This window comes from Arthrobacter zhaoxinii (assembly GCF_025244925.1).
Classification (GTDB): domain Bacteria; phylum Actinomycetota; class Actinomycetes; order Actinomycetales; family Micrococcaceae; genus Arthrobacter_B; species Arthrobacter_B zhaoxinii.
The window spans coordinates 57,672-169,243 of record NZ_CP104275.1; the positions used below are offsets into that span (position 1 = coordinate 57,672).

The following is a 111,572-nucleotide window of genomic DNA, read 5'->3' on the forward strand; positions in this document are numbered from 1 at the left end:
CAGGATCAGGTGCCGGCTGGAGTAGCCGTAGGTACCGGATTCGATGGAGCCGATATCCTTCTCACGGTCGCCGCGGCAGTCGAACTCCGCCCGCTGGCGCTTGATCAGGTTGGCCGCTTGATCCACCTCGTGCGGCAGCGTCATGATGATCCGCAGGCCCACCAGATCAATCAGGTTCCGCAGCGGATCCGGGAACAGCAGGGTGGGAAGTTCCCCGGGGTGTTCCGGCGGCAGCATCCGGGAGGCCTTGTCCCGGAAGGATTCCACCGTCTTGGTGCGCGAGGCAACAAACAGCGGCTTCACCGGGCTGTCGGCAAAAACGGCGCGCAGGTTCGCTTCCATTTCTGCGGTGACCGCTTCCAGTCCCGGCCGGACCCGGGCATATTCATCGGTGCTGGCCTGGACTGTGGGCCGCAGCCGCTCATCCAGTGTGTCCCACGCGCTCAAAGCTGTATTCCTTTCCCCTGCCTGTCGCCCCCTACGGCACAGTGTTTTTTCTACACGGCGATAGGCTCCCTATCAGATTAAGCCCGCGAGCAGGAAGGATCCTCATGCCGGTGACAGCCTTGCATGTTTCCTACGGTCCGGACCCGGACCAGTACGCCGAGCTCACGCTCCCCGGCTCCGCGGCACGCGCCGTGGTGGTCATCATCCACGGCGGCTACTGGCGTGCGGCCTACGACGCCGAGCTGGGCCGGCCGCTGGCGGCAGACCTGGCCGCGCGCGGGTTTGCGGCCTGGAACCTTGAGTACCGGCGGGCCGGCAAAGGCGGGGGCTGGCCGGAAACGTTCGAGGATGTCTGCGCAGGGATCGACGCACTGGCGCCGGCTGCCCGGGAGTACGACGTCGATCTCTCCCGGGTGGTCCTCCTGGGCCACTCCGCCGGGGGCCACCTGGCCGTGCTCGCTGCCGCCCGCACCGACCCGCACGTCCTACCGGCCGGCGTCGTCAGCTCCTCCGGTGTCCTTAACCTGGCCGAGGCCCATGAGCTGGGCCTGAGCGACGGGGCGGTGCGGAACTTCCTCGGCTGCACACCGGAAGAGGATCCCCGGCGTTACCGGGATGCCGACCCCATGCATGCCCTGCCGCTGCAGGTTCCGGTCTGGGCGCTGCACGGCGAGGAAGACAGCACTGTGCCGCTGAGCTCCTCCAGCAGCTGGGTGGATGCCGCCCGGGCCAGCGGAACCCGGGCACAGCTGCGCATGATCCCGGGGGACCATTTCGCAATGATTACCCCCGGCACCAAGGCATGGGACGCCGTCGTCGACGTGGTCTGCGAGGCCGCCGGAATCCCTGCCGTTTAAGGAAACAAAAAGAGTGCTCTGTTAGGTTGGCGGTGTGCTTACAGTTATTGGCGAAGCCCTTGTGGATGAAGTAGTCAGCGACACGGCGCCGCGGCGGTCGCACCCCGGCGGCAGTCCGCTGAATGTGGCGGTGGGCGTGGCACGGATGGGCCGGCCGGTGCAGTTTGTGGGCCGCTTCGGCTCGGACACCTACGGCGCGATGATCGCCGAGCACCTCCGCAGCAATTCGGTGCTGACCGCCTTCGAAGCCGATGAGCTGCCTACCAGTGTGGCCACGGCCGTGCTGGATCCGGCCGGCGGCGCCCGCTACACCTTCGACCTGGAATGGACGCTGCCCGGCCTGGACCTTCCGGCACTGCTGGACGGCACCACCATGCTGCATACCGGCTCCATCGCATCCATGCTCTCGCCGGGTGCCGGACACGTGCTGCACGCCGTGGAACGGGCACGGCCCGGATGCACCATCACCTATGACCCGAACTGCCGCCCGACAATCATCACCGACGTCTCCTATGCCCGGGAACAGGCCGAAAAATTCGTGGCACTGGCCGACGTCGTCAAGGCCTCCGACGAGGACCTGCGATGGCTTTACCCCGACGAACCGGTGGAGGAATCCGCGCGGCGCTGGCTCGCGGCCGGCCCCTCCATAGTCGTGGTCACGCGGGGCTCGAAGGGGCCGTGGGCCGTGGCCGCGGCCGGTGAATGCGAAGTGGCCGCACCGGCCGTCACCGTCGTGGACACCGTGGGTGCGGGGGATTCCTTTATGTCCGCCCTGCTGGTGGGGCTGATGGACCGGGAGCTCGACGGCGGTGCCCGCCGCAGCGACCTTGCCCGGGTCAGCGTGGAGGAACTCCGGGAGCTGATCTCCTTCGCCGCCCGCGCTGCCGCCGTCACCGTGTCCCGTGCCGGGGCCAACCCGCCGTACCGCCGCGAAGTCCTCTGACTCCGGCGCCGCAACCCTAGCTGCGTATGCCCGCAGTGCCGTAATACCCATGATCTGAGAGGAAAAACAGTGGAAAGCCGAGACCCGTACGAGGCCCTCCCGCAGGTGCCCGAGTTCACCGTCGAGAGTGAGGAATTCGCGAACGGAGCCACGTTCGCACCGGCCCAGTACAGCGCCAAGATGGGGGTAGCCGACGGCAGCGATGCCTCGCCGCAGCTTTCCTGGGCCGGGTTCCCGGAGCAGACCCGCAGCTTCGCCGTCACCATGTACGATCCGGACGCCCCCACCGCCAGCGGCTACTGGCACTGGGCCGCCTTTAATATTCCGGCGTCGGTCACCGGACTCGCCGCGGATGCAGCCAACACGGGACAGATGCCCGCCGGCAGCGTGCAGCTGGCCAACGACGCCGGATTTGCCGGCTTTGTGGGCGCGGCCCCGCCCGCCGGACACGGACGGCACCGCTACTTCGTGGTGGTCCACGCCGTGGATACGGAGAATCTGGACGTCCCGCCGGACGCCACCCCGGCTGCCCTGGGCTTCGCCCTCTTCACCCACACCCTGGCGCGGGCCACGATGATCGGCACCGCGGAAATCCCCGGGGACTAGGTTCCGTGCAGGCCGCGCACCCTGCGGCCTGCACCGTGTCGATTCAGCGCTGATCCCGGAAGTAAGCTGGATGCCATGCAGGGACAGCGGGGGCCGGTACGGCTGATAGCAAGTGACATGGACGGCACCATCGTGGGTGCGGACAACAGCATCAGCGACCGGACCGTCAGGGCCTTCCGGGCCTGCATGGCAGCGGGCATCGACGTCGTCTTCGTGACGGGACGCCCGCCCCGCTGGCTGGATCCGCTCCGCGAGCGGATCGGGCACGAGGGTACCGTGATCTGCTCCAACGGGGCCATCACCTATGACCTGGCAGCCGAGCAGGTCCTCTCCACCCGGCTGCTCCCGCTTGAACAGATGTTCGCTGCCGCGGAAGTCATCAGGGACCTTTTCCCGCGGGCACGTTTCGCGGCGGAAACGGTGGACGGGCTCCATCTGGAGGACGGCTTTGTCGATACCGGATCCCTCGAACTCCTCGGCGGCATCATTCCCGGACCGCTGCACGAATCCCTCGCGGGCTCACCGGGTGTGGCGAAATTCCTCGCCCGGGGAGGCGACATCTCCCCGGATGAGTTCCTGCGCCGGGTAGCGCCGGCCGTGTCGAAGCTGGTGGAGACCACGCACTCGGCACCGCGGATGCCGTTGCTGGAAATGTCCCTGCCGGGCCTGAACAAGGCCGCGACGCTGGCCGCCTATGCCAAGGGGAAGGGTATTGACGCGGCAGAGACCATAGCTTTCGGCGACATGCCCAATGACATTTCCATGCTGGGATGGGCTGGCCGGGGCTACGCGATGGCCTCCGGACACCCTGCCGCCCGCGAGGCGGCGGCCTACACCGCGCCCGGCTTTACGGACGACGGCGTGGCAGTGATCCTTGAGCAGCTGCTCGATGTTCGGGAAGCCGCCTCAGGAGCTGGTGCGCGGTAATCACCACCGCCAGCCAGGCGGCTCCGAGCGTCCAGGCCACCAGGACGTCCGTCAGCCAGTGATGGCCGAGGTAGACCCGGCTCATGCCCACCGCGAACGTAAAGGCCGCTGCCGCCAGGACAACAGCTGCTTTCGCCCGGCGATTATGCACGTGCAGGATCACCAGATAGGCCAGGATCCCCGCGATAACAATCGAGTTCAGGGTGTGTCCGCTCGGGAACGAGGCGGAGGATTCATACGGGGGCACGGCGTCGGCCAGGGCCGGCCGGGTCCGCCCGATGAGTGCCTTTCCGGTCACCGTCATCAGCAGGGAACCGCCGGCTGCAGCGGCCGTGAGGATCAGCGGGGTCCAGGAACGCCAGCGCAGGCACATCAGCAGCACCACGAGTCCGGCAATGATCGGCATGCCGACAGTGCCTGCCAGGTTGGTGAAGCCGGTGACGGCTGCATCGAGTTCCGGGTTGCGCAGCTGCAGCGCCTGATCCAGGGCCGGCCGGTCCAGCCCGGCGATGCCGTCGGCATCCGTGACCGAGTCATAGACCTCTGCGGACACCAGGGTGAGGGCCAGTGCTGGAACCAGGCCGGCAGCCAGAATGACCAGCAGGGTCACGTGCGGCGAGGTTGCACGGGTGATCGCATGCAGCAGGCGGCGCAGCGGATTTTCGGCGGGGGCGGGGCGCTGCACGGGGTCCGGGGTCATGGATCAAGTATGCCAAGCCGGCCGGACAGCCAGTCCAGGTTGTTCTCCAGCCCGGCCCGCCAGACCTGCCAGGAATGGCCGCCCGGAAGTTCCTGGAGCTGTACGTCCGCACCGGCGGCCCGGGCCGCCTCGTACACCTGCCGCCCTTCCGGCGCGTAGACCCTGTCTTCGCGTCCGACGACGACGACGCCGGCGAGTTCCGGGAAGGGCATCCGGCGGAACCGGTCCACGGCGTTCTGTTCTGCAAAGGCCTGCTCGTCTCCGCCGAAGTAGGTGTCCAGCAGCGCCTGGTGGCCCTCGGCGTCGGTGGGCTCGTTTTCCCCGGCGATGTCGAGGAACGTCGGGTAGACGTCGGGATGGTTGGCGGCCAGCTGCACCGCGCACGTGCCGCCGAAGGAATACCCGGCGACGGCCCACTGGCGGGCGCCGGCCGTCCCTGCCCCCAGCTGCTGCTGGACCCAGGCGGGAAGGTCCCGGGCCAGGTAGGTGGCCGAGTCGCTGACCGAGGTGTCCAGGCACAGCGGCCAGTCGGGGTTGGAGTCGTTGCTGGCGTCCGGCATCACCACAACCGGCGCCAGGCCGGCATGGCGGGAGGCAAAGCCGTCCATCATTTCGGCTATCCGGCCGCTGACCAGCCAGTCATTCGGCGAACCGGGCTGGCCGTGGATCAGGACCAGCACGGGCAGGCTGACGGCGCCGGGATCGGCGAGGTACGCCGGCGGGAGGTAGATCAGAGCAGGGTGGGAGGCATAGCCGGAGGCTCCCGCAGGGATCTCCGCGCGGTACACCTGTCCTTCCCCGGGCATGTCCGGCGGCGGGGACCAGTCCTGTTCGGAGGCAGCGGGCCGGTCCATGCCGGCGGCGGCGGGCCGGGGCAGCGGATCATCAGTCGCTGACGGAGGATCCAGCAGGGACCGCACCGTAGGGTATTGGGCGTAGGCAAGGTTCACCGTGCAGGCCAGCGCTCCCAGCAGGGCCAGTGCGGCCAGGACCCCGGCGGTCCGGCGGAGGGCCGGGGTCCCCGGGGCCGCCACCTGCCGAAAGGCCAGCTGGAAGCCCAGGACCGCCAGGGCGCTGTAGGCGTAAAGCGTCCGCGGCAGGGAAGTATTCCACCAATGGAATATATGTTCGGCGAGCACGTAGAGCAGCGCCGTGCTGCCCGCGGCCACCACGGCGAAGACCAGGATGGTGCGCAGTCCCAGCTTCCTTCCGGCTATTCCGAGCCACAGCAGGGCGACGACGCCCAGGGCCAGGAAAAGGGTCGGGAGGAACCCGTCAACCAGTGACAGGGACAGCACGGCCTGCGGCGGCCTCATCCGGTGCGGTCCACGATCCGGCGGGCCAGCGACAATCCCTGGCTGAACGACAAATCGGGGACATATGCCCGGGTCAGGGCGTTGGCGATGGCCGGCAGGGACGCCGGATCCAGATAGGTCATGAACAGCGGCACGTATTCCGGGCCGAACTTGGCTTTGAAGGCCAGCAGGGACCGGAATCCGTACACGGGTTCCAGCGTGGCCCCCAACCGGTCCAGCAGCCGTTCCATGACGGGCGGCCCTTCCTCCGCGCCGTCGTCGTTACCGGGTGCACGGGCAAGCGGCGCTCCGGACAGGCTGAGGAAGGAAAAGCCTTCGTCCTGGAGGGACAGGGCAGCGGAGGCGATGAGGAAGTCCATCCCCAGCCGGAAGCCGCTGCTGCGCCGGCGCATAAAATCCAGGGTCCAGCCCGCAACGGATCCGTCGCGGTACACCGGGAGCCAGGACGTCACTGCATGCACGGTGCCGTCTGAGTCGACGGCCAGCAGGCACCGCACCTCCGGATCGTCCACTTCTTCCAGCCCGCCCAGCGTGAACCCCATTTCTGGCATCTTCTTATCCGCCACCCACTCCTCCGAAATGGCGTAGACCTGGTCCTTCACCGCCAGCGGTGCACTGGGATACCTCACCCACTGCGCGCGGATGCCGTGCTTGCGCGCCTGGTTCATGGCCGTGCGGATGTCCTGGAACCGCTTTCCTTTAAAGACCAGCGACCCCAGCGGGAGCACGGTCTCCTCCGCGACCTGGAGCGAGAAAAACCCCAGCCGTTCGCTGGCCTCGCGTACCTGTGGTCCCACCGAATAGAAGCAGGCCGTGGTGCCGTTGGCGGCGCAGAACGCCGCAAAGCCTTCCACGGAGCTGCGCAGCTCATCCCGGGGGCCCACCGGCTCCCCGACGGTGAGGGCCACGCCGAGGTCCAGCCGGTAGGCAACGTAGGAATTCCCGCCGGGGGAGAACCAGTAGTGATTACCCTGCCAGAGGGTCATCCACGCGAGCGTGCTGCCGCCGTGGGTTCGAAGCAGCGAGCGGGCGCGGTCCGCGTCCCTGGCGGCCGGGCTGTCGGGCGGCGCCAGGAAAGAGCGCAGCAGCTGAGTGCACGTGACAACCCAGAAAAGCACCCCCACCCCCTCGTAGAGCAGGACCGCGGGCAGGTTCTCGGGAACGATTCCGGGTGCGCGGGTGGTCACCTCCAGAACGGGAAGGAACCGTCCGGGCAGATCCGCCGTGAGCAGGGCCGGTGTCGCCGCGGGGGAGAAACCGTTGCGGTTCAGCAGGCCCGTCCCCAGATAGAGTGCGGCGAGCAGAACGGCCAGCAGGGCCACGGTGCCTGCGAGTCGGCGGTAGGTGCCGGCGGGGGCTGCGACCGGAAAGAGCCTGCGGGTGAAGGCAAGCAGCACCAACACGGCCAGCGGAACCGCCATGGGCACCACCAGTGCAATAAAACTTCCGGTGCCCGGGGACAGTGTGCCTTGTCCTGCCAGCAACCGGCCGATCCGTACTGCGGCCAGAACGGTCATGGCTCCCTGCAGCAGCAAGGCGGCCAGCCAGGCAAAGTGCCTCCCCCGGCGCAGACCGTCGGAAAACACGGCCAGCAGCACCAGCGGCAGCGTGGCCAGGAAAAACGCCGCAGGTCCGGCGCGCAGCTGAAGACGTGCAGCGGCGCAGCGTGCGGAGTCCGATTCGACGCCGCACAGCTGCGCCAGTTCTGCGGGAGTGCGCACCTCCACATCCGTGAACAGGTACCGCAGCACCGCCAGCGGGCCCACGGGCTGGGTGCTGAGGGCACTGATCACCGGCCCGGCGGCGGAGGCCAGCACTAGCAGTGCCACCAGGACCCGGGCTTCGCGCCTGCTGGTGACCAGCCGGCGCGGAAGAGCAGGCCGCCGGCCGGCCAGATAGGGTCCCGCCGCCGCGCCGGTAACGGCCGCGCCGAGGACCGTGAGGCTGGAAAAGCTTCCACCGTAAAGCGCCAGCAGGACCAGCAGAGTGAAGAGAGCAACCCGCAGGCGGCGGCGCCACAGGGTCCCGAGTTGCGCGCTTGCGGCGGCAAGGGCGGCGGCCAGGAACGCCGTCGGGCCCACATAGGACTCGGAGACGAGGGCGCGGGACCAGTCACCGATTGAGGCACTGGTCAGATAGGCGAACCCCGTGGTCAGCAGCAGACCCGCAACCTGCCCGCCCAGACCAGCGAGCAGGAACTTCCCGGTTCCCAGCAGCCGCTCACAGGGGAGGCCTGCCAGCAGCGCGAGCAGGGTCCCGCCCAGATAGCCGGCCGGGCTGCCGGCCCAGAAACCGCACAGAACCAGCGCTGCCGGATGCTCAGCCACGGTGCCCACGGAGACGGTCACCTCTGCCAGCAGCGGCCCCTCGGGCCCTTGTCCAACCGAGTCGGTGAATGCGCCCAGGATCCAGAACAGTGCAATAAAACCAAGGGTGGCCGGAGCTACGCGGGCGCTTCCGCGCAGCCGCTGCAGCGGCCGGTTCAGCAAAGCCCGGAAACGGGGCAGGGCGGCGAGCATGTCAGGCACGGTACTGACCTCCACGAGCTAAACCGGCTGGAGCTGCTGCCGGTCGCGGTCCTGCCAGTCTAGGCTCGGGCCCCCTCGCCAAGGACCGCCTTTGGATCAGGCCGGTCCTTGGTAGGGTACAAATGTGCTGGCAACCTATCCATACTTCCGTGCCCCTCGGGACACCGGGAACACCCGTCCGGCATCGTCGCCGGCGCCCATCGCCCTGGCTCACCGGGGCTTTTCCCCCGATGGCTGCGAAAACACGCTCCCGGCCTTCCGGGCCGCGGCGGAGCTGGGGATCAGCTACCTGGAAACAGACGTGCGTACCAGCCGCGACGGCATCCTGATGGCCTTTCACGACGAAACCGTTGACCGGCTGTCCGGCGGGGTGGTGGGGAAAATCAGCCAGCTCACCCGGAAGGAACTTCGAGAGGTGCTGATAGGCGGGGCGGAACAGATCCCCACCTTCGAAGAGCTCCTGACCGAATGGCCGCAGATGCGGTTGAACGTTGATGTCAAGGATGCAGCAGGGGCGGCACTGCTGGCGGCACTGATAGAAAAGCACTCCGCCCATGACCGGGTCCTCGTCGCGTCCTTCTCGGACGTCCGCCGTCTGGGCACCCTGCGCCGCCTCACCCGGCCGGCTGCAAGCTCCGCCGGCAGTGCCCTGACAGCGGCACTGCGCCTGCTCGCTCCGCTGGGGGCGGCCGGTCTTCTCGCCCGGCTGGGCCGGTTCCAGTGCGTCCAGGTTCCGCTGCGGTTCGGTCCCGTACCCGTGGTGACGCCGGGGTTTGTCCGCAGCTGCCACCGCGCCGGAATCCAGGTCCACGTCTGGACCGTGAACGACGCGCCGACCATGAACCGGCTGCTGGACCTGGGCGTGGACGGCATTGTTTCTGACCGTTCGGACATCCTGGTGGACGTCCTCAAAGACCGCGGACAGTGGACGTAACACCTGATTAATGCCCCTTGTCCGTTCCGGCTGGCAGGATGAAGGCATGCGCGTAGTTATTGCTCCGGACAAGTTCAAGGGAACCCTCAGTTCTGTGGAAGCCGCAGCGGCCATGGGTGAAGGGGTGCTGGCGGTCTATCCGGACGCCGTGGTCACCGCGGTTCCAGTGGCCGACGGCGGCGAGGGCACCCTGGACGCCGCACTGACCGCCGGGGCGCAGCCCCGCACCGCCCGCGTTCGGGGGCCGCTGGGCCGCGACGTCACCGCGGTGTGGGCCCTCGAAGGACATACCGCCCTGATTGAAACGGCGCGGGCCAGCGGGCTGGCCCTGCTGGAGCCCACCCCCGGGACGGCGTTGGACGCCACCAGTTACGGCAGCGGCCAGTTGATCGGCGAGGCGCTCGACGCCGGTGCGCGCACCATCATCCTTGGCATCGGCGGGTCGGCCATGACGGACGGCGGCTCCGGAGCGCTGGCCGCCCTGGGTTTGAAGATCCTGGACCGCGACGGTGTGCCCGTTCCTCCCGGAGGGGCGGGCCTGATGCACGCAGCCTCGCTGGACGCCGCCGGCCTGGACCCGCGGCTGGCGGAGGTGGATCTGCGGATCGCCGCCGACGTAACCAATCCGCTGCTCGGTCGTGTTGGTACGGTGGCGGTCTTCAGCGGCCAGAAAGGTGCCGGTCCCGCGGAAATGCCGGTCCTCGAAGCGGCGCTGACCAACTGGGCAGAGCTCCTGAAGTCCACGACCGGCGTCGACGTCGATGTCCCCGGCGCCGGTGCCGCGGGCGGCTTCCCGTCCGGGTTCCTGGCCTTCACCGGGGCGTCGCTGAACCCGGGGTTTGAACTGCTCAGTGCCTTTACCGGACTGGACGCCGCGCTCACCCGCTGCGACCTGGTGCTTACCGGTGAAGGCTCCCTGGACGAGCAGTCGCGCTACGGCAAGGCTCCGCTGGCGGTTGCAGCCCGCGCCCGGGACGCCGGAATTCCCGTGGTGGCCGTGGCCGGCCGGATCACCCTGACTCCGGACCAGTTGGAGGAGTACGGAATTGTCGCGGCGGTCAGCCTGCTGGACGTGGTGCAGCGGCCGCAGGATGCAATGGAGCAGGCAGCGAAGTATGTTGCGCAGGCCACCCGCCAGGTCCTGGAAGGGGCTTAACCCTCGGCTACCCGAGCCGGCTTGGTTTGGCTCCGGTGTCCTCGTGCGGCTGGTCCGGATCAGTGCCCCGCCAGCGGGCGATCGCCTGCATGCCGTGATAGGCAATCAGGGTGGCCCCGGTGCCCAGGGCAATGCCGCCGAACTCCAGCCCCGCCGCGATCCAGGTGAAGTTCGCGATGGCAATGATCAGGCCCAGCCCGGCGGTGGACAGGTTGATGGGGTTGGAGAAATTCACCCGGTTGTCCACCCAGATGCGCACGCCCAGGATGCCGATCATGCCGTAGAGAACGACGCCGGCACCGCCCAGTACCCCGCCGGGCACCGTGGCAATCATCGCGCCGAACTTCGGGAACAGGCTCAGCAGGATGGCGACAATGCCGGCCACCCAGTAGGCCGCCGTGGAGTACACGCGGGAGGCCGCCATGACGCCGATGTTTTCCGCGTAGGTGGTGGTGGCAGAGCCGCCGCCGGAGCCGGCCAGCATGGTGGCCACGCCGTCGGCCATCAGCGCCCGCCCGGCGTACGGATCCAGGTCGCGGCCGGTCATGGCCGCCACGGATTTCACATGCCCGATGTTTTCGGCCACCAGCACCAGGACCACCGGAACAAACAGTCCGATCACCGAGAAGTGGAAGGTGGGGGACAGGAATTCCGGGAGCCCGATCCAGGCAGCGTCGCCGATGGCCTGGAAATCCACCTCGCCCTGCAGCATCGCCGTGATGTATCCGGCCACCACACCGACCAGGATCGACAACCGGCCAAGGAATCCCTTGAACAGGACGGTGCTCAACAGGATCACCACGACGGTGACGGTGGCGGTGAGCGGGCCCTGCTCGAAATTGTCCTTTGCCGAGCCGGCCAGGTTAAGCCCGATCAGGGCAACGATGGTGCCGGTGACAACCGGCGGCATCAGGACCTGGATCCAGCGGGTGCCGGCCAGCTGTGCTGCGAGTCCGACCAGGAACAGGACAAAACCGGCCATGATGATGCCGCCCAGCGCACCGCCCGGGCCGTGCTGATTGGTGGCCGCGCCGATCGGTGCAATGAACGCAAAGCTCGAGCCCAGATAGCTCGGCACCCGGCCGGCGGTGATGATCAGGAACAGGATGGTGCCGATGCCGGAGAACAGCAGGGTGGTGGCCGGCGGAAAACCGGTCAGGAGCGGCACGAGGAAAGTGGCGCCGAACATGGCCACCACGTGCTGGGAGCCGATGCCGATGGTCCGCGGCCAGCTCAGCCTCTCCTCGGGAGCAACATAGGAGCCCGGCCGGATGGTCCTGCCGTCTCCGTGGAGGGTCCAGTCCATACCGAATCTGCTCATGGTGGTGCCTTCCGGAGAAAGGGGCGTTTAGACAAAATTCTAGCCGCCTCGGATATCCGGGATGTTACGTTGCATAAGAAGAGTGCCGGGTGCAGGACAGGACCTTGGCAATCACGTACCGATTGGACGATGGAGCAGCATGAGCATTTCAGTTGCAGGACGCGTAGTTCTGATCACGGGCGCCGCCATGGGCATGGGCCGCCTGTACGCCGAGCGTGCTGTGCGCGAAGGTGCGGCGGCCGTGGTGCTGTGGGACCTCAACGCCGAGGCCCTGGCCGACACGGCTGCGGCGCTGCGGGAACTGGGCGCCGCAGCTGTCCACCCCTACACGGTGGACGTTGCCTCCCTGCCGGAGATCACCGACACCGCCGCGCAGGTCATCCGGGAGGCCGGGGTTCCGGACATCCTGATCAACAACGCCGGAATAGTGCGCGGCAAGTACTTCTGGGAACACACGCCGGCAGCGGACATCGACGCCGTGATGCAGATTAATACGCTCGCACCCATGCAGATAACGCGGGCCTTCCTGCCGGGCATGATCGAGCGCCGCACCCCCGCACGCATCCTCAACGTGGCCTCGGCCTCCGGTACGTTGTCCGTCCCGAAAATGAGTGTCTACACGGCCTCGAAGTGGGCGGTCATCGGCTGGAGCGATTCCCTGCGCCTGGAACTAAACGAGTCCGGCAACGGCCACGTCTGCGTGACCACGCTGATTCCCAGCTACATCAAGACGGGGATGTTCGAGGGTGCCCGAGGGCCGCTGCTGACGCCGCTGATGGAACCGGAATACGTGGTGGACAAGGCCTGGGAGGCCCTGCTGGCGGGGAAGGCACGGCTCCAGCTGCCGTGGACCGTGGCCCTGGGCAGTGCCCTGCGCAACGTACTGCCGCAGCCGGCCTGGGATGTGGTGGCCGGACGCGTCTTTAAGGTCTACCAGTCCATGGACCACTTCACCGGCCGGAAACCCGCCGCTTCCACCGACGAAACCGCACCGAAGGAAACCACCCAGGCATGAGCGAAATAGTCTCAGCATTCCCTGCACTTCCCGGCAATTCCCCGGAACCTTCCCCGGCAGCTGTTCCCGCCGTTCTGGCACAGGTCCGCGAAACCTACGCATCCGGGCGTACCCGGCCCCTCGCGTGGCGGCGGGAGCAGCTCGAGGGGATCATCCGCCTGTTTCACGAGCGGGAACAGGAACTGACGGACGCCCTGGCAACGGACCTGGGCAAAAATCCGCTGGAAAGCTACGTTACCGAGCTTTCGCTGGTGCGGGCCGAAGCCGAACACGCGCTCAAGCATCTGGAAAAGTGGACCCGGAGCCGGCGCGTCCCGGTTCCGCCCGGCTTGCTGCCGGCGTCGGCCCGGACCGAACCGCAGCCGCTGGGCGTGGTGCTCATCATCGGCCCGTGGAACTATCCGGTGCAGCTGGTCCTGGCGCCGCTGGTCGGCGCCCTGGCCGCCGGGAACGCCGCGGTGCTCAAACCCAGCGAACTGGCCCCGGCGACGTCGGCCGTGCTGGCGGACCTGCTGCCGCGCTACGTTGACCCGTCCGCAGTCGCTGTGGTCGAGGGCGGGCAGGAGGCCAGCACTGCCCTGCTGAAGGAACAGTTCGACTCGATCTTCTTCACCGGCGGGGAGCGCGTCGGCCGGATTGTCCTGCAGGCCGCCGCGGAGCACCTCACCCCGGTCACCCTGGAACTGGGCGGCAAATCGCCCGCCGTGGTGCTGGACGGCAACTGGGCCGCCGTCGCCCGCCGGCTGGTTTTCGGGAAGCTGCTCAACGCCGGGCAGACCTGCGTGGCCCCGGACTACGTCCTGGTGACGGAGGAAGCGGCGCCGGCGCTGAAAAAGCACCTGATGCGGGCCGTCACGGAGCAGTTCGGCAAGGATCCGTCCCGGAGCGCGGACCTGGGCCGGATCGTCAACGAACAGCACTGGGAACGGCTGGTGGGCCTGCTGGACAGCGGCACCATCCTGGCCGGCGGGCGCAGCGACCGCGGCAGCCTGTACCTGGAACCGACCATCCTCACCGACGTGGCCCCGGACTCCCCCGTGATGCAGGAGGAGATTTTCGGACCCATCCTGCCGATCATCGAGGTAAAAGATCTGGCGGAGGCCATGAAGTTCATCAATTCCCGTCCCGTGCCGCTGGCCGCCTACCTGTACAGCAATTCCGCGGCGGACCGGAAGGCGTTCGAGGACGGGGTCCGGGCCGGCAGCATCAGCCACAACGCCAGCACCGTGCAGCTGGCCGTGCCCGGCCTGCCGTTCGGCGGTGCAGGTGCCAGCGGCACCGGCGCCTACCACGGGAAATACACCTTCGATACGTTCAGCCAGCTGCGGCCGGTCTTCACCAAGGGCACGCTGCTGGACACCCTCCGGTTCGCGTACCCGCCCTACACCGGACTGAAGAAACGGGTCCTGCGCCGGCTGCTGTGATCCGCTGCGGATAAACGGAAGGGGCGCACCAACCGGTGCACCCCTTCCGTTTTTTTGCGGAACCTAGGAGATCACGCCGTCCACAATGGCCTTGGCTTCGGCCTGGACCTGGTGCAGGTGTTCCTCGCCCTTGAAGGACTCGGCGTAGATCTTGTAGACGTCCTCGGTGCCCGAGGGGCGGGCGGCGAACCAGGCGTTCTCCGTGGTCACCTTCAGCCCGCCGATGGGGGCACCGTTGCCCGGCGCCTCGGTCAGGCGTGCCGTGATCTCCTCGCCGGCCAGGGTGGTGGCAGTGACGTCCGACGGCGAGAGCTTGGCCAGCGCTGCCTTCTGCTCGCGGGTCGCGGGTGCGTCCACGCGTGCATATTCGGGATCGCCGAACTGATTGGTCAGCTCGCGGTACCGCTGGGACGGGGTCTTGCCGGTCACGGCCGTCATTTCGGAGGCCAACAGGGCCAGCAGGAGGCCGTCCTTGTCGGTGCTCCAGGGCCGGCCGTCGAGCCGGAGGAAGGACGCGCCTGCGGATTCCTCGCCGCCGAAAGCGGTTTCGCCCGAGAGCAGGCCAGGTACGAACCACTTGAAGCCCACGGGTACCTCCATGAGGACCCGCCCCAGATCAGCGGTGACCCGGTCGATCATGGAGGAGGAGACGAGGGTCTTGCCCACCATGGCGTCCGCGCTCCACCCGGACCGGTTGCGGTACAGGTAGTCAATGGCGGTGGCCAGGTAATGGTTCGGGTTCATCAGTCCCGCATCCGGGGTGACAATGCCGTGCCGGTCGGCGTCGGCGTCGTTGCCGGTGGCAATGTCATAGTCCCCGGCCCGGGAAATCAGCGATGCCATGGCGTAGGGCGAGGAGCAGTCCATGCGGATCTTCTCGTCCCAGTCCAGGGTCATAAAGGCCCACTGCGGGTCAATATGGGGATTGACCACGGTCAGGTTCAGCTTGTGCCGTTCCGCGATGGCGCCCCAGTAGTCCACGGAGGCACCGCCGAGCGGGTCGGCGCCGATGTGGAGTCCGGCGCTGCGGATGGCGTCCAGGTTCAGCACCGCGGGCAGGTCTTCCACGTAGTGCGCCAGGAAGTCATAGGTGCCCACCGAATCGGCCAGGCGTGCCTCGCCCAGCGGAATGCGCCGGACACCGTCGAGGCCGTTCTCCATCAGCTGGTTGGCGCGGTCGGCAATCCAGTTGGTGATGTCCGATCCGGCGGGTCCGCCCGTGGGCGGGTTGTATTTGAAGCCGCCGTCCGCCGGCGGATTGTGTGAAGGGGTGACCACAATGCCGTCCGCCTGCTCGGTGCGCGTGGAATTGTGCACCAGGATGGCGTGGCTGACGGCGGGGGTGGGGGTGAACCCGTTGCGTGCATCGATCAGCACATTCACGCCGTTGGCGGCCAGGACCTCCAGCGCGGTGTTCTGTGCCGGTTCGGACAGCGCGTGCGTGTCCTTGCCCATGAACAGCGGTCCGGTGATTCCCGCAGACGTCCGGTATTCCACGATGGCCTGGGTGATTGCCGCGATGTGCTGCTCATTGAACGCCCCGTTGAGGGAGGATCCGCGGTGCCCGGAGGTGCCGAACGCAACGCGCTGGGCGACATTGGACGGATCCGGGACGACGTCGTAATAGGCGTCCAAAAGCGCGGTGAGATCTACAAGGTCGGAAGGTTCGGCACGCTGGCCGGCACGATTAGACATACCCCTAAGCATGCCAAAAAAACGGTCCCGGCGGCAGACGCGCGCCTGCCGCCGGTCAGTCCTGCTTTTCCTGAAACTACTCGTTGCCGGTATTCAGGCCCTGCCTCCGCCTACCAAAGCCGGCTGCTGGCCAGCCGGGCACCTTCTCCCAGGGCCGCCAGCTTCGCTGCCGCAATCTGCGGATGCACCCGTCCGCCGAGCCCGCAGTCGGTGGAAGCGATGACGTTTTCGCGGCCCACCAGCCGGGCGAAACGCTCAATCCGGTCCGCCACCAGTTCCGGATGTTCCACCACGTTGGTGGCGTGGGAGACGACGCCGGGAAGAAGGACTTTCCCGTCCGGCAGCTTGGTGTCTTCCCAGACCCGCCATTCGTGCTCGTGCCGCACGTTGCCGGCTTCGAAGCTGTAGGCGCCGGCGTTGATCTGCAGCAGGGTGTCCGCCAGATGGCGGAACTCGATATCCGTGGTGTGCGGTCCGTGCCAGGAGCCCCAGCACAGGTGGAAGCGGATCTGCTCTTCGGGCAGGCCCCGCAGGGCGTAGTTCAGTGCGTCCACGCGGATCTGCGTGAATTTGAGGTAGTCGCTGACGGAAGGTTCGGGATTGATCTGGTCCCAGTTCTCCGCGATGGACGGATCGTCAATCTGGACGATCAGCCCGGCGTCGACAATGGCTTTATATTCCTCCCGCATCGCGTCCGCGCAGGCGTAGATGAACTCCTCCTCCGTGGCGTAGTACTCGTTGGCAATCCGCGAACAGGAACCGGGGGAGAGTGAGGCGAGGAAGCCTTCCGTTCTCCCCGAGCCGGCCAGGCCGGCCTTGAGATTGGCGATATCGCGGGCCACGGCGTCGTACCCGGTGTACTCCACGGGACCCGTGACCTTGGGGAAGACCTTCTGGGCGCCGGTGGTGATGCCGGAGGACGGGTCGGTGTAGGCATCAGCGAAGCGCCGGCGGTCGCGGCGGTCTCCGAAGCTGGTGAGGACCACGTTGCCAGGCTCCGAGCGGTGCGGCTCCATGTTCCAGATTCCGGTCTCGGCAACGCTCAGGCCGCTGAGCCGGGAGAAGGAATAGGACCACCAGGCACCGTAGTCGACGTCGGCGGACATCGCGTGCCCGTATTCGCCGTCGTTGGGGATGTCGATGCCCGCCTGCAGCTGGCGGCGCACCAAATCGGCGACGGCGGCCTGCAGCAGATCCGCGTAGCCCTCGGTATCCGAAGGGTCGGCTTCCCGTGCTGCGTTCGCGGCAAGCAGTTCAGGGGTGCGGGGGAGGGACCCTGCGTGAGTGGCCAGAATACGGTCGGTGCTTTTGCGCATGGCGGCGATCCTTTGGAATCCGTGCTCTTGCCCGCACCGGATGCCCGAAGGGCGGTGCAGGCCGCTTCGTCATCCGAACCACCCGCGAAGCATGGGGTTGGTGCACGGCCAAGTCGGAGCTTGGCGGCCGTGTCTCCTGAAGCTGGGACCATCCTAGCCATGCCGGCGGGGCGCCTCCAAGCACATGACACAACATAAAAAGGACGGCGGTACCGGAAAACTCCGGTACCGCCGTCCTGGGAAAAGCTCCGGGTGCTTAGCGCACGCCGCCCATGAGCTTCTTGATCGACGGTGTGGCCGCGGCCAGGGCAATGCCCAGGATGATCGCGGTGACGCCGCTGAAGGTGAAGTAGCTGACTTCGGTTTCCGGGTCGTAGAACTGTGCCAGCCAGCCCGCCAGGGTGGTGCCCAGGGAGACGGACAGGAAGAACAGGGCCACCATCTGGGTCCGGAAGACTTCCGGGGCCAGCTTGGTTGCCACGGACAGTCCGATCGGGGACAGGAACAGTTCAGCAAAGGTGAACAGCAGCAGGATGCCGGCCATGGCCAGCAGCGGGGTGCTGTTCGGAGCTCCGCCGGAGAACGGAATGAACGCCAGGAAGGCAAGGCCCATCACGGCCAGGCCCAGGGCGAACTTCAGCGGGGAGGACGGCTGGCGGTCGCCCATCTTGGTCCAGACGCCGGCGAACACGGCGGCGAAGATGATGATGAAGACCGGGTTAATGGACTGCACCCAGCTCGGCGGCATTTCCCAGCCGAAGATGCTGCGGTTCAGCGAGGAGTCCGCGTACATGGCGACCACCGTGAACTGCTGCTGGAACAGGGCCCAGAACGCAGCGCTGGCGATGAAGAGCGGCATGAAGGAGTACACCCGGCGGCGTTCCACCCGGTTCACCTTCTTGCTGCTGAGGATGATCACGAAGTATGCGACGGCGGCCACGATGGCGAGGATCGCCATCACCACCGCGAGGTTCTTGGCGGTCAACAGATCGAAGACAACGGCCAGCACAATGACAACCACAGCGGCAGCTGCGATGAGGCTGACCTTCATGTACTGCTGCTTCGGCAGCGGGTTGGCTACCTGGTGGGCGGATGCGGGCAGGTTCTTGCGGGTCACGCCGTACTGGACCAGGCCGATGGCCATGCCGATGGCGGCCAGGCCGAAGCCGTAGTGGAAGCCGTATTCGCTCCACGCCAGGCCGGTCAGGATCGGGCCGATCAGGGCGCCGATGTTGATGCCCATGTAGAAGATGGAGAAGCCGGCGTCGCGGCGCTGGTCCTTTTCGTCGTACAGGGTGCCGACCAGCGACGTCGCGTTGGCCTTCACACCGCCGGAACCCAGGGCGATCAGGATCAGGCCGGAGGCCAGTCCGACGGCGCCGGGCAGCACGGCCAGGGAAATGTGGCCCAGCATGACCAGGGCTGCAGCATAGAACAGCACCCGTTCGGCGCCGAAGACCCGGTCCGCCAGCCACGCACCGAGGATGGTGGAGAGGTAAACACCGCCGCCGTACGCACCGACCAGCGACACAGCAACGGCCTCGTTGATGCCGAGGCCGCCGTCGGTGGTGCTGTAGTACATGTAATACAGCAGGATGCCCTGCATGCCGTAGAAGGAGAATCGCTCCCACAGCTCAACGCTGAAGAGGTTGGCCAACATCCGGGGATGGCCGAAGAAGGTTTTACGCGCTTCTTTTACGCCTGAGGTACTGGGGGTATGGCTCACGAGTTTAATATTCCCACTCTCGGCAGGTGGTCAAGCAGTCAAATCCGAAAGAATCCGCCGGAGACAAGGAAGGTTGCCATCCCTGGGTGCCCAAAATCACAGGCAAAACGGATGCTTTTGCCTGCATTACATGCTTGTGGGCCTGCATGACGGACGGATTTGCGCGACCGGTCCGGAATTCCCTAGCGGGAGGCCGGGTTGGAAGGGGTATGGCCCGCTTCAGTGTTCCCGTTTCCATCCTCGACCGTGCGAACAACCGTGAAGGCTTTTCGGAAGCTGATGCACTCTCGGCCGTGCTCGAGCGGGCGGAGATGGCGGACAGGCTCGGATATCGGCGCTTTTGGGTGGCCGAGCACCACGCGGTGGCGGGAATTGCCGGTTCGGCGCCCGCTGTCCTGATGGCTGCCCTGGCCGCACGCACCGGGAGCATCCGGATCGGCTCCGGAGGCGTGATGCTGCCGAACCATCAGCCGCTGGTCGTGGCTGAGCAGGCCGCCACCCTGCAGGCCCTGTATCCCGGCCGGATCGATCTCGGGCTGGGCCGTTCCGTCGGTTTCACTCCGGCGGTGCGCGCGGCACTGCAGGCGGGGCCTGCCGAGGCGGAGCAGTTCGAGGAGCAGCTGGGGCAGCTGCTGGCCTACCTCAACGGCACCGCACCGATCACCGCGCGTCCCCGGGACAGCGGACGGACGCCGGTGTTTGTGCTTGCCACCGGAGCAGGAGTGGAAATAGCAGCCCGGGCGGGCCTCGGCGTCGTCCTGGGCGGCCCGGCGCTGTTCCGCCGGAACAGCGCCGGGCAGACCGGCGCACTGGAGCGGTACCGCTCGGCGTTCCGTCCCTCGGACCGCTTTCCCCGGCCCTACGTGCTGGCGGCAGTCAACGTTGCCGTGGCGGACAGTGAGGAGAAGGCAAGGGAACTGCTGCTGCCCGAGGCGCATGCCATGGCCGATTCCCGGACCAAGGGCGTGTTTCCCGCCCTGTCACCCGCGGAGGGCGCCGCCGCCCTGTCCGCACGGCAGCAGGACCTGGTCCGCGCCACCCTTGCCACCTCCGTCTACGGGACAGCGGGACAGGTGCACGGCCGGCTCGAGGAACTGGCGGCCTCCTTCGGTGCGGACGAGCTGCTGGTGACCGGCGGCGCGTTCGACATTGAGGGGCAGCGGGAATCCGACCGGCTGCTGGCAAGCCTCTTCTAAGCCGGGCGGTCAGTAGCCAAGCTGCGCTGCCACGGCCAGGAGATCCGCTTCCGCACCCGGACGCCCGATCAGCTGTACGCCCATCGGCAGTCCTGCCTCCGTGTCCAGCACCGGCAGGGTAATGGCCGGAAGGCCGCAGACATTCACCATGGACGTGAACGGGGAGTAGCGGCACTGACGGGCATAATCCTCATCCGCGCGGTCTTCAGCTGCCTCGTGGCCGCTGCCGTACCAGCCGATGGGCCGCGGCGTCATCCCGAGAGTGGGGGTCAGGATCATGTCGTAGGCGCTGTATTGCCGGATGGTCTCCGCCTCGAAGGTCCGCAGGACGTCGACGGCGGCCACCAGGTCCGCGGCGCTGCGCCGAAGCGCCCGCTGCCGCATCACCGCCGCCAGATCGGTCAGCCGTTCTCCGCCGCCCAGCGGCAGGGCGGCGGTGGCCAACCCGGCCGTCCACACCACCTGGAAGGCGTCCGGATACCGCTCGTCGTACATCAGGTCCGCGTCCGCCAGGTCATGGCCGGCACCCGTCAGGGCCGCAATGCCTGCGTCGAGCGCCTGCACCGCTTCGGGATCAAGCTGGATATCCAGCCGGGACTCGAACGGCGAGCGGGTGCTTACTCCGATCCGGAACCGGCCCTCGGCGCGCAGTGCGGCGGCCAGGAAGGTCCCGGGCACCAGTGCCGCGCTGGTGGCGCGGTAGTTGGGTTCGTCGACCATCGCATCGAGCAGCAGCGCCGCATCCGCTGCGGTCCGGGCCAGCGGACCGGCGACCACGAACTGTCCGAGGTCCTGCTGTGCCGAGCCGGCCGGGATCCTCCCGCGGTTGGGTTTGAGGCCCACCAGGCCGGTCGCGGCTGCCGGGATGCGTACGGAGCCGCCGCCGTCGGTGCCCGGCGCAAAGGGGATCAGGCCTGCGGCCACAGCGGCTGCGCTGCCGCCCGAGGAGCCGCCGGGGCTGAGCCGCGGATCGCGGGGATTCCGCGCCGGCGGACCCACCCGGTTCTCGCTGTAACTGCTGAGTCCGAATTCCGGAACCTGCGTCTTGCCCAGGCTGATGGCCCCGGCCCGGCGCAGCACGGCCGGCAGGGGCGCGTCCTCCTCGGCGACCCGCGGGTCCAGGGCAGTGCTGCCCAAGGTGGTGCGGACCCCCGCAACATCGGTCAGGTCCTTGTGTGCCAGCGGCACCCCGTGCAGCACCCCCAGCTTCTCTCCCCGGAGCCTGCGCGCATCCGCCGCCCGTGCCTCGGCGACGGCGAGTTCCGGCGTCGGCGTCAGGAAGGCACCCAGCTCCGGATTGAGTTCCTCAATGCGCCGCAGGTAGTGGACAGTGACTTCCTCGGCGCCGAGGACGCCGGAAGCCAGGGCGTCCCGCAGCTCGACTGCGGTCAGTTCGTGGGGAGCGGGCATTGCCTGCCTTTCGGTGCGTGCGGGTGCCGGAGGTTTGTTCTCTCGGACCGCGTCCCACTATAGGCTGGAGAAAACGGCCCCCTGCGGCGGCCCGGGCGTGCCCGGACTGCGGTGCGGGGCGACACCCCGTACGACAGTGAGGGCAGCCATGACCGAGATGCAGAGCGTAACCGTAGACACCATTCCCGAGGGAGCGAAAATCCTCGACGTCCGGGAAGACTACGAATGGGAAGCCGGCCACGTCGACGGCGCCCTCCATATTCCGCTCGACCAGCTGCCCGATGCCCTCGAAGGGCTCGACCCGGACCAGGACCTCGCCGTCATCTGCCGCACCGGCGGCCGCAGCGCCCGCGCCACGCAGTGGCTGGAGGCCAACGGCTACTCCGCCGTCAACGTCAACGGCGGCATGGGTGCCTGGCTCGAGGCGGGCAAGCCCATGGTTTCCGACAACGGGCAGGAACCGACCGTTAAATGACCTCCGCCGCCGACACCCAGGCCCCGCACCACCCCGGCCCGCTGGGGGAAACCGTGGTTTATGCCTACCTCGGCCCGGAGGGCACTTTCACGGAGGCGGCCCTGCTGAGTATTCCGGGCGCGCAGGACGCCGTCCGTCTTCCGGCACCCAGCGTGAACTCCGCGCTGGAAATGGTCCGCTCCGGGCGGGCCACCGCTGCAGTGGTGCCGATCGAGAACTCCGTGGAGGGCGGCGTCAGCGCCACCCTCGATGCGCTGTCCGCCGGACCTCCGCTGCGGATCCTGCGCGAGGTCCTGGTGCCCATCACCTTTGTGCTGGCGGTGCGCCCGGGTCTGGCACTGGCCGATATCCGCACGGTCTCCACTCATACGCACGCCTGGGCGCAGTGCCGGGAATGGGCCGCAGCGAATATTCCCGAGGCGGAATATCTCCCTGCGGCTTCCACGGCGGCGGCGGCCGTGGAACTGAGCGAAGCGGAGCCGTCCTTTGACGCTGCGATCTGCGCCCCGCTGGTGGCGCGGCGGCTCGGGCTGGACGTCCTCGCCGAGGACATCGGCGATGTCCGGGACGCCGTCACCCGCTTCGTGATGATCAGCCTGCCGGGGCTGCTGCCCGAACCCACCGGTTCCGACAAAACCACCCTGGTGATTCCCCTGCCGGAGGACCACCCGGGCGCCCTGATGGAAATCCTCGAGCAGTTCTCCTCGCGGGGAGTGAACCTCAGCCGGATCGAGTCACGTCCCACGGGGATGTTCCTCGGCGACTACTTCTTCAGCATTGACGCCGACGGCCATGTGGCCGATGCCCGGATGGCCGACACCCTGAAGGGCCTGCACCGGATCAGCCCGGATCTGCGGTTCCTGGGGTCATACCCGCGGGCGGACCACCGCGAGACCGAAATATCCCGGCACACCAGCGACGAGGCGTTCCGCGCCGCCGACATTTGGCTTGAATCCCTGCTGAACGGATACTAGGGCTAGACGCCGCGGCGGAACCGGTCCGCAGCGGGCGAAAGGTGCGGACGATGGCTCGGCTTCGGCGAAGCAACTGTGAACACCCCGGGTACTCCCGGCGGCGCTGGGGCAAGGGTTTCAGCTACCGCGACATCCGCGGCAACGTCATTGCCGACCGTGCGGTGCTGGCCCGGATCCGTTCGCTGGCGATACCGCCTGCATGGACCGAGGTGTGGATCAGTCCCTATCCCAACGGCCATATCCAGGCCACGGGAACCGACGGCGCCGGCCGCAAGCAGTACATCTACCATCCGCACTGGCGCGAGATGAAGGACCGGGAAAAATTCGACCGCGCCCTGGCATTTGCGCAGTCACTGCCCGCAGCGCGCCGCCTCATCACCAAGCACCTGCGCTCCGAGGGATGCAGCGGGGACCGGGCCCTGGCGGCTGCCCTGCGGATTGTCGACGCCGGTGCGCTGCGGGTCGGCGGCGCCCGGTATGCGGAGGCCAACGGCTCCTACGGCACCACCACCCTGCGCATCGAGCACGTACATCTGGACGGAACGGAAGTACGCTTCGACTTTCCCGGCAAGAGCGGGCAGGAATGGCACACCTCAATCAAGGACGCAGACCTTGCCGCCGCCCTCGAGCCCATGCTCCGGCGCCCGGACGCGGACACAGCCCTGGCGTATCTGGGCACTGACGGGGCCTGGCACAGCGTTGATGCCGCCCAGCTGAACGCTTTTTTGAAGGAAGTCACGGGTGGAGAGTTCAGCGCCAAGGACTTCCGCACCTGGCAGGCCACGGTGGTGGCTGCCATGTCCCTGGCCCGGCTGGCACCGGAGGCCACCACCAGCCGGGCGAAGCAGAAGGCCGTGGCCGCCACGGCCCGCGACGTCGCAGACCACCTGGGCAACACTCCGGCCATCGCCCGCAAGTCCTACATTGACCCCCGCGTGGTGGACCGCTTCTTTGACGGCCACGTCATCCCGGTCACCGGATTCTCCGCCTCGGAGACCGCGGTGCGGAGCATGCTCGAGGATTAAGCGGGTTTCCGCCGGCACCGGCGATAAGTATGCTGAGGGAAGGCGCGCGCAGTATTGGCGCACTGGAAAACCACCACAGAAGGAAGGTGCCGGCATGAGCGAGTACCCCAATGAACAAGAGCAGCTCAAGGACCCGAAGCCCAGCGGTGTCTCCACCAATGACGATAACTACCGCGGCGATGTCGGCGACCAGGGCAACGACATCCGCTTCGCCGAGGAAGAGGCGCTGATCCGCGAGCAGGCTTCCCCTTCCTCCCTCGATGAGGACGAAGGCAAGTACACCGCCGCCGAGGGCGCCAAGACGGACGAGGACCGCGAAGGCGGCTACACCGACTCCGAGGGCACCCAGGACGGCAAGTAACGCCTGCCCCCTCCGGAACGGCCCCGCACCCTCCGGTGCGGGGCCGTTCTACGTTCCGCGCGGCAGGACGGGAGAGGGCGGCACCCGGACCAGCAGGGCGCCGGTGTCCACCTCGACCGTGATGGCGGTGGCGGGACCGGTGAGGTCGCCGTCGAGCTGGGTCTGCGTGGGTTCCGCGACGGTAACCGTGACTTTACGGACCCGGTGGTGCCGGATCACCGGAAGGTCCTTGGGGTAGCGGGTCATCACCTTGCCGGCCACCCAGGCCCAGCCCAGGACGCTGCGCGGGCTCATGATGATGACGTCCAGCAGCCCGTCATCCACCACGGCGTCGGGAATGAAATCGATCCCTGCCGGCAGGCGGCCGGTGTTGGCCACCAGCACGCTGTGGACCTTCTGCGACACCGCCGGCCCGTCATCCAGGCTGACCGTCATCCGGGTCCTGCGCCCCGGCAGCAGGCGGACGCCCGCTTCGCTGTAGGCCAGCCAGCCCACCCGCTTTTTCAGCTCATCCCGGGTGGCTGCGATGACCTGGGCATCCAGGCCGATCCCGCCCATCACCAGGAATGCGTTGTGGGAGGTGCGGCCGGTGGCTGAATCCTCCAGCAGGATGGTTGCCATATCGATCTGCCGCACATCCCCGTGCAGGGAATTGCGGATGTTTCCGGCCAGGTCCGCCACGGAAATGTCCAGGTTCCGGGCCAGCAGGTTGCCGGTACCCAGCGGGATCAGTCCCAGTGCGGCTCCGGAATGCGCCACGGCCCGCGAGACTTCGCGGATGGTGCCGTCGCCGCCCGCAGCGAGGACGACGTCGGCCCCGGACTCCAGGGCCTGCAGTGCCTGGAGGTAGCCGGGGCTGTCCACGGTGGTTTCCAGGATCAGCGGCGGATCCCAGCCTGCAAGCTCGCAGGAAGTCCGCAGCAGCGCCTCGGCGTCGGGTGCCAGTGCCTTGACCGGGTTGATGACCATGGCGACCCGCTGGTGCGCCGCGCCCCGCGGGGCGAAGACCGCCGCGTCCGCAGCCGCCCGCCTCCGTCCTCGGGTACCGATAAGAACCCATGTTGCCGCGGAGGCTAACAGGGCGGCGCAGAGGACCAGGATGAGCGTAATTTCAACGGGCATGATGCCTCTCAGAATAGCCGCCGCACGGCAAACCAAAGGCCCGGCGGGTTTTCGGTACTCTTGAGACGTGATCGATGTAAATGAGCTCCGCGAAAATCCTGAAAAATTCCGAGCCTCGCAGCGCGCCCGGCTGGCCGACGAGAGCATTGTGGACGCGATCATTTCCGCCGACGCTGCCCGCCGCGATGCCCGGACCCGCTACGAGACCCTGCGTGCCGAGCAGAATGCCTTCGGCAAGCGCGTCGCCGCCGCGAAGGGCGAAGAGAAGCAGGCCCTCCTGGCCGAGGTGAAGGAACTGGCCGCCTCGGTCAAGGCCGCCGGCGCCGAGGCTGACGCCATCCAGGCCGAATCCGATGCGCTGCTGCGCCGGATTCCGAACCTGATCTCCGACGGCGTTCCCACCGGCGGCGAGGACGACTTCGAGGTCATTAAGACCGTCGGCAAGCCCCGCGACTTCGAGGCCGAGGGCTTTGCGCCCCGCGACCACCTGGAAATCGGCGAGCTGCTCGGCGCCATCGACATGGAACGCGGCGCCAAGGTCTCCGGCTCCCGTTTCTACTTCCTGCGCGGCGTCGGCGCCCGCCTGGAACTGGCCCTGCTGAACATGGCCATGGACCAGGCCGTGAAGGCCGGGTTCGTCCCGATGATCACCCCCACCCTGGTCCGCCCGGAGACGATGCAGGGCACCGGCTTCGACGTGGCCCACGACGCCGAGATCTACCGCCTGGCCGAAGATGACCTGTATCTGGTCGGCACGTCCGAGGTGCCGCTGGCCGGTTACCACTCCGACGAGATCCTCGAGCTCGACGGCGGTCCCGTCCGCTACGCCGGCTGGTCTTCCTGCTACCGCCGCGAAGCAGGCTCGCACGGCAAGGACACGCGCGGCATCATCCGCGTCCACCAGTTCAACAAAGTGGAAATGTTCGTCTACACCCGGCCGGAGGACGCTGCCGAGGAGCACCGCCGGCTGCTGGCCTGGGAAGAGGAAATGCTGGCCAAGGTCGAGCTGCCCTACCGGGTCATCGACACCGCCGCAGGCGATCTGGGCATGTCCGCCGCACGGAAGTTCGACTGCGAGGCATGGGTCCCCACCCAGAACGCCTACCGTGAGCTGACCTCCACCTCCAACTGCACCACCTTCCAGGCCCGGCGCCTGAACATCCGCGAACGCCAGACCGAGGGCAAGGGCACCCGCGCGGTCGCCACCCTGAACGGAACCCTGGCCACCACCCGGTGGATCGTCGCCATCCTGGAGCACCACCAGAACCCGGACGGCTCGGTAAACGTGCCCGCTGCCCTTCAGCCGTACCTGGGCGGACTGGAAGTCCTTCCGGTCCTCTAGCGACGGCAGGCACGCACGACGGCGGGACCTGCCGGGTTCCGCCGTCGTGGATCTCCCGTCCGCCGCATTCCTGCGGCACCGGTCCTACCGTCTTTCCGGGGAGGATGTTTAGATAAAGCGATGACAACTTTGAGTACTGCTGGCATCGAAGACCAGCAAACACCTGACAAGCAGCACCTCGTAGCGCTGGACGTGGACGGAACCCTCGTGGACCACGACGGCCACATGTCCCCGGGCGTACGCAGCGCCGCACGCGCCGCCGCCGAGGCAGGACACCATCTGGTGGTGGCCACCGGCCGGTCCTACGGGGCCGCGCTGCCCATCCTCGAACTCCTGGGACTGACCACGGGATACTGCGTCTGCTCCAACGGCGCCGTGACCCTGCGCCTGGATCCCTCCCTGGAAGACGGCTACGAAGTGCTGGACCGTGTGGTCTTCGATCCCAAGCCGGCACTGGCAGCGCTGCGGGCAAAGCTGCCGACGGCCAAATTCGCCCTCGAAGACGCCGAAGGACGGTTCCTGTCCACGGAACGTTTCCAGGACGCCAGCTTCGGTGCCGAAGCCCTTGCCGTGGACTTTGAAACCCTGCTGGACGCGCAGGCCGTACGCGTCGTGGTCTTCAGCACCGACAGCACGGCGGAGGAATTCGGCTCAGCCGTGCAAGCAATCGGCCTGCACGGCGTGACATATTCCGTGGGCTGGACCGCCTGGCTGGATATCGCTGCTTCGGGGGTCACCAAGGCCAGCGCGCTGGAGCAGGTCCGGCGCCGGCTGGAGGTTGATCCCACACTGACCGTCGCCCTGGGCGACGGCCGGAACGACATTGAAATGCTGGACTGGGCGGCCCGCGGCGTGGCCATGGGGCAGGCGCCGGACGAGGTGCTGGCCGCAGCCTCCGAGGTCACCGGCACGGTCTATGAAGACGGCGCCGTGGGTGTCCTGGCCAGCGTGCTGGACGGCGCGGCCTAGCTCACGCCCGGTAGGGGAGCGCTGCGGGCGGCAGCGACGCCGGACCGTAGACCAGGCCCAGCAGCCGGGCAGCGGCGGGGCGGGTGGCCCATTCCTCGCTCCAGTGGGACCGGACCACTGCCTTGCTCACCGCCTGCGCGGTGATCCCCAGCTCCTGGGCAACAAACTTCTGCTGCCCGCGCGCACCGGGAGTCATCAGGTCCAGCACCTTCCACTCTGCCTCGGTCCGGGCTGCCACAATCAGGCCGAGCAGCCGCAGCACCGCTTCAGCCTCGGCCGCCAGCTCCCCGTCTGGCCCGTCCACGGCGAGCGGGACCCGGTCGCCGGTGCGCTGGGCGCGCTCCACTGCGCGCCGGGAATAGACCAGCCCGTACCCCCGGACCTCCTTGAGGTCATCCGGAAGGGGAACCTGCAATTCCCCGACTCCCACACCTACATGCCAGCGGCGCTTCCGCACCGCGATGAGGGCCGCCTCAACCGCAGTAGCGGCATCCGTCAGCACCCCCTGGGCTTCATCACCGATGGTTCGCTGGAAGGGAACCGCGGCAGGCAGATGCCGCAGGGACCGGATCAGGTCCGGCACCAGGTCCCCGACGTCGCGGGAATCCCGTTGGTTGATGGTCAGCACAAAATGCATGGCACCAGCATGTCAGACCCCCGGGAAAACAACCGATTGCGGTTGCGGCGCGTCTCCGGCGCCGCTGCGGGTAGAGTCTGGCGCATGACCAGCCAGGAGCACGTGCCACGCCCGGACCGCCGACCGCTGCTTCCCCTGCTGTTCAGTGCAGGGGTCCTCCTTCTGGGGCTGTGGGCGGCCTGGCTGACACACAGCTGGATTGTGCTCGGGGCTGCCGTATTTGTGGCGCTCTTTCCGGCCCGGACCCACGCCGGGGATGTGCGTGCCTGGGCCCGGCGCAGGACCCGCCGCGGCCACTGAGTGCCTAAGGGCCGGCAAGGGGGCGTTAAACGCCGACGGCGGCCGGGCCCCCGCAGGAGCCGGCCGCCGTCGTGACGTAAAACTTTAGTTGTTGACGGGGTTGGCGTCGACGTCGCGGCCCTGGGCCTGGTCGTCTTCGTGGCCTTCGCCTTGTGCGGAGAAGCGCTCCAGGGAGGCCAACACCTCGGCTTCGGCAGCTTCGCGGCCGGCCCAGTCAGCGGCTTCAACCCACTTGCCCGGCTCCAGATCCTTGTACTTGGTGAAGAAGTGCTTGATTTCATCCAGCAGGAAGTCGGACACGTCCGAGAGGTCCTGGATGTGGTCGAAGCGCGGATCCACCGGAACGCACAGGACCTTGGCGTCTCCGCCGCCGTCGTCCACCATGTTGAACACGCCGATGGGGCGGGATTCGACCAGCACGCCGGGCATCAGGTCGAAGTCCTGGAGCATCACCAGGGCGTCCAGCGGATCGCCGTCCTCACCCAGGGTGTTTTCGAAGTAGCCGTAGTGGGTGGGGTAGGCCATGGCGGTGAACAGGACCCGGTCCAGGCGCAGGCGGTGCGTCTCGTGGTCGATTTCGTACTTGACCCGGGATCCCTTGGGGATCTCGATGGTGACGTCGAGCGTCAGGGGCTTTTCAGGCATTGCGACTCCTCACTGGGGTGGCCCGCAGGGGGAGCCACTGGAAAGACTGCATAACGGATCTTGCGCGGTCGTGTCCCGGGTCCGGTTAGGTTCGGGACGGTGCCGGCATCGGTCTAGTCTTAAAGATATATGTCCCGTGCCGTGTTCGATGCACAGGACCCGTTGGCCGGGTTTGCCGGCGAGAGTGAAAGAGTCGGTGGGACATGTCTCGGATGTTCTCCGCTGTGATGCTGGCGCTGGCCTTTGCAGTGCTGCTGGTTCCGCTGGCCTGCTACGTCGTCCCGCCCCTCGCCGCGTCCCTGGACGGTGAGCGGCTGCAGCGTGCCGAAGTTGTCCCGGACTACCAGGAGCCGCCCGAAAAGCTCACGGAGGACGGACCGGTGTCCGCCCCGCAGGCAACAGACCCGATGCCCGGCACTGCCGAGCTGGCCCGGCTCCTGGATGCCAGGCTGGCCGTGGAGGGCGGCGCCACCATCTCCGCCGTCGTGCAGGACGCGCTGACCGGCACCGTGCTTTATGAGCGCGCCGGCTCCACGGGGCTGGCCCCGGCTTCCACCCTCAAGATCCTGACCGCTGCCGCATCGCTGTCGGCGATGGACGGGGACACCCGCTTTCCCACCACTGCGCTGCCGGGCAAGGACCCCGGAACAGTGGTCCTGCGCGGCGGGGGAGACGTGCTGCTGACCGCGGGAGCGTCGGATCCGGACTCGGTGGCCGGCCGTGCCGGACTGGCCACCCTCGCGGAGCAGACCGCCGCGGCGCTTGCGGCCGACGGGACTGCCGGACCGGTTAAGGTCCTGGTGGACGATTCGCTGTTCACCGGCCCGGCGCTCTCCGACGCCTGGGGGCAGGCCGACGTCGAGGCGGGCGAGATTGCGCCGGTCCACGCCCTGGCAGTGAGCTCGGCCTGGGAGCAGGAGGGCACCGGTCCGGGGCCCCGGGTCGACGACGCCGCCCTGTCCGCCGGGGAGTCCTACCGCGCCGCCCTTGCTGGGGCCCTGGCGGCCAGGGGCGTCGACGTGGACCCGTCCGTGGAGCGCGGCACCGCGGCAGCCGGAGCCGTTGCCCTGGCCGAAGTCCGTTCGGCGCCGCTGACCGAACAGGTCGAGTACATGCTGCTGAAGTCGGACAACTACCTGGCCGAAGCGCTGGCCCGGCTCAGTGCAGCCGCCGCGGGCCGTGAGGCGTCCTTTGCCGGGGGGATCGAGACGGTTGAGGCGGAGGTGGCCGCCCTGGGTGTGGACACGGGCTCGATGGTGCTGGGGGACGCCAGCGGGCTGTCCGGCGAAACCTCCGTGTCCGCCGCGCAGTTGACCTCGCTGATGCAGATCCTGCTGGCCAGTACGGACCCCGATCTGCGGTCCGTGGCGGGCGGCCTGCCCGTCGCGGCGCTGAGCGGAACGCTGGCCGGACGCTACGACGAAAGCGCCGATTCCGCCGCCGCGGGCATTGTGCGGGCCAAAACAGGCACCCTGCTGGCCGTCACCGCGCTGAGCGGATACGCCACCGACGCGGACGGCCGGGTACTTGCCTTCACCTTCATTGCCGGCGGGCTGGATGGAAACACCCGGCAGGCACGCGACGCCGTGGACGCCGCCGCCGCGGTGCTGGCCGGATGCGGGTGCCGGTAACCCTGCACGGACCCGGCGGGCGGCAGCTCACTAAGGCCCGGGGTGGTGTGGCGCCGGAACCCGATGTGGTCGAATGGAGCCATGGAGAGCAACGAGCGAAACCGTCCCAGCCCTGTCCCCGCGCCGTCCGGCCCAGGGCAGAACAGTGACGTCCACCCGTCCGCCGGCGCAGCGCCGGCACTGGTGAACTGGGACCTGGCAGCTTCCACGGCCGGGGCCATGGTGGCGCCCGGACCGAAGATGTCCGCCCGCGAGATCCGCGATGCCGTCGCGGGCCTGCGTGCCGCCGCCGACGCCTCAGTGGCCCATGTGCACCGCATCACCGGTCTGGAAGCAGCCCGCGACCTGCGTGATTCGGACGTGCTGATTGTGGACCGCGCATCCTGGGCCCGCGCGAACTCCCAGAGCTTCTCCGTGCTGATGGGACCGGCCCTGCAGCACCTGGCCGATACCCGGCCCGAACAGCTGGCCGCCGCCAACACGGCGCTGGGCGGAACCATGACCGGGGCGCAGCTGGGAACGATCCTGGCGTTCCTGTCCAGCAAGGTGCTGGGCCAGTATGATCCCTTTGCCGCCCTGGGCGGCGTGGGCAAACCCGGCGGACGGCTGCTGCTCGTGGCGCCGAACATTGTGACGCTGGAACGTGAGCTGAACGTGGAACCGGCCGACTTCCGCCTCTGGGTCTGCCTGCACGAGCAGACCCACCGGGTGCAGTTTGCCGCCGCCCCGTGGCTGCGCGGGCACATGCTGGAGCAGATCAGCCAGCTCTCCAACGGCATGATGGACAAGGCGCAGACCATCTCCGAGCGGCTGGGCTCCGCCGTAAAGGCGCTGAAAGCACCCAAGGGCGGCCTGGACGAAAACGGCGTGCCGACCAAGTCCGTGGACCTGCTGTCCCTGCTGCAGGATCCCGAGGACAAGGAGCGCCTCTCCCACCTGACCGCCGTTATGTCGCTCCTTGAGGGCCATGCCAACGTGGTGATGGACGCCGTGGACGCGAGCATTGTGCCCAGCGTCAAAACCATCCGGCAGCGGTTCAACAACCGCGGCGCCAAGCGCGGCTGGATTGACCGGTTCTTCCGCCAGATCATGGGTCTGGACGCCAAGATGCGCCAGTACAGCGACGGCGCCCGCTTTGTCCGCGCCGTCACGGACCAGGTGGGCATGGAGGGATTCAACCGGGTGTGGGAACGCCCCGAAAACCTCCCGACCGAAGCGGAGATCCACTCCGCGGACCTATGGATTACCCGGATGGGACTGTAACCGAACGTGCTCGACGAAAACCCGAACAACCCAAGCTCCAACCCTGCGGCAGACCGCACCTCCCGCCCCGCCCCGCGGGTACGCAAACGGCTCCTTCCCACGCTGGGCGACGCACGCAACAGCATCCGGGACACCCTGCGCGACGCCGGCCTGGTTCCGGGCGGGGACACTCCGCCCCTGATCCTGGTGGCCTGCAGCGGCGGCCCCGACTCCCTGGCCCTGGCCCTCGCGGCCTCGTTCTTCTCCCGGCGCGGAGACTACCGGGTGGGTGCCGTCGTGGTGGACCATCGCCTGCAGCCGGGCAGCGCCGAGGTGGCCGCCTCTGCGCGGGACAAGCTGGAACAGATGGGACTGGATCCCGTCCTCGTCCGGCAGGTCTCGGTGCCGGAGTCCGGTATGGGCCCGGAAGCTGCCGCACGGACCGTCCGCTACGCGGCGCTGGACGCCGCAGTGGAGGAACTGGAAGCCGACGCCGTCCTGCTGGGGCACACCCTCGATGACCAGGCCGAGCAGGTCCTGCTGGGCCTGATGCGTGGTTCCGGCACCCGCTCCCTGGCCGGCATGCCCGCCGTCCGCGGCAAATACCTGCGACCGTTCCTGAGCCTGCGCCGGGAACAGACGCTGGAGATCTGCGCGCACGCCGCACTGGAGCCCTGGCACGATCCCAGCAACCGGGATCCGGCCTACGCCCGGTCCCGGGTCCGCACCGAGGTGCTGCCGTTCCTGGAGGACAAGCTGGGCCCCGGCATCGCCGAAGCACTGTTCCGTTCCTCACGTATCCTCTCCGCCGATGCCGACTATCTGGACGCCGTGGCAGCGCAGGCCTTCGAGGAACTTCGGGCAGCCGCACCGGCTGGCAGCGCCCCGGATTCCGAAGAGCTGCTGCTGCCGGAAGCGCAGCTGCGGGAGCTTGCCCCCGCCGTCCGCCAGCGGGTCCTGGCCCTCGCGGCACTCGCCCTGGGCGGGGCGCAGCCAAGCTACGAACGCCTCGCTGCGGTCCAGTCGCTGCTGCGGCGCACCGGGTCCGCAGGACCGGTCCAGCTGGTGGGGAAAGTCAGCGTGTACCGCCAGCCGCGCGCCAAATCCGTTCACCACGGTGCCGCAAGCTATGGCAATCTTGTTTTTAGGAAAAAGAGCAGCACCTAACATCCAAGCTGCAACACTTCGCACCCGGGAGTCATTCGTGGATTCACACGACGTCCAGTCAGATCTCAAGCACGTTCTCTACACCAAGGAACAGATCCAAACCCGGATCACGGAACTGGCGGCCGAAATTGACCGCGACTACGCCGGCCGCGACGTCCTGCTGGTCGGGGTGCTCAAGGGTGCCGTCATGGTGATGGCCGACCTGTCCCGCGCCCTGCACAGCCACGTCACCATGGACTGGATGGCGGTGTCCTCCTACGGCTCCGGCACGCAGTCTTCCGGCGTCGTCCGTATCCTCAAGGACCTTGAGACGGACCTCCTGGGCAAGCACGTGCTCATTGTCGAGGACATTATCGATTCCGGCCTGACGCTTTCCTGGCTGCGCACCAACTTGGAATCCCGCGGCCCGGCCAGCGTGGAAATCTGCACCCTGCTGCGCAAACCCGATGCCGCCAAGGTGGAAATCGACGTTAAGTACGTCGGTTACGAAATCCCCAACGAGTTCGTGGTCGGCTTCGGCCTGGACTTTGCCGAGCGTTACCGCAACCTGGACTTCATCGGCACCCTGGCGCCGCACGTTTACGAATAACAGTTCCGGCCCCGTTCCTCCCCGTCCCCTATGCGGGGACCGTCATGAACGCCACGCTCTACGCCCTGAGGGAACTAATCCCCTCCCCGGACCGTGTTCTTCTGGGGAACCGTGTATAGCTAGTAGGTAAATTCCGCGCACACCAGCGTTGTTGACCAGGAGGGACGGGGCAGATAGCCCTGACGACGAATGAAATCCAAGAACTTCTTCAAGGGCCCGCTCATTTGGATTGCGCTGGCAGTGGCCGCCCTTTTGATCCTTGTCCCGAGCCTTTCCGTCAGCGGCGCCAAGCAGGTGGACACCAAGGAAGGCCTGGAGCTGCTTAACGGCTCCGATGTAACCCAGGCCAAGATTTACGACGGCGAGCAGCGGGTCGACCTGACCCTGGAAGGCAATGCCGCCAAGGATCAGGGCACCAGCGACGTGCAGTTCTACTTCAGCACGGCGCGCGGCGAGGAAATCGTCCAGGCGGTTAACGATTCCGGGGCCAACTACACGGACCAGCCGGTTCAGACCAACTGGTTCACCAGCTTCCTGGGACTGTTCCTGCCGTTCATCATCATCGGCCTGATCTTCTGGTTCCTCATGTCCCGCATGCAGGGCGGCGGCTCGCAGGTCATGAAGTTCGGCAAGTCCAAGGCCAAGCTGACCAACAAGGACATGCCGCAGGTCACCTTCGACGACGTCGCCGGCGCGGACGAGGCCGTCGAGGAGCTCCACGAAATCAAGGAATTCCTGCAGGACCCGGGCAAGTTCCAGGCCGTCGGCGCCAAGATCCCCAAGGGTGTGCTGCTGTACGGCCCTCCCGGCACCGGCAAGACCCTGCTGGCCCGCGCCGTTGCCGGCGAGGCCGGCGTGCCGTTCTACTCCATCTCCGGTTCGGACTTCGTGGAAATGTTCGTCGGCGTGGGCGCCTCCCGCGTCCGCGACCTCTTCGAGCAGGCCAAGGCCAATTCCCCGGCCATCATCTTCGTGGACGAGATCGACGCCGTCGGCCGCCACCGCGGTGCCGGCGTGGGCGGCGGCAACGACGAACGCGAGCAGACGCTGAACCAGCTGCTGGTGGAAATGGACGGCTTTGACGGCAACACCAACGTCATCCTGATTGCCGCCACCAATCGGCCCGACGTCCTGGACCCGGCACTGCTGCGTCCGGGCCGCTTCGACCGCCAGATCGGCGTGGAAGCCCCCGACATGCAGGGCCGCCTGCACATCCTCCAGGTCCACGCCAAGGGCAAGCCGATGGCACCCGGCGTCGACCTCGAGACCGTGGCCCGCAAGACTCCGGGCTTCACCGGTGCGGACCTCGCCAACGTGCTCAACGAAGCAGCGCTGCTGACCGCGCGTTCCAATGCTGACCTGATTGACGACCGCGCCCTGGACGAAGCCATCGACCGCGTGATCGCCGGCCCGCAGAAGCGCAGCCGCGTTATGAAGGAACTCGAACGCAAGATCACCGCCTACCACGAAGGCGGACACGCCCTCGTGGCTGCCGCCCTGCGGAACACGGACCCGGTCACCAAGGTGACCATCCTGCCGCGCGGCCGCGCCCTGGGCTACACCATGGTCCTGCCGCAGGATGACAAGTACTCCATCACCCGCAACGAACTGCTGGACCAGCTGGCCTACGCCATGGGCGGCCGCGTTGCCGAGGAGATCGTGTTCCACGACCCGTCGACCGGTGCCTCGAACGACATCGAAAAGGCCACGTCCACGGCCCGCAAGATGGTCACCCAGTACGGCATGAGCGAGCGGATCGGTTCGGTCAAGCTCGGCTCGGGCGGCGGCGAGCCGTTCCTGGGCCGCGACATGAGCCAGGAACGCAACTACTCCGACCAGGTGGCCTACGTGGTTGATGAGGAAGTCCGCCGCCTGCTGGACAACGCGCATGACGAGGCGTACCAGATCCTCACCGAAAACCGCGATGTCCTGGACCGGCTGGCCCTGGAGCTGCTGGAACGCGAAACGCTGAACCAGGCCGAGATCGCCGAAGTCTTCTCGGACGTGCGCAAGCGCGACGTCCGGGAGGTGTGGCTGTCCAAGCCCACCCGACCGGTCCACAGCATGCCGCCCGTGGTGTCCCGGAAGGAACGGCGCGAGGCAAAGGAAATCGGTGCACCGGATCCGGCCTCGGTTGCTCCCCAGGACCAGATTGCCGACGCCGACCTGCCGAAGGACTTCGACGTTTCCGGCAACGGGCTGCCCCAAAGCAGCGGGAACGGCACCTCCCCCGGCCGGAACGGAACGTCCGGCAGCGGCAACACGGCGCCCGAGGCGTAGGCAGGCAGCGGGCGGCCCGGACGGCCGCCCGCTGCAGCCGGGGAACAAAGTCCCGGCGCGGTAGGATCGACCAGTGACGGATTTCGATGACGACCTATTGACCCGCGCCGCAGCAGCGGATTCACCGGTGGATCAGCCAAGGATTGAACGTGCGGTCCGGGAGATCCTCCTCGCTATCGGGGAGGACCCGGACCGTGACGGTTTAAAGGAAACCCCCGGCCGGGTGGCCAAGTCCTACACGGAGATCTTTGCCGGGTTGCACCAGAGCCCCTCGGACCTGCTGGCCACCACCTTCGACTTGGACCACGAGGAAATGGTCCTGGTGAAGGACATTCCCTTCTACTCCACCTGCGAACACCATCTGGTGCCGTTCCACGGCAGCGCGCACATTGGCTACATCCCCTCCCACGAGGGGAAGGTAACCGGCCTGTCGAAGCTCGCCCGGCTGGTGGACGTCTACGCCCGCAGGCCCCAGGTGCAGGAACGGCTGACCACGCAGATCGTGGACGCCCTGATGACGAATCTTTCCCCCCGCGGTGCCATAGTTGTAATTGAATGCGAGCACCTGTGCATGTCGATGCGCGGGGTCCGCAAGCCGGGCGCCAAGACCGTGACCTCGGCGGTCCGCGGCCAGCTACGCGAGACCGCGACCCGCGCAGAAGCAATGAGCCTGATACTCGGACGATAGGACCACCATGGATTCACTCGCTGCCGCACCCGGCACCGGACCGGCAACGTCACCGCTTCCGGTGGTGCGCCCGTCCCGCAGGGCACGCAGGCTCTCCGACCTTCCCGCCGACCGCACCCTGGTTATGGGCGTCCTCAACGTCACGCCCGATTCCTTCAGCGACGGCGGGCAGTTCGCAGACACCGATGCGGCTATCCGCGCGGGCCTGAAGATGCACTACGAAGGTGCGGACATCATCGACGTCGGCGGCGAGTCCACGCGGCCCGACTCCGTGCGGATCTCCCCGGAGGAGGAACAGGCACGGGTCCTGCCCGTGGTTGAGGCGATGGTCCGCGCCGGCGCCCTGGTCAGCATTGACACCATGAACGCAGCCACGGCGGAAAAGGCCATTGCCGCCGGCGCCGCGGTCATCAACGACGTCTCCGGCACGGAAACCGATCCGGACATGCCCGGCCTCGTTGCACGTACGGGCGTCTCCTACATCCTGATGCACAGCCGCGGCAACGTCCGCAGCAATGACCCCAATGCCAGCTACGCCGACGTCGTCGAAGAAGTGGCCGCGGAACTGGTGAAGATCCGCGACCGGTTCTACGCTGCCGGCGTCGCCCCGGAACAGATCATCCTTGATCCGGGGCTGGGCTTCTCCAAGGATGCCGAACAGAACTGGGAGCTGCTGCGCGGACTCGACCGCCTCGGCGCCCTGGGCCACCGCGTGCTTGTCGGGGCATCCCGCAAGCGCTTCCTCGGATCCCTCCTCACCAGCTACGGGAAGGCGGCCCAGCCGCTGGAACGGGACAACGCAACCGCCGCCGTGTCCGCACTGGCGGCAGCGGCCGGCGTCTGGGCGGTCCGCGTGCACAACGTCCCGGCCAGCCTCGATGCCGTCAAAGTCACCGCAGCCTGGAAAGGGTAGGCAGATGCTGAGTTCCTTGGTTTCCGGCACAGCCCCCGGCGGGGCAGCGCAGCGGGACCGGATCACCCTGACCGGCATCACTGCCACGGGTTTCCACGGCGTTTTCCCCGAGGAACGCCGGGACGGCCAGCCCTTCATCGTGGACCTGGTCCTCTACACCGATCTGGGCCCGGCGGCGGCCACGGATGACCTGACACTGACCGCGCATTACGGCGAAGTGGCCGAGCAGGTGGTGCAGGTCATCACCGGCGAACCGCTGAACCTTATCGAAGCGCTGGCGGGCCGGATTGCCGACGCCGTCCTGGCCGGCTTTTCCGTCCTGGGCGCCGTGGAGGTCACGGTGCACAAGCCGAAAGCGCCGATCACGGTGGAATTCGGCGACGTAGCAGTCACCATCCACCGGGAGCGTGCATGAGCGCCGTGCATTCCATCCTTGCCCTCGGGAGCAACCTGGGCGAAAGCCGGGACACCCTCTCCACGGCGGTAGCTGACCTGGCCGACCATCCGCAGGTGCGGCTGAGCGCGGTTTCCCCCGTGGTCCGCACCCGTCCGGTCGGCGGACCCGAGCAGCCCGACTACCTTAACCTGGTGGTGGCGATCGAAACCGACCTGGAACCGCACGCCCTGCTGGCGCACTGCCAGGCAGTCGAAGCCCGGCACCACCGCGAACGCATTGTCCGCTGGGGGCCGCGGACCCTCGACGTCGACATCATCACCTACGGCGATCTGCGCCTGGACGATGAGGACCTCACCATTCCGCACCCCCGTGCAGCGGAACGGGCGTTCGTCCTGCAGCCCTGGGCCTGGATGGAACCGGACGCGCGCCTGGGTTCGGAGCCCGTGGCCGACCTCGCTGCCCGCGCCGAGGACCTTCCCGGACTCGAAGTCTTCGAAGGAGAATGAGGCCGTGAGCACCATCCGCTATCGGTGGCTGGCCGTCATCGGCCTCGCCGCCGGACTGGTGGGCTGGGCCGCAAACTCGTTCCTGACGGCAAACGGCTACCCCGCACCCGTGCTGAGCCCCGTGGCGCTGGTGGCCATCATCCTGGTGACCGGTGCAACCCTCTTCCTCGGACTGCGGGTGCGCAGCTGGCGCAACGGCCGGCGGGACCGGGAGCTGGACCCCATCGCCGCCGCCCGCACCGTCGTCCTGGCACAGGCCCTCGCCTACGCCGGTGCCCTGCTGCTCGGCTGGCATGCCGCCGTCTTCCTCACCCAGCTGCCCCTGTGGTCGCTGCGCCCCGGCCATCCGGCCACCTGGTCCTCCCTGGCCGTCAGTGCCGGCGGAATACTGATGATTGCCGCGGGACTCACCGTGGAGCGGTTCTGTAAACTGCCGCCCGAGGACAAGGACGGCACCGGGCCCGGCTCGGGAGACGGAGCCGGGGATGGAGGAGAATATGCCTAGCGAGGCAGTCGACCCGGCAGAAGTGCAGTGGCAGCGCGTCTCCCCGAAGTACCTGAGGCTGCGCCTGCTGAGCTGGGGCATCGAAACAGTCATCACGCTGCTGATCACCGGCCTTCCGCTGGTCCTGCGCCTCACCGGAATCTGGCCCGGGTATCCGGCCTGGCTGGCCTGGGGGCTGCCGGTCTTCTTTGCCGTGACCCTGCTGTGGCGCGGGCTGCTGCTTCCCCGGCAGGTCCGGGCCATCAGATATGCCGAGCGCAACGAGGACCTGCTGCTTCGCCGGGGCATCTTCTTCCAGCGCACCCTCGTGGTCCCCTACGGCCGAATGCAGTACGTGGACGTCGCGGTAGGCCCACTGGAACGGGCTTTCGGGCTGTGCACCCTGAAACTTCATACCGCCGCCCCCGGCACCAACGCAGGCATCGCCGGACTGCCGAGCGACGAGGGTGCCCGCCTGCGGGAGCACTTGTCCGCACGCGGCGAAGCGCAGCTGGCCGGACTGTGACCGCCGGCGCCCCCCGGGGTCCGGGAGAGGAACCCGAAACCGCCGGCCCGGATCCGGCAGCAAAGACCGAACCCGAATGGAAACGGGTGCATCCGGTCTCTCCGCTGGTCCGCGGCTGGATAGCCCTGGCGGCCCTCGCCTATTTTGTCGGCAGGGACCAGGTGGAATCGGGGTTCGCCGGCGGCGGCATGGACCTCCCGGCAGGCTCCGCACTCTACTGGACCCTCCTGGCTCTGGGGATGGCCCTGCTGGTTATTGCCGGCGCCTTTTTCCTGTCCTGGTGGTTTACCCGTTACCAGCTCACCCATGACCATATCCGGGTGCATTCAGGCGTGGTGGTCCGCCGGCAGCGCCAGGCCCGGCTGGACCGGGTGCAGGCCATCGACATTGTTCAACCCCTGCTTGCCCGGATCTTCGGGCTGGCGGAACTGCGCTTCGAAGTGGCCGACGCCGGCGAGTCGGCGGTGCGCCTGGCCTTCCTCCGGCTGCGCGACGCACAGCAGCTGCGCGCGCAGATCCTCGAGGACGCCTCCGGCGCCCAGGACACGCACTCCGGCGGCGACGGCGACGGCGACGCCGGCGACGCGACCGTGCCGGGCGAACAGCAGGTGCTGGCACTGTCGCCCGGACGGGTGATCGCTTCCGTCCTGTTGTCCGGAACCACCGTCCTCCTGGTGCTGGCAGTGGCCGGCGTGATTGCCCTGACGGCGCTCACCGGTGAGGCCGCCTCCATCGCCGCCATGGTGCCCATCATCTTTGGATTCGGCAGTGCGTACTGGAACCTGTTCAGTTCCGGCTTCAACTTCCGTGCCTCCGTGTCGCGGGAGGGGATCCGGCTCCGCTCCGGGCTGCTGGACACCCGTGCCTCCACCGTGCCGCCGGGCCGGATCCAGGCACTGGTCGTCCGGCAGTCACCCCTGTGGCGGATCCCAGGGTGGTATTCGATTTCCGTGAACGTTGCCGGATACGGCGCCGGCTCCGACAGTGCGTCCTCCGCCCGCACCCGGCTGCTGCCCGCCGGAACATCGGAGGAGGTCCTCCGGATGCTGGCACTGGTCCTGCCGGATGCCGGAACCGCGGACCCGGTGGGGGTGTTCACCGCCGGGATGGATGGGACCGGCCCGGCCGCGGGCTTCACAATTACACCGCGGCGGGCGCGCTGGCGCGCCCCGCTGGCCTGGCGGCGGAACGGTTTCCTGGTCACGGACAGCGCGCTCCTCGCCCGGCACGGATACCTGTGGCGGTCGCTTCAGGTGGTTCCGCACAGCAGGACCCAGTCCCTCGCCCTGGAACAGGGGCCGCTGCAGCGGCTGCAGCGGCTGGCGGATCTGGTCCTGCACTCCACGCCCGGACCGGTTTCCCCCCGCGTCGTGGAAATCGATGCAGACACCGCCCGGCAACTGCTCGACGACCAGGCGCTGCGGGCACGGACCGCCCGTCGCCGCGACCTCCCGGAACAGTGGCTGCGCGGGACCGGGCCTTCCGGAGCCAAGTCCGCACCTTTCCCTGCACCGCCGCAATCCCAGGCGCCGCTGCCCGCGCCGGTTTCCCCGCCGCCCGGCTCGGTTCTCCCACCGCCCGGCTCGGTTCTCCCACCACCCGGCTCGGTTCTCCCACCGCCCGGCCCGGTTTTCCCACCACCCACCCCAGTTTCCCCACCCGTCTCCAAGGAGGAGCCTCCCCATGAACACCGCTGAGTCTGCCAGCGTCGAAGAACGCCGCCGCCGCGGCCGCCTGGGGGTCGGCGTCATTGGTGCGGGCCGGGTCGGCGCCGTCCTGGGTGCTGCCCTGCGCGCGGCCGAACACGCCGTCGTCGGAGTGTCCGCGGTGTCCGACGCCAGCCGCGAACGGGCCGAAAACCTCCTTCCCGGAGTTCCGATCCTTGAGATCCCCGACATTGTGGAGCGTTCCGAACTGGTCCTGCTCGCCGTCCCGGATGATGCCCTGGAACCGCTGGTCTCCGGACTGGCCAAGACGGGTGCCTGGCAGGCCGGCCAGCTCGTGGCTCACACCTCCGGACGGTTCGGCACCGAGGTCCTCGCCCCGGCCCGGGCCGCGGGTGCCATTCCGCTGGCACTGCACCCGGCCATGACCTTCACCGGGATGAGCCTGGACCTGACCCGGCTGGCGGACTGCTCCTTCGGCATCAGCGCCCCCGCCGCCGTCCTGCCGATCGCCCAGGCGCTCGTGGTGGAAATGGGTGCCGAACCGGTGGTCATCGACGAAGCGGACCGGGTGCTCTACCACGCAGCCCTCGCCCACGCCTCCAACCACCTGGTCACGCTCGCCTCCCAGTCGACGCAGCTGCTGGCGGGCCTCGGCGTCGAACATCCGGACCGCCTCCTGGGCCCGCTCATGCGGGCGTCGCTGGAAAACGCGCTTGCCTCCGGCGAAGGGGCCCTCACCGGACCGGTGGCCCGCGGCGACGTCGGCACCGTCTCCGCCCATACCCGTGTGCTTGCCGAAGCCGGGACCGAAGACCTCCGCGCTGCCTACGCTGCGCTGTCGGCCGCCACGGCCTCCCGCGCGGTGGACCGCGGACTGCTCACCCCGCAGCAGGGCGACGCCATCCTGGCCGCGCTGCGGCCGGATCCCGAAAACCCCTGAGAACCCCGAACAACCCCGCTAAACAGATAGTAGAAGGACAGCGTTGAACACCCCCCGCCTCGTCACCACGGCCGCCGAACTGCGCGCCGCCACCACGGAACTGCTGCATAAAGCCGCAGCCGCCGACCCCTCCCGCGTCCCCTCCCTGGCGCTGGTCCCCACCATGGGTGCCCTGCACGAAGGGCACGCCTCCCTGATGGGCGCCGCCCGGGCGGACAACGACGTCGTCACCGCGTCGGTGTTCGTCAACCCCCTCCAGTTCGACGATCCCGCGGACCTGGAGCGGTACCCCCGCACCCTCGACGCGGACCTGGAGCTCCTGGGCCGGGCCGGAGTGGACCTGGTCTTCGCCCCGTCCGAGGAGGAAATGTACCCTGGCGGTGCTCCGCTGGTGCGCCTGAGCGCCGGCACCATGGGCACCCGGTGGGAGGGCGCCGTCCGGCCGGGACACTTCGACGGGGTACTCACCGTGGTCGCCAAGCTTTTCCACCTCGCGGCCCCGCCGGTGCCTGCACGCTTCCGGGCCTACTTCGGGCAGAAGGACGCCCAGCAGGTGGCCCTCATCCGGCGCATGGTTGCCGACCTCAACTTCGACGTCGAGGTCACCGGTGTGCCGATTGTCCGTGCAGCGGACGGACTCGCCGAATCCAGCCGGAACCGTTTCCTCGACGCCGGCCAGCGGCAGGCGGCACTCGTGCTGTCCCGGGCGCTGCACCTGTTGAAGGAACGCGCTGCGGCGGGCCAACCGCTGGACCTGCCCGCCGCCGTCGAACTTGTTTCCGCGCAGCCAGGTGTGGAACTGGATTATTTCGAGGTGGTGGACCCGCAGACCCTCGAACCGCTTCCCGCACCTGCCGGCGAACCGCTGGCCGGAACGGCGCTGGCACTGCTCGCCGCACGGGTGGGTCCGGTCCGCCTGATCGACAACGCCCTGCTGCCGTAGCGAAAGTACCTGCGCTCCCTGCGTCCTGTGGGCAGGGTGCATGGAGCGCAGGAACCGGGAGCGGCGCTTTGCTCTGTAAACTTAACAACCGTGACCACATCTAACCCCGTTCCCGAAGCCGCAGACACCTCCGAACAAATGCGCATCCGTGCCGAGAAGCGTGCGCGGCTGATTGACCGCGGGGACGAGGCCTACCCGGTAGGGGTGGAACGCACCGCCTCGCTGAAGGAAGTCCGCGAGAAATTCGGCCACCTGCAGGCCGACGAAGCCAGCGGCGAGACCGTCGGCGTGACCGGCCGCGTGGTGTTCATCCGCAACACCGGAAAGCTTTGCTTCGCCACGCTGCAGGAAGGCAACGGAACCCGGCTGCAGGCGATGCTCAGCCTCGCCGTCGTCGGCGAGGAATCCCTCGCGGACTGGAAATCCCTCGTGGACCTGGGCGACATTGTCTTCATCCGCGGCGAGGTCATCTCTTCCCGCCGAGGTGAACTCTCCGTGATGGCCCAGTCCTGGTCCATGGCGTCCAAGGCCCTGCGGCCGCTGCCGGTGCTGCACGCCGGACTGAGCGAGGAAACCCGTGTCCGCCAGCGCTACGTGGACCTGATGGTGCGCGACGAAGCCCGCGACATGGTCTACAAGCGTGCGGCAGTCATCCGCGGGGTCCGCGACACCCTGCACGGCCACGGCTACGTGGAGGTGGAAACCCCCATGCTGCAGCTGGTGCACGGCGGTGCCGCGGCCCGTCCGTTCGAAACGCACCTGAATGCCTTCGACCAGAAGATGACCCTGCGCATCGCCACCGAGCTGTACCTCAAGCGGGCGGTAGTGGGTGGAATCGAGCGGGTCTTCGAGATCGGCCGCATTTTCCGCAACGAGGGTGTGGATTCCACGCATTCTCCCGAATTCACCACGCTGGAATGCTACGAGGCCTACGCGGACCAGTTTGTAATGGCCGAGCGGATGAAGGAAATCATCCTGCACTGCGCTGACCTCATGGGCAGCCGGAAGATTGAAACCGCCGCCGGCACCATTGACCTCGACGGCGAGTGGCGCTGGCTGAGCGTGTACCCCGGCCTGTCCGAGGCAGTCGGTACGGAGATCACCCCCGAAACCGACGCCTCAGCGCTCCGGGAGATTGCAGAAAAGCACGGCGTGAAGGTGGACCCGAAGTGGGACGCGGAAAAGCTTGTGATTGAGCTGTTCGGCGAAATTGTGGAGCCGACGCTGCTGCAGCCCACCTTTGTCTACGACTATCCGCCCTCGGCGCAGCCGCTCGCCCGCCCGAACCGCGAGGATCCCCGCCTGATTGAAGCCTGGGACCTCATTATCGGCGGCATGGAACGCGGCACGGCCTTCTCGGAGCTGATTGACCCGGTCATCCAGCGTGAACGCCTCACCGAGCAGTCCCTTCTGGCCGCCGGCGGCGATGACGAGGCCATGGCCCTGGACGAGGACTTCCTTCGGGCGCTGGAATACGGCGCCCCTCCCATGGGTGGCATCGGCCTCGGAATTGACCGCCTTGTGATGCTTTTCACGAATACAGGAATCAGGGAAACAATTCTGTTTCCCCTCCTAAAGCCGGAAATGGGTTAACCATGGAATATGTAGAAGTCCTCCTGCCGTCAGTTTGTGTTGCAGCTCTCTTTTATTTCGTGATGCGGGCCCTGCTTAACTCGGATCGGTCGGAACGGCAGGCACTGGCTGAGGCCGAGAGGGAAGCTGACCAGAGTGTAGCCCATGAAGCTTTGAAAAAACCGGGTGAAGAAGACAATAAATAGCCAAGTACTTTGACGGGGCTTTACTAATTGCGCCATACTCTAAGTGGTCTCATAATTAGTCTTCCCATATTTAGCTGCTTAGGAGCCTGTCATGGCGCAAAAAGTAAAAATCATTCTCGTGGATGACGTCGACGGTGGAAGTGCGGATGAGACCGTACGGTTTGCCCTGGACGGGTCACAGTACGAGATTGATCTGTCAAAGGACAATGCCAAAACTCTCCGCGATGCACTGAAGCCCTATGTTGATGCCGGCCGCAAGGTTGGCGGCCGCACCGGCCGTCCGCGCGGCACCGGATCCGCCCGCAGTAATGAAGCAGCACAGATCCGCGAATGGGCCCGTAAGAACGGCTACACGGTTTCCGAGCGGGGCCGCGTCAACAGCGAGATCATCGATGCCTACCGGGCAGCGCAGAGCTAGGCGTACTGCTTAGGTCTCACGCCGATGGCGAACAAGCTCCTATTGCACCCCTGGGGCACGTAGCATCGAATTACGCGTTAGCTAGGAGTGTGCCTCATGTTTGAAAGATTTACCGACCGTGCCCGTCGCGTTGTCGTGCTTGCCCAAGAAGAGGCCCGCATGCTCAACCACAACTACATCGGCACCGAGCATATTTTGCTTGGGCTCATTCATGAGGGTGAAGGTGTCGCTGCTAAGGCCCTTGAATCCCTGGGCATCTCGCTTGGTGCTGTCCGCGAGCAGGTGCAGGAGATCATCGGTCAGGGCCAGCAGGCCCCGACCGGTCACATCCCCTTCACCCCGCGGGCCAAGAAGGTGCTGGAGCTCTCGCTCCGTGAAGCCCTGCAGCTCGGCCATAACTACATCGGCACCGAACACATCCTGCTCGGCCTGATCCGTGAAGGTGAAGGCGTCGCCGCGCAGGTACTGGTCAAGCTTGGTGCTGACCTGAACCGCGTCCGCCAGCAGGTCATCCAGCTGCTTTCCGGCTACCAGGGCAAGGAGCCCGTCTCCACCGGTGGCCAGCAGCAGGAAGGCCAGCCCGCCGGATCCGTGGTGCTGGACCAGTTCGGCCGCAACCTGACCCAGGCCGCGCGTGAATCCAAGCTCGACCCGGTAATCGGGCGCGAGCATGAAATGGAACGCGTGATGCAGGTGCTTTCACGCAGGACCAAGAACAACCCCGTCCTGATCGGCGAGCCCGGCGTCGGCAAGACCGCCGTCGTCGAGGGCCTGGCCCAGGCAATCGTGCGCGGCGACGTGCCCGAGACCCTCAAGGACAAGCAGCTCTACACCTTGGACCTGGGTTCGCTTGTTGCCGGTTCGCGCTACCGCGGTGACTTTGAGGAACGCCTGAAGAAGGTCCTCAAGGAAATCCGCACCCGCGGCGACATCATCCTGTTCATCGACGAGATCCACACCCTCGTGGGTGCGGGTGCCGCCGAAGGCGCCATCGACGCCGCATCGATCCTGAAGCCGATGCTGGCCCGGGGCGAGCTGCAGACCATCGGTGCCACCACGCTGGACGAGTACCGCAAGCACATTGAAAAGGATGCCGCGCTGGAGCGCCGCTTCCAGCCGATCCAGGTTGCCGAGCCGTCGGTGGCGCACGCCATCGAGATCCTCAAGGGCCTGCGTGACCGCTACGAAGCGCACCACCGGGTTTCCATTACCGATGCCGCACTGGCTTCCGCGGCAACGCTGGCCGAGCGGTACATCAGTGACCGGTTCCTGCCGGACAAGGCAATCGACCTGATTGACGAGGCCGGCGCCCGGCTGCGGATCCGCCGGATGACGGCTCCGCCGGAGCTGAAGGAAATCGACGAGCGGATCTCGGCGCTGAAGATGGAGAAGGAGTCCGCAATTGACTCCCAGGACTTCGAAGGTGCCGCCTCCCTGCGCGACAAGGAGCAGAAGCTCCAGGACCAGCGCGCGGAGAAGGAACGCCAGTGGAAGTCCGGCGGCCTGGATGACATTGCCGAGGTGGATGAGGAACTCATCGCCGAGGTGCTTGCCAACTCCACCGGCATCCCCGTGGTCAAGCTGAACGAGGAAGAATCCACCCGCCTGCTGCGGATGGAGGACGAACTCCACAAGCGCGTCATCGGCCAGGACCAGGCCATCAAGTCCATCTCGCAGGCCATGCGCCGTACGCGGGCCGGACTGAAGGACCCCAAGCGTCCCGGCGGCTCCTTCATCTTCGCCGGTCCCACCGGCGTCGGTAAGACCGAGCTGGCCAAGGCACTTGCCGAGTTCCTGTTCGGCGACGAAGATGCCCTCATCACCCTGGATATGTCCGAATACGCCGAGAAGCACACCGTCTCGCGCCTGTTCGGTGCTCCTCCCGGATACGTGGGCTACGAAGAGGGCGGGCAGCTGACCGAAAAGGTCCGCCGCCGTCCGTTCTCCGTGGTGCTGTTCGACGAAGTGGAGAAGGCCCACTCGGACCTCTTCAACTCGCTGCTGCAGATCCTGGAAGACGGCCGCCTGACCGACGCCCAGGGCCGGATGGTGGACTTCAAGAACACCATCATCATCATGACGACCAACCTGGGTACCCGGGACATCTCCAAGGGCGTTATGACGGGCTTCCAGTCCGGTACGGACACCAAGACCGGTTACGACCGGATGCGGGCACGGGTCACGGAAGAACTGAAGCAGCACTTCCGCCCCGAGTTCCTCAACCGTGTTGATGACACCGTGGTCTTCCCGCAGCTGACCCAGGAAGAGATCGTCCAGATTGTGGACCTGTTCCTGAACCGCCTGAGCCAGCGCCTGGCCGAGAAGGGCATGAGTATCGAGCTCACCCCGGCTGCCAAGGTACTGCTGGCAACCCGCGGCTACGATCCCGCCATGGGTGCCCGGCCGCTGCGCCGGACCATCCAGCGCGAAATCGAGGACCAGCTGTCCGAGAAGATCCTCTTCGGCGAACTGAAGCCCGGCGAGGTCATCTCGGTGGACGTCGAGGGCGAAGGCGACGAAGCGAAGTTCACCTTCGTCGGCAGCGGTGTCCCGAAGGCCATTGAGGAAGCTACCCCGGCAATCGAAGCCAGCGTCACCGATTAACAACCGGATAGCAGAACCAATTGCACGGTAAGGACCCGGCGGGCAGACAGCCCGCCGGGTCCTTCCGCGTTAACCGGGCCCCGGGTCGGTGGCGCTGACCGGCGGAAGCATTTGGGCGGACCCGCCCCGGCAGCCCTAGACTGGGCCGGTGACCTCCGTACCCGCCATCACTATCCGCCGCGCCCGCACCTCCGACGTGCCGAGGATCCGCGCCCTTGTTGCGCCCCTGGCCGAGGAACGGATCCTGGTGGCCAAGGAAGCGGTGGCCTACTACGAGGCGCTGCAGGAATTCTGGGTCGCCGAGGACGCTGACGGGCGGGTTGTCGGGTGCGGTGCCCTGCACGTGATGTGGGAAGACCTTGCCGAGGTGCGGACGCTGGCCGCCGATCCGGCCCTGCGCGGCAGCGGCATCGGCCATCGCCTGCTGGAACAGCTGCTGGCCGATGCCGTCGAAATCGGCGTCACCCGGGTTTTCTGCCTGACCTTTGAAGTGGAATTCTTCCGCCGGCACGGATTTGCCGTGATGGCCAATCAATCCGCCGTCGATCCCGAGGTCTACTCCGAACTGCTGCGCTCCTCGGATGAGGGCGTCGCCGAATTCCTGGACCTTGCGCGGGTAAAGCCGAACACCCTCGGAAATACACGGATGATCCGCTCGTTTTAGCCGGCGGACGCCCGCGGGGCGTTCGCAGAGAGAGGAACCGGCGGGTCTGCGCTGGCCTTTTCCTTTCAATACTGGATAAGCTCAGGCTACTTAGCATCATCAACGGCCCCGATGAAGCGCGGCGAAAAAACGGCTGCGAACCAGCAGCGGTTTCGCGTTTGAGACGGGCCACGATCAGAAAGCGGGTTCAGTAATGGGCGCAGATGACAAGATGCAGAACAAGGCCGAAAACCTTGGCGGCAAGGTCAAGGAAGGCGTAGGCAAGGCTACCGGCAACGAGAGCATGGAAGCCGAAGGCCACGGCGACCAGGCCAAGTCGAGCCTGAAGGACGCCGGAGAAAACGTCAAGGACGCTTTCAAGGGCAAGTAAGGCTTTAGCAAAAAGCGGGAGGGGTTCACCCCTCCCGCTTTTTCGTGCCGGAAACTGTTTTCGAGGCCTCCACCAGTGCCGGCTGGACACCCTGCTGCCCTGTCGCACTGCAACACGCACAGGTAGGGTCGTTGGGGTGAGGGAGCCTTGGCGTGCCCGCAGGGCTCAAAGTCCGTCCACTAAGGAGCCCCGGCGTCATGAAGAAACTCATCAACAATCCCCGCTCGGTGGTGGCCGAATCGCTCGAAGGCTTCGGGCTGGCCCACCACGAGCTGGTCCAGATCCATCTGGACCCGGACTACGTGCTTCGGCGCGACGTCCCGGTCGAGGGCAGGGTAGGTCTGGTCTCCGGCGGCGGCAGCGGTCACGAGCCGCTGCACGGCGGCTATGTGGGCCGCGGAATGCTCACCGCCGCTGTCCCCGGTCCGGTGTTCACCTCGCCTACCCCGGACCAGATCCTGCCGGCCATCGTGAAGAGCGATTCCGGGTCGGGCGTCCTGCTGGTCGTGAAGAACTACACCGGAGACGTCCTGAACTTCGAGACCGCCGCCGAGCTTGCCGCCGTCGAAGGCATCGACGTCCGCACAGTGGTGGTGAACGACGACGTCGCGGTGGAGGACTCGCTCTACACCGCGGGCAGGCGTGGCGTAGCCGGTACCGTGCTGCTGGAGCGGATCGCCGGCGGTGCCGCGGACCGGGGCGACGATCTTGGCAAGGTGGCGGAGATCGCCGAGCGGGTGAACGCCAACGTGCGGTCCATGGGCGTGGCCCTGGCACCCTGCACGGTGCCGCATGCCGGCGAGCCGAGCTTCACCCTCGCTGAAGACGAGATTGAAATGGGCGTGGGAATCCACGGCGAGCCCGGGCGGCACCGGGTGGCGATGACCAACGCAGATTCCATTACGGACCAGCTGATGGAACCGGTGCTGAGCGACCTCGGGGTCGCCTCCGGGGACCGGGTGCTGCTGTTTGTGAACGGAATGGGCGGAACCCCGCTGAGCGAGCTGTACATCGTGTACCGCCGCGCGGCTAAGATCCTTGAAGAGCGCGGCGCCCGGGTGGAGCGTTCCCTGGTGGGCAACTACATCACCGCCCTGGAAATGGAGGGTGCGTCAGTGACCGTCCTGAGACTGGACGATGAGATGACGGAGCTGTGGGACTCGCCGGTGAACACCCCGGCACTGCGGTGGGGAGTCTAGGAATGGCACTGGATGCAGCCTGGGCAGATAAGTGGATGCGCCTCAGCGCCGCCGCCCTCAGCGAGAACCGGCAGCGGCTGACCACCCTGGACCGGGAGATCGGCGACGCGGACCACGGCGAAAACATGGAACGCGGGTTCAGCGCGGTGGTGGAGAAGCTGGAGGCCGACGGCGTTCCGGAAACTCCCGGAGCAGTCTTCAAGACCACGGCCATGACCCTGATGTCGAAGGTGGGAGGTGCCGCCGGCCCGCTGTACGGGACGGCGTTCCTGCGTGCCTCCACCGCGGCCGGTACGGCGCCGGTCCTCGGCCCGGCCGAACTGGTGGCTGTCCTAGCGGCAGCCCGGGACGGCATAGTTGCCCGCGGCAAGGCCGAACCGGGCGACAAGACCATGATCGATGCCTGGACCCCCGCCGTCGATGCCGCCGCGACGGCCGAGTCTGCCGGCTCCGGGCCGGTGGAGATCCTCACTGCGGCCGCGAACGCCGCCGAGGCGGGATTGGCCGGGACCGAGCCGCTCGTCGCCCGCAAAGGCCGGGCCAGCTACTTGGGGGAACGCAGTGCCGGACATCTGGATCCCGGAGCAGCCTCCACGGCGCTGATCCTGCACGCGGCGGTTTCGGCGGCGGAGGCGGCAGCGTGAGTGTCGGCCTGGTGGTTGTCTCCCACAGCGCGAAACTGGCTGAGGGCGTCTGCGAGCTTGCCGCCCAGATGGCCGCCGATGTTTCCATTGCTGCGGCCGGCGGGACGGACGACGGCGGCATCGGCACCAGCCTGGAGAAAATCATGGCCGGTATTGCCGCCACGGACTCCGGCGAGGGCACGGTGCTGCTGACCGATCTGGGATCCGCGGTGATGACCGCGGAATCCGCCCTGGAGTTCCTCGAACCCGAGCAGCAGCAGCGGGTCCGGATGGCGGATGCGCCGCTGGTGGAGGGTACGGTGGCCGCGGCCGTAGCGGCGCAGACCGGCAGGAACGTCGCTGACGTTGCGGCTGCGGCGGAGTCCGCCGGAGCATCCTATGCACCGGACGGTGAAACGCCCGGTAAAGCGTCCGGCGCAGCCGGCGACGCCGGCGCGCCCGCGCCTGCGGAACCGGAGCCGGCTGCCGGTGACACCGCCAGCGGTGCCTGGACGCTGGTAAACCCGATGGGCCTGCATGCCCGTCCGGCTGCGGTGGTGGCCCAACTGCTGGCGGACCTGGATGCGGAGATCACCATCAACGGGGTGGACGGCAAATCGGTCATGATGCTGATGACGCTGGGCCTGCGGCCGGGGGAGACCCTCAGCGCCACTGCCACCGGACCCGATGCGGCCCGGGCCGTGGAACTCCTGGCGGAGCAGGTGCGGAACGGGTTCGGGGAAATCTGAGTCCTTCGCCGGTCAAAGCGGCAGCGACACTCCGCTGGCGTCTTCCGCGGCCAGCCGGTCCGCGATCAGACCGGTGAGCGCCCGCTCCATCTGCTCCTGCGGTGCCTGCAGCCGGTGCAGTGCGGCCAAGGGGCCGAGTTCGGCCGCCAGGGGCGGGGCGCCCAGATCAACCGGCGCGTGCAGCAGCAGTTCCCGGCGGACCGGGCCGTCAGCCGAGCGCAGCACCGCCATCATGGCCCCGCGGACCTGGCGGTCCGTTCCCGCCCAGGCCTGGCCCTTGGCGGTGTAATGCGGTTCCGGCCTGCCCGCGGCCACCCAGGCGCAGCGGTCCAGTATCGGACACTGTTCGCATTTAGGGCTGCGGGCCGTGCACACCACCGCGCCGAGTTCCATGACGGAAGCATTCCAGGCCACGGAATCCGAGGTGTCGGCGGGCAGCAGTGAAGCAGCGAGCCGCATTTCCGCAGCGGTCAGCGCGGGTGAGGGCAGGGCATTGCCGGTCACTGCGCGGGCATGTACCCGCCGGATGTTGGTGTCCACCACTGTTTCCCGCCGGCCGAAGGCAAACGCCGCCACAGCTGCGGCCGTATAGTCGCCGACGCCGGGCAGCCGCAGCAATTCCGGGTAGGTCGAGGGAACCTCGCCCCCGAACTCCTCCACAATGGCCTTCGCGGCGGCGTGCAGCCGCAGCGCCCGGCGAGGATAGCCGAGCCTGCCCCAGGCCCGGACCGCCTCGCCGCTGGATTCCGAGGCCAGCCCGGCCGGCGTCGGCCACCGCTGCAGCCACGAAACCCAGACCGGCAGGACGCGGACTACGGGTGTCTGCTGGAGCATGATTTCACTGACCAGCACACCCCAGGGCGTGCGGTCGGAATCCCGCCAAGGGAGGTCGCGGGCATTGCCGGCGAACCACCCGGTGATACGACGGTGCAGTTCTTCCGCCTGTGAATCCATCTAGCACTCCCTTGACCAGCAATACTCTACTAACCGGCGTGGTGCGCCTCGTAATCGAGGTGCCGGTCCCTAGCCTTGAACCATGAAGGGGACCCGAACACAGCAGCCGGCCGGAGACCGCACCGGTCCGCGGCGGCCGAGCCCCGCCGTCTACCGTCGCCGGCGGCTCGTTGCCGCCGTCCTTGCCGTGCTGCTCCTCGTGGGGCTCGGCTTCGCAGTTGCCGCCGTGGTTGGCCTACTGGCCCCGGAAAAACACCCCGTAGCCGACGCCACCGTCCCGGCTCCGACCCTCACCGCGCCGGCCGCCACCCCGGCCGCGGCTCGAGCACCGAAACCACCGAAACCGGCGGCAAGCCCGTCGGAATCCGCCTGCCGGCCGGACGCAGTCTCGGTGACGGCGGCCACCGATGCCGGGACCTACCCGGCCGGAGCCGCACCTATCCTGACCCTCACCGTCACCAACACCGGGGAATCAGCCTGCGAGATCAACGTGGGCACTTCCCAGATGGAATTCCTCGTGGCCAGCGGATCGGACCGGATCTTCTCCTCCGTGGACTGCCAGGACGGCGGCAAGGACTACCTCCGGAAGGTGGAGCCCGGAGCGTCGGAGACGGCCAACTTCACCTGGGAACGGAACCGGTCAGCACCGGGCTGCGCTGCCGTGGCTTCCAACCCCAACCCCGGCTACTACGTGTTCACTGCCCGGCTTGGGGAAACCAGCAGCGAAGCAGCCGTCTTCGAACTGGAATAGTCCTACATAAACCGGTCAAGAAGGCTGGTTTCAGCGATCCGGGAGAGACCCTCACGAACGGTGCGGGCACGCTGCTCCCCGATGCCGTCGACCGTCATCAGATCATCAATGTTTGCCGCCATGAGGTTCTGCAGGCCGCCGAAGTGGTCCACCAGCCGGTTCGACACCGCCGGGGGAACGGATTTGATGTTGCTCAGGAGCCGGTAGCCGCGCGGCTGCACCACTGCTTCAAGGGAATCCTGGCCCGGCTGGAAGCCCACCACCGCGGCGATCTTGCTGAGGTCCACCATTTCGGACGAACTCATGTTCTGCAGGGTGGCGATCTGTTCCTCGACATTGCGTTTGCCGTCATTCAGGTCGGCGTAGTCACGCAGGATCATTTCGCTGCCCGGTCCAAGGCCGGTGGTCAGTTCCTCCAGCTGCAGGGACAGCAGACGGCCGTCCACTCCAAGTTCGAGGACATACTGGGAGATTTCCTCGGAAATCCGGCGGACCATTTCCTGGCGCTGCAGCGTGACCGCTACGTCGCGGACCGTCACCATCGCTTCGATTTCCAGTGCGGAGAGGGAATTCGTGACCTGGTCCAGCCGGGCGCGGTACCGCTCGAGGGTCGCCAGTGCCTGGTTGGCGCGGGCCAGCACCGGCTCGGATCCTTCCAGGACATGGCGGAGTCCGCCGACGTAGAGCTGGATGATCCGCATGGACTGGCTGACCGAAATCACCGGGAAGCCGGTCTGGATGGCAACCCGCTCGGCCGTCCGGTGCCGGGTGCCGGACTCATGCGTTTCGATGGTGTGGTCGGGGACCAGCTGCACGGCCGCCCGCAGGATGTTCCTGGCGTCGCGGTCACAGACAATCGCGCCGTCCATTTTCGCCAGCTCCCGCAGCCTGGTGGGAGAGAAGTCAATGCCGATGTCGAACCCGCCGGAACAAATGGCGTCCACCGCGCGGTCAAAGCCCAGGACGATCAGGGCGCCGGTGCGGCCCCGCAGGATGCGCTCGAGTCCGTCACGGAGCTCGGTCCCCGGTGCTACCCGCGCCAGGGTTGCTTTCAGCGCGTCTTCGGGACTGCGGGCCATGGTCACTTCCTTCCGGCCCGGGGGCCTGGACAATCTGGGCTGAGGCTTGCCCGTCCCTATACTAGTGGGAGATTCCGGTACACTCTCCACCGCGTGAACCACGGCACGTCCCTGCCCGGGGCGCAGCACGCTTCCATTCCGCCCGGTCCCGTGACCCGGCGCACGGCCGGGTCCGCCGGCGCCGCGGCGGCAGTGTTAGAAGAGCAGCTCGAGCGCCTCGGCCAGGGTGGAGACTTCGCGGACCTTGAAGCCGGCCGGGACATTTCCCGGTCCGTTGGGGGAGGCCGGAACCACCGCGTGGGTGAAGCCCAGCCGTTCCGCCTCGGTGATCCGGCGGCCGATACCGGGCACCGGACGCACCTCCCCGGCCAGTCCCACCTCGCCGAAGGCAATGAGCTGGGCTGGCAGCGGTTTGTTCATTTTCGCCGACGCCACCGCCAGCGCCACCGCAAGGTCCGTCGCAGGTTCGCTCAGCTTCACGCCGCCCACGGTGGAGACGTAGCTGTCATCCTTGGCCAGGCTCATGGAGGCACGCTGCTGCAGGACCGCCAGCAGCATGGCCACGCGGGAGGCGTCCACACCGCTCGTGGCGCGGCGTGCCTGGGCATTACCGGTTTCCGCGACCAGGGACTGCACCTCGGCCACCAGCGGACGCTTGCCCTCCAGCGTCACGGTGATGCAGGTGCCCGACACCGGGTCCTTGGTGCGCGAGACGAAAAGCCCGCTGGGATCGGCGAGCCCTTCGATGCCGTCTTCGGTCAGGTCGAAGCAGCCCACCTCGTCCGTCGGCCCGTACCGGTTCTTGACCGCACGCAGCAGCCGCAGCCTCGAATGCCTGTCGCCGTCGAACTGGCACACCACATCCACCAGGTGCTCCAGCAGCCGCGGGCCGGCGATGGACCCGTCCTTGGTGACATGGCCGACCAGCAGGGTGGTCATGTTCCGGGTCTTGGCAGCGTTGATCAGGGAGGCCGCCACCTCACGGACCTGGCTCACTCCGCCGGCGCTGCCGTCCACAGCGGTACTGCTCAGGGTCTGGACCGAATCCACTATCAACAGTCCGGGGGAGACCTGCTCCACCTGGCCCAGGGCCTGGCCCAGGTCCGTTTCCGCGCTGAGATAGAGGTTCTCCGACACGGCGCCGATGCGCTCGGCCCGCAGCTTCACCTGCGCCGTGGATTCCTCACCCGTAACGTAGAGAACGTCACGCCCCGCTCCTGCCACACGGGCAGCGACGTCGAGGAGCAGGGTGGACTTGCCTACACCGGGCTCGCCGGCCAGCAGGATCACGGCGCCCGGGACCAGCCCGCCGCCCAGGACGCGGTCCAGTTCACCGACCCCGGTGGCCTGATAGGCGGCAGTGGTGGCGTCCACCTCACCGATCCGCAGCGCCGGGCGGGCAACTACTGTGGCGGCGGTGGTGCGGGCAAGGACTTCACCGGATTCCTCCACTGTTCCCCAGGCCTGGCATTCGCCGCAGCGTCCCACCCATTTGGCCGTTGTCCAACCGCATTCCGAGCAGCGGAAGTTGGCGGTCTTGGGCCGTGCAGTCTTTGTTGCCATGGAAACAGGCTATCCCGCGGCACTGACACTGCTTTTCTGTCGGTCCGTCCGGCCTCAGACCTCAGACAGGTAGGTCACTGCCTCTTCATGGGTCAGCCCCGTGGATTCCAGCAGGTCCACCACCAGCGGGCGGAAGAGCATAATCAGCGCATCCCCCTGCAGGTCCGTGATGCCCAGTGACTTCGGATGCAGGCGCGTTCCCACGGCCGCCAGCTCATTGCGGGCCTGGCGCAGGTGCCGCAGCCGGGTGTCCGGTCCTTCACCGCCACCCAGGGCGCGGGCGAGGATGTCTACGGCGTCGGCGGTTTCGTTGAGCACTTCCGAGACACTCTCGATGGCCTCGTCGCCCAGCGATGCATGGTTGATGACCGACGTCGTGCGGCGCGCGAAGACCCGGCTGTTACGGACCGCAAGGTCCAGGTAGCCGATGGAGCCGCGCAGATCCCCCAGTTCCGCCAGATAGCGGCGGTAGGCAGGGGAAATCCGGGCAACCTCCCGTGCGTCCCGGACGCTGCGGGCGAGGGTGTCCAGCTGGGGCTGGGTGTTCCGGGCCCGCACCAGCGCATGCCAGGCAATGGTGGAATCACTCTTCTCAATGGCTTCGGAACACTGGCGCAGCACGGCGGAGAGTTCGTGCAGGAGCTCGCGGATATTGGACTTCGGCTCCCGGCGCGGATCGCGCGGCGCCAGCATGGTCACCACCAGGGCAAAAACACCGCCGACGATGGCATCCAGGCTGCGGGTAAAGGCACCGCCGTCCGGGGCGGGAAGAAGGACCACCAGCAGGGACTGCAGCCCCAGCTGCGTGGTGAAGATGACGCCGCGGTCCAGGAACCGTGCCAGCATCACCGAGACAAAGAGGACGACGGCGGCCTGGGCCAGGCCGTTGCCCAGCAGGGTGAGCAGGATTTCGCCGATGGTGATGCCCAGCGTGCAGCCGATCCCCACCTCCAGCACCCGGCGGGTGCGCGGTTCCCGGGAGAACCCGAGCGAAATCAGGGCGGCAGTGGCGGCGAACAGCGGACCCTCATGTCCGAGCACGTACTCCGCGAATGCGTAGGCTCCGACGGCGCAGACGGTCATCTGCAGGGCCGGCACCACCGAATTGCGGCTGCGCTGCAGCCCCACGCGGGCCCGGTTCAGCAGGAAACCCCGGCTTTTGGCGAAGGAGCTGCGTTGGGGCATGAAACCAGTCTAGGGGGCGCCTCAGCCATCCTGTATCCGAGGTTACATTCGGCGGCCACGGATGTTCCCCCGCCGCCCGGCGGCCGTTAACTTTCCGTTCACCTTGCTCCGCCAATCTTGGACAGGAACGTGTTGGAGGTTCCACCTGCTCGACTGCTTTTCCGCATTCAGCTTCCCGGCGCAGCAGCGCCGAACAACCCCTTGAAAGGGATCCGATGGTGAAGGTTTCGAATTTCGGCCGCACTGCATCCGTTCTGACCGTCTCGGCTGCAGTTGCCCTGGGCCTTGCCGCCTGCGGCACCGACAGCGCTGCACCGGCCGGAGCTCCGGCAAGTACCGAAAGCTCCGTCACCGGTACGCTTTCCGGTGCCGGTGCCTCCTCCCAGGACGCGGCCATGCAGGCCTGGATTGCCGGCTTCGGGTCGGCGAACCCGCAGGCGTCCATCCAGTACTCACCGGACGGCTCCGGTGCGGGCCGGGAAGCGCTGCTGGCCGGCGGGGTGCAGTTTGCCGGGTCCGACGCCTACCTTGATGAAGAGGAGACCGCGGCAGCCGCGGAGGTCTGCGGTCCCGACGGCGCCATCCATGTTCCCGTGTACATTTCACCGATCGCCGTTGCCTTTAACCTCCCCGGCATAACGGAGCTGAACCTGGACGCAGAGACCATCGCAGGCATTTTCCGCGGCGAGATCACGGCATGGAATGATCCGGCCATCGCAGCCCAGAACGAGGCAGCAAAGTTGCCGGACACCCCCATCACTGCGGTGCACCGCGGCGACGAATCCGGCACCACCAAGAACTTCACCGAATACCTGGCCGAGGCCGCTCCCGACACGTGGACCGATCCGGCAGCGGGCGAATGGCCTGCCGGTCTGCCGAACGGCGAAAGCGCTTCCGGCACCGGCGGTGTCATCTCCACGGTGAGCTCCACCGAGGGCGGCATCACCTATGCCGACGCCTCCGCGGCCGGTTCCCTGGGCAAGGTCAGCGTCAAGGTGGGCGATGCCTACGTGCCGTTCAGCGCCGACGCCGCTGCACTCGCCGTCGAATCCTCCACTCCGGCGGGCGGGGAAGGCCGACCCGAAGCGGACATGGCCATGGACCTGGACCGCGATACGGCGGCATCCGGTGCTTATCCCGTGGTGCTGGTGAGCTACCACGTCTTCTGCACCAGCTATGAGGACCAGCAGACAGTGGACCTGGTCCGCGCGTTCGGCAACTACGTGGTCAGCGACGAAGGCCAGTCGGCCGCGTCGGACGCCGCGGGCAGTGCGCCGCTCTCGGATGCCCTGCGCGGCAAGGCGGAAACCGCGCTGGAAACGATCAAGGTGCGTTCATAACGTGCCCGTCCTGCCCTCTCCCGCCTCTGAGGCGGGGGAGGGCAGGGTCCGCTCCAAGGCGGAGTACCTACACTGATAAGAAGAGTCTGCACCAACGCATTTCGAAGGGTTGAGCAGTGTCCAGCAAGTCCATATCGGGAGAAAGCGGCACCGGCCGCGCCGGAGACAAGATTTTCTCCGGCATTGCGGTGACAGCCGGGTGCCTTATTCTCTTCGTCCTGTTCTGCGTGGCGGTTTTCCTCATGTGGCAGGCGCTGCCGACGTTTATGGCAGACCCTGCGGACATCTCCGGCGGCGGGTTCGGACAGTACATCCTGCCCCTGGTCATAGGAACGGTGATTGCCGCCATCATTGCGCTGCTCATCGCCACACCGGTGGGCATCGGCGTCGCACTGTTTATCTCGCACTACGCCCCGCGCCGGCTTGCGCAGGGACTGGGATACCTGGTGGACCTGCTGGCGGCTATTCCGTCAGTGGTCTACGGTGCCTGGGGCATGACGGTGCTGGCCCCGGCCCTGGTGGGCCCGTACAACTGGCTGGCTGAAAACGCCGGCTGGATTCCGATTTTTGCCGGTCCGGCCAGCCAGACCGGCAAGACCATGCTCACCGCGGGCATTGTGCTCTCCGTGATGGTGCTGCCGATCATCACCTCCCTGACCCGGGAGATCTTCCTGCAGACACCCAAACTGCATGAGGAAGCAGCACTGGCCATGGGTGCCACCCGCTGGGAAATGATCCGGATGGCGGTTTTCCCCTTCGCCCGGCCCGGCGTCGTCAGCGCCGTCATGCTGGGGCTTGGCCGTGCCCTCGGTGAAACCATGGCGGTCGCGCTGGTGCTTTCCTCGGGCGGCCTGATCGCCAGCCTGATCCGGCCGGGCAACCAGACCATCGCCGCCGAGATCGCCCTGAACTTCCCTGAGGCGTTCGGACTCCGGCTCTCGGAACTGATTGCCGCAGGACTCGTGCTGTTCCTGATCACGCTGGCGGTCAACGTTATTGCCCGCTGGATCATCAGCCGCCATAAAGAATTCTCGGGAGCCAACTGATGCTCGATACAACCTCCGCCCTTACCCGTCCCGGATCCATGCTGAGCAAGAATCGGCTGCCCCGCTATACGCCGTGGATCGTCCTGGCTGCGGCGCTGGTCCTGGGTGCGGCGCTGTCCGCCCTGATCGGGTTTTCCGTGGCGGCCTTCGCCATCTTCACCGCTGTGCTTTTCGTTATCGGCGGCACAGTGACCACCTGGATTGTGGAAGGGAAGCGGCACGCGGTGGACCGTCTGGCCACGAACCTGGTCTGCGGCGCATTCCTGCTGGCCCTGCTTCCTCTGGTATCGGTGATCTTCACCGTCCTGGTCCGCGGCCTGCCCGGCCTCAGCCCGGACTTCCTGCTGACCTCCATGGGCGGTATGACCGGTGCCGTGGACAACGCCACCGCGGAGAACGGAACGGAGGTGCTCGGCGGCGCCTACCACGGCATTGTGGGCACCCTGCTGATCACCTTCTGGGCCACTGTCATCTCGGTGCCGGTGGGCCTGCTGGCCGCCGTCTACCTGGTGGAATACAGCCGCGGCGGAACGCTTTCGCGGGCCATCACGTTCTTCGTTGACGTGATGACCGGCATTCCGTCGATCGTGGCCGGGCTGTTCGCTGCGGCGTTCTTCGGGCTGGTTTTCGGGCCGGGCACGCGGACCGGCTTCGTTGCCGCCGTCGCCCTGTCTGTCCTGATGATCCCGGTGGTGGTCCGTTCCACCGAGGAAATGCTGAAGATTGTGCCCAATGAACTCCGGGAGGCGTCGTATGCCCTGGGCGTGCGCAAGTGGCGGACCATCCTGAAGGTCGTGGTCCCCACGGCAATTTCCGGCATCGCCTCCGGCGTGACCCTGGCCATCGCGCGCGTGATCGGCGAAACGGCTCCGCTGCTGGTCACCGCTGGCTTCGTCAACACCATCAACTTCAATGCCTTTGCGGGCTGGATGAGCACGCTGCCCACTTTCATTTACCGGCAGCTGATGAGCCCCACCTCCCCGACCAACACGGATCCCAGTACCCAGCGGGCCTGGGCGGCGGCCCTGATCCTGATCATCATGGTGATGCTGCTGAACCTCGGCGCCCGCCTGATAGCCCGGATCTTCGCCCCCCGGACCTCCCGCTAATTCCAGCTTCGATTGAAGGAACCCATGTCCAAGCGCATCGACGTCAAAGACCTGAACGTCTACTACGGAAATTTCCTCGCCGTCCAGGACGTCAACATCAACATTGAGCCCCGCTCCGTGACTGCTTTCATCGGCCCGTCCGGCTGCGGCAAGTCCACCTTCCTGCGCACCCTGAACCGGATGCACGAAGTCCTTCCCGGAGCCCGCGTGGAGGGAGAAGTGCTGCTGGACGGAGAGAACCTCTACGGCCCCGGCGTCGATCCCGTGACCGTCCGAAGCCACGTGGGCATGGTGTTCCAGCGGCCCAACCCGTTCCCCACCATGTCCATCCGGGACAACGTCCTGGCCGGCGTGAAGCTGAACAACAAGCGGATCTCCAAGTCCGATGCGGATGCCCTCGTGGAAAAATCCCTCACCGGCGCCAACCTCTGGAAGGAGGTCCGGGACCGCCTGGATAAGCCCGGCTCCGGACTTTCGGGCGGCCAGCAGCAGCGCCTGTGCATAGCCCGCGCCATCGCGGTCTCGCCGGAGGTGATCCTCATGGATGAGCCCTGCTCCGCCCTGGATCCCATTTCGACCCTGGCCATCGAGGACCTCATCGAGGAACTGAAGAGCGAGTACACGGTGGTGATCGTTACGCACAACATGCAGCAGGCGGCACGCGTCTCGGATAAGACGGCGTTCTTCAACATTGCCGGCACCGGCAAGCCCGGTCGGCTGATCGAATACGCGGACACCCCGGTCATCTTCAGCAATCCCGCAGAACAGGCCACGGAAGACTACGTCTCCGGCCGTTTCGGGTAGGCGGCGCCTACAGGAGCGGGCTGAGGGCCAGCAGCAGGATTCCGCCGAGCACCGCGGTCACCGGGGCGGTGACCAGCCAGGTGACGAGGATTTCCCGCAGCGGGATCAAACGGACGGTGGAAAAACGCTGGTTGGTGCCCGCGCCCACGATGGCCGAGGTCATGGTCTGCGTACTGGACAGCGGGATGTGCAGCCAGAGGGCTCCCAGGAAGAGCATGGTGGAACTGACTGCCTGGGCGCTCATGCCCCGCAGCGGATCCATCCGCACGAGCCGGTAGCCCAGCGTATGGGTGATCCGCCAGCCGCCGAAGAGGGTGCCGCCGGCCAGGGCAAGGGCTGCGAACAGCTGCACCCAGAGGGGGATGTCGGTTTCCAGCGTCTGGCCGGCCGCCAGCAGGGCGAGCACCACAACGGCCATGGTCCGCTGCCCGTCCTGGATGCCGTGGCCCAGGGAGAAGGCGGAGGTGAACACGGACTGCGCTATCCGGTTTCCGGCGTCGCCGCGGCGCGGAGAGCTGTAACGCATGAGCCAGGTGGCCGGAAAAACCAGCAGGTACGCCAGTGCAAAGGCAACTACGGGCGAGACCAGCAGCGGCAGGGCCAGCTGCTCCCAGATCAGCCGGTTGGACTCCGCGATGTTCTGACCGCCCACCAGGGTCGAGGCCGCACCGGACCCCACCAGTCCGCCCACCAGCGCATGGGTGGATGAAGACGGCATCCGCCGCCACCAGGTCCACACGCCCCAGCCGCACGCCGCCAGCAGTCCGGCTATCAGGATGCCCAGCCCTTCAGGACCCGCCGGAAGGTCCACAAACCGTACAGTCAGGGCAACGGCCAGGGCCGTGCTGACCAGGGCGCCCAGAAGATTGAAGGCGGCGGCCAGGATGATGGCGACGGTGGGCGTCAGGGCCCGCGTACGGACGGAGGTGGCCACCGAGTTGGAGGCGTCATGGAAGCCGTTGAGGAAGGCATAGGCTCCGGCGAGCAGGACGACGCCGGCCAGGAGGACGGTGGCCACCCTAGGATTCCCGGACGAGGATGCCGCCCACAAACGTGGCAGTGCGGCGGAGCTGGGCGGTGGTTCCCGAAAGCTGGTCGGCCAGGTCCCGGTGCCTGGCATAGGCCATCGGCTTGTGCTCGCGCATCAGCTCCGCCACCCAGATCCGGCGGGACCGCTCGGCCCGCCGGGCCAGCCGGAGCATCTCGATCCAGTACTCTTCCAGATCCTCGAGCGAAGCGAGCCGGCGCATGGCGGAAGCGGTGAGCTCAGCCTGCCTGCCGATGACTTCCAGCTGCTCCGAAGCGCGGCGGGACACGCCGGTGAGCTTGTAGAGGGAGATGGTTTCCGCGGAAGCATCCAGGCATTCCATGGCAGACATCAGGAGCAGGGACAGCTCATACAGGTCTTCACGGGGAAGGGGATTGATGAAGCTGGTCCGCATCTGCGTCATCAGGGCGAAGTGCAGATCGGTGGTTTCAGCATCAATCTGATGCAGCTGCTCGGTGAGCCGGTCGAATTCCTCCGGGTCTGCACCGAGGATTTCGGCCAGCACCCCGGTGCCGCGCAAGAGCTGCGACGCCATGCGGGAGAGCAGCTCAAGGCCGGCGTTCTCTTGGGGGAACAGTTGAAGTTTCACGCTGAACGCAGCACGTGGGCTGGGGGAGCGGCAAAGGTTCTCACAGCGCCAGAATATCCGATGGCTGCGGCGGCAGGACGGTCGAGTCCGCGAAACGCTCCCGCTGCAGAGCAGCCGGGGAAAAAGTAACGGTGCCGGACCGGGAGCGCCTCTCGGCGGAAGGCCGCTCGAAGCGGCTCAGAGTTGAAGCCCGGGGGTTCCGCAGTCCGACACCAATTTCAGTTTTCTACGCTCAGTCGATGATGTCAACACGGCCATACGGGCAACGGCGGCACTGTGAGGAGCGCCATGGTGGTTCCCGTCACTGGTCTCGTCCCACACCTAGTCGAGTTCTCCCCGCCGCCAGGCCGCTGCGGAGTGCTCCAGGTCCTCGGCCGTGTGTACCAGCTGGCGTGCGTTGCGGGTCAGCGCGGTGGCGCGGTCCCCGTTGGAGGCCTCGGAGGAATCCGCGTGGTTGGCCTGGCCCAGGGCAACCACCCGGCAGAACGCGGCGAAGCGCTCCAGCGCGACGTCGAAATCACCCTCAAAGGCGCCGGAAAGGATGGTGTCTGCCATGGTCCGCACCTCCTCGGCGCCCAACGGTTCGGCTACTCCGGCAACGACCTTGGAGACCTGCGCAACATCCTTGCCCGCGGCATAGAAGGACGCGATTCGTTCAGGGTTCCGCTGGATGGACGCCCGCAGCGCATAAAGGCGCCAGAGAGCGCCCGGGAGGGACCGGGCGGGGCTTTCGGCCCACATCTCGGCCACCGCTTCCACGCCCTGCTGGTCGGTCAGTTCAACCAGGCGGCGGGTGACCTCCGGATCGGTGCTCCTGCGGCCGTGGTGGACGAGTGCCTGGGCTGCCAGATGGGCCGCTTCCGAAACGCGTGCCGGATCGGCACCGCCGGGGAAGTTGGCGAAGTCCACAGGTGCAAGAGGCTTTGGCTTGTGATGGCGCGGCGTTGAATTGGACTCACTCATATTCGAAGAATACTCCGGGATCTGCACGGAATCGAGGCGGTCTTCCCGGCGCCGCGAAGCGCCCGGAACCCTGGTTTTCCACGATCTGTGTGGTGTGCGATAAAGTGGGACAGTCGGTCCGGAGAATGCTGCGGACCGGTGGAGCGCCTATAGCTCAGTTGGTAGAGCAACGTCCTTTTAAGTCGTGGGTCGCAGGTTCGAGCCCTGCTGGGCGCACCGTACGGAAATGGCTTGCCTTCATTGAAGGCAAGCCATTCTTTTTTGTCCCGGTGCTTCGCTGTTGGAGCGCCGCTCCGGTTATCCCGCGGCTTCTTCCGCAGCCCGGCGCGCAGGTTCCGGCACCGGACGACGGCGGGTGGTATCGAACTTCATCAGCTTGTGGGTGCCGTCGCAGTAGGGTTTGATCGCCGAACCGCCGCAGCGGCACAAAGCCACGGTTTCCCGGTCCCGCGGCACGGGAATCCCGTCCGGCGTCACAATCTCAAAGTCTCCGCGGATCAGCAGGGGGCCGTTGGGGCAGGCCACGATGGAGGCAGGGGCGGAGCCTTCCCGCTTCTCCCAGGCAGGGGTGTCGGCATCGGCCTGGACGTCCCCCGGCTCCGGCATGGCGTCGTCGTGCTCAGCAGGACCGGCTGCGGGGACGCTCACGCTGTTGCTCCGCCGGCCGCTGCCGAAGTGGCCAGCGCTGCGTCTGCAGTGCCGTCGCAGTTCGGCAGGGGTGCCAGCAAAGCTGATTCGCCTGCCTGCCAGGCCTTCAGCTGGTCTTCGCCGAGCAGGGCATCGATGGCCAGGACGGTCGCGGCGCCGAAGATGACGTCGGCCAGCAGATCGGGTTCCGCCTCGGCCAGGCCGCCGGCCAGGTCACGGGCAGCAATCTGTTCGTGCACGGCATCCGCTTCGACGTGTTCGTCGAAGTAATAGGTGACGTCGTCGCTGAAGCCGTGCCTGCGGAACCCGCGGGCGTAGAACGCGTTGGGTATCGAGGACGTCATCTCGAACGCCGCCAGGTGCCCGGAGATGGCCCCGCGCAGGCGGCGGTTCAGCCCGAAGAGCGACATCGCGTTGGAGGAGGCCAGGGTCAGGGCGGGAACCTGGTCAATGTAGTACCCGTAGCTGGAATCGAGGCCCAGGCCTTCCATGGTGGTGCCGAACAGCTTCGAATGCATCCGTTCGACCCGTCCGCCGCCGTACTCATCTGCCTGGATTTCGATCAACGCTGCCTTTGCGCGGCCCACCGGCAGGCGCGGAATGGCCCAGCTGTGCGGATCCGCTTCCTTCAGCTGGTACACCGAGCGCAGGATCAGGAACTCGCGAAGCTGCTCCACGCTGGCCTTGCTGGCGACGAAACGGGAGACGCTGGGACCGTCGTCGTTGGCTGCCAGGTCAAAGAGCGTCTTGGCGACGGCTTCGCTTTCCGGTGACGGAAGCTCGGGGACGGGCACCGTACGGCGCAGCACATCCTCGAGGGCTGCCTCCAGCCGTGCCCGCACGCGGATCAGTTCGGGATCCCATTCCGCTGCGTCCTCAACTCCGTCCAGTCCGCTGTAATGCAGCTCGTACAGGCAGAACAGGGCCAGCTGGAGGTCTTCGTCGCGGAGCAGATCCGCAGTGGCGGCAAGCGCTTCGTCCACCAGCAGGTTCAGGGACCCGTAGGCGTTGGCGTGGCCTGTGCCGCCGCGGTTCTGCAGAAGGTCGATCAGGGTGGCGCTGACGCGCCCTCTCGGGGCGGGAATCTTCATTGCTTTCCTTACAGGGGGCGCGTTGTCCGGCGGGCAAGTGGAACAAATCCACACGTCAGCATATCTGCTGTGTACGCGACGGGCTGTCTGCCGGGTGGGACGCCGGCATTGACCTTTGCGGCACGGTTCGGTGCAATGGAGGCAAAGAGCGGCAGGCAGGCGAGTCACCAGGGGAGGAGAGCGGTTATGGCCGAGGCGGGTTTTTCGATGGTTCTTCCGCTGCTGCTGTTGGTGTCTGTGCTTGCCGCCGCGGCTGCCGGGATTGACCGGATGCTTCGGACCCGGGACGGGGAAGGCCTGTTTTGGACCGGATTGACCGCTTTCCTGGCCGTCCTCCTGACAGCCGCCTGGGCAGTGACCGCCACCTCCGCCGGATCCGCCGCAGTGGGCATGGTTGTGGTGGCCGGCGGTATCGCGGCGTCGTTCTGGACCCTGAGACGGGACCGTCGCCGCCGCCGGAACCGCGAAACCCGGCAGGTGGAGGCAGCAGTCACTGCCGCAGCAACCCGCCACCGGGAGGTCCTGGCCCGCTGGAGTGCCTACGAACTGGACCCCTGGCTCGCTGCCGAGCATCCGCAGCTGCTTGACGTCCGCACGCCGGAAACGCGGACTTTCATCCGGGCCTTGAAAGCTGCTGAACAACTGCGCCCGGACGGAGTGACCGCAGCACAGGCGGCGGCCTACGCCGAGGCGGTCACAACGCTGGAAGACTCGCTTCGCCGTGCAGAAGAGGCGGCCGGCGGCGGGCGGGCAGCGTAGACGCTACGGACCGCAGGGGTGGACCGTTAGGGGAATGCGTGGCAGTCTCTGCCCATGACTACCAATGACATCGCCATCTCGCGCAATGACGGGCTGGGGCGGTACGAGCTGCTGCTGGACGGTGACCTCGTGGGGATTGCCGAATACGAGGTGGAGCCGGACGACTCTGTAGCGCTGACCCATACGCAGATGGAACCGGACTACCGGAACCAGGGCTACTCATCCCGGCTGGCGAAATACGCGGTGGATGACATCATCAGGGGCGGAGGCCGGATCAAGCCGTACTGCACCTACATGGCCGCCTACCTCCGCAAGCACCCGGAATACAGCCATCACGTTTCGTGGCCGCAGGACTGACGACACAGGGCGGACAGGATCCGGAAGAAGGCCAAAGTGCGGCGTACCGGTGGAACCGTGCCTTAAATGAAGCTGGCTTCCCGCTCTGCATATGGGGGGAACGCAGAAGGGGAAGCCAGTTTCATCAGTATAATTCCATTTGTCCGGGTAAATCCAATCGAGGGGGCCAAAGATGGCGGTGTCTGCCAGGTCTTTCCAAAATTGGCGCACCGCGGTGGCTCCCGGCGAATCCAATGCGGACCTCTGCCGCAGGACCGGCATCAAGCGTTCCACCCTCGGCCAGCAGATTGTCCGGGGAAAGGTCGCGGAGATTACCGTTGTCCGGGTGGCCCGGGCTTACGGAAAAAACCCGGTTGAAGCACTGTCGGATTTCGAGGAGTATTCGGATCTGCTCGGCGGCCCCTGGCGTCCCGCCCCGGCAGAGCTAATCAGCCAGGTGTCCTACATCTGCATTCTGCAGATGGTCCTGGCCAGGGCTACTTCCAGTGAAGCCCCGCAATATCCGGACCTGGATAAGCATCCGCACCGGAATGCGATCCGCTCCTGGTTCGAAGCAGTGGATCCCGGCGACCTGAGACAACGTCTGAGTGCCGCAACCGGCGTCGCACCCCAGAATATTTCGGCGCAGCTTTCAGCCGGGCGCCTGGCTCCCGAACTGGCCGTGGAGGCCGCTCGGATTGCGGGCGCCTCGCTGCCGGGCGGCCTGGTGGCCACGGGCCTGGTCACGCCGGGCGAAGCAGGCTGGCCGCAAAACGGCCTGCAGGAAGCCTTGGACGCGCTCACCGATTCCGAACTTCTGTTTCTTGCCCGGGACCGCCTGGACGGAGTGGGAAAGCAACTGAGGAAGCTTGAAAATGATGTGGAAAATGATCTAGCGCTATTGGAGAACCTGGGATGAGCGTGACATTGGCTTTTCAATACGCGGCACTGATAGTTTCGGCCATCTTTGCCCTCCTGCGGCTCCCGTTGGCCCTGAAGGGCCGGAATCCGATGCTCTTCTGGGCGCTGGCGCTGACCGCCATTGGGGTGGGACTCAGTATCCCTGCAATCTACCTGCCGGTGGATGCTCTTCTGGGCGGCGTTAATTACGCCAACCTGATTCTCCGCTACGCGGTGTACGGGGTGGTGCTGCTCATCGGAAGTATCAGCGCAGCTGCCTTCCGCTCCGCACAGGCGCGCCGCCTGATAGTCGGGCGCTCCGGGCTGGTTGTCCTGGCTGTGGCGGTAATCGTCACCTCTGTGCTGTTCTTCATCAGTGACTTGCCGGTCTCATCGCCCGGGCTTTATGGCTATCCCGACGAATATACGATCCATGTGTACGCCGTGGTGGGGCGGATCTACCCCGCGTATGTGGCGGCCTGCCTGATTGCACCTGCTTTCCGGGCAGCGGCGCACGCCCGCAGACCGGTTCTCCTGCGGCTGGGCTCCGGCCTCATCGGTATTGCCCTGACCGAGGTGGTCATCTGGTCCATACTCGGTGCCACGCGGCTGCCGATTGGCGTGTGGGACTACATCCTGCCCCATTCGGCGGTCATTGTGCTCGTAGCAGGGCTCGGCGCAGTGGCCTTCTACGGGATCGCCTCGAAACAGCGGGAAAAGCAAAGCCTGCTGACTTCCGGCTACATTAGGTGACAATTCGATAAACTTGTTCACATTTTCATGCGCGTGTGCCAGAATAATGAATATGTAGCATCCGCTGCCTGTGGGGGGTCAGCGTGAGGTTGCAATGAAGCCAGCGGCATTTGCCGCTGGCTTCATCATTTTAAGCCGCTCCTTCGCTTTGTCCGGGCTAAATGCGGAAGCGGGACATTCATTTGCGCGGCGGAGCGTTCCGCCGCAGTCTGCCCGGCCGTCCTAGGGGGCATCCAGATCCGTTTCGAGGATCTTCGCCAGGTCCTCCAGGGCAGCTTCCGCCCCCTCACCGTCCGCACGCAGCACCACTACATCGCCGTGTGACGCGCCCAGGCTCATCAGGGACAGCATGCTGGAGGCGTCCATCGCCTCCTCCGCCGGGTCCCCTTCCATCCCTATGGTCACTTCAACGGGCTGGGCGGCTGCCGCTTCAGCGAAGATCGATGCCGGCCGGGCGTGGAGTCCAACTCGACTGGCCACTGTGGCTTTGCGTTCTGCCATTTTCGGTTCCTTCCGTGGTTTGCGGTGCCGGCGTCGTCCGGCCGCCTTCGGTCACAGGCCGAGCTGTTCAAGGAGGGGAAGGCGGCTGCGCACAATCGTCCGTGCTTCAGCGGCAGAGTGTGCTGCCAGGGCCCTTGCGGCCAGTTCCTTCGCCTCTTCCAGGGTCACGGATCCCAGGACGGCGCCGACACCGGACAGCGCCCTGGGAGTCATGGACAGCGTATTCACGCCCATACCTGCGAGGACGACGGCGAGTGCCGGGTCCGCCGCCGCCTCACCGCAGACCCCGACTGTCCTGGTGCCGGCCGCCGGCTCCAGGGCCGTGGCACGCGCCGCCCCGGCAACGGTGGCGGAAATCAGCTGCAGGACGGCCGGCTGCCACGGGTCGTTCAGGGACGCCAATGAACCCAGTTGCCGGTCCGAAGCCATGGTGTACTGCGTGAGGTCATTCGTGCCCAGACTGGCGAACCGCACCCGGGACAGGATGGCTTCGGACATAAGTGCCGCGGCCGGCACCTCCACCATCACTCCGGGCATGCCGAGCCCGGCTCCGGCGCACATTACGGCGAAGTCCGCGGCCTCCTCGGCGGTGGAAATCATGGGTGCCATCACCCAGACATCGGCGGTGTGCGCGCCTGCAGCCGCGGCGATGGCTTCCAGCTGGCGGGCGAGGACGCCGGGGGAGACGTAATCCGTCCGGTAGCCGCGGACGCCCAGGGCCGGGTTGGGCTCCGTGGCATCCGTCAGGAACGGGAGCGGCTTGTCCGCGCCGGCGTCGAGGGTCCGGATGACGACCTTCCGGCCGGGAAATGCTTCGAAGACCGCCCCGTAGGCGGCCACCTGTTCCTCGATGGTGGGTTCCGTATCGCGGCCAAGGAAGCAGAATTCCGTGCGGAGCAGGCCGATTCCCTCGGCCCCGGCTTCCGCGGCGGCACGCGCGTCCTTTCCGGAACCGACATTGGCCAACAGGGGCACCTGATGGCCGTCGGAAGTTGCCCCCGTACCGTTGAAGACCGGCAGCGACGAGCGAGAGGCGTATTTCTGCGCTGCTGCGCGTTCCTCGTCGCCGGGTTCCACCACCACGGTGCCCGACGTGCCGTCGAGGTAAATTTCCGCCTCATCGGCCACCTCGTCCGCGCCGGGCGCACCCACCACGGCGGGCAGCCCCAGGGAGCGGGCAAGGATCGCGGTGTGGGACTGCGGCCCGCCCTCGCTGGTGACCAGCCCGATCACCATTGCCGGATCCAGTGTTGCGGTGTCGGCCGGGGCCAGTTCCACCGCCGTGAGGATGAAGGGAACATCGGAGGCCGGTATCCCGGGAGCCGGCAGTCCGTTCAGCTCGGCGACAATCCGGGAGCGGACGTCGAGCACGTCCTGCGTCCGTTCCGCCATGTAGCCGCCCAGGCTTTGGAGCATTGCTGCTACCTCCATGCCCGCTTCCCAGATGGCCCGGTCCGTTGCCATGCCCGCATTGATGTGTTTTCCCGCGGCCTTAAGCAGCATTGGATCGGAGGCCATCATGGCCGTGGCATCCAGGACCGCCTTGGCGTCTCCGGAGGCAGTTTCCGCCCGGTGCAGCAGATCACCCCGGACCGCTTCAGCGGCCTCCTTGAGGCGGGCTTTCTCACCGTCCACGGTACTGTCCGGCCCGGGTTTCGCCTCGGCGTCGGGCTCGGGTACCGGAGGCGGCATCCGGCGCGACGGGCCGAGGACACGTCCGGCGCTGACTCCGATTCCCTGGATGGTCCGCATCATCTAAGCCTTCCTCTTTGTCGGCAGTGCCTTACGCAATGGCAGGTTCCTCCGCCTTCTTCCGGGGCTTCACATACCGTTTCAGGGCCACGTAGACGAAGCCGGTAACTGCTGCCCCCGCCAGGATGGCCACAATGAACATCAGGAGGTTTCCGATGGCGAAGAACACGAAGATTCCTCCGTGCGGTGCCTGTGAGGTTACCCCGGTTCCCAGGCAGATGGCACCGGCAACGGCGCCGCCCAGCATGGTGGAGGGAATCACCCGGAAGAAGTCGGCGGCGGCAAACGGGATGGCTCCTTCTGAAATGAAGGCGGCACCCAGCAGCCACGCCGCCTTGCCGTTCTCGCGCAGGGCCATGCTGAACTGGTTCTTTGCCAGCACCGTGGAGGCGAATGCCATGCCCAGCGGCGGGACCATCCCGGCGGCCATGACCGCTGCCATGATCTCCCAGGGCACCTGGTTGTCGAAGCTGCCTTCCCCGAGGCCGGCCACCGCAAACGCGTATGCCACCTTGTTGATCGGGCCGCCCAGGTCCGAGCCCATCATCAGGCCCAGGATGATGCCCAGCCCGATGGCTGCGACTCCTGTGAGGCCGGTCAGCCAGTTGTTCAGCCCCTGCGTCAGGGCGGCAATCGGACCGCCTAGAACCAGCATCATCAGGCCGGAGGCGATGATGGAGGCAAGGAGGGGGATGATGACCACGGGCATCAGCCCGCGCATCCACGAGGGAACGTTCCAGCCGCCGATCCACCGGGCCGCGTAGCCGGCCAGCAGGCCGCCGATGATGCCGCCGATAAAGCCGGCGTCCATAAACACTGCCACGGCCCCTGCGGTGAAGCCCGGTGCTATGCCGGGCCGGTCGGCCAGGGCATAGGCAATGTAGCCGGCCAGCGCCGGTACGAGGAAGCCCATGGACAGGGAGCCGATCTTCCAGAACACGGCCCCGAGATAGGCGATGATCCCTTCAGGCGGCGGGCTCAGGAGCGATGTGCCGTCCAGCATCCGGTCGCCGTTGGCGACGTCGTCGACCGACAGGGCGAGCTCGTAGCCGCCCAGCAGGAAGCCGAGGGCAATCAGCAGGCCGCCGCCGGCGACGAACGGAATCATGTAGCTGACGCCGGTCAGGAGCGCCCGCTTGAGCTGTCCGCCGAATCCTTCTCCGCCGCCGCCCCCGGAGCCGCCTTCATCCTCCCCGCCCCCTCCGCCTCCGGACACGCGCCGGGCGTTGGGGTCGTTGACCGCATTGAGGGCTTCGTCGATCATGACTCCCGGCTCGTCGATCCCGCGTTTCACGGGCCCGCTGATCACAGGTTTTCCGGCGAATCGTGCCTTGTCCCGGACGTCAACGTCGACGGCGAAAATCACCGCTTCCGCGTTGCGGATCACCGTGGGGTCCAGGGGAGTGGACTTGGCTGATCCCTGCGTTTCCACCTGCAGGTCGACACCGCGCTCGGCTGCTGCAGCAGCGAGGGAATCCGCCGCCATGTAGGTGTGCGCAATACCGGTGGGGCAGGCCGTGACGGCAACGAGGTGGCGGGACCTTGAGGTGTCCGTTTCAGTGGCCCCGGTGCCGCCGGCGGACGCGGGGGCGTTTGCTCCGTGTCCGCCGTCGTCCGTTCCGTCCGGCTGACTGCCGCTGCGGGAGCCGACGTCGCTGCCCGCGGCCGTGGCTCCGCTGGCGCCGGCCGCAGTGGCGCCGGCCGCGGTGGCGCCGGCCGCGGTGGCGCCGGCCGCGGTGGCCCCGGCCGCGGTGGCCCCGGTGCCGCCCCCTGCGGTCATGGCACTGGGCTGTGCGGGACCAAGTCCGAGGGCTCCGTCAACAAGTTCCACAATCTGCGCCGGGGAAGTGGCGGTTCGCAGGGAGGCGGTGAAGTCCTTTCGGATGAGGGACCGCGCCAGCTTGGCGAGCAGCTGGAGGTGCTCCTGGTCTGCGCCCTCCGGGGCGGCGATGAAGAAGACAATGTCGGCGGGACCGTCCTTGGCGCCCCAGTCCACGCTCGGGCGGATCCGGGCCATGGCGAGCGTCGGTTGAGTGACGGCCGCGGACCGGCAGTGTGGAATCGCAATGCCTCCCGGCACCCCGGTGGCGGTTTTCGACTCCCGGGCCATGGCATCCGCGTAGAGGTCCTCGTAGCTGGTCGCCCGGCCGGCAGCCACCACCCCCCGGGCCAGGTGGCCGATGATATCCCCTTTGTCCTTGCCCAGATTCTCATCCAACGTAACCAGATCGGGCGTAATGAGGTCCGACATCAGCTTTCCTCCTTCGATGACGACGACGGCGTTCGGCCTGCGCCGTTAAGGGTGGTGATCGTGACCGCTCCCGGATCTGTTGCTGACAGGGCGGGAACGGTGGTTCCGGGCAGTGACGCTGCAGCGGCCCCATGGGCCACGGCCTGCCGGAGGCAGTCCGGCGGCGCTGCACCGGCAACCTCGGCCAGCAGGTATCCGGCGAGGGCCGAATCCCCGGCGCCGACCGTCGACCGGGCCCGCACCGGCGGGCGGGAGGCCAGCCAGCTTCCGTTTTGGGTGACCAGCAGTGCGCCCTTGGCTCCGAGGGTGGCAAGCACGGCGCCGACGCCGCGTTCAATCAGCATTCCCGCTGCCCGCGCGGCCAGCAGGGGATCTGCTTCGAGGGCCGCTTCGGACGAGAATCCCGTGGCCTCGGCGAGTTCCTCGGCGTTGGGTTTGAGCAGGTCAGGTGCCGCTCCGTGCAGCAGCGCCCCCATCAGGGGCGGGCCGGAGGAATCGATGGCGATGCGCGGCGATGCAGCCCCGAGCCGCTCCCTCACCGCATGCGCCACGGAGGCGTAAAAGTCCGGCGGCACCTCAGGCGGCAGTGAGCCTGCCAGCACCAGCCAGGCCCCTGGTCCGGCGCCGCCTGCGGTGCAGGCCCCCACCAGCAGGGTGATGAGGGCTTCCTGCTCCGCCGGCTTCAGCGGCGGGCCGGGCGCATTGATCTTGGTGGTGGTGCCGTCCGGCTCCGTGAGCGTGATGTTGCTGCGCAGCGGTGCCTCGATCGGCAGGTTCAGGTACTCAACCGAGGCGAGCCGCAGTCCGGCCATGACCGGATCGGAGTCGGCGCCGGGAAGCACGGCAATGGACCGGACGCCGGAGACTGTGAGTGCCCGGGACACATTCACGCCCTTGCCGCCGGGTTCTTCCCCGGCGGACACGGCACGCTGCACGGCGCCCCGCTCCAGCTCGCCGGGGAGCTGAACGGTTCGGTCCAGACTGGGGTTGGCAGTGAGGGTAAGGATCATGAAGGGGATCCGTCCAGGCCGGGCCTGCCGGATCCGGCCGGTGTTGGGGGGAGAACGGCCTCGCGGCGCGGCTTCCGGTTCTCTTGGTGGCTTCTGTTCGCATACATGCACACCCGCGATCTGTGGCGGCAGCCACTGTTTATGCGTTGAAGCGACTCTACTTTTGGTGCCGTGCCCGTGGCAATGGCCGCCGGGCGGGGCACCATCGGCCGCCTGCAAACGGCGGTGCACCGCTACGCTGAACCGATGGAAAACGTGACGTGGTCAGAGCCCGCAGACCGGCGGCGGGGACGTGAACTGGTGGTCCTGCTGCACGGCTACGGATCAGGGGAGCAGGCAATGGAACGCCTCTTCACCGCGCTGCCGGCTTCTGCCGTGGGGGCTGCGGTGCGGGGACCGCTGGACGTGGGCGGAACCAGCGGATGGTTCCTGCTGGACCCGCTGCTGAACTCCGACACAAGCGAGGTCCTGGAATCGGCTCTCCGGCTGCTGGCCTGGCTGGACCGGATCCGGGCAGAGGAGGACTTCACCGGAATCTCCCTCGTCGGGTTCTCCCAGGGGATGGCCATGGCCGGCACGCTCCTGCGGCTGCGGCCGCGGGATTTCCGGGCCGTTGTAGGGCTGTCCGGCTGGATTGCCCGCAATGAGCTCCTGGCCGCCGCGGAACCGCTGCCGGCCCGGGTTCCGTTCTTTTGGGGACGGGACCGGCAGGACTGGGTCATCAATGCCGACGCGGTGGCTTACACCCGGGAATGGCTGGAGGAAAACGCAGCCCTCACCGCCCGGACCTATTCCGGAATGGGGCACACCATCGGTGCAGGGGAAGTCTCCGATGTCGCAGTTTTCCTTCGCCGGTACCTTGCTTTCGACACGCCGTAGGGGTGGAATGGCCACGCGCGCACGCGCTAACTAACACAGGCACGGCCAGATGGAAACTCCCCGCAAACTACTGGGTAAGCATGCTGATCAAGTAAGCTGGAACAAAGCGCGGCCCACAAGGCCGTGCGGTAAATCACTGTCACTCACATAGCAAGGAGAATCTCATGGGTTTCATTGCGTTCCTTATTCTTGGTCTCATCGCAGGTGCAATTGCAAAGATGATCCTCCCGGGTCGTCAGGGCGGCGGCTGGATCGCCACTCTGGTTCTGGGTGTCATCGGCGCCCTCCTGGGTAGCTGGCTCGGCGGCCTCCTCTTCAACAACGGCGGCGAGCTCTTCAGCCTGACGAACCTGTGGACCTGGGTCCTGGCTATCGTCGGCGCCCTCATCGTTCTGGTGATCTACGGCTTCGTTACCCGCAAGAGCGGCAACCGCGCCTAGTATGTTCAGACGCTGCTGACGCAGCGTTGATTCGAGGGGCGGGGCCCGGACGGAATATTCCGCCGGACCCCGCCCTTTGCTTTAAGCAAGCCCCCGTAGAGTTGAAGCCGGCATCGGATTTCCCCAAGGAGAGTTCTTGTGAAGCGACGTAAGTTCAATCCCGCAGCTCGACTGGCTGAACGCGCCACCTTCGGCGCGGACGGCAAGCCCAAGCCGCATGTAGTGCAAGCCATCGAGCGTGCCGTGGAAGTCCAGCGGCCGCTGGTGCTGGCGAACATCCGCAGGATGCAGCGCAAGAACCCGTCCGCCAACGCTGCAGAACTGATCAGGATCCTGGACCGGCACTACCTCAACGCGGTGACGGGAGGCGGTGCAGCCATCGGCGCCACCGCCGTGGTTCCGGGCGTGGGTACGGTCGCGGCACTTGGCCTGTCAGCCGCAGCAACGGTCGGCTTCCTTGAGGCCACTGCCCTGTACGCACAGTCGGTGGCTGAACTGCACGGAGTGCGCCTGGCTGATCCGGAGAAGTCCCGCACCATGGTCATGGCCGTCATGCTCGGCGAGGAGGGCACCTCGATGATGCAGTCCCTCTCCGGACGCGGGACCGCACAGGCATGGGGCAGCACCGTGGGCAGCATGCCCTCGGGCCTGATGGGCACCGTGGGCAGCAGCATCCGCAAGCAGTTCCTCAAGCGGTTCATGGCCCGCCAGGGTACCGCCATGCTGGGACGTGCCCTGCCGCTGGGCGTGGGCGCCGTCGTCGGCGGGGCCGGGAACCATGCCATGGGCAAGGGTGTCATCAAGGCAACGCGGGCCGCCTTCGGCGAGCCGCCGAAGTCGATCCCCGGACAGCTGGCCGGAGAGCTGGACCAGATGGAGAAATCCGCCTAGGAATCCACACCTGACCCGAAAAGGCCCGCCGGCAGTGAAGCCGGCGGGCCTTTTTGTGGAGGCTTCCTACCCGAAGATCGCCGTAGCGACGGTGAAGATCGCCAGCCCGGCCAGCGAACCGACCACCGTGCCGTTGATCCGGATGAACTGCAGGTCCTTGCCGACCTGCAGCTCGATCTTCTCCGAGGTTTCCTTCGCGTCCCAGCGCTCCACCGTCTCCGTGATGACGGCGGCAATGTCGTTGCTGTAGGTGCGGACCAGATACCCCGCCGCGTCCGCCACGTAGCCGTTCACCTTGGCCGCGAGTTCCGGCTCGTTGATCAGGCGCGTGCCGAAGTCCTGCAGCGCGGACTTGAAGTTGCGGGTGAGTTCGCTGTCCGGATCATCCGCGGCCGTCATCAGGGCGTTCTTGATGGTGGTCCAGGTGGAGGTCATCAGCTCGCGCACACGCGGGTCATCCAGCACCTGCTCCTTCACGGCGTCGGCCTTGGCCATGGTCTTGGGATCCTCCTGCAGATCCCGGGCCACCCCGGTGAGGTAGTTGTCCAACGCCACGCGCAGCTGGTGGTTGGGGTTTTCCTGCACATCGATCAGGAACCGTTCGGCCTGGATCTGCACGCGCTCGCCCACAATGTCATCCAGGAAGGCGGGAACCCACGACGGCGAACGCTCGGTAACCAGCCGGCCGATGACTTCCGGATTGGCCAGCACCCAGTCGGCCAGGCTGTCCACCACCAGGTTCACCAGCTGGTGGTGGTGGCCCTCCTCGAAGATCCGCTGGGCCATTTTTCCGGCCGGCGGTCCCCACTGCGGGTCCACCACATGGCGGCGGAACATTGATTCCAGGACATCCCTGACGGCGTCGTCGTCAAGCACCCTCAGGGCCCCGCGGATGGCTGCAGCGCCCTCGGTGGCCACGCGTTCGGCCCCCTCGGGGCGGGCCAGCCAAGTGCCTGCCTTCGCAGCGACCTGCATGGAGTCGAGCTTGGTCCGGATGATGTCCTCGGCCAGGAAGTTCTCTTCCACGAACTGGCCCAGGGACGCCCCGATCTGGTCCTTCTTTTCCGGGATGATGGCCGTGTGCGGGATTTTCACACCCATCGGATGCTTGAACAGGGCGGTCACCGCGAACCAGTCGGCAAGGGCACCGACCATGCCGCCCTCCGCAGCGGCACGTACGTACTCCAGCCACGGGTACCTGTCCTGCAGGGCGAAGGAGAAGAGGAAGATGACCGCCAGGAGGATCAGGAGGCCGGTGGCCAGCATTTTCATGCGCCGCAGGGCATAGGCGCGCTGCTCGTCGGTAGGCGGGGCAACCACGCTCACGCGTGCACCTCCTTCGCGGACAGGGACATCTTCGAGGTTGACGCGTGTTTCAATACCGCTCCCTAATCCAGTTCGCATCCCGCTGCGGAAACTTCTGCGCGGGACCACCCCAATCTAATCAGTGATTGCCGCGGCTGCGCTATGAGCCCCGGCATCCGTTGTGCGGCCGTGTGGTTGAGTAGTGCCATGGCATCCCCCATTGAGGATTATGCGCTGGTTTCCGATCTGCACACCGGAGCCCTGATTTCGCGGAACGGCAGCATGGACTGGCTTTGCCTGCCGAGGTTCGATTCGCCGTCGGTGTTCGGTGCGCTGCTCGGGAGCAGCGACCACGGGCGGTGGCTGCTGGCCCCGGAAGACAGCTCTGCGAAGGTGACGCACCGCGGTTACGTGGAATCCACCTTTGTGCTGCGCACGCATTGGCAGACGCCCACCGGCGCGGTCCGGGTCACGGATTTCATGCCGGTAAAGGACCGGCGGGCGTCCCTTATCCGGCGGATCGAAGGCATGAGCGGCAGTGTGGACATGCGGCAGGAACTGGAAATCCGCTTTGATTACGGCATGGTCATCCCCTGGGTTTTCCGGGGGCGGGACGACGACGGGGAGCACCTTTCCGCCATTGCGGGCCCGGGTGCCCTGGTCCTGCGCGGGCCGAGCCTGCCGGACGCGGAGAATCACCGGCACGTGGGGCGCTTCGAAGTCCGGGCCGGGGAGAGCGTTGACCTGGAGCTCACGTGGTACCCCTCGCACCGGCCGGTACCGCCCCGGCAGAGCGTTGACGCCGCCTTGCAGAGGACCATTGCCTACTGGCAGGACTGGGGCCGGCAGTGCCCTCAAAACGTCCCCTATGAACACGCTGTCCGGCGCTCCCTGCTGGTCCTGCGTGCCCTGACCCATGAGGACACCGGCGGGATTGTTGCGGCCCCCACCACCTCACTGCCCGAAGCGGCCGGAGGGGACCGGAACTGGGACTACCGGTACTGCTGGCTGCGGGACGCCGCGCTGACGCTCGAGGCGATGATGACCCACGGCTACGAGGAGGAGGCCCTGCAGTGGCGCAGCTGGCTCCTGCGCGCCGTCGCCGGAGATCCGGAGGACCTGCAGATCATGTACGCCGTGGACGGCGGGCGGGAACTTCCCGAGCAGATCCTTCCGCAGTTTCCCGGCTACGGGTCAGCGGCGCCCGTGCGGATCGGCAACGGCGCGGTAGGGCAGTACCAGGCGGACGTCGTGGGCGAAGTGATGGTGGCTTTGGATCGGCTGCGGGACCGGGGCGTGCCGGAGGACCACTTTTCCTGGCCCCTGCAGCGGGCGCTGCTGACCTTCCTGGAAAAGCACCTGGAGGAACCTGACCGGGGCATCTGGGAGATGCGCGGGACGCCCCGGCACTTCACCCACTCGCGGGTGATGATGTGGGCCGCCTTCGACCGTGCAGCCAACGCCGCCAGGACCTACGGGCTCGACGGGCCGGTGGAGGTCTGGGAAGGCCTGCGGGACGGGCTGCGCGACGAGGTCATGGAACGCGGCTGGGATCCCGCCCTGAACTCCTTCACCCAGTTCTACGGCAGCGGCACCGTTGATGCTTCCCTGCTCCAGCTGCCGCACGTGGGTTTTGTTGCCTACGACGACGAAAAAATGCTGGCTACGGTTTCCCGGCTGGAGTCGGAGCTGCTCGACGGTTCCGGACTCCTGCTGCGCTATGACACCGATACCGGGGTGGACGGACTGGCGGCCGGGGAGAACCCCTTCCTGGCGTGCAGCTTCTGGCTGGTGGAACAGTACGCCCACACCGGCCGGCTGCCCGAGGCCCGGCAGCTGATGGACCAGCTGGTGGGGTACGCCAACGAGCTTGGCCTGCTCAGTGAGGAATATGATGCAGAAAACGGAACCATGGCCGGAAACTTCCCGCAGGCGTTTTCCCACCTGACCCTGGTCCGTGCAGCCGATGCGATCGCGGTCGCCGTCGCTGCGCAACGGCCGCCTCAGCCATCCCGGCAGGCGCCGGTCCCCACTACCGAAGGAACCCGATGAACCGACAGACGCTCTCAGCGGTGGCCATGGCGGCCCTGCTGGCCACCAGCGCCGTCAACCACTTCCGCAACCCGCGCTTTTACAACGCGGTGGTTCCGCGCAGCATCAGCACCGATACCGAAGGGAAATACGGTGTGCTGACCCGGCGGCAGTGGACGCACGTCAGCGGAGTCATTGAGGTTGCGGCCGCGGCCGGACTGCTGCTGCCGGCCACCCGCCGGCTGGCGGCAACGGGTACCGCGGCCATGTACGTGGCTTTCATCTCGGGGCACATTACTGCACTGCAGCGCGCCTTCGGTCCCCGCGGCGGGAACAAGGAGAAGCTGATCCACAGCCTGCGGCTGCCGCTTCAGCTGCCGCTGATCCTCTGGGCGTGGAACCTGCGGAAATAGCGGATGGCCACTCAACTCCTGCTGCTCTCGGACACCCACCTGCCCAAGCGGGCCAAGGTGCTGCCCGAGGTCCTGTGGGCGGACATCGAAGCCGCCGACATTGTGGTGCATGCCGGCGACTGGGTGAATGAGGAACTGCTGGACGAGCTCCAGTCCCGCTCGCGGCAGCTGATTGCCTGTTACGGCAACAACGACGGCGCCGCGCTGCGGTCCCGGCTGCCACTGGTGGCCCGGGCCGTGGTCGAGGAGGTGCGGCTCGCCGTCGTGCATGAGACCGGTTCTGCGCTGAAACGTGAAGCACGCATGGATGTCCAGTTCCCGGACACGGACCTGCTGGTCTTCGGGCACAGCCACATCCCCTGGGATTCCGTGACACCGGCCGGAATGCGGCTGCTGAACCCCGGGTCCCCCACGGACCGCCGGCGCCAGCCGTTCTGCACCTACCTGCGCCTGGAGATTGACGGGAAAACAGTAACGCCCGATCTCCGGCGGCTTCCACCGCGGGAGAACGGGCGTTCCTGAACGTTCCTGGGCAGCACCGGTCCACCGGCGCTGGCCGGGTCAGGCCGGGACAGTGTCCCTGTGCAGAACCGGTCCACCGGCGCTGGCCGGGTCAGGCCGGGACAGTGTCCCTGTGCAGAACCGTTCCGGCTGCCTTCCGGCGGTCGTTGCCGCGCAGGCAGGCAATTGCTGCGCCGCCCACGAGCATCGGGACGATGAACAGGAAGTAGAGGCTGCCCGGTTCCCAGCCGCCGTCGATCAGCGAGCCGGCCACGATCGGGGAGATGATGGCACCCACCCGGCCCATGCCGGTGATGAACCCGACCGCCGTGGCGCGGACGTCCGAGGAGTAATAGACGGGGCCGATGGAGAACATGCCGGCGATGCCTGCGTTCACCAGGAAGCCCAGCAGGGCAGCCGCCAACAGGGCCGTGGGCAGCGCGCCGGTGGAGACCGCGTACACACCGAATCCGCCGGCGGCTAGGACGAAGAACGTCACCAGGACCCACTTGACGGCGAAACGGGCGGCGATCAGGCCGAAGACGATGGAACCGATGATCGCGCCCAGGCTGAAGAGCACACCGGCGTCGATGCCGTCCTGTGCCGTGAAGCCGCTGGCGGTGACGAGCTTGGGGGTCCAGGAGTTCGCGAAGTAGAAGCTGGCCATCAGCATCATGAAGGCGATGGACAGGAAGACGGTGGTCGCCGCGTACCTGCCGGAGAACAGTGCCTTCCAGCGGGAGCCGACAGTCAGTGCCGTGCCTGTGGGAATGAGGGGCAGTTCGGTGATCTGCGGCTGGTCCAGCCGGGCCAGGATGCGGTTGGTCTTGTCCAGGGCGCCGGCCGGGCGCCGGGTCATGAGGTAGTCCAGGGATTCGGGCAGCAGCTTCAGAATGAACGGGATCATGGCCAGCGTGATGATGCCGCCGAAAATGAACGCCGCGTGCCAGCTGTACGCCGCGATGAGGATGCCCGCAATGATGCCGCCCAGCATGCCGCCGATGGGCTGCCCGGCGCTGTAGAAGCTGATTGCGGTGGAACGCCGCTTGGCCGAGGAGTACTCGGAGACAAAGACGTTGAGGCTTGCCTGCATGGTGCCGATGGCCAGCCCGGTGATGAAGCGCAGAACAAAGAGGACTGTATAGGTCGGTGCAAAAGCGGAGGCGAACATACCCGCGGAAATCACCAGGGCGCAGATCAGGATGGTCTTCTGCCGGCCGATGATGTCAGCCACCTGGGCCACCAGGATGGATCCCACTGCCATGCCGAAGAGGGCCGCCGACAGCAGCATGCCCAGCTGGGCGCCGCTGAGGTCCCAATACTCGCTGATCGAATTGGCGCTGAAAGCCATGACCAGGACGTCGAAGCCGTCGATCATGTTCAAGGCGACGCAGATGGCGACAATGCCGACCTGCATGCGCTTCATGGGTGCCGCCTCGATGCGTTCCTTGATTTCCATGGCACTACCTAACTTGCTGCGGGATGTGGGGTGCCCGACGCTGTGCGCATGGCGAACGAGTGTTCGTTGAAAGAACCTCAATGAGTCTAGGGCCACAGAGTGGTGTGGCGCTAATTACATCTATCGGCGCGGATCGATGCGGTTAAAGCGAAAAAGCCAGGACCCGCACCTTGCGGCGGGTCCTGGCTTTTGGGCAGTTCCGGTATCGGTTAGTTCTGGATGCCGGGCTGGAACACGACCTTGATGCAGCCGTCTTCCTTCTTCTGGAACTTCCGGTACAGCTCCGGTGCGTCCTCGAGGCCGGCCTGGTGGGTCACCAGGTTGGTCACGCCCAGCGGATCGGCGGAATCCTCGACCAGCGGCATCAGGTCATCGGTCCAACGCTTGACGTTGCACTGTCCCATGCGCAGGTTCAGCTGCTTGTCGAACATGGCCATCAGGTTCATCGGGTCGGCCGTGCCGCCGTAAACGCCGCTCAGGGACACGGTGCCCCCGCGGCGGACGGCGTCGAGTGCTCCGTGCAGGGCGGAAAGGCGGTCCGTGCCGGCGGTTTCCATGGCCTTCTGGGCCAGCTTGTCCGGGAGCAGGCCGACGACGGTCTGGGCGGCCTTGCCAGCGGGGGAGCCATGGGCTTCCATGCCGACGGCGTCCACGACCGAGTCCGGGCCGCGGCCGTCGGTCATTTCACGCAGCTCGTCCGCGACGTCCTTGTGCAGGTCCAGCACCTCGACGCCGTACTGCGCAGCGAGGGCCCGGCGCTCCGGAACCGGCTCCACGCCGATCACGCGGTAACCGAGGTGGGTGCCGATGCGGGCAGCGAACTGGCCCACCGGCCCCAGGCCGTAGACGGCGAGTGTGCCGCCGTCGGGCACGTTGGCGTACTGCACGCCCTGCCAGGCGGTGGGCAGGATGTCGGAGAGGAACAGGTAGCGGTGATCCGGGAGTTCGGAGCCAACCTTGATGGGGTTGTAGTCGGCCAGCGGAACCCGCAGGTACTCGGCCTGGCCGCCGGGAACGGAGCCGTACAGCTCGGAGAAGCCGAAGAGCGCGGCGCCGGAGCCCTTTTCGCGGACCTGGGTGACCTCGCACTGGGTCTGCAGGCCCTGGCGGCACATGTAGCAGCTGCCGCAGGCGATCTGGAAGGGAATGACCACACGGTCACCCTTCTTCAGGCTGGTGACGGCCGAGCCGACCTCTTCGACGATGCCCATGGTCTCGTGGCCGAGGATGTCGCCTTCCTTCATGTACGGCATCAGGACGCCGTACAGGTGAAGGTCCGAGCCGCAGACGGCCGTGGAGGTGACGCGGATGATGGCGTCGGTGGGTTCCTGGATGGTGGGATCAGGTACTTGCTCCACGCTTACGGAGTTTTTTCCCTGCCATGTAACTGCTTTCACGTGCGATCCTCCTGCTGGTTGCATTCTGAGTGCGTTGAAAGAACTACTACTCATAGTGTCAATTCATAAGCGTACTGACAAAACGGTGCTTTCTGATGAATGCGCGTCAGGAATGGCGGAGAGGTGCGGGTGGTCAGGAGGTCCGGCCCGGGAGGACGGGCCACGGCGGTGCGCTGACGCCGGCCGCGGGGGTGTCCCGCGGGCCGGTTTTCCGGAGCCGGGCAAGGACGCGGCTGTCCCGGCGCAGGATCATGTCCAGTGCGGTCCGGTTATCCAGTGCCGTTGTGCCGTCCTGTGTTTCCTTGCTGCCGGTCCGGCCGGAGCCGGCCGGATTCCCGGACGGGGAACCCGGCGTCGGAGGGAGCTGGATGTGCACCCGCAGCGGCAGGCCCGCGGGTGCGGAGCGCTCGACGTCGTCCGCAACACCGGCGAGAACCTCCAGGGCCGTGGCCTCGATCCGGGCGGCACGCGAGAGGTTCACGCAGATGTCTGCGCCGAGGGTGGCGGTGTGATGGAGGATGTTCAGCAGGGCATCGCAGCTCGTGCCCGTGAGGGCTCCGCGGACTTCGATTGAGGCGGCTGCATTCCGCGTATCTACCTGGACCAGAACACGCAGCGGATTTTCCATGTCTTCTCCACGCTGACAGGTATTCCCCGGCCGCTGCTTGACCGGGTATGCAACCGTATCAACGCGGATGTCCTGCTGTCTGCCGTTCTTTCCTTTTCCGGCCGTCTGCGGGTGCAGCCGGTCAGAGGGTTGCCGCGGATTCCTTGTTTCCCGCGACGACGGCGGCCGTCGCCTCCGCGATGGCTTCCTCCTCATCAGTGGGCACCACCAGCACCGGAATGCTGGAATCCGCCGAACTGATCCGGCGGGCCTGCTTGCCGGATGCCAGGTTGGCATCGGTGTCGAGCCGGATGCCGAGCGGACCGAGCTGGTCCACCACCAGCTGGCGGAACTTCCACCCGTTCTCGCCGATGCCTGCGGTGAAGACCACTGCCTGCGCACCGCCTACGGCCACGTGGTAGGCGCCGATGTACTTGGCCAGCCGGTAGGCGGCCACGGTCAGAGCCAGCCGGGCCTGCTCGTTGCCGTGGTCGGCTGCCTCCTCGATGCCGCGCATGTCCGACTCGCCGGCCAGGGCCCGCAGCCCCGACTCCCGGTTGAGCAGGTCATCGAGGGCATCGGCGTCGTACCCCTGCCGGGCCAGGAAAATGAGGATGGACGGATCAACGTCTCCACTGCGGGTGCCCATCACCAGCCCCTCAAGGGGCGTGAACCCCATGGACGTGTCGATGCTCCTGCCGCCGCTGATGGCCGCCACCGAGGCGCCGTTGCCCAGATGCGCGATCACGGCGTTGAACTCCCCGGGGTTGATGCCCAGGAAACGCGCCGCCGCGGGGGCGACGTAGGCGTAGCTGGTGCCGTGGAAACCGTAGCGGCGGATGCCGTGCCGCCGGTACAGGCTGTCCGGCAGGGCATAGCGCCAGGCATGTTCGGGCAGGGTGCGGTGGAAGGCGGTGTCGAAGACGGCCACCTGCGGGATTTTCGGCCATTTGTCATGCACGGCACGGATACCCATGGCGCTGGCCGGGTTGTGCAGGGGGGCCAGCGGGCTGAGCCGTTCAATCGAGCGGACAATCTCGTTGTTGACCAGCACCGGTTCGCTGAAGCGCTCGCCGCCGTGCACCACCCGGTGCCCGACGGCGTCGATGGAGCGTCCCTGCAGCTCGTCCCGCAGCCGGCCGCTGAGTTCTTCCAGCGCCGCGGCGTGGTCGGGGACCACGTCGCCGATCCGGTCGATGATCCCCTTCGCCAGCAGCTCCTGGGTGTCCGTCTCACGGACCTGGTACTTCAGCGACGACGAACCGGAATTGATGACCAGAACCAGCATTTAATCCTCCTGAGCCTGCACCGCGGTGATGGCCACGGTGTTCACGATGTCTTCAACGGTGCAGCCGCGGCTGAGATCGTTGACCGGTTTGCGCAGGCCCTGCAGGATCGGGCCCACGGCCACTGCTCCGGCGGACTGCTGCACGGCCTTGTAGGTGTTGTTGCCGGTATTCAGGTCCGGGAAGATGAACACCGTGGCCTGCCCCGCCACGGAGGAGCCGGGAGCCTTGGAGGCGGCCACGGAGGCGTCGACGGCGGCGTCGTACTGGATGGGTCCTTCCACCGGAAGGTCCGGGCGGGCGCGGCGGACCAGGTCGGTGGCCTTCCGCACGCGCTCCACGGAACCGCCCGTCCCCGAGGAGCCGGTGGAGTAGGAGAGCATGGCGACCCGCGGCGTGACGCCGAACTGCTGCGCAGTGGCGGCGGAGGCCAGGGCAATGTCGGCGAGCTGCTCGGCATCCGGGTCCGGGTTCACCGCGCAGTCGCCGTAGACCAGGACGCGGTCCTCCAGCAGCATCAGGAACACCGAGGAGACGATCTTGACGCCCTCCTTTGTCCGGATGAACTCCAGTGCGGGCCGGATGGTGTTCGCCGTGGTGTGGGCAGCCCCGGACACCATGCCGTCCATCCGGCCCAGCTTAACCATCATGGTACCGAAGTATGCCCCGTGAAGCATACGTTCGTGGGCGTCCTCCAGGGAGACGCCCTTGTGCTTACGCAGGGTGGCGTACTCGCGGGCGAATTCCTCCCGGAGCCCGCTGGTGGCCGGGTTGATGAGGTTGATGTTGGACAGATCGATGCCTTCGCTGGCTGCCAGTTCGCGGATCTGGCCCTCGGGTCCCAGTACCGTGAGCGCGCAGACATCGCGGCGGCTCAGGATCTCCGCGGCCTGCAGCACCCGCAGGTCCAGTCCTTCCGGAAGCACAATCCGCTGCCGGCTGGCGCGGGCACGCACAATGAGCTCATTGAGGAACCGCAGCGGAGTGGTGGTGGCCGGGCGGGGGAGGACCAGGCGTTCCAGCAGTTCGGCCTCGTCGACATGCCGGGACCAGGTGCCCAGGGCAGCTGCCACCTTCCGCCGGTTGCCGCTGGAAATCTCGCCGCGGACCCGGCTGACCCGGCGCGCGGTGGTATAGGTGTCCATCCCGACCTCGAAGACGGGAAAGGGTGCCGACGCCAGCAGCCCCAGGATGGCAGGCTCCACGTCAATGCCACCGGTGAGGATCATGCCGCTGGCGACGGGAAAGTCGGAGGAGAAGGAGGACGCCAGGGTGGCAACCATAACGTCGGCGCGGTCGGCAGGAACGATCACCAGGGTCCCGTCCGAGAGCTGCGGGATGAAGTTTGCCACCGTCATGGCGGCCACCTTGACCTCGGCGACATCGCGTTCCAGGGAGGAACTGCCCGCAATCTGCCGGGCCTGCAGGGCATTCTGCACCTCGGCGATGGACGGCTGGGAAATTTCGCTCTGCTCGGGGATGACATAGACGGGCCGCCCGCTATGGCCGGGGCGGATGGCCGCGGTGACGGCCTCGACGTCGGACGGCGCCGCACGGTTGACCATCACTGCCAGCAGGTCGCATTTGGCGTCGGCGAGCTGGCGGCGGGCCACGTCCACCGCGTCAGCAGTTTCCGCCGCGCTGCTTTCCTGGGCGTTCACGACGGCCAGCACCATGGTGCCGAGGTCATTGGCCAGCCGGGCGTTGAGATCGAACTCCAGGGCGACGTCGTGCCCGGACAGATCGGTGCCTTCGACAATGACGACGTCGCAGTTCGCGGCGATCTCGCTGTAGACGGCCAGGCACCGGGCATCAACCTCCCCGCGCTCCCCGGCGACCAGCAGTGCCCGCAGCTGTGCGCGGGTCAGGCCTCCCCGGCACGTGGCAGGACCCAGATTGAAGCGGCGCTGCATCAGCTCCACCATGGGATCCTGTGCCGGATCCTCCCCCTCCACGATGGGCCGGAAGAAGCCCACCCGGTCTGCATGCCGGCCCAGCATGTCGGCCAGTCCAAGGCTGATGAGGGATTTGCCGGATCCGGGCGTCATGGCGCTTACATAGATTCCGCGGGCGGCCATAGCTGCTTGTCCGTTCGTTGCCGGGATGGAAAACCCGGGCTCAGCCACTAGAGGATCCGCGAAGTGGCCCAGGTCATATTCATCTTCCCAAAAGGCTGCCGCACTTGCCAGCAGGGACACCCCGGCCGGTCCGGCAGGCGGCGCTTCGCGGATTCGGCTGTCTCAGCATGTGAGACTAAAATAAGTGGGGCCAAGCGCCAAGCCTAAGATTGATCGGTTAGTTTCCCCATAGATAACGCAAGGAACCCCGTGAGTCTCTTCCGTACCAAACCCATTGAGAGTTCCCTGGCAGATGCCGACGAGCCGGGCCGCCGCCTAAAGCGCTCCCTCACTACGTGGGACCTGATGATCATGGGTGTTGCGGTAGCCGTAGGCGCGGGTATCTTCTCGGTGGGCGCCCGGGCGGCCGGGCAGTTCTCCGGTCCGGCCGTAACCCTTTCCTTCGTGCTGGCGGCGATCACATGCGCGCTGGCGATCATGTGTTACGCCGAGTTCGCCACGGCCATCCCGGTGGCGGGGTCGGCCTATGTGTTCACCTACGCCACGATGGGCGAGCTGGCGGCCTGGATTATCGGCTGGAACCTCATCCTGGAGCTGTTTACCGCAGCGGCAGTTATCGCGAAGTACTGGGGCATCTACCTCAGCGAGGTCTTTGCACTTATCGGCTGGGACGTGCCGGCAACGCTGGAACTGGGTGTGATTTCGCTGACCTGGGGCCCGTTCCTGATCGTTGCAGTCTTTACCTTCCTGCTGGTCATGGGTACCAAGCTTTCCGCCCAGGTGAGCAACGTTTTCACCATCATCAAGGTGGGCGTGGTGCTCTTCGTGATCGTCGCCGGATTCTTCTACGTCAAGGCGGAGAACTACACGCCGTTTATTCCGGATGCGGTCCCCACTGCCACTGATGGAACCTCGGGGGTCCTGCAGCAGTCCCTGTTCTCCTTCCTGACCGGTGCCGCCCCTGCGCAGTACGGCCTGTTCGGTGTCTTTGCCGGCGCCGCCATCGTGTTCTTCGCCTTCATCGGATTCGACGTGGTGGCCACCTCTGCCGAAGAGGTCAAGGATCCGGGCAAGACGTTGCCGCGCGGCATCTTCGCCGGCCTGGCCGTGGTCACGCTGCTTTACATCGGCGTCTCCCTGGCCCTGACCGGCATGGTTCCGTACACCGCGCTGGCCGCAGCCGAAGATCCCAACCTCGCCACGGCCTTTGCCCTCGTGGGAAATACCGGAGCGGCATCGGTCATCGCCGTCGGATCCCTGATTGGCCTGACCACGGTGATCATGGTGCTGCTGATGGGCCTGGCCCGCGTGGTGCTGGCGATGTCCCGGGACGGCCTGCTGCCCCGATCCCTCTCACGGACCAGCGACAAGCACGCCACGCCGGCCCGGCTGCAGATCATCCTCGGTGTCCTGGTTGCCGTGGTGGCTGGGTTCACGAGGGTGGACGTGCTCGAGGAAATGATCAACATCGGCACTCTTTCCGCCTTCGTGGTGGTCAGCCTGGGCATTCTGGTGCTGCGGAAGAAGCGTCCGGACCTGCGCCCGGCCTTCCGGGTGCCCTTCGGTCCGGTGATCCCCGTCCTTTCCGCAGTGCTGTGCCTGTACCTGATGACCAACCTGGCCGTGGAGACCTGGATCTACTTCGCCGGCTGGCTCCTTATCGGCTTCCTGCTGTACTTCGCCTACGGCCAGCGGCATTCACGCCTGAACGAGAAGTTCCATGATGTGGCCGCCGCCGGTGCTGGCCGGGACACGGCAGTCTAAGCGCCGCAATTCACCGACAAGGCCCGTGCCACATTGCCCCGCAGTGTGCGCGGGCCTTTTCGTACCCGCGGTGGCACACTGGGCAGATGCTTGTAGCCTTCTCAGTCGCCCCCTCCGGCACCGGTCCCGCCGGCGGACCGTCCGCCGACGCCTCGGTGCACAACGCCGTGGCGGCCGCCGTTCGAATCGTCCGTGAATCCGGCCTGCCGAATTCCACCGATGCCATGTTCACCACCCTCGAGGGCGAGTGGGACGAGGTGATGGACGTGATCCGCCGGGCTACGGAGGCCGTCGGCCAGTACGGCAGCCGCGTTTCGCTGGTACTCAAGGCGGACATCCGGCCCGGGCACACCGGCGAGCTGACCGCCAAGGTGGAACGGCTGGAAAAGGCACTGGGCGACCTCGACGAGTACAACGGGCACGCTTAGCAGCCGGACGCATCGGCGGAACGGGAGCGGAAGATGACGGCGCAGTGGGAACGGGTCGAAGAGTACCTGGGGAACCGGCTGGTGCAGCCGGATGACGACCTGAACGCCATCGTGGCCGCGACCGTCGCCGCAGGACTGCCCGCCATCGAAGTGTCCGCGGCGCAGGGGAAGTTCCTCATGCTCCTTGCCCGCATCGCCGGCGCGCGGCGGATCCTGGAGATCGGCACCCTGGGCGGGTTCAGTACGGCCTGGCTGGCCCGGGCCCTGCCCGACGACGGCGAGCTGGTGACCTGCGAATACGAGCCGCGCCATGCGGAGGTGGCCAGGGCCAACCTGGCTGCGGCCGGGCTCCTGGACCGCGTCAGCATCCGGGTGGGCGCGGCGCTGGACACCCTGCCGGACCTCATGGACGCGGAACCGTTCGACCTGTTCTTCATCGACGCGGATAAGGTCAACAACCCGGCCTACCTGGACTGGGCGGTGAAGCTCTCCCGGCCGGGGAGTGTGATTGTGGTGGACAACGTGGTCCGCGGCGGCAGCATCCTGGACCCGGACGGCGACGAGGCGGTGCAGGGCACCCGTGCCGCCGTGGACATCCTGGGCTCACATCCGCGTCTGGACGCCACGGCGCTCCAGACCGTGGGGGCCAAGGGATGGGACGGGTTCGCGCTCGCACTGGTGCTGTGACTGTCCGCTGTCCGGGCCGCAGCCGGTGCCGACTTAAGCTGGAGGTATGAGCTTTAGCATCCGGCGCGCTTCCCCCGGCGACGCCGAGGATTTTGTGTCCGTCCACCTGCAGTCCTGGCGGGAGAGTTACGCCCATGTGCTGGGCGAGGACGTGTTCCAGCGCCGGGAAGCGGACCGCAGCGCCGCCGTCGAACACCGGCGGGCCGCCCTGGCCGAACAGGCAGCGGACCCGGCCATCCGGAACTGGCTGGCCCACTCAGAGGACGGCCGGCTCCTTGGTTTCGCCTCCGCCGGCCCGGCAAGGGACAGCGACGTGGACGTGGCGCTGGAACTCTGGTCCATCTACATCCTGGCCGAAGCGTACGGAAAAGGAGTTGGCCAGGCGCTCCTGGAGCATGCCGTGGAGACGGAACCCGCCTACGTCTGGGTGCTGGAGGACAATGCCCGCGCCCAGTCCTTCTACCGCCGCAACGGTTTCGTTGCCGACGGGACGTCCAAGGACCTGCCGCAGGTCTGGGCCGGCACCGGCATGGTGGAAATCCGGATGGTGAGGCACTGATGGGACGCAAGCGCCCCGGCAAGGACCCGGTGGAAGCAGTTGCCGGCACCGGCCCGGTGGCCGGCACTTATCCCATTGACACCGGAACCTGCGAACTCGTTCCGGACTCGTTCAACCCGGACGGCTGGATCCTGATGATCAACGGGGTGCACAGCTCGCATATCGACCTGGCCGACCCCCGCCATCTGGACTTTGAATACATGCGCTGGATCGCCGCCCTGGTGGAATCGCGCTGGCGTCCGGACGCGTCACTGCGTGCCCTGCACCTGGGCGCCGCAGCGTGTTCGCTGGCCCGTTACCTCGCGGCCGTCTATCCCGGTGCCCGCCAGGTGGCCGTCGAACTGGACGGCCGGCTCGCCGAACTGGTCCGCGGCTGGTTTGACCTGCCCCGGGCACCCCTGCTGCGGCTGCGGGTGGGGGAGGCGCGTGCCGTCACCGAAACCCTGCACGAGGACAGCCGCGATCTGGTGATCCGTGACGTCTTCGCCGGCGCCAAGACACCCGTCCCCCTGACGACGGCGGAATTCACCGCCCACGTGATCCGCGTGCTGGCACCGGGCGGCATTTACGTGGTCAACTGCGGTGACACTCCGGACCTGCGCGGTGCGCGGGCCGAAGCGGCAACCATCTGTGCGGCCTTCGAGTACACCGCCGCGATCGCCGATCCCGCGATGCTCAAGGGCCGCCGCTACGGCAACATCATCCTGGCCGGCAGCGACACCCCGTTCGCGGAGGATCCGTCCCTGCCCCGCACCCTGCTGGGCGGAGCGGTGCCGGCCCATCTTTGGGATGACGCAAAAGTGCGCAGCTTCGCGGCAGGTTCCCGCCCGCTGCATGATGGTCCCGGTGAGGAGCAGCCGGACCGGCAGGGGCTTTCCACGCGTCCCCTGTAATGCCTGAGGGCGACACAGGGGTCCCTCCAGCAGCTCCCTACTAACAGTCAGCATGCTTATGTTAGTAGGGTGATGGGAGGGATGCCGCTTTCGGGCGGCGTCCGGACCTACGACGATGGAGGCTACATGTTCAGTAAGAGCACATCCGATCCCGACCCGCTCGTCCCCGGCGCCCCGGCTCCGCAGGCCCCGGAACTGGCCGAACCGACGGAACCCCGCGATCCGCTGCCGCCCAAGCCGGACCAGGACGGACCGGAGACGGTTACCGCCACAGGCGTGGCCACCGGGGCACCGAAGTCCTCCACCTCCCAGAGTGGAAAGTTCCTCACCACCGCGCAGGGCGCACGGCTGCGGGACACAGACCACTCCCTCAAGGCCGGTCCCCGCGGCCCGGTGCTGCTGCAGGACCACCACCTGCGGGAAAAGATCACCCACTTCGACCATGAGCGCATTCCCGAGCGCGTGGTCCACGCCCGCGGCGCTGCCGCGCACGGCGTGTTTACCGCCAACGGCACCGCTGAAGGTGTCACGCAGGCCGGCTTCCTCGCCAAGGGTGTGGAGACCCCCGTCTTTGTTCGGTTTTCCACCGTGCTTGGCTCCCGCGGCTCCGCGGACACCGTCCGGGACACCCGCGGTTTCAGCACCAAGTTCTACACGGCCGAAGGAAACTACGACCTGGTCGGCAACAACATTCCGGTGTTCTTCATCCAGGACGCCATCAAATTCCCCGACGTGATCCACGCGGGCAAGCCACACCCGGACCGGGAAATCCCGCAGGCCCAGAGCGCCCATGACACCTTCTGGGACTTCGTCTCCCTCCACACCGAAGCCCAGCATCACACCATGTGGAACATGTCGGACCGGGGCATCCCCCGCTCCTACCGCACCATGGAAGGCTTCGGCGTCCACACCTTCCGGCTGATTAACGCCGCCGGTCAAACCACGCTGGTGAAGTTCCACTGGAAGCCCCGCCAGGGCGTGCACTCCCTGGTCTGGGAAGAGGCGCAGATCATTAACGGCATGGATCCGGACTTCCACCGCCGCGACCTTGCCGACGCCATTGAGGCCGGCGCGTTCCCGCAGTGGGACCTGGGCATCCAGGTTTTCCCGGACACCGAGGACGAAATGTTCGAGGGCATCGACCTGCTGGATCCGACCAAGCTCGTCCCCGAGGAACTGGCTCCCGTGCAGGTCATCGGCACCATGACGCTCAACGCGAACGTCACGAACTACTTCGCGGAAACCGAACAGGTGGCCTTCCACCCCGGACACCTGGTGCCGGGCATCGACGTCACCAATGACCCGCTGCTGCAGGGCCGGCTGTTCTCCTACATCGATACGCAGCTGACCCGGCTGGGCGGCCCGAACTTCAGCCAGATTCCCATCAACCGCCCGCATGCACCCGTCAACGACATGCTCCGGGACGGGTTCCACCAGAGTGCGGACCATTCCGGCGTGGCTCCGTACCAGCCCAACTCCCTCGACGGCGGCTGCCCCTTTATGGCCGGAGCAGACATGGGTGCCCTCATCGACGTTCCCGTCGAGGTGCCCGCGGCCCGTAAAGTGCGCGAGAACCCGGCGACCTTTGATGACCACTACAGCCAGGCGCGGATGTTCTTCCGTTCCCTGACGCCGGTGGAACAGGACCATGTGGTTCAGGCCTACACGTTTGAACTGGGCAAGTGCTACGAGGAGAACATCCGGCTGCGCCAGCTCCAGTCGCTTGCGAATATCGACAAGCGCCTTGCCGACGATGTGGCCGCCGGCCTGGGCCTGACGGCCCCGGCTCCCGCCCTCGCCGTCGCCGACACCGACCCCAGCCCTGCCCTCAGCCAGCTCGGCGGCACCTGGCCGGTGGCCGGCCGGATGGTCGGCGTTGTCGCCGATGAAGCATCCGACCTGGCCACGGTTTCCGAGGTCCTGGCAGCACTCCATGCAGAGGGCATGGTCCCGCTGGTCATTGCACCGCACGGCGGCAAGCTGGGCGGTGAAATCACTGTCCAGCGGACCTACCTGACGGCCCGCTCCACCGAATTCGACGCCGTGATCGTGGCGGCCTCGGGTGCCGCGGCACCGGATGCGGCGGACAGCCTGGATGCCAAGGCAGGCAACCCGGGCGGGCACCCCTCCCTTGACCCCAGGGTCACCCTGCTCCTGGCCGAAGCCTTCCGCCACGCCAAGGCCCTTGGGGCCTGGGGCGACGGCGGTTCGGTCCTTGCGGCAGCCGGCATCCCCGCGGAAACGCCCGGCATTGTCGTAGGCGGAGCCGCCGAGGTTGCGTCCGGCGTTACCGCGCTCCTGGCGAACCACCGGGTGTGGGAGCGTTTCCCCACCGCCTAGCTGACGCGGTTGCCGGTGCCGAAACCGGATAAAACAAGAAGGGATCCGCGGCCGCGGATCCCTTCTTGTTTGGCAGTCTTGGTTGGCGGTGCAGGGCGGAATCGCTCCCCGCCTAGATTCCCGCTATTTCCCTGATCGGACCGATGCCGAAGAACAGGGCGAATGCCGCTGCCACCACGTACATCAGGGGGTGGACCTCGCGGCCCCGGCCCTGGAAGACGCGGATGATGGTGAAGGAGATGAACCCGGCACCCAGACCGTCAGCAATCGAGTAGGTGAACGGCATCAGCGTGAAGGTAAGGAAGGACGGCAGAGCCAGCCCGATGTCGCTCCAGTCGATCTTGCCGACCTGGGAGACCATCAGGTAGCCCACGACCACCAGGGCAGGGGCCACGGCCTCGAACGGCACCAGATAGATCAGCGGCGTCAGGAACATGGCCACGATGAACAGCAGGCCGGTCACCACGGAGGCAAGCCCGGTGCGCGCACCTTCGCCGATGCCGGCGCCGGACTCCACGAAAATCTGGTTGGAGGAAACGCCGGCGCCGCCGCCGGCCACCGCACCCGCGGCATCCACCAGGAGGACACGCTCCACGCGGGGGATGTTGCCGTCCTTGTCGATGCTGCCGGCCTCGGTGGCGAGGCCCACCATGGTGCCCATCGCATCGAAGAAGATGCTGAGCAGGATCACGAAGACCAGCAGCGAGGCGGCAACTCCGCCCAGGGTCTGGAAGGGCCCTACGAGGCTGACATCGCCGATCAGGGAGAGGTCCGGAGCAGCCCATTGGGGCATGCTCGGGGTCACCAGCGACCAGCCGGTAGCCACTCCGGCGCCCTGGCTGCCCGGATCGGCCAGCCATTCGACAATGACGGCGAACACGGTCGAGGCGACAATGCCGATGAGGATCGCACCCCGGACCTTGCGGGACATCAGCACAATGGTCAGCAGCAGGCCGAAGACAAACACCAGCGTGGGCCACCCCAGCAACTGGCCGCCGTTGCCCAGGCCCAGCGGCACAGTGGTGCCGGCCGCATCCGGGTTACGCCGTACAAACCCGGCATTGACCAGTCCCACCAGCGCCACGAACAAGCCGATGCCGACCACGATGGCGGTCTTCAGGCTGGGCGGCACGGCGCGGAAGACCGCTGTGCGGAATCCGGTCAGGACCAGGATCACCATCGCCAGGCCTGCGATCACCACCAGGCCCATCACATCCGGCCAGGTCAATCCGTCATTTGAGGCAACCGTGACGGCCACGAAGGCGTTGACGCCCAAACCGGTGGCGATCGCGAACGGGTGCTTGGCCCAGATGCCCATGATGAGGGTCAGAATGCCCGCCACCAGGGCGGTGCCCGCGGCGATTGCCGGGCCGGGCATGGTGTTACCCATCGAATCCTCGCCGCCGAGTATCAGCGGATTGAGGACCACGATGTAACTCATCGCGAAGAAGGTGGCCAGACCGCCGCGTATTTCAGCTGATACGGAGGAGCCACGCTTGGTGATCTCGAAGTAGCGGTCCAGCTTTGAACCTTGTTTGAGCATGATGCGTCCTCTGAACTGACCTGCGGGGGGATGATGAGGGAATCCTGCTCTTAGATCTTATCGCGGAGCCGGGTCAGCGCCCCGGACCATGGGCGGTTAGGCTGAAACGGTGATAAATTTTGTCCGCAATAACCGCTCGGTATCAGGTTTCGCCGCCGCGGCCGCCGCGTTCCTGCTGGCTCTGTGCGCCGGACTGCTGGTCTGGGCCCCGCCTGCTGCCGCGCATGATGAACTGACCGGCAGCACCCCGGCCAACGGTGCCGTGCTGGAGGCAGCCCCGGAGTCCGTTGAGTTGGTCTTCTCAAATAATCCAGCTGCCATCGGCTCCCGGGTGCAGGTCCTGGACGCCGCCGGAACCGACTGGGCCGACGGGGATGTGCGGATCCTGGATAACACCGCCACCCAGCCGCTGCGCTCTTCCCTGCCGGCCGGAACCTACACGGTGAACTGGAGGGTGGTGTCCTCCGACGCCCACCCGATCGGGGACGGGGAGTCGTTCACGTTCACCGTCACGGGCGGGACCTCCGCCGGAGCCTCCGCTCCGGCCACTGCCGCCCCGTCCACTGCTGAACCGCTGCCCGACGCAACCCAAAGTCCGGTGCTGAACCGGTCCGATGACCCGGGGTCCCCGTGGCCGGTGATTGTTCCGGCCGCCGTGGTGCTGGCAGCCGTGGCAGTACTGATTGCCCTGATCGTCCGCCGGCGGCTGCGCGAGGACTGACGCTTACGTCCGTAGGAGGCACTGCGGGGCGGGAAGTCCGGCGTCTGCAATAGCTTCCCCGGCAGCCTTGGCCTGCCGCACCAGCCCCCGGAGGGACGGCAGCAGGTTTTCGCCAACGCCCACAAGGTAGACGCCCGCGCTCCGCAGGGTGGCCGCCGCTTCGGGTCCTGAGCCCACCCCCACGGCGCGGGCCAGCCTGCGCAGATCCGATCTGGAACAGCTGGTGAGCACCACGTAGTCGGCCAGCAGCAGTTCCCTGCCTGTGCGTACGGCCCATTTGCCGGAGCCCGCCACCGGCGAGGGCAGCAGGCCGGCGGAAACCGCCAGGGTCATCTCCTGCGCGGCGGAATCCTCCCGGATGTCCAGCCGGTGGCTGGCAACATAGGCGTGCAGCACGCGCAGCAGCTCCGCCCGCTCCGGGAGTACCTCCGGCTCCGCCGCTGCCTCCCTGATGGTGGCTGCTGCCGGGGCCGGACCTTGGACCACTATGGAGTCCACGCCCTGCCGGCAGAGCTCGGCGGCCACCGCCAAACCGCTGAGCCCGCAGCCAATGACGATGGCGCAGGTCAACTCCGTTGCTGTTTCCCCGTGTGTGGTTTCGGCATGCCCGGAGGCACCGGTGCGGGCGTCCCTACGAGAATCCACGCAGGTGTTCCTTCCGACGGTTTTGGACACCTCCCCACAGGCTTCGGTTCTGGGGCGGAACCATATAGGCACTTGGGCCGGGACGGTAGCGTAGCCGGGCACCCGGCGGGGTACGCTACTGCCAAGGACAGCCGGAAGGTGAAGCGCCGGTTGGGGACCGGAAGGAACGGACATGACTGATTCGACCTGGGGTGCAGGCAGCACGGACGGGCCTGCGGGCATCGTCGTGGGCGTGGATGGATCGGACCAGAGCATCTGTGCCCTGTTCTGGGCCGCCCGGGAGGCGCAGCGGCGGCGCTGCCCCCTTCACGTCGTGACGGCGTACACGGTACCCATATTCGCTGCCTCCTCGATGGACGCCGGGTACACCACTGTTGATGACGCAATCATCAGGGACGGCGCCCGGCAGGTGCTGGATGAGGCAGTGGAGCGGATCAGCCATTACGGACTCGAAGTGGTCCCCCGGGTGGAGAGCGGAGATGCGGCGGCCGTTCTGCTGGAGCTCTCTGAAGACGCCGACCTCATGGTGGTGGGATCGCGCGGCCGCGGCGGATTTGTCGGGCGCCTGCTGGGGTCCGTTTCCAGCGCCCTGCCGGCGCACGCCAAGTGCCCCACGGTCGTGGTGCCGCTGCGGACCGCCGGCCGGCTGCCCGACTCGGGCGTGCGGCCGCCGGCGAACTCTCCGGACCCGGACGCGGTGCACCGCGCCGTCGTCGTTGGCGTGGACGGTTCGGAACAGGGCCGGGCCGCGTCGCTGGTTGCGGCCGAACAGGCGCAGAGCAGAAACCTCCCGCTGCGCATCCTGTGTGCATTGCCGCCGTTCACCGGCTCACTCGCCTGGGTGCCCGCACCGCTGGATATCGAGGCGCTGCATTCGGAGCTGCAGGAACAGCTCGACGCCGGCCGTGACTGGCTGCAGAGCCACTTCCCGGAACTGGAAATGACCGTGGAACTGGTGGACGGCAGCCCGGGGGAGATCCTGATCCAACGCACCGCGAAGGTCGAGCTGCTGGTGATGGGCACTCGCGGCCGGGGCGGCTTCGCCGGCATGCTGATGGGATCCACCAGCCAGAGCGTGCTGCACCACGCCAAGGGCCCCCTGATGGTGGTGCCGGACCATGACGATCCCCGGCTGCTGGACCGGCCGAACTTCGGCCCGATGATTGCTGAATAGCCCGCCGGGCATTTAGGCGTGCTGCTGGCCCTCGTGGACGGCGTGGCTGGCCGGCTCCAGCTGGAAGGTGCAGTGCTCGGTGTCGAAGTGGCTGCTGAGGCACCGGGTCAGCCGGTCCAGCACCCGGTCCAGGCCGTCCGGGGTGAGGTGCTCTTCCTCCACCACCACGTGTGCGGAGAACACCGGCACCCCTGAGGTGATGGTCCAGATGTGGATGTCGTGCGCGTCCGACACTCCGGCCACGGACACAATGTGGTCGCGGATCATGCCCACGTCCACACCCTGCGGGGTGGCCTCAAGCAGCACGTCGATGACCTCCCGCAGCAGTGACCAGGCCCGCGGGGCGATCATCAGGGCAATCAGGAACGAGGCCCAGGTGTCCGCCTGCTGGTAGCCGGTGGTCATGATCACGACGGCGGACACCACCACTGCAGCCGAGCCCAGCAGGTCGCCCAGCACCTCCAGGTAGGCGCCGCGGACATTCAGAGACTCTTTCCGGCCCGCGTGGAGAACCAGCAGGGAGATCAGGTTCGCGAGGCCGCCCACAACGGCGAACGGCAGCATCAGCGATGTGTCGACGTCGGGTTCGCTGCCCAGCCTCCGGAGCGCCTCCACGAAGATCACTACGGCAATAACAATCAGCAGCACGGCGTTGGCCAGGGCGGCCAGTACTTCGGCGCGCTGGTAGCCGTAGGTCCGCCGCGACGTCGCCGGGCGGGCGGCAATCCATGACGCGACCAGGGCAATCGAGACCCCGGCTGCGTCGGAGAGCATGTGGCCGGCGTCGGCAAGCAGTGCCAGCGATCCTGAGAGCAGGGCGCCGGCAACCTGGATGACGACCACCGAGAGGGTGATGAGGAAAACGATCAGGAGCCGCCGCCGGTGTTTCCCGGTGGCGGTGACTGTGCCCAGCCCGTGGCTGTGGCCGTGATTCCCACTCATGCTTAAAGGCTAGCCCCAGCCCAGTTCATGCAGCCGTTCGTCGTTGATGCCGAAGTGATGGGCTACCTCATGGATGACGGTGATGCGGACCTCGTCCACTACTTCCTCCCGGCTGGAGCACATCCGCAGCAGCGGTCCGCGGAACACCACAATCCGGTCCGGCAGTGAACCGGCGTCCCACCAGGAATCCCGTTCGGTCAGCGGGGTGCCCTCGTAGACCCCCAGCAGCTCGGTGTCCGGATCTTCGTGCGGGCCCGGCACATACTCATCCTCGATGAAGACCGCCACGTTGTTCATGGCGCGGGACAGATCCGCCGGAATGGAGTCGAGGGCTGCTTCCACGCAGGCGTCGAACTCGTCCGGACTCATCTCAATTGGCACCCCTCCACTGTAGTGGCGCAGCCCTCACCGAAGGCGTTTTGGATATTCCGGAAAAAAGCCCTATAGTTTTAGAGTCCACAACGGAGCGAAACGACTGGTTCACCAGCCGCTTCAATCCATGTGTGTTCTGTTGGCCCCCATCGTCTAGCGGCCTAGGACACCGCCCTTTCACGGCGGCGGCACGGGTTCGAATCCCGTTGGGGGTACTCAGGAGTGGTAAATGAGCCGGTGAGAATCTGGTAGAGTTTACACTCGTGAAATGCAAGGCCCTGTAGCGCAGCTGGTTAGCGCGCCGCCCTGTCACGGCGGAGGTCGCGGGTTCAAGTCCCGTCAGGGTCGCTCAGATTTTCTGAAGCGATTTGGAAGATCTCGGTGATCATCGGTTGATGATGCCAGGCTCTGTAGCTCAGTTGGTAGAGCGTTCGACTGAAAATCGAAAGGTCACCGGATCGACGCCGGTCGGAGCCACCAGCTAAAACCCCGTAGCTGTCTCGCAGGAGACAGGACGGGGTTTTTCTTTTTGCCCGGACAGCCTTCACGGGAGGCTCCGCAACGTCCCGCCCCCGGGATACGCTGAACCCATGGATGAGCTCCGGAACACATCAGCGGCAACCGCAGCCGCCACGACTGCTCCAGTTACCCCCGCCCCCGCATCTCCGCCGCATGCCGGAGCCGGCTCCGGCGTCCCGGCGACCGTGGGCGGCCGCACGTCCATCAGCGAGCAGGCGGTGGCCAAGGTCGCCGCGATTGTTGCCCGGGCCGTTCCCGGTGTCTTCAACCTGGGCAACACTCCCGGACGGGCCCTTGGCGCGGTGCGCGACGCCGTCGGCGGAACAACAAACGCCACCTCCGGCGTGCACGTGGAAGTCGGTGAACGCGAGGTAGCCGTCGATGTCAGCCTGGTGGCCGTCTACGGCAATGCCCTGACCGTGGTTGCGAACAATGTCCGTGCCGCCGTTTACGGTGCGGTGGAGGAATTGGTTGGCCTCAGCGTCGTCGAGGTCAACGTGGAGATCACCGATGTGCACCTTCCCGCGGAGCCGTCCGGTGCCGCACCGGTCGGCGGCGCCAAAGCGGTATAGGCTTCGAGACACGTTCCTCGCGGGACGCACAGGTTACGGGCAGGGAAGCTACGGGGCAGGGAATAAGGCAGGGGAAATGAAACCAACAGTGGTGGGAATGGCAATCGGAGCCGTACTGGCTTTCGCCGCACTGATATTCGACTTCTGGGGCTTTCTGCTGACCGCCCTGTTCATTGCAGTTGGAGCGCTGCTGGGCCGCGCTGCGGAGGGCAAGATCGACTTCCGCACCGTTTCCGATGCGCTGACCGGCCGCCGCTCCTCTTCGTGAGCACCGCTTCAATGGCCAAGGCGGCGGTGGTCCGTGCGGACCTGGCCGGACACAACCGGATCAGCACCCAGGCACTGACCAGCACCGCCAAGGCCGCCGCGTCCGAATACTTCGGTGTCCCCGCCGCCCAGGTGCGTGTCCAGTGGACCGATGACCACGGGCTGCTGGCACTCTCGGTATCCCTGCCCATCGCCCTGCCGCCGCTGCAGGCACTCACCGAGGCCATGCTGCACCGCGCCGGGGGCAGTGTCTGGGACCGGGCGCATGCGGCCAAACCGGTGCTGCTCGAGCGGGTCGCCGAGCTTACCGGTTCCCGGCTGTCCCGCGTGGATATCCGCATTACCGGCGCCCTGCCGGCCGAGGGCAGGCGGGTGCAGTGAAGCAGGCGGACCAGGAGGTAACCGGCAGGATCGTCCGACGCGAAACCCATTCGGCCCGCACTGCCGCCGCGGCCGTCGCCGCCGTTTTCGGTATCCTCTTTTTTGCCTACGTCCTGCTGGAATCCGTGCTGCAGGCGCTGGGGGAGAAGCCGTGGCTGATTGATCCGCCGACCTTCGGCCGGTGGCTTGCCGATCTGCCGGCGGACGTGGATCCCGTGATTCTGGGGCTGTCCGGGACGCTGATCTTCCTCGCCGGGCTACTGTTCTTCCTGCCCGCAGTGCTGCCGGGCCGCCGCGCCCGCTACTCACTGCCCAACCCGCGTGCCGCCGTCGTTGTGGACGGCGAGGTGCTCGCGGCGTCGCTGGCCCGGTGCGCCCGGATGCGGGCCGGCGTCACACCGCAGCAGGTGCTGGTGACAGTGGGACGAACCGTGGTGGAGGTGCAGATCCGCCCGACGTCGGGCACTCCCGTGGACGCCGAGGCCGTACGGTCCGCTGTGGAGGACGAGCTGCTGCTGACCAACCTGGACCCGCAGCCGGCCGTCCGGGTGCGGGTTGCCGAAGCCGGGGTGATTGGACAGTGAATGCCACCCCGCGGGCACTGAACCGCTTCCTGCTGGGCCTGCTCGGGCTGGTGCTGATGTGCATCGGCGCCGGGCTGGCGCTCATTTCCGCTTGGCCCGCTGCCGCGCGGACCTGGAACGGGATCGCCGCCGACGCCGGGAGTGGCGTCGCCTCTGCCCTGTCCGCCTCGGCACTGCCCGGCGGCAGCGGCAGCTGGATCTGGGTGGGGCTTGCCCTGCTCAGTTTCCTGGGCATTGTGCTGATGGCAGTGTGGATGGCGGGCCAGGGCGGCGGCCGGACGGGAACACTTGTCTCCGAATACGACGACGACGGCGCCCCCGGCCGGGTGGCGATCAGCGGAACCGTGGCCGAGCAGGCCCTGCGCAATGCCCTCCGCGAGAACCCGGATGTCGCGGCCTCTGCCGTGAGCACCTACTCGGTGAAGGGGCGCAGCGCCCTGCGGGTGCGGATCACCCCGCGCCAGGGTGCTGCTCCGCATCTGGTTGCCGCCGATGCCACCGCCCTGGTGGAAACCCTGGACGCCGTGCTCGGGCACCAGATCCCGGTGCTGCTGAGCCTGGAGGCCGGACGGCGGCTGCGCTTCAACCGGGAGGACCGGGTCCGCTAGCTCTGTCTAGGAGGCCCGGGCCAGCTGCCGGATCGGAATCCAGCGCGAGGCCAGCCGGCGGTACGCGGCGGCAGCGCCGGTCATGTCGCCGTCGGCCAGCGACTCGATGCCCAGCCGCACATCGGAGGGGGAGTCGTCCGGGAACACCAGGTCCGCCACCGGGCCGTAGTCCAGTTCCAGCACGGCATCCGGATCGAAAACTTCCAGCCAGGCGGTCAGTTCGGCCAGCTCATCCAGCAGGTCCAGCTCGGGGGCGGCCATCGCCAGGGCAGCCGAGGCGGCACGGGCCCGGTCGATGCACTGCAGCACCGGGGCGGACAGCCGCACGGTCTGGACATGGCCGTCATCCTCCACCACCTCGGTGTGGTCCTCTTCATGCAGCAGGACGAACCAGCCGAAGGGCACGCCCCAGGTGGCGGAGCGGGTGTGCAGCTTCGCCAGCGAGTCCGCGAAGGAATCCGGATCCAGCCGTGCGGCGTGCGCTTCGCGGGCTACTTCCGGAACGAGCACGTCCACCAGCGGCCCGCGGATGGACTCGCCCAGGGATTCCGCCGCCAGGGAGGTGCGCACCGCCAGCTGGTTCGGGCAGTACAGCCGGTTGGTGACCCCTTCCTGCGCGGGGTAATGCAGCACCCGGACCAGGTCCGTGGCGTTGTGCGGGAACGGGTCCGATACCACCCGGACCAGCCGGCGGACGGCGTCGGTGCGTTCCAGGACCTCGGTTTCGTGGCGTCCGCGGGCGCGCTGCTCCATGATGGCCAGCTGCTGGTGATCATCAAAGGCGTCCAGCGGCTCGTAGACGCGCAGGTAGGAGACAAACGGAAAGGTGCGGTACAGCGACTGCTGCGGATGCCGCGCCACGGCTAGTCCAGTTCCACAATCACGGGTGCATGGTCCGAAGCGCCCTTGCCCTTGCGCTCTTCCCGGTCGATCACGGCGCCGGTGACCCGCTGGGCCAGGGCGGGGGAGCCCAGGACAAAGTCGATGCGCATGCCCTGGCGCTTCGGGAACCGCAGCTGCGTGTAGTCCCAGTACGTGTAGACGCCGGGGCCGGGATGGAACGGGCGGACGACGTCGACGAATCCGGCGTCGAGGAATTCCGAGAATGCCTGGCGCTCGGGATCGGTGACATGCGTGGCGTTCTGGGCGCGGAACCAGTCGATGTCCCACACATCGTCATCCTGCGGGGCGATGTTCCAGTCACCCATGAGGGCCAGTTCCAGGGACGGGTTCTCGGTGATCCATTCGGCGGCATGGTTCTTGAGGGTCTTGAGCCACTGCAGCTTGTACGGCATGTGCGGATCATCCACGGCACGGCCGTTGGGCACGTACAGGCTCCACACGCGGACGCCGCCGCAGGTGGCACCGATGGCACGGGCCTCGGCCACGGTGGTGTCCTCGGTCTTGCCGAACATCGGCTGGTCCGGGAAGGTGCGTTCGACGTCGTCGAGCCCCACGCGGGAGGCAATCGCCACGCCGTTCCACTGGCTCAGCCCGAAGTGCGCCACCTCGTAGCCGTTCTTCTCGAACAGTTCCCAGGGGAAATTGTCGTCCTTCGCCTTGGTTTCCTGAATGGCCAGGACGTCGACGTCGGAGCGCTGCAGCCAGGCCTCAATGCGGTCGGCTCGGGCGCGGATGGAGTTCACGTTCCAGGTAGCTATCTTCACACTGCTACGTTACCGAATCCGGTCCGCCTCCACACTGCGCACTGCCGCGGCGGCGCTGCGGACGGTCACGGCGGGCCGTCCGCAGCGGGGCAGCCGATCAGCGACCGGCGCTATTTCCACCAGGTGTCGGAAACAGTGACCGGTATGGTGCGCTTGTGCCGGGTCATCACAAAGCGGGCCTCGATCTTTTCGGCGTCTTCGGCGGGGGTGTCCTCGCCTTCCAGATAGCCGTCGATGGTGTCGTAGCTCAGGCCCAGCTCGGTTTCGTCGGTCTGGCCGGGCCTGTCATCGAGCAGATCGGCGGTGGGGGCCTTGGCGATGAGCTTTTCGGGGGCGCCGAGTTCGGCCAGCAGTGCCCGGTTCTGGCGTTTGTCCAGACCGGAGAGGGGCAGGAGGTCCGCGCCGCCGTCGCCGAACTTCGTAAAGAAACCCGTGACGGATTCCGCGGCGTGATCGGTGCCGATCACCAGCAGGTTGTGCTGGCCGGCCACCGCGTACTGTGCGGTCATGCGCACCCGGGCCTTGATGTTGCCCTTGTTGAAGTCGGTGATCTTCTCGCCGGTCATCTTTACGTATTCGGCCTCGAAGCCGTCCACTGCCGGGCCGACGTTGTAGACCAGGGACTCGGACGGGGCAATGAACTCGAGGGCGGCCTGGGCGTCCGCTTCGTCGTGCTGGACGTTGTAGGGCAGCCGCAGGGCAATGAACTGCGCCTGGGTACCTTCGGCCTTCAGCTCGTCCACGGCGAGCTGGGCAAGCTTGCCCGCGAGCGTGGAATCCACTCCACCGCTGATGCCCAGAACATAACCCCCGGCATGCGAAGCGTGCAGATAGTCCTTGAGGAAGTCCACCCGGCGGCGGATTTCCGCTGCCGCATCAATAGTGGGCTGAACTCCCAGTTCGGCAATGATTTCCTCTTGTAGTTTCCGCATGGACCACAGCCTATATCCGTCTGCTGCGCCGTGCCCGGCATGCTATACAAGACGAAGGGCAGGTAATTCCCGGGAAAGGCGGCCGCCGCCGGAGCCGTGGATTGCTGTCCGGCAGTAGCACGTCCGGTATGAAGGAGTACGAAAATGGCCACGGCCTCTGATGAAGATGCGGTGGCACGCGCAGCTTACGCCGTTCAGCGGCACCAGCAGATCCTGCTCAAGCTGCGTGCCGAACAACGCGTCGATACCGCGGAGCTTGCCGCAGCCTTTGGTGTCAGCGGCGAAAGTATCCGCAAGGATCTGATCCACCTTGAGCGTCACGGACAGCTCAAGCGGGTCCACGGCGGAGCCATTCCCGCCGACACCCTGTCTTTCGAGCCTGCCGTTTCGGCACGCACGGAGTATTCAACGGAGAAGGGCAGAATTGCCCGGGCGGCCCTGGAGTACCTTCCGCACCAAGGGTCGGTGCTTATTGAAGCGGGATCCACCACCGAAAAACTGGCGGAGACCTTTCCCGGCGACCGGGAACTGACGGTTTTCACCAATGCCCTGCCCATTGCCTTGGCTCTCGTGAACCGGCCGCTGCTGACGGTGTTCACCCTCGGGGGCAGGCTGCGGAGCCGGACGCTCGCCGAAGTTGATGAATGGGCGCTGCGGTCGCTGGCCGAGATGAACGCCGATGTGGCCTTCCTGGGGACCAACGGCATCAGCATTGAGCGCGGACTCACGACGCCGGACGCTGCCGAGGCCCATATCAAGCGGGCCATGCTCTCAAGCGCCCGCCGCCGCATCTTCCTGTCCGACCACAGCAAAATCAATGTCGTAAGTACGGTCCAGCATGCAACGCTGTCCAGCATCGACGTGCTCATCACCGACACCGGCATTGCCAACAAGGATCTCAAGGCCCTGCGGGCCGCAGGCGTGCAGGTCGAGTGCGTGTAACGCCTGATAACACGCAGAAGGGGCGCCCCGCTGGTTGCGGAGCGCCCCTTCTGTGTTCAGCTGTCCGTGCCGGATTTAGGTTCCGGCCAGGACATGCTGGCTGAGCAGCTCGATCACGGCATCCGGGGTGGCGGCGGCCAGGAGCTCAGCCCGAACCGCGGGTTTGATGAGCGTGCGGGCAACCTGTGAGAGGAGCGTCAGGTGGGTGGTACCGGCCTCGCCCTCCGGAATGAGGAGCGCAATTGCCATAATGATGGGCTTTTCGTCCAGGCTTTCCCATTCGACGCTGTCGCGCAGACGCACAACAATCAAAGCTGCGCTGTCGATGGCTGAAGACTTGGCGTGGGGGATGGCAATGCCGTCCATCAGTCCGGTGGTGCCCTGCTTTTCACGGGCCTCCAGGCCGGCCACCACGGCCGCGGCGTCGGCCGTCACGCCGAGTTCCACCGCCTTCGCCGCGATGAGGCTGAACACCTCCGCCCGGGAGGCTGCTGCGGCGTCGAGGGTGACGTTTTCGGGAGCGAGAATGGTGCTCATACAAGAACTTCCTTTTCGTTTTCTACAGAGGGCTGCAGTTGCTGTTTTTCAGTCCGGCGCTGCATCGCGTACCCGTAGACGAGTCCGCCCAGGACGGAGCCCACCAGGATGGCCCCGACCCACTGCAGGCCGTTGGTCACCACCGGAAGCACGAGGAATCCGCCGTGCGGTGCCGGAACCTGGACCTGGAACAGGAACGTCAGGATGGCGGATACGGCGGAGGAGGCCATCAGGATCGGGATGACGAGCAGTGGGTTGCGTGCCGCGAACGGAATGGCGCCTTCGGTAATGTGCGTGGCGCCGAGGGCGAAGTTCACATAGGCAGCGTCGCGGGTTTTCGGGTCAAAGGCCTTGCGGAAGAAGAGTGCTGCGAAGCCGGTGACCAGGGGAGGGGTGATGCAGGCAGCGGAGACGGCGGCCATAAAGAAGAAGTTGCCGTCGCCGAGGAGTGCGACGCCGGTGACGTAGGCGGCCTTGTTGACGGGACCGCCCATGTCGAAGGCGCACATGGCACCGATGATCAGGCCCAGAAGGATCGGGTTCGAGTCCTGGAAACCCGAAAGGAAATCCTGGAGGGAAGTGTTGATGCCCTTCATTGGCGACGCGATCAGGTAGGTAATGGACCCGAAGATGAACGTCCCCAGTACGGGGAAGATGAAGATGGCCTTCAGCCCGGCCAGCGCCCGCGGAAGCCTGTCGAGCAGTTTTGCCAGCAGCAGCATGCCGTAACCGGAGAGGAAGCCGGTGACAATGCCGCCGAGGAAGCCGGTGCCGCCGTTTGAGGCAATCAGGCCGGTGATCAGGCCCACCACCAGGGCAGGGCGCTTGCCGATGGAATCAGCGATGAAGGCGGAGAGGACCGGCACCATCAGGCCCATGGCGGTTCCGCCGATGGTCTTGAGCATGGCGGCAAATTCGTTGTACTGCTCGGGGTGCTCGGGATCTGCCGAGTAGATTCCCCAGAGGAAGGAAAGGGCTACCAGTACGCCGCCGCCGACGACAAACGGCAGCATGTAGGAAACACCGTTCATCAGGTGCTTGTAGAGATCCCGGGCCTGGAACTTCCCGCCGCTCGCCACACGGGTGTCGCCGAAGAGGCCGTTGTCTTCGGTTTCTTCGGGCTCCACGGGAGTGGCGGGTGCGGCCTGCTTCCCGCGGACGGGAGCGGTGCCGTTGATGATTTCCTGGATCAGCGCGTCCGGCCTGCTGATGCCGGCCTTGACGCCGACGTCGACCACGCGTTTCCCGTCAAAACGTGAGGGGTTCACGTCCTTGTCAGCTGCGATGATCACGCCGTCTGCGGCTGCAATTTCGGCTGCGGTGAGGGCATTTTCAATTCCCACCTGACCGTGGGTTTCAACTTTGATGCTGACCCCGAGGCGTTCGGCGGCCTGCATGAGGGCCTCTTGGGCCATGAACGTGTGCGCGATACCAGTGGGGCAACCGGTGGCGGCAACGATGGAGATGGGTGCCATGTCTTTCCTTAAATGTTGGCCGCGACGGTGCGGTGGGTCGGTTGGATAGGTGAAGTGTCTGTGCCCAGGGAAGGTTCCGTGAGCCGGGTAGCGGAGTCGAAATCTGCACTGGTGGTGATTTTTCCAGCAATGGAAGGATCGACTTCGAAAAGTGTCGTTTCATGTCCGACGGCGGAGGAGGAATAGACGAGCGCGCTGCGCAGGCAGGCTTCGCGGTCGCCGCCGGCTGCCCGGCCGGCGAGGTATCCGGCCAGTGCCGCATCCCCCGCCCCCACGGTGTTGACTGCGGTAATGCCATCGGCTCGGCCGTACAGGGCGCCGTCGCGGTCAACCAGCATCATCCCGTCGGCTCCAAGACTTGCGAGGACCGTAGGGAGCCCCCGTGCCCGCAGGTCCTGCGCCGCGGCAGCAACGTCGCCCAGGGTTGCGATGCTGCGGCCCGCTTCATGGGCCAGTTCATGCACATTGGGTTTGATGAGGTCGGGACGTTCGGTGATGGCCGCGCTGAGGACCGCGCCGGAGGCGTCCACGATGGTGGGCACCCCCAGCTCGCGTCCCAGCCGGATCAAGTCCCGGTGGAAGTGGTCCGGGGTGCCCGGTGGAAGGCTGCCGCAAATGGCCATCATGACGGTCCCGCCCTCACTCAGTGCCTGTTCCAGGGTGGTCCTGCAGGTGGAGAGGACCTGGTCAAGGATGTTGCCGGGAAGCTCAATGCCGGTTTCGTTGATTTTTGTTCCGGAATGTCCCGGCACGAGCAGGGTGATATTCGTCCGGACGTCGCGGCCGGAATCCACGCTGGCAATCCGGATATCCTGCGCCTGGAGTTCGGCCACCATGAAGCGGCCGGTTTCCTTTCCTGCCGGAAACACCGCCACGGTGTCCACCCCGTTGCGGTGAAGGGCAACGGAGACATTGATTCCCTTGCCGCTGGCCTCCCGGGTTTTGGACGCCACAATGTTGACCGCGGCGAATTCAAACGAATTCACGTTGACGGTCCAGTCAATCGAAGGACTGGGGGTAACCGTTACTATCACGCTGGCTCCACTTCAATTGGTCGGATTCCAAGGTCCTGGCGGTAACTGCTGCCAGGCCGGAACCTGAGCCGGGGGTGTTTGTCGGGTCCGGGAAGATGTTGGCATTGCATGGACATACTTGCGCTTTCTTGGATTTGTGTCAACATCTTAGGTGAGTTGGATCACCGCTTGCCTAGGAGGCCGCAATGCCGCTTGTCCCCACCGGAGACCTCGTCGAACAGGCGCGGCTCGCAGGCCGTGCGGTCGCCGCATTTAACGTCATTACGCTCGAGCACGCCGAAGGCATCGCTCTGGGAGCGGAGCGTGCCGGGCTGCCGGTCATCCTGCAGCTGAGCGAGAACGCGGTGCGGTTCCACGGTTCCCCCCATGCCATCGCGGCGGCGAGCGCTGCCGTGGCCCGGAATTCCACGTCGGACATTTCGCTGCACCTGGACCACATCACGGACATGTCGCTTCTGCAGATGGCTCCGGAGCTGGAGGTCAGTTCCGTGATGTATGACGGCTCCGACTTCGGCTATGCCGAGAACGTCCGCCACACACGCGAGGCTGCCGACTGGGGGCGGACGCGGGGCATCTGGATTGAGGCGGAACTGGGCAAGGTGGGGGGAAAGGACGGTGCGCATGCCCCCGGCGTCCGGACGGACCCCGAGGAAGCCCTGCAGTTCGTCGACGCCACGGGAGTAGCCGCCCTGGCGGTGGCCGTAGGTTCGAGCCACGCCATGACTTCCAAATCCGCGGCCCTGGACCATGCCCTGATCCGGGCGCTGAGCTCCACGCTCCCCGTACCCCTGGTCCTTCACGGCTCCTCGGGCGTGCCGGACGGAGAACTGACCCTGGCTGCCCAGGCAGGCATGGTCAAGATCAATGTCGGCACTGCGCTGAATATCGCCTATACCTCAGCCACCCGCCGGTTCCTGGACGAAAACCCCTCCATCGTCGATCCCCGGAAATACATCGCCCCTTCCCGCGACGCCGTGGCCGACACCGTGGAACGCACCCTGCAGATCCTTGCCGGCGCGGCTGCCATCACTCTCTAGACCTCCGCCCGGCGTGGCACCTCACCAAAGGACATCCTGTGCTTGAAACCAGTTCGTACCCCACCGTCCCGGCCGACACTTCGCGGGAACCAGCCTATGCGGGCGTCGGCGTCGTCCCCGGGCGCATCCTTGGGCACGTCCGCAAGATGCCGCCAGCGGTGCAGGAACCGGCCGCCGACGGGCAGTCACCTGCCGGGGAAACCCTGGAATCGCAGGGGCAGCGCATCAAGGACGCAACGAAGGCCGTCCAGGCCCAACTCCGTGCCCGGGCCGCGGCTGCCAGCGGTGAAGCGAAGGAAATCCTGGAAGCAACCGCACTGATGGCCACCGATCCCATGCTGGTCAAATCGGCCATCAAGCTGCTTTCCCCCGCGGCTCAGGGAGGCGCCCGCACGCCTGAGCGTGCCGTCTGGGAAGCCGGCACCGGGGTTGCACTGACACTCGAAGCACTGGGTGGCTATATGGCTGAACGCGTCTCCGACATCCTGGACGTGCGCGCCCGGATCGTCTGTGAACTGCGCGGCCTGCCGGCCCCGGGGATACCGCACTCGGAGGAGCCGTTCATCCTGGTCGCCGAGGATCTGGCGCCGGCCGATACCGCCACGCTGGACCCGGAGAAGGTCATCGCGCTGGTGACCTCGAGCGGCGGCCCCCAGTCGCACACCGCAATCCTGGCACGTGCCCTCGGCCTTCCGGCCGTCGTAGCGGCTTCCGGCGTCCACCACATTGCCGACGGCACGGAGATCTACGTCGACGGCGCTGCCGGTACGGTCACCATTGCTCCCGGTGAAGAACTCCGGACCGCGGCGGAAGCCTGGGCTGCCTCAGCCACGTCACTGGCGGTATTCAGTGGAAACAACACGATGGCCGACGGTTCCCATCTTCCGCTGCTGGCCAATGTGGGCACCGCTGCCGATGCCGTCCAGGCCGCTGCGGCGGGGGCGGAAGGGGTGGGCCTGCTCCGTACCGAATTCTGTTTCCTGAACCGGGACACCGAACCCACGGTCGAGGAACAGATAGACGCATACGGCGGAGTATTTGCCGCCTTCCCCGGCAGGAAAGTCGTGGTCCGCACGCTGGATGCGGGGGCGGACAAGCCGTTGCCGTTCCTGACCAACCTGGAGGAACCCAACCCCGCACTGGGCGTCCGCGGATACCGCACCCACTCGGCTTCACCGGGGGTTCTGGAGCGCCAGTTGCAGGCCATTGCCGCGGCCGCGGCGGTTCACAGCGCCGACGTCTGGGTGATGGCGCCCATGGTTTCAACGGCGGAAGAAGCGGCGGTCTTTGCGTCCCTCTGTGCCGCTGCCGGACTCCGGACGCCGGGCATCATGGTGGAGGTCCCGTCGGCTGCGCTGATGGCCTCGACGGTCCTGCGCGAGGTGGACTTTGCCTCCATCGGCACCAACGACCTCACCCAATACGCCATGGCGGCGGACCGGCAGCTTGGTCCCCTCGCTCTGCTTAACGATCCGTGGCAGCCGT

111 protein-coding genes, 4 tRNA genes and 1 riboswitch (2 of these 116 cut by a window edge) are annotated in these 111,572 nt (G+C 66.8%); of the genes, 74 read left to right on the forward strand and 41 right to left on the reverse strand.

All coding sequences use genetic code 11. The annotated features are described in order from the left end of the window. Positions 1–447: the beginning of a GTP pyrophosphokinase gene (locus N2K95_RS00285; RefSeq protein ID WP_255791362.1), read on the reverse strand. Its footprint begins 663 nt before the window's first position; only the first 447 of its 1,110 coding nucleotides appear in the window; its start codon is at positions 445–447; its stop codon lies beyond the left edge, outside the window. A gap of 104 nt (positions 448–551) precedes the next feature. On the opposite strand from N2K95_RS00285, the gene N2K95_RS00290 reads away from it, so the two are divergent. The 4 genes from N2K95_RS00290 to N2K95_RS00305 all read left to right on the forward strand — a co-directional run bounded on the left by N2K95_RS00290 (position 552) and on the right by N2K95_RS00305 (position 3,780). Then, a complete protein-coding gene (locus N2K95_RS00290; protein ID WP_407080102.1) occupies positions 552–1,304 on the forward strand; it encodes an alpha/beta hydrolase family protein in 753 nt (250 codons plus the stop codon). A gap of 34 nt (positions 1,305–1,338) precedes the next feature. Beyond that, positions 1,339–2,247 (forward strand): carbohydrate kinase family protein, encoded by a 909-nt coding sequence (locus N2K95_RS00295; protein ID WP_260652429.1) that lies wholly within the window; start codon positions 1,339–1,341, stop codon positions 2,245–2,247. A gap of 69 nt (positions 2,248–2,316) precedes the next feature. Next, positions 2,317–2,853 carry a YbhB/YbcL family Raf kinase inhibitor-like protein gene (locus N2K95_RS00300; protein ID WP_260652430.1) on the forward strand — a complete coding sequence of 179 codons (537 nt, stop codon included), beginning with the start codon at positions 2,317–2,319 and terminating at the stop codon, positions 2,851–2,853. A 75-nt stretch (positions 2,854–2,928) separates the two neighbouring features. Continuing rightward, on the forward strand, positions 2,929–3,780 hold the full coding sequence (locus N2K95_RS00305) for an HAD family hydrolase (protein ID WP_260652431.1): 852 nt from the start codon (positions 2,929–2,931) through the stop codon (positions 3,778–3,780). Here the strand turns inward: N2K95_RS00305 and N2K95_RS00310 are convergent. From N2K95_RS00310 to N2K95_RS00320, 3 genes are read right to left on the reverse strand one after another with little or no spacing between them, the layout of a single operon-like run. Next, the gene (locus N2K95_RS00310) at positions 3,701–4,480 is read right to left on the reverse strand and encodes a phosphatase PAP2 family protein (protein ID WP_260652432.1); all 780 of its coding nucleotides are present in this window, start codon (positions 4,478–4,480) and stop codon (positions 3,701–3,703) included. The genes N2K95_RS00305 and N2K95_RS00310 overlap by 80 nt on opposite strands. Next, positions 4,477–5,796, reverse strand: coding sequence for an alpha/beta hydrolase (locus tag N2K95_RS00315; RefSeq protein ID WP_260652433.1), 1,320 nt, complete (start codon positions 5,794–5,796; stop codon positions 4,477–4,479). Before N2K95_RS00315 ends, N2K95_RS00310 begins: the two co-directional genes overlap by 4 nt. Continuing rightward, positions 5,793–8,315 carry a bifunctional lysylphosphatidylglycerol flippase/synthetase MprF gene (locus N2K95_RS00320; RefSeq protein WP_260653857.1) on the reverse strand — a complete coding sequence of 841 codons (2,523 nt, stop codon included), beginning with the start codon at positions 8,313–8,315 and terminating at the stop codon, positions 5,793–5,795. Before N2K95_RS00320 ends, N2K95_RS00315 begins: the two co-directional genes overlap by 4 nt. A 133-nt stretch (positions 8,316–8,448) precedes the next feature. On the opposite strand from N2K95_RS00320, the gene N2K95_RS00325 reads away from it, so the two are divergent. Together N2K95_RS00325 and N2K95_RS00330 are read left to right on the forward strand one after the other, a co-directional pair. Beyond that, the gene (locus N2K95_RS00325; RefSeq protein WP_313771160.1) at positions 8,449–9,258 is read left to right on the forward strand and encodes a glycerophosphodiester phosphodiesterase family protein; all 810 of its coding nucleotides are present in this window, start codon (positions 8,449–8,451) and stop codon (positions 9,256–9,258) included. 46 nt (positions 9,259–9,304) lie between these two features. After that, on the forward strand, positions 9,305–10,414 hold the full coding sequence (locus N2K95_RS00330; RefSeq protein WP_260652434.1) for a glycerate kinase: 1,110 nt from the start codon (positions 9,305–9,307) through the stop codon (positions 10,412–10,414). A 7-nt stretch (positions 10,415–10,421) separates the two neighbouring features. Here the strand turns inward: N2K95_RS00330 and N2K95_RS00335 are convergent, their stop codons facing one another. Further along, positions 10,422–11,735, reverse strand: a complete 1,314-nt coding sequence (locus N2K95_RS00335; RefSeq protein ID WP_260652435.1) for a uracil-xanthine permease family protein — start codon at positions 11,733–11,735, stop codon at positions 10,422–10,424. A gap of 139 nt (positions 11,736–11,874) precedes the next feature. Between N2K95_RS00335 and N2K95_RS00340 the strand changes: the two genes are divergently transcribed. Together N2K95_RS00340 and N2K95_RS00345 are read left to right on the forward strand one after the other, a co-directional pair. Next, the gene (locus tag N2K95_RS00340) at positions 11,875–12,750 is read left to right on the forward strand and encodes an SDR family NAD(P)-dependent oxidoreductase (protein WP_260652436.1); all 876 of its coding nucleotides are present in this window, start codon (positions 11,875–11,877) and stop codon (positions 12,748–12,750) included. Next, positions 12,747–14,174: an aldehyde dehydrogenase family protein gene (locus N2K95_RS00345; protein WP_260652437.1), complete on the forward strand. Its 1,428-nt coding sequence runs from the start codon at positions 12,747–12,749 to the stop codon at positions 14,172–14,174. Before N2K95_RS00340 ends, N2K95_RS00345 begins: the two co-directional genes overlap by 4 nt. Positions 14,175–14,237: 63 nt before the next feature. On the opposite strand, the gene pgm is transcribed toward N2K95_RS00345, so the two are convergent. From pgm to N2K95_RS00360, 3 genes are all read right to left on the reverse strand, one after another. Beyond that, positions 14,238–15,869: a phosphoglucomutase (alpha-D-glucose-1,6-bisphosphate-dependent) gene (gene pgm, locus N2K95_RS00350; protein ID WP_260652438.1), complete on the reverse strand. Its 1,632-nt coding sequence runs from the start codon at positions 15,867–15,869 to the stop codon at positions 14,238–14,240. 110 nt (positions 15,870–15,979) lie between these two features. Continuing rightward, a complete protein-coding gene (locus tag N2K95_RS00355; protein ID WP_260652439.1) occupies positions 15,980–17,185 on the reverse strand; it encodes a cobalamin-independent methionine synthase II family protein in 1,206 nt (401 codons plus the stop codon). Between the two features lie 18 nt (positions 17,186–17,203). Beyond that, a riboswitch (SAM riboswitch) is annotated at positions 17,204–17,327 on the reverse strand. Between the two features lie 114 nt (positions 17,328–17,441). Then, positions 17,442–18,845, reverse strand: coding sequence for a peptide MFS transporter (locus N2K95_RS00360; RefSeq protein WP_260653675.1), 1,404 nt, complete (start codon positions 18,843–18,845; stop codon positions 17,442–17,444). Between the two features lie 275 nt (positions 18,846–19,120). Between N2K95_RS00360 and N2K95_RS00365 the strand changes: the two genes are divergently transcribed. Continuing rightward, on the forward strand, positions 19,121–20,107 hold the full coding sequence (locus N2K95_RS00365; protein ID WP_260652440.1) for an MsnO8 family LLM class oxidoreductase: 987 nt from the start codon (positions 19,121–19,123) through the stop codon (positions 20,105–20,107). Positions 20,108–20,116: 9 nt separating this feature from the next. Here N2K95_RS00365 and N2K95_RS00370 read toward each other — a convergent pair whose 3' ends face one another. After that, positions 20,117–21,517: an amidase gene (locus N2K95_RS00370; RefSeq protein WP_260652441.1), complete on the reverse strand. Its 1,401-nt coding sequence runs from the start codon at positions 21,515–21,517 to the stop codon at positions 20,117–20,119. Between the two features lie 148 nt (positions 21,518–21,665). On the opposite strand from N2K95_RS00370, the gene N2K95_RS00375 reads away from it, so the two are divergent. The 4 genes from N2K95_RS00375 (at position 21,666) to N2K95_RS00390 (ending at position 24,352) form a co-directional block, all read left to right on the forward strand. Next, the gene (locus N2K95_RS00375) at positions 21,666–21,992 is read left to right on the forward strand and encodes a rhodanese-like domain-containing protein (protein ID WP_260652442.1); all 327 of its coding nucleotides are present in this window, start codon (positions 21,666–21,668) and stop codon (positions 21,990–21,992) included. Then, positions 21,989–22,966, forward strand: a complete 978-nt coding sequence (gene pheA, locus N2K95_RS00380; protein ID WP_260652443.1) for a prephenate dehydratase — start codon at positions 21,989–21,991, stop codon at positions 22,964–22,966. The genes N2K95_RS00375 and pheA overlap by 4 nt, the downstream gene beginning before the upstream one ends. Before the next feature lie 50 nt (positions 22,967–23,016). Further along, complete coding sequence (locus N2K95_RS00385) at positions 23,017–23,991, forward strand: DNA topoisomerase IB (protein WP_260652444.1); 975 nt, start codon at positions 23,017–23,019, stop codon at positions 23,989–23,991. 94 nt (positions 23,992–24,085) lie between these two features. Continuing rightward, on the forward strand, positions 24,086–24,352 hold the full coding sequence (locus tag N2K95_RS00390) for a hypothetical protein (RefSeq protein WP_255791384.1): 267 nt from the start codon (positions 24,086–24,088) through the stop codon (positions 24,350–24,352). Positions 24,353–24,400: 48 nt separating this feature from the next. On the opposite strand, the gene N2K95_RS00395 is transcribed toward N2K95_RS00390, so the two are convergent. Further along, entirely contained in the window at positions 24,401–25,474 is a 1,074-nt protein-coding gene (locus N2K95_RS00395) for a diacylglycerol/lipid kinase family protein (RefSeq protein ID WP_260652445.1), read from the reverse strand. A gap of 67 nt (positions 25,475–25,541) precedes the next feature. On the opposite strand from N2K95_RS00395, the gene serS reads away from it, so the two are divergent. Together serS and N2K95_RS00405 are read left to right on the forward strand one after the other, a co-directional pair. Beyond that, complete coding sequence (gene serS, locus N2K95_RS00400) at positions 25,542–26,816, forward strand: serine--tRNA ligase (protein WP_260652446.1); 1,275 nt, start codon at positions 25,542–25,544, stop codon at positions 26,814–26,816. A 120-nt stretch (positions 26,817–26,936) separates the two neighbouring features. Continuing rightward, the gene (locus N2K95_RS00405) at positions 26,937–27,785 is read left to right on the forward strand and encodes an HAD family hydrolase (RefSeq protein ID WP_260652447.1); all 849 of its coding nucleotides are present in this window, start codon (positions 26,937–26,939) and stop codon (positions 27,783–27,785) included. A 1-nt stretch (position 27,786) separates the two neighbouring features. Here N2K95_RS00405 and N2K95_RS00410 read toward each other — a convergent pair whose 3' ends face one another. Next, a complete protein-coding gene (locus N2K95_RS00410) occupies positions 27,787–28,422 on the reverse strand; it encodes a hypothetical protein (RefSeq protein ID WP_260652448.1) in 636 nt (211 codons plus the stop codon). A gap of 84 nt (positions 28,423–28,506) precedes the next feature. Here N2K95_RS00410 and N2K95_RS00415 point away from each other — a divergent pair, with 84 nt between their 5' ends. Further along, positions 28,507–28,722 (forward strand): hypothetical protein, encoded by a 216-nt coding sequence (locus N2K95_RS00415; protein ID WP_260652449.1) that lies wholly within the window; start codon positions 28,507–28,509, stop codon positions 28,720–28,722. Positions 28,723–28,806: 84 nt separating this feature from the next. On the opposite strand, the gene N2K95_RS00420 is transcribed toward N2K95_RS00415, so the two are convergent. After that, positions 28,807–29,352, reverse strand: a complete 546-nt coding sequence (locus tag N2K95_RS00420; RefSeq protein WP_260653676.1) for an inorganic diphosphatase — start codon at positions 29,350–29,352, stop codon at positions 28,807–28,809. A 218-nt stretch (positions 29,353–29,570) separates the two neighbouring features. Between N2K95_RS00420 and dacB the strand changes: the two genes are divergently transcribed. The 23 genes from dacB (at position 29,571) to dhaM (ending at position 51,745) form a co-directional block, all read left to right on the forward strand. Next, positions 29,571–30,998, forward strand: a complete 1,428-nt coding sequence (dacB, locus tag N2K95_RS00425; protein ID WP_260652450.1) for a D-alanyl-D-alanine carboxypeptidase/D-alanyl-D-alanine endopeptidase — start codon at positions 29,571–29,573, stop codon at positions 30,996–30,998. Positions 30,999–31,079: 81 nt separating this feature from the next. Beyond that, a complete protein-coding gene (locus N2K95_RS00430) occupies positions 31,080–32,261 on the forward strand; it encodes a zinc-dependent metalloprotease (RefSeq protein ID WP_260652451.1) in 1,182 nt (393 codons plus the stop codon). 6 nt (positions 32,262–32,267) lie between these two features. Further along, complete coding sequence (tilS, locus tag N2K95_RS00435) at positions 32,268–33,407, forward strand: tRNA lysidine(34) synthetase TilS (RefSeq protein WP_407080103.1); 1,140 nt, start codon at positions 32,268–32,270, stop codon at positions 33,405–33,407. A gap of 37 nt (positions 33,408–33,444) precedes the next feature. Further along, a complete protein-coding gene (hpt, locus tag N2K95_RS00440; protein WP_227912540.1) occupies positions 33,445–33,996 on the forward strand; it encodes a hypoxanthine phosphoribosyltransferase in 552 nt (183 codons plus the stop codon). Between the two features lie 189 nt (positions 33,997–34,185). Further along, entirely contained in the window at positions 34,186–36,276 is a 2,091-nt protein-coding gene (gene ftsH, locus N2K95_RS00445) for an ATP-dependent zinc metalloprotease FtsH (protein ID WP_260652453.1), read from the forward strand. Between the two features lie 73 nt (positions 36,277–36,349). Next, a complete protein-coding gene (gene folE, locus N2K95_RS00450; RefSeq protein ID WP_255791393.1) occupies positions 36,350–36,964 on the forward strand; it encodes a GTP cyclohydrolase I FolE in 615 nt (204 codons plus the stop codon). A 7-nt stretch (positions 36,965–36,971) separates the two neighbouring features. Next, entirely contained in the window at positions 36,972–37,877 is a 906-nt protein-coding gene (folP, locus tag N2K95_RS00455) for a dihydropteroate synthase (RefSeq protein WP_260652455.1), read from the forward strand. Between the two features lie 4 nt (positions 37,878–37,881). Next, on the forward strand, positions 37,882–38,292 hold the full coding sequence (gene folB / locus N2K95_RS00460; protein WP_255791395.1) for a dihydroneopterin aldolase: 411 nt from the start codon (positions 37,882–37,884) through the stop codon (positions 38,290–38,292). Further along, entirely contained in the window at positions 38,289–38,780 is a 492-nt protein-coding gene (folK, locus tag N2K95_RS00465) for a 2-amino-4-hydroxy-6-hydroxymethyldihydropteridine diphosphokinase (protein ID WP_255791396.1), read from the forward strand. Before folB ends, folK begins: the two co-directional genes overlap by 4 nt. A 4-nt stretch (positions 38,781–38,784) precedes the next feature. Next, on the forward strand, positions 38,785–39,285 hold the full coding sequence (locus N2K95_RS00470) for a DUF3180 domain-containing protein (RefSeq protein WP_255791397.1): 501 nt from the start codon (positions 38,785–38,787) through the stop codon (positions 39,283–39,285). Further along, on the forward strand, positions 39,278–39,790 hold the full coding sequence (locus tag N2K95_RS00475) for a PH domain-containing protein (RefSeq protein WP_260652456.1): 513 nt from the start codon (positions 39,278–39,280) through the stop codon (positions 39,788–39,790). Before N2K95_RS00470 ends, N2K95_RS00475 begins: the two co-directional genes overlap by 8 nt. Then, positions 39,787–41,487, forward strand: a complete 1,701-nt coding sequence (locus N2K95_RS00480) for a PH domain-containing protein (RefSeq protein ID WP_260652457.1) — start codon at positions 39,787–39,789, stop codon at positions 41,485–41,487. The genes N2K95_RS00475 and N2K95_RS00480 overlap by 4 nt, the downstream gene beginning before the upstream one ends. Beyond that, complete coding sequence (locus N2K95_RS00485) at positions 41,474–42,397, forward strand: Rossmann-like and DUF2520 domain-containing protein (RefSeq protein WP_260652458.1); 924 nt, start codon at positions 41,474–41,476, stop codon at positions 42,395–42,397. Before N2K95_RS00480 ends, N2K95_RS00485 begins: the two co-directional genes overlap by 14 nt. Positions 42,398–42,440: 43 nt before the next feature. Beyond that, positions 42,441–43,340, forward strand: coding sequence for a pantoate--beta-alanine ligase (panC, locus tag N2K95_RS00490; RefSeq protein ID WP_260652459.1), 900 nt, complete (start codon positions 42,441–42,443; stop codon positions 43,338–43,340). Between the two features lie 138 nt (positions 43,341–43,478). Beyond that, the gene (lysS, locus tag N2K95_RS00495; RefSeq protein WP_260653678.1) at positions 43,479–44,933 is read left to right on the forward strand and encodes a lysine--tRNA ligase; all 1,455 of its coding nucleotides are present in this window, start codon (positions 43,479–43,481) and stop codon (positions 44,931–44,933) included. 2 nt (positions 44,934–44,935) lie between these two features. After that, positions 44,936–45,118 carry a hypothetical protein gene (locus N2K95_RS00500; protein WP_255791402.1) on the forward strand — a complete coding sequence of 61 codons (183 nt, stop codon included), beginning with the start codon at positions 44,936–44,938 and terminating at the stop codon, positions 45,116–45,118. A 91-nt stretch (positions 45,119–45,209) separates the two neighbouring features. Continuing rightward, positions 45,210–45,536, forward strand: coding sequence for a histone-like nucleoid-structuring protein Lsr2 (locus N2K95_RS00505; protein ID WP_255765597.1), 327 nt, complete (start codon positions 45,210–45,212; stop codon positions 45,534–45,536). A 96-nt stretch (positions 45,537–45,632) separates the two neighbouring features. After that, complete coding sequence (locus N2K95_RS00510; RefSeq protein ID WP_260652460.1) at positions 45,633–48,140, forward strand: ATP-dependent Clp protease ATP-binding subunit; 2,508 nt, start codon at positions 45,633–45,635, stop codon at positions 48,138–48,140. Positions 48,141–48,288: 148 nt separating this feature from the next. Further along, positions 48,289–48,804: an amino-acid N-acetyltransferase gene (locus N2K95_RS00515; protein WP_260652461.1), complete on the forward strand. Its 516-nt coding sequence runs from the start codon at positions 48,289–48,291 to the stop codon at positions 48,802–48,804. Positions 48,805–48,997: 193 nt separating this feature from the next. Beyond that, on the forward strand, positions 48,998–49,174 hold the full coding sequence (locus N2K95_RS00520) for a CsbD family protein (RefSeq protein WP_230025589.1): 177 nt from the start codon (positions 48,998–49,000) through the stop codon (positions 49,172–49,174). Positions 49,175–49,371: 197 nt separating this feature from the next. Further along, the gene (gene dhaK / locus N2K95_RS00525; RefSeq protein ID WP_260652462.1) at positions 49,372–50,373 is read left to right on the forward strand and encodes a dihydroxyacetone kinase subunit DhaK; all 1,002 of its coding nucleotides are present in this window, start codon (positions 49,372–49,374) and stop codon (positions 50,371–50,373) included. A gap of 2 nt (positions 50,374–50,375) precedes the next feature. Beyond that, positions 50,376–51,017 carry a dihydroxyacetone kinase subunit DhaL gene (gene dhaL / locus N2K95_RS00530; protein ID WP_260652463.1) on the forward strand — a complete coding sequence of 214 codons (642 nt, stop codon included), beginning with the start codon at positions 50,376–50,378 and terminating at the stop codon, positions 51,015–51,017. Next, positions 51,014–51,745, forward strand: coding sequence for a dihydroxyacetone kinase phosphoryl donor subunit DhaM (dhaM, locus tag N2K95_RS00535; RefSeq protein WP_260652464.1), 732 nt, complete (start codon positions 51,014–51,016; stop codon positions 51,743–51,745). Before dhaL ends, dhaM begins: the two co-directional genes overlap by 4 nt. Positions 51,746–51,757: 12 nt before the next feature. Here dhaM and N2K95_RS00540 read toward each other — a convergent pair whose 3' ends face one another. Next, a complete protein-coding gene (locus N2K95_RS00540; protein WP_260652465.1) occupies positions 51,758–52,699 on the reverse strand; it encodes an HhH-GPD family protein in 942 nt (313 codons plus the stop codon). A gap of 82 nt (positions 52,700–52,781) precedes the next feature. On the opposite strand from N2K95_RS00540, the gene N2K95_RS00545 reads away from it, so the two are divergent. Continuing rightward, positions 52,782–53,450 (forward strand): DUF4232 domain-containing protein, encoded by a 669-nt coding sequence (locus tag N2K95_RS00545; RefSeq protein WP_260652466.1) that lies wholly within the window; start codon positions 52,782–52,784, stop codon positions 53,448–53,450. A gap of 2 nt (positions 53,451–53,452) precedes the next feature. Here N2K95_RS00545 and disA read toward each other — a convergent pair whose 3' ends face one another. The 3 genes from disA to N2K95_RS00560 form a co-directional block, all read right to left on the reverse strand. Then, complete coding sequence (gene disA / locus N2K95_RS00550; protein ID WP_255791412.1) at positions 53,453–54,529, reverse strand: DNA integrity scanning diadenylate cyclase DisA; 1,077 nt, start codon at positions 54,527–54,529, stop codon at positions 53,453–53,455. Between the two features lie 195 nt (positions 54,530–54,724). Beyond that, on the reverse strand, positions 54,725–56,092 hold the full coding sequence (gene radA / locus N2K95_RS00555; protein ID WP_255791413.1) for a DNA repair protein RadA: 1,368 nt from the start codon (positions 56,090–56,092) through the stop codon (positions 54,725–54,727). A gap of 54 nt (positions 56,093–56,146) precedes the next feature. After that, positions 56,147–57,277: an FUSC family protein gene (locus tag N2K95_RS00560; RefSeq protein WP_255791414.1), complete on the reverse strand. Its 1,131-nt coding sequence runs from the start codon at positions 57,275–57,277 to the stop codon at positions 56,147–56,149. Between the two features lie 218 nt (positions 57,278–57,495). On the opposite strand from N2K95_RS00560, the gene pstS reads away from it, so the two are divergent. The 4 genes from pstS (at position 57,496) to pstB (ending at position 61,576) form a co-directional block, all read left to right on the forward strand. Continuing rightward, on the forward strand, positions 57,496–58,617 hold the full coding sequence (gene pstS, locus N2K95_RS00565) for a phosphate ABC transporter substrate-binding protein PstS (RefSeq protein WP_260652467.1): 1,122 nt from the start codon (positions 57,496–57,498) through the stop codon (positions 58,615–58,617). Positions 58,618–58,733: 116 nt separating this feature from the next. Further along, positions 58,734–59,663 (forward strand): phosphate ABC transporter permease subunit PstC, encoded by a 930-nt coding sequence (gene pstC, locus N2K95_RS00570; protein WP_260652468.1) that lies wholly within the window; start codon positions 58,734–58,736, stop codon positions 59,661–59,663. Then, a complete protein-coding gene (gene pstA / locus N2K95_RS00575) occupies positions 59,663–60,772 on the forward strand; it encodes a phosphate ABC transporter permease PstA (protein ID WP_260652469.1) in 1,110 nt (369 codons plus the stop codon). Before pstC ends, pstA begins: the two co-directional genes overlap by 1 nt. A gap of 24 nt (positions 60,773–60,796) precedes the next feature. After that, positions 60,797–61,576: a phosphate ABC transporter ATP-binding protein PstB gene (gene pstB, locus N2K95_RS00580; RefSeq protein ID WP_152270927.1), complete on the forward strand. Its 780-nt coding sequence runs from the start codon at positions 60,797–60,799 to the stop codon at positions 61,574–61,576. Positions 61,577–61,583: 7 nt separating this feature from the next. On the opposite strand, the gene N2K95_RS00585 is transcribed toward pstB, so the two are convergent. From N2K95_RS00585 to N2K95_RS00595, 3 genes are all read right to left on the reverse strand, one after another. Beyond that, complete coding sequence (locus tag N2K95_RS00585) at positions 61,584–62,594, reverse strand: inorganic phosphate transporter (protein WP_260652470.1); 1,011 nt, start codon at positions 62,592–62,594, stop codon at positions 61,584–61,586. A gap of 1 nt (position 62,595) precedes the next feature. Then, positions 62,596–63,213 (reverse strand): DUF47 domain-containing protein, encoded by a 618-nt coding sequence (locus N2K95_RS00590; RefSeq protein WP_260652471.1) that lies wholly within the window; start codon positions 63,211–63,213, stop codon positions 62,596–62,598. Positions 63,214–63,534: 321 nt separating this feature from the next. Beyond that, positions 63,535–64,176, reverse strand: coding sequence for a hypothetical protein (locus tag N2K95_RS00595; RefSeq protein ID WP_255791420.1), 642 nt, complete (start codon positions 64,174–64,176; stop codon positions 63,535–63,537). A gap of 143 nt (positions 64,177–64,319) precedes the next feature. Here N2K95_RS00595 and N2K95_RS00600 point away from each other — a divergent pair. Beyond that, positions 64,320–64,392 (forward strand) — tRNA-Lys (locus N2K95_RS00600). 81 nt (positions 64,393–64,473) lie between these two features. Here the strand turns inward: N2K95_RS00600 and N2K95_RS00605 are convergent. Further along, positions 64,474–64,824 carry a CDGSH iron-sulfur domain-containing protein gene (locus N2K95_RS00605; protein ID WP_407080104.1) on the reverse strand — a complete coding sequence of 117 codons (351 nt, stop codon included), beginning with the start codon at positions 64,822–64,824 and terminating at the stop codon, positions 64,474–64,476. Beyond that, entirely contained in the window at positions 64,821–65,915 is a 1,095-nt protein-coding gene (locus N2K95_RS00610; RefSeq protein ID WP_260652472.1) for an iron-containing redox enzyme family protein, read from the reverse strand. Before N2K95_RS00610 ends, N2K95_RS00605 begins: the two co-directional genes overlap by 4 nt. 186 nt (positions 65,916–66,101) lie before the next feature. Here N2K95_RS00610 and N2K95_RS00615 point away from each other — a divergent pair, with 186 nt between their 5' ends. From N2K95_RS00615 to N2K95_RS00630, 4 genes are all read left to right on the forward strand, one after another. Continuing rightward, positions 66,102–66,674, forward strand: coding sequence for a hypothetical protein (locus N2K95_RS00615; RefSeq protein ID WP_260652473.1), 573 nt, complete (start codon positions 66,102–66,104; stop codon positions 66,672–66,674). A 54-nt stretch (positions 66,675–66,728) separates the two neighbouring features. Further along, positions 66,729–67,031 (forward strand): GNAT family N-acetyltransferase, encoded by a 303-nt coding sequence (locus tag N2K95_RS00620; protein WP_260652474.1) that lies wholly within the window; start codon positions 66,729–66,731, stop codon positions 67,029–67,031. Positions 67,032–67,356: 325 nt separating this feature from the next. Beyond that, a complete protein-coding gene (locus tag N2K95_RS00625; protein ID WP_313771162.1) occupies positions 67,357–67,929 on the forward strand; it encodes a hypothetical protein in 573 nt (190 codons plus the stop codon). After that, positions 67,926–68,663 (forward strand): hypothetical protein, encoded by a 738-nt coding sequence (locus tag N2K95_RS00630; protein WP_260652476.1) that lies wholly within the window; start codon positions 67,926–67,928, stop codon positions 68,661–68,663. The genes N2K95_RS00625 and N2K95_RS00630 overlap by 4 nt, the downstream gene beginning before the upstream one ends. A 222-nt stretch (positions 68,664–68,885) precedes the next feature. Here the strand turns inward: N2K95_RS00630 and N2K95_RS00635 are convergent, their stop codons facing one another. The 4 genes from N2K95_RS00635 to N2K95_RS00650 are packed head-to-tail and all read right to left on the reverse strand — an operon-like array spanning position 68,886 to position 74,177. Continuing rightward, complete coding sequence (locus tag N2K95_RS00635; protein ID WP_260652477.1) at positions 68,886–69,164, reverse strand: HPr family phosphocarrier protein; 279 nt, start codon at positions 69,162–69,164, stop codon at positions 68,886–68,888. Positions 69,165–69,215: 51 nt separating this feature from the next. After that, positions 69,216–70,916, reverse strand: coding sequence for a phosphoenolpyruvate--protein phosphotransferase (gene ptsP / locus N2K95_RS00640; protein ID WP_260653681.1), 1,701 nt, complete (start codon positions 70,914–70,916; stop codon positions 69,216–69,218). A gap of 31 nt (positions 70,917–70,947) precedes the next feature. Beyond that, positions 70,948–73,167 carry a PTS fructose transporter subunit IIABC gene (locus tag N2K95_RS00645; RefSeq protein WP_260652478.1) on the reverse strand — a complete coding sequence of 740 codons (2,220 nt, stop codon included), beginning with the start codon at positions 73,165–73,167 and terminating at the stop codon, positions 70,948–70,950. Continuing rightward, complete coding sequence (locus N2K95_RS00650; RefSeq protein WP_255791427.1) at positions 73,167–74,177, reverse strand: 1-phosphofructokinase family hexose kinase; 1,011 nt, start codon at positions 74,175–74,177, stop codon at positions 73,167–73,169. The genes N2K95_RS00645 and N2K95_RS00650 overlap by 1 nt, the downstream gene beginning before the upstream one ends. A 171-nt stretch (positions 74,178–74,348) precedes the next feature. Between N2K95_RS00650 and N2K95_RS00655 the strand changes: the two genes are divergently transcribed. The 3 genes from N2K95_RS00655 to N2K95_RS00665 all read left to right on the forward strand — a co-directional run bounded on the left by N2K95_RS00655 (position 74,349) and on the right by N2K95_RS00665 (position 76,387). Next, entirely contained in the window at positions 74,349–75,056 is a 708-nt protein-coding gene (locus tag N2K95_RS00655) for an alpha/beta hydrolase (RefSeq protein ID WP_313771163.1), read from the forward strand. A 164-nt stretch (positions 75,057–75,220) separates the two neighbouring features. Then, positions 75,221–75,496 carry a GlsB/YeaQ/YmgE family stress response membrane protein gene (locus tag N2K95_RS00660; protein WP_255791428.1) on the forward strand — a complete coding sequence of 92 codons (276 nt, stop codon included), beginning with the start codon at positions 75,221–75,223 and terminating at the stop codon, positions 75,494–75,496. A gap of 138 nt (positions 75,497–75,634) precedes the next feature. Beyond that, the gene (locus N2K95_RS00665) at positions 75,635–76,387 is read left to right on the forward strand and encodes a hypothetical protein (RefSeq protein WP_260652479.1); all 753 of its coding nucleotides are present in this window, start codon (positions 75,635–75,637) and stop codon (positions 76,385–76,387) included. Positions 76,388–76,453: 66 nt separating this feature from the next. On the opposite strand, the gene N2K95_RS00670 is transcribed toward N2K95_RS00665, so the two are convergent. Next, positions 76,454–77,791 (reverse strand): DUF445 domain-containing protein, encoded by a 1,338-nt coding sequence (locus N2K95_RS00670; RefSeq protein ID WP_407080105.1) that lies wholly within the window; start codon positions 77,789–77,791, stop codon positions 76,454–76,456. Between the two features lie 108 nt (positions 77,792–77,899). Between N2K95_RS00670 and N2K95_RS00675 the strand changes: the two genes are divergently transcribed. Genes N2K95_RS00675 through N2K95_RS00685 form a run of 3 tightly spaced genes read left to right on the forward strand, consistent with a single transcriptional unit; the run spans position 77,900 to position 80,658 of the window. After that, a complete protein-coding gene (locus tag N2K95_RS00675; RefSeq protein ID WP_260652480.1) occupies positions 77,900–79,744 on the forward strand; it encodes a glycoside hydrolase family 15 protein in 1,845 nt (614 codons plus the stop codon). Continuing rightward, the gene (locus N2K95_RS00680) at positions 79,741–80,136 is read left to right on the forward strand and encodes a DoxX family protein (RefSeq protein ID WP_260652481.1); all 396 of its coding nucleotides are present in this window, start codon (positions 79,741–79,743) and stop codon (positions 80,134–80,136) included. The genes N2K95_RS00675 and N2K95_RS00680 overlap by 4 nt, the downstream gene beginning before the upstream one ends. A gap of 3 nt (positions 80,137–80,139) precedes the next feature. After that, positions 80,140–80,658: a metallophosphoesterase family protein gene (locus tag N2K95_RS00685; RefSeq protein WP_260652482.1), complete on the forward strand. Its 519-nt coding sequence runs from the start codon at positions 80,140–80,142 to the stop codon at positions 80,656–80,658. A 91-nt stretch (positions 80,659–80,749) separates the two neighbouring features. Here N2K95_RS00685 and N2K95_RS00690 read toward each other — a convergent pair whose 3' ends face one another. From N2K95_RS00690 to pta, 5 genes are all read right to left on the reverse strand, one after another. Next, positions 80,750–82,096 carry an MFS transporter gene (locus tag N2K95_RS00690; protein ID WP_260652483.1) on the reverse strand — a complete coding sequence of 449 codons (1,347 nt, stop codon included), beginning with the start codon at positions 82,094–82,096 and terminating at the stop codon, positions 80,750–80,752. A 209-nt stretch (positions 82,097–82,305) separates the two neighbouring features. Then, positions 82,306–83,493: a zinc-dependent alcohol dehydrogenase gene (locus N2K95_RS00695; RefSeq protein ID WP_255791434.1), complete on the reverse strand. Its 1,188-nt coding sequence runs from the start codon at positions 83,491–83,493 to the stop codon at positions 82,306–82,308. 133 nt (positions 83,494–83,626) lie between these two features. Then, positions 83,627–84,121, reverse strand: coding sequence for a hypothetical protein (locus N2K95_RS00700; protein ID WP_260652484.1), 495 nt, complete (start codon positions 84,119–84,121; stop codon positions 83,627–83,629). Positions 84,122–84,242: 121 nt separating this feature from the next. Continuing rightward, positions 84,243–85,388 carry an acetate/propionate family kinase gene (locus N2K95_RS00705; protein ID WP_260652485.1) on the reverse strand — a complete coding sequence of 382 codons (1,146 nt, stop codon included), beginning with the start codon at positions 85,386–85,388 and terminating at the stop codon, positions 84,243–84,245. Continuing rightward, positions 85,389–87,434 carry a phosphate acetyltransferase gene (pta, locus tag N2K95_RS00710; protein ID WP_260652486.1) on the reverse strand — a complete coding sequence of 682 codons (2,046 nt, stop codon included), beginning with the start codon at positions 87,432–87,434 and terminating at the stop codon, positions 85,389–85,391. Positions 87,435–87,713: 279 nt separating this feature from the next. On the opposite strand from pta, the gene N2K95_RS00715 reads away from it, so the two are divergent. The 6 genes from N2K95_RS00715 (at position 87,714) to N2K95_RS00740 (ending at position 94,135) form a co-directional block, all read left to right on the forward strand. Then, positions 87,714–89,228, forward strand: coding sequence for an amino acid permease (locus tag N2K95_RS00715; protein ID WP_260652487.1), 1,515 nt, complete (start codon positions 87,714–87,716; stop codon positions 89,226–89,228). 86 nt (positions 89,229–89,314) lie between these two features. Beyond that, positions 89,315–89,656 (forward strand): thiamine-binding protein, encoded by a 342-nt coding sequence (locus N2K95_RS00720; RefSeq protein WP_260652488.1) that lies wholly within the window; start codon positions 89,315–89,317, stop codon positions 89,654–89,656. Between the two features lie 33 nt (positions 89,657–89,689). Continuing rightward, positions 89,690–90,343, forward strand: a complete 654-nt coding sequence (locus N2K95_RS00725) for an O-methyltransferase (protein ID WP_260652489.1) — start codon at positions 89,690–89,692, stop codon at positions 90,341–90,343. Between the two features lie 46 nt (positions 90,344–90,389). Further along, positions 90,390–90,902: a GNAT family N-acetyltransferase gene (locus N2K95_RS00730; RefSeq protein ID WP_255791442.1), complete on the forward strand. Its 513-nt coding sequence runs from the start codon at positions 90,390–90,392 to the stop codon at positions 90,900–90,902. After that, positions 90,902–91,795, forward strand: a complete 894-nt coding sequence (locus tag N2K95_RS00735; RefSeq protein WP_260652490.1) for a spermidine synthase — start codon at positions 90,902–90,904, stop codon at positions 91,793–91,795. Before N2K95_RS00730 ends, N2K95_RS00735 begins: the two co-directional genes overlap by 1 nt. Positions 91,796–91,921: 126 nt before the next feature. Beyond that, positions 91,922–94,135: a catalase gene (locus tag N2K95_RS00740; protein WP_260652491.1), complete on the forward strand. Its 2,214-nt coding sequence runs from the start codon at positions 91,922–91,924 to the stop codon at positions 94,133–94,135. 112 nt (positions 94,136–94,247) lie between these two features. Here N2K95_RS00740 and N2K95_RS00745 read toward each other — a convergent pair whose 3' ends face one another. After that, complete coding sequence (locus tag N2K95_RS00745) at positions 94,248–95,678, reverse strand: NCS2 family permease (RefSeq protein ID WP_260652492.1); 1,431 nt, start codon at positions 95,676–95,678, stop codon at positions 94,248–94,250. A 109-nt stretch (positions 95,679–95,787) separates the two neighbouring features. Between N2K95_RS00745 and N2K95_RS00750 the strand changes: the two genes are divergently transcribed. Next, positions 95,788–96,399, forward strand: a complete 612-nt coding sequence (locus N2K95_RS00750; RefSeq protein WP_260652493.1) for a copper resistance CopC family protein — start codon at positions 95,788–95,790, stop codon at positions 96,397–96,399. Between the two features lie 3 nt (positions 96,400–96,402). Here the strand turns inward: N2K95_RS00750 and N2K95_RS00755 are convergent, their stop codons facing one another. After that, positions 96,403–97,044, reverse strand: a complete 642-nt coding sequence (locus tag N2K95_RS00755; RefSeq protein WP_260652494.1) for an MDR/zinc-dependent alcohol dehydrogenase-like family protein — start codon at positions 97,042–97,044, stop codon at positions 96,403–96,405. Positions 97,045–97,216: 172 nt separating this feature from the next. On the opposite strand from N2K95_RS00755, the gene N2K95_RS00760 reads away from it, so the two are divergent. Next, a complete protein-coding gene (locus N2K95_RS00760; RefSeq protein WP_260652495.1) occupies positions 97,217–98,218 on the forward strand; it encodes a universal stress protein in 1,002 nt (333 codons plus the stop codon). A gap of 12 nt (positions 98,219–98,230) precedes the next feature. On the opposite strand, the gene N2K95_RS00765 is transcribed toward N2K95_RS00760, so the two are convergent. Together N2K95_RS00765 and N2K95_RS00770 are read right to left on the reverse strand one after the other, a co-directional pair. Further along, a complete protein-coding gene (locus N2K95_RS00765) occupies positions 98,231–99,160 on the reverse strand; it encodes a cation diffusion facilitator family transporter (protein WP_260652496.1) in 930 nt (309 codons plus the stop codon). A 9-nt stretch (positions 99,161–99,169) separates the two neighbouring features. Continuing rightward, positions 99,170–99,529, reverse strand: coding sequence for a metallopeptidase family protein (locus N2K95_RS00770; RefSeq protein ID WP_255791539.1), 360 nt, complete (start codon positions 99,527–99,529; stop codon positions 99,170–99,172). 145 nt (positions 99,530–99,674) lie between these two features. Here N2K95_RS00770 and N2K95_RS00775 point away from each other — a divergent pair. From N2K95_RS00775 to N2K95_RS00810, 8 genes are all read left to right on the forward strand, one after another. Beyond that, positions 99,675–99,747, forward strand: a tRNA-Glu gene (locus N2K95_RS00775). A 59-nt stretch (positions 99,748–99,806) separates the two neighbouring features. Next, positions 99,807–99,880, forward strand: a tRNA-Asp gene (locus tag N2K95_RS00780). Positions 99,881–99,936: 56 nt separating this feature from the next. Next, a tRNA-Phe gene (locus N2K95_RS00785) sits at positions 99,937–100,012 on the forward strand. A gap of 110 nt (positions 100,013–100,122) precedes the next feature. Beyond that, entirely contained in the window at positions 100,123–100,623 is a 501-nt protein-coding gene (locus N2K95_RS00790; protein WP_260652497.1) for an Asp23/Gls24 family envelope stress response protein, read from the forward strand. Positions 100,624–100,699: 76 nt separating this feature from the next. Then, complete coding sequence (locus tag N2K95_RS00795) at positions 100,700–100,891, forward strand: DUF2273 domain-containing protein (RefSeq protein ID WP_255791451.1); 192 nt, start codon at positions 100,700–100,702, stop codon at positions 100,889–100,891. Between the two features lie 11 nt (positions 100,892–100,902). Beyond that, the gene (locus N2K95_RS00800) at positions 100,903–101,271 is read left to right on the forward strand and encodes a hypothetical protein (protein ID WP_255791540.1); all 369 of its coding nucleotides are present in this window, start codon (positions 100,903–100,905) and stop codon (positions 101,269–101,271) included. After that, positions 101,268–101,855, forward strand: a complete 588-nt coding sequence (locus N2K95_RS00805) for a DUF6286 domain-containing protein (protein WP_260652498.1) — start codon at positions 101,268–101,270, stop codon at positions 101,853–101,855. The genes N2K95_RS00800 and N2K95_RS00805 overlap by 4 nt, the downstream gene beginning before the upstream one ends. Then, positions 101,852–102,463: a hypothetical protein gene (locus N2K95_RS00810; protein ID WP_255791453.1), complete on the forward strand. Its 612-nt coding sequence runs from the start codon at positions 101,852–101,854 to the stop codon at positions 102,461–102,463. The genes N2K95_RS00805 and N2K95_RS00810 overlap by 4 nt, the downstream gene beginning before the upstream one ends. A gap of 6 nt (positions 102,464–102,469) precedes the next feature. Here the strand turns inward: N2K95_RS00810 and N2K95_RS00815 are convergent, their stop codons facing one another. The 3 genes from N2K95_RS00815 to nadE form a co-directional block, all read right to left on the reverse strand. Then, positions 102,470–103,324: a hypothetical protein gene (locus tag N2K95_RS00815; protein WP_227920746.1), complete on the reverse strand. Its 855-nt coding sequence runs from the start codon at positions 103,322–103,324 to the stop codon at positions 102,470–102,472. Positions 103,325–103,326: 2 nt separating this feature from the next. Beyond that, positions 103,327–104,130 carry an exodeoxyribonuclease III gene (locus tag N2K95_RS00820; RefSeq protein ID WP_255791454.1) on the reverse strand — a complete coding sequence of 268 codons (804 nt, stop codon included), beginning with the start codon at positions 104,128–104,130 and terminating at the stop codon, positions 103,327–103,329. Between the two features lie 110 nt (positions 104,131–104,240). Continuing rightward, complete coding sequence (gene nadE, locus N2K95_RS00825; RefSeq protein ID WP_255791455.1) at positions 104,241–105,062, reverse strand: ammonia-dependent NAD(+) synthetase; 822 nt, start codon at positions 105,060–105,062, stop codon at positions 104,241–104,243. Positions 105,063–105,206: 144 nt separating this feature from the next. Here nadE and N2K95_RS00830 point away from each other — a divergent pair, with 144 nt between their 5' ends. Beyond that, entirely contained in the window at positions 105,207–106,004 is a 798-nt protein-coding gene (locus tag N2K95_RS00830; RefSeq protein WP_260652499.1) for a DeoR/GlpR family DNA-binding transcription regulator, read from the forward strand. A gap of 75 nt (positions 106,005–106,079) precedes the next feature. Here the strand turns inward: N2K95_RS00830 and N2K95_RS00835 are convergent, their stop codons facing one another. The 3 genes from N2K95_RS00835 to N2K95_RS00845 are packed head-to-tail and all read right to left on the reverse strand — an operon-like array spanning position 106,080 to position 109,050. Next, positions 106,080–106,541, reverse strand: coding sequence for a PTS sugar transporter subunit IIA (locus N2K95_RS00835; RefSeq protein WP_260652500.1), 462 nt, complete (start codon positions 106,539–106,541; stop codon positions 106,080–106,082). Beyond that, complete coding sequence (locus tag N2K95_RS00840; protein ID WP_260652501.1) at positions 106,538–108,016, reverse strand: PTS fructose transporter subunit IIC; 1,479 nt, start codon at positions 108,014–108,016, stop codon at positions 106,538–106,540. The genes N2K95_RS00835 and N2K95_RS00840 overlap by 4 nt, the downstream gene beginning before the upstream one ends. An 8-nt stretch (positions 108,017–108,024) precedes the next feature. Further along, a complete protein-coding gene (locus N2K95_RS00845) occupies positions 108,025–109,050 on the reverse strand; it encodes a 1-phosphofructokinase family hexose kinase (protein ID WP_260652502.1) in 1,026 nt (341 codons plus the stop codon). Between the two features lie 185 nt (positions 109,051–109,235). Here N2K95_RS00845 and N2K95_RS00850 point away from each other — a divergent pair, with 185 nt between their 5' ends. Then, the gene (locus tag N2K95_RS00850; protein ID WP_260652504.1) at positions 109,236–110,087 is read left to right on the forward strand and encodes a class II fructose-bisphosphate aldolase; all 852 of its coding nucleotides are present in this window, start codon (positions 109,236–109,238) and stop codon (positions 110,085–110,087) included. Positions 110,088–110,233: 146 nt separating this feature from the next. Beyond that, a protein-coding gene (gene ptsP / locus N2K95_RS00855) for a phosphoenolpyruvate--protein phosphotransferase (protein ID WP_260653683.1) crosses the window boundary here: on the forward strand, positions 110,234–111,572 show its 5' portion. 314 nt of this gene lie beyond the right edge of the window; the window shows 1,339 of its 1,653 coding nt (coding positions 1–1,339); it begins with the start codon at positions 110,234–110,236; its stop codon lies off the right edge, out of view.

Excerpts from the sequence above, each read along its gene's own strand:
- N2K95_RS00360 (WP_260653675.1), bottom strand. The coding sequence starts at position 18,845 with ATGTTGGCCAACCTCTTCAGCGTTGAGCTGTGGGAGCGATTCTCCTTC.
- ftsH (WP_260652453.1), top strand. The coding sequence starts at position 34,186 with ATGAAATCCAAGAACTTCTTCAAGGGCCCGCTCATTTGGATTGCGCTG.
- N2K95_RS00835 (WP_260652500.1), bottom strand. The coding sequence starts at position 106,541 with ATGAGCACCATTCTCGCTCCCGAAAACGTCACCCTCGACGCCGCAGCA.
- N2K95_RS00660 (WP_255791428.1), top strand. The coding sequence starts at position 75,221 with ATGGGTTTCATTGCGTTCCTTATTCTTGGTCTCATCGCAGGTGCAATT.
- N2K95_RS00375 (WP_260652442.1), top strand. The coding sequence starts at position 21,666 with ATGACCGAGATGCAGAGCGTAACCGTAGACACCATTCCCGAGGGAGCG.
- N2K95_RS00615 (WP_260652473.1), top strand. The coding sequence starts at position 66,102 with ATGGCCGAGGCGGGTTTTTCGATGGTTCTTCCGCTGCTGCTGTTGGTG.
- disA (WP_255791412.1), bottom strand. The coding sequence starts at position 54,529 with ATGGCCCGCAGTCCCGAAGACGCGCTGAAAGCAACCCTGGCGCGGGTA.
- N2K95_RS00310 (WP_260652432.1), bottom strand. The coding sequence starts at position 4,480 with ATGACCCCGGACCCCGTGCAGCGCCCCGCCCCCGCCGAAAATCCGCTG.
- pheA (WP_260652443.1), top strand. The coding sequence starts at position 21,989 with ATGACCTCCGCCGCCGACACCCAGGCCCCGCACCACCCCGGCCCGCTG.
- N2K95_RS00675 (WP_260652480.1), top strand. The coding sequence starts at position 77,900 with ATGGCATCCCCCATTGAGGATTATGCGCTGGTTTCCGATCTGCACACC.
- N2K95_RS00595 (WP_255791420.1), bottom strand. The coding sequence starts at position 64,176 with ATGAGTGAGTCCAATTCAACGCCGCGCCATCACAAGCCAAAGCCTCTT.
- N2K95_RS00345 (WP_260652437.1), top strand. The coding sequence starts at position 12,747 with ATGAGCGAAATAGTCTCAGCATTCCCTGCACTTCCCGGCAATTCCCCG.
- N2K95_RS00430 (WP_260652451.1), top strand. The coding sequence starts at position 31,080 with ATGGAGAGCAACGAGCGAAACCGTCCCAGCCCTGTCCCCGCGCCGTCC.
- N2K95_RS00335 (WP_260652435.1), bottom strand. The coding sequence starts at position 11,735 with ATGAGCAGATTCGGTATGGACTGGACCCTCCACGGAGACGGCAGGACC.
- pstB (WP_152270927.1), top strand. The coding sequence starts at position 60,797 with ATGTCCAAGCGCATCGACGTCAAAGACCTGAACGTCTACTACGGAAAT.
- N2K95_RS00630 (WP_260652476.1), top strand. The coding sequence starts at position 67,926 with ATGAGCGTGACATTGGCTTTTCAATACGCGGCACTGATAGTTTCGGCC.
- dacB (WP_260652450.1), top strand. The coding sequence starts at position 29,571 with ATGTCTCGGATGTTCTCCGCTGTGATGCTGGCGCTGGCCTTTGCAGTG.
- N2K95_RS00685 (WP_260652482.1), top strand. The coding sequence starts at position 80,140 with ATGGCCACTCAACTCCTGCTGCTCTCGGACACCCACCTGCCCAAGCGG.
- N2K95_RS00850 (WP_260652504.1), top strand. The coding sequence starts at position 109,236 with ATGCCGCTTGTCCCCACCGGAGACCTCGTCGAACAGGCGCGGCTCGCA.
- N2K95_RS00355 (WP_260652439.1), bottom strand. The coding sequence starts at position 17,185 with ATGCGCAAAAGCACCGACCGTATTCTGGCCACTCACGCAGGGTCCCTC.
- N2K95_RS00290 (WP_407080102.1), top strand. The coding sequence starts at position 552 with ATGCCGGTGACAGCCTTGCATGTTTCCTACGGTCCGGACCCGGACCAG.
- N2K95_RS00305 (WP_260652431.1), top strand. The coding sequence starts at position 2,929 with ATGCAGGGACAGCGGGGGCCGGTACGGCTGATAGCAAGTGACATGGAC.
- N2K95_RS00365 (WP_260652440.1), top strand. The coding sequence starts at position 19,121 with ATGGCCCGCTTCAGTGTTCCCGTTTCCATCCTCGACCGTGCGAACAAC.
- N2K95_RS00765 (WP_260652496.1), bottom strand. The coding sequence starts at position 99,160 with ATGAGTGGGAATCACGGCCACAGCCACGGGCTGGGCACAGTCACCGCC.
- N2K95_RS00320 (WP_260653857.1), bottom strand. The coding sequence starts at position 8,315 with ATGCTCGCCGCCCTGCCCCGTTTCCGGGCTTTGCTGAACCGGCCGCTG.
- pgm (WP_260652438.1), bottom strand. The coding sequence starts at position 15,869 with ATGTCTAATCGTGCCGGCCAGCGTGCCGAACCTTCCGACCTTGTAGAT.
- N2K95_RS00800 (WP_255791540.1), top strand. The coding sequence starts at position 100,903 with ATGGCCAAGGCGGCGGTGGTCCGTGCGGACCTGGCCGGACACAACCGG.
- N2K95_RS00645 (WP_260652478.1), bottom strand. The coding sequence starts at position 73,167 with ATGTCGGACCTCATTACGCCCGATCTGGTTACGTTGGATGAGAATCTG.
- N2K95_RS00760 (WP_260652495.1), top strand. The coding sequence starts at position 97,217 with ATGACTGATTCGACCTGGGGTGCAGGCAGCACGGACGGGCCTGCGGGC.
- N2K95_RS00735 (WP_260652490.1), top strand. The coding sequence starts at position 90,902 with ATGGGACGCAAGCGCCCCGGCAAGGACCCGGTGGAAGCAGTTGCCGGC.
- N2K95_RS00830 (WP_260652499.1), top strand. The coding sequence starts at position 105,207 with ATGGCCACGGCCTCTGATGAAGATGCGGTGGCACGCGCAGCTTACGCC.
- dhaK (WP_260652462.1), top strand. The coding sequence starts at position 49,372 with ATGAAGAAACTCATCAACAATCCCCGCTCGGTGGTGGCCGAATCGCTC.
- N2K95_RS00840 (WP_260652501.1), bottom strand. The coding sequence starts at position 108,016 with ATGGCACCCATCTCCATCGTTGCCGCCACCGGTTGCCCCACTGGTATC.
- N2K95_RS00740 (WP_260652491.1), top strand. The coding sequence starts at position 91,922 with ATGTTCAGTAAGAGCACATCCGATCCCGACCCGCTCGTCCCCGGCGCC.
- N2K95_RS00385 (WP_260652444.1), top strand. The coding sequence starts at position 23,017 with ATGGCTCGGCTTCGGCGAAGCAACTGTGAACACCCCGGGTACTCCCGG.
- N2K95_RS00620 (WP_260652474.1), top strand. The coding sequence starts at position 66,729 with ATGACTACCAATGACATCGCCATCTCGCGCAATGACGGGCTGGGGCGG.
- nadE (WP_255791455.1), bottom strand. The coding sequence starts at position 105,062 with ATGCGGAAACTACAAGAGGAAATCATTGCCGAACTGGGAGTTCAGCCC.
- N2K95_RS00410 (WP_260652448.1), bottom strand. The coding sequence starts at position 28,422 with ATGCATTTTGTGCTGACCATCAACCAACGGGATTCCCGCGACGTCGGG.
- ptsP (WP_260653681.1), bottom strand. The coding sequence starts at position 70,916 with ATGCGGACCATCCAGGGAATCGGAGTCAGCGCCGGACGTGTCCTCGGC.
- dhaL (WP_260652463.1), top strand. The coding sequence starts at position 50,376 with ATGGCACTGGATGCAGCCTGGGCAGATAAGTGGATGCGCCTCAGCGCC.
- N2K95_RS00745 (WP_260652492.1), bottom strand. The coding sequence starts at position 95,678 with ATGCTCAAACAAGGTTCAAAGCTGGACCGCTACTTCGAGATCACCAAG.
- pta (WP_260652486.1), bottom strand. The coding sequence starts at position 87,434 with ATGACGCCCGGATCCGGCAAATCCCTCATCAGCCTTGGACTGGCCGAC.
- folP (WP_260652455.1), top strand. The coding sequence starts at position 36,972 with ATGGATTCACTCGCTGCCGCACCCGGCACCGGACCGGCAACGTCACCG.
- N2K95_RS00650 (WP_255791427.1), bottom strand. The coding sequence starts at position 74,177 with ATGATCCTTACCCTCACTGCCAACCCCAGTCTGGACCGAACCGTTCAG.
- N2K95_RS00545 (WP_260652466.1), top strand. The coding sequence starts at position 52,782 with ATGAAGGGGACCCGAACACAGCAGCCGGCCGGAGACCGCACCGGTCCG.
- N2K95_RS00505 (WP_255765597.1), top strand. The coding sequence starts at position 45,210 with ATGGCGCAAAAAGTAAAAATCATTCTCGTGGATGACGTCGACGGTGGA.
- N2K95_RS00680 (WP_260652481.1), top strand. The coding sequence starts at position 79,741 with ATGAACCGACAGACGCTCTCAGCGGTGGCCATGGCGGCCCTGCTGGCC.
- N2K95_RS00705 (WP_260652485.1), bottom strand. The coding sequence starts at position 85,388 with ATGCTGGTTCTGGTCATCAATTCCGGTTCGTCGTCGCTGAAGTACCAG.
- N2K95_RS00475 (WP_260652456.1), top strand. The coding sequence starts at position 39,278 with ATGCCTAGCGAGGCAGTCGACCCGGCAGAAGTGCAGTGGCAGCGCGTC.
- N2K95_RS00510 (WP_260652460.1), top strand. The coding sequence starts at position 45,633 with ATGTTTGAAAGATTTACCGACCGTGCCCGTCGCGTTGTCGTGCTTGCC.
- N2K95_RS00315 (WP_260652433.1), bottom strand. The coding sequence starts at position 5,796 with ATGAGGCCGCCGCAGGCCGTGCTGTCCCTGTCACTGGTTGACGGGTTC.
- N2K95_RS00635 (WP_260652477.1), bottom strand. The coding sequence starts at position 69,164 with ATGGCAGAACGCAAAGCCACAGTGGCCAGTCGAGTTGGACTCCACGCC.
- N2K95_RS00720 (WP_260652488.1), top strand. The coding sequence starts at position 89,315 with ATGCTTGTAGCCTTCTCAGTCGCCCCCTCCGGCACCGGTCCCGCCGGC.
- N2K95_RS00340 (WP_260652436.1), top strand. The coding sequence starts at position 11,875 with ATGAGCATTTCAGTTGCAGGACGCGTAGTTCTGATCACGGGCGCCGCC.
- N2K95_RS00540 (WP_260652465.1), bottom strand. The coding sequence starts at position 52,699 with ATGGATTCACAGGCGGAAGAACTGCACCGTCGTATCACCGGGTGGTTC.
- N2K95_RS00405 (WP_260652447.1), top strand. The coding sequence starts at position 26,937 with ATGACAACTTTGAGTACTGCTGGCATCGAAGACCAGCAAACACCTGAC.
- N2K95_RS00395 (WP_260652445.1), bottom strand. The coding sequence starts at position 25,474 with ATGCCCGTTGAAATTACGCTCATCCTGGTCCTCTGCGCCGCCCTGTTA.
- N2K95_RS00700 (WP_260652484.1), bottom strand. The coding sequence starts at position 84,121 with ATGGAAAATCCGCTGCGTGTTCTGGTCCAGGTAGATACGCGGAATGCA.
- lysS (WP_260653678.1), top strand. The coding sequence starts at position 43,479 with ATGCGCATCCGTGCCGAGAAGCGTGCGCGGCTGATTGACCGCGGGGAC.
- N2K95_RS00725 (WP_260652489.1), top strand. The coding sequence starts at position 89,690 with ATGACGGCGCAGTGGGAACGGGTCGAAGAGTACCTGGGGAACCGGCTG.
- N2K95_RS00485 (WP_260652458.1), top strand. The coding sequence starts at position 41,474 with ATGAACACCGCTGAGTCTGCCAGCGTCGAAGAACGCCGCCGCCGCGGC.
- N2K95_RS00795 (WP_255791451.1), top strand. The coding sequence starts at position 100,700 with ATGAAACCAACAGTGGTGGGAATGGCAATCGGAGCCGTACTGGCTTTC.
- N2K95_RS00415 (WP_260652449.1), top strand. The coding sequence starts at position 28,507 with ATGACCAGCCAGGAGCACGTGCCACGCCCGGACCGCCGACCGCTGCTT.
- radA (WP_255791413.1), bottom strand. The coding sequence starts at position 56,092 with ATGGCAACAAAGACTGCACGGCCCAAGACCGCCAACTTCCGCTGCTCG.
- pstA (WP_260652469.1), top strand. The coding sequence starts at position 59,663 with ATGCTCGATACAACCTCCGCCCTTACCCGTCCCGGATCCATGCTGAGC.
- N2K95_RS00390 (WP_255791384.1), top strand. The coding sequence starts at position 24,086 with ATGAGCGAGTACCCCAATGAACAAGAGCAGCTCAAGGACCCGAAGCCC.
- N2K95_RS00610 (WP_260652472.1), bottom strand. The coding sequence starts at position 65,915 with ATGAAGATTCCCGCCCCGAGAGGGCGCGTCAGCGCCACCCTGATCGAC.
- folK (WP_255791396.1), top strand. The coding sequence starts at position 38,289 with ATGAGCGCCGTGCATTCCATCCTTGCCCTCGGGAGCAACCTGGGCGAA.
- N2K95_RS00330 (WP_260652434.1), top strand. The coding sequence starts at position 9,305 with ATGCGCGTAGTTATTGCTCCGGACAAGTTCAAGGGAACCCTCAGTTCT.
- N2K95_RS00730 (WP_255791442.1), top strand. The coding sequence starts at position 90,390 with ATGAGCTTTAGCATCCGGCGCGCTTCCCCCGGCGACGCCGAGGATTTT.
- N2K95_RS00560 (WP_255791414.1), bottom strand. The coding sequence starts at position 57,277 with ATGCCCCAACGCAGCTCCTTCGCCAAAAGCCGGGGTTTCCTGCTGAAC.
- N2K95_RS00670 (WP_407080105.1), bottom strand. The coding sequence starts at position 77,791 with ATGCGAACTGGATTAGGGAGCGGTATTGAAACACGCGTCAACCTCGAA.
- N2K95_RS00370 (WP_260652441.1), bottom strand. The coding sequence starts at position 21,517 with ATGCCCGCTCCCCACGAACTGACCGCAGTCGAGCTGCGGGACGCCCTG.
- N2K95_RS00690 (WP_260652483.1), bottom strand. The coding sequence starts at position 82,096 with ATGGAAATCAAGGAACGCATCGAGGCGGCACCCATGAAGCGCATGCAG.
- N2K95_RS00790 (WP_260652497.1), top strand. The coding sequence starts at position 100,123 with ATGGATGAGCTCCGGAACACATCAGCGGCAACCGCAGCCGCCACGACT.
- N2K95_RS00770 (WP_255791539.1), bottom strand. The coding sequence starts at position 99,529 with ATGAGTCCGGACGAGTTCGACGCCTGCGTGGAAGCAGCCCTCGACTCC.
- N2K95_RS00520 (WP_230025589.1), top strand. The coding sequence starts at position 48,998 with ATGGGCGCAGATGACAAGATGCAGAACAAGGCCGAAAACCTTGGCGGC.
- N2K95_RS00500 (WP_255791402.1), top strand. The coding sequence starts at position 44,936 with ATGGAATATGTAGAAGTCCTCCTGCCGTCAGTTTGTGTTGCAGCTCTC.
- folB (WP_255791395.1), top strand. The coding sequence starts at position 37,882 with ATGCTGAGTTCCTTGGTTTCCGGCACAGCCCCCGGCGGGGCAGCGCAG.